This window comes from Arthrobacter sp. EM1 (assembly GCF_029964055.1).
Taxonomy (GTDB): domain Bacteria; phylum Actinomycetota; class Actinomycetes; order Actinomycetales; family Micrococcaceae; genus Arthrobacter.
This window is the reverse complement of the sequence record NZ_CP124836.1, coordinates 57672-171049: the sequence shown is the minus strand read 5'-3', so window position 1 is coordinate 171049 and position 113378 is coordinate 57672. Positions and strand designations below refer to the sequence as shown.

105 protein-coding genes, 1 tRNA gene and 1 other RNA gene (1 of these 107 only partly in view) are annotated in these 113378 nt (G+C 66.6%); 64 read left to right on the top strand and 43 right to left on the bottom strand.

Annotated features, from left to right (window positions below):
- Nucleotides 1-614, top strand: the 3' portion of a protein-coding gene (locus QI450_RS00830) for a VTT domain-containing protein (RefSeq protein WP_226774500.1). Its footprint begins 13 nt before the window's first position; only the last 614 of its 627 coding nucleotides appear in the window; its start codon lies off the left edge, out of view; it ends in the stop codon at nt 612-614.
- 15 nt (nt 615-629) lie between these two features.
- Here QI450_RS00830 and QI450_RS00825 read toward each other — a convergent pair whose 3' ends face one another.
- The 3 genes from QI450_RS00825 to QI450_RS00815 form a co-directional block, all read right to left on the bottom strand.
- The gene (locus tag QI450_RS00825) at nt 630-935 is read right to left on the bottom strand and encodes a hypothetical protein (RefSeq protein WP_226774499.1); all 306 of its coding nucleotides are present in this window, start codon (nt 933-935) and stop codon (nt 630-632) included.
- Nucleotides 936-975: 40 nt separating this feature from the next.
- Nucleotides 976-3792, bottom strand: a complete 2817-nt coding sequence (gene ppc / locus QI450_RS00820) for a phosphoenolpyruvate carboxylase (protein ID WP_226774498.1) — start codon at nt 3790-3792, stop codon at nt 976-978.
- Nucleotides 3793-4014: 222 nt separating this feature from the next.
- Nucleotides 4015-4695 carry an NAD(P)-binding domain-containing protein gene (locus tag QI450_RS00815; RefSeq protein WP_226774497.1) on the bottom strand — a complete coding sequence of 227 codons (681 nt, stop codon included), beginning with the start codon at nt 4693-4695 and terminating at the stop codon, nt 4015-4017.
- Between the two features lie 853 nt (nt 4696-5548).
- Here QI450_RS00815 and QI450_RS00810 point away from each other — a divergent pair.
- From QI450_RS00810 to QI450_RS00800, 3 genes are all read left to right on the top strand, one after another.
- Nucleotides 5549-6175: a TetR/AcrR family transcriptional regulator gene (locus tag QI450_RS00810; RefSeq protein WP_226774496.1), complete on the top strand. Its 627-nt coding sequence runs from the start codon at nt 5549-5551 to the stop codon at nt 6173-6175.
- A gap of 189 nt (nt 6176-6364) precedes the next feature.
- Nucleotides 6365-7573 (top strand): endonuclease, encoded by a 1209-nt coding sequence (locus QI450_RS00805; RefSeq protein WP_282468073.1) that lies wholly within the window; start codon nt 6365-6367, stop codon nt 7571-7573.
- A 90-nt stretch (nt 7574-7663) separates the two neighbouring features.
- The gene (locus QI450_RS00800; protein WP_226773213.1) at nt 7664-8506 is read left to right on the top strand and encodes a DUF1684 domain-containing protein; all 843 of its coding nucleotides are present in this window, start codon (nt 7664-7666) and stop codon (nt 8504-8506) included.
- A gap of 9 nt (nt 8507-8515) precedes the next feature.
- Here the strand turns inward: QI450_RS00800 and QI450_RS00795 are convergent, their stop codons facing one another.
- Complete coding sequence (locus QI450_RS00795; protein ID WP_226773212.1) at nt 8516-9742, bottom strand: acyl-CoA dehydrogenase family protein; 1227 nt, start codon at nt 9740-9742, stop codon at nt 8516-8518.
- On the bottom strand, nt 9739-10572 hold the full coding sequence (locus QI450_RS00790) for an SDR family NAD(P)-dependent oxidoreductase (protein WP_226773211.1): 834 nt from the start codon (nt 10570-10572) through the stop codon (nt 9739-9741). The genes QI450_RS00795 and QI450_RS00790 overlap by 4 nt, the downstream gene beginning before the upstream one ends.
- Before the next feature lie 172 nt (nt 10573-10744).
- Here QI450_RS00790 and QI450_RS00785 point away from each other — a divergent pair, with 172 nt between their 5' ends.
- The 5 genes from QI450_RS00785 (at nt 10745) to QI450_RS00765 (ending at nt 17914) form a co-directional block, all read left to right on the top strand.
- Entirely contained in the window at nt 10745-11986 is a 1242-nt protein-coding gene (locus QI450_RS00785) for a glycoside hydrolase family 76 protein (RefSeq protein WP_226773210.1), read from the top strand.
- Nucleotides 11987-12151: 165 nt separating this feature from the next.
- On the top strand, nt 12152-13204 hold the full coding sequence (locus QI450_RS00780; protein WP_226773209.1) for an iron ABC transporter substrate-binding protein: 1053 nt from the start codon (nt 12152-12154) through the stop codon (nt 13202-13204).
- 4 nt (nt 13205-13208) lie between these two features.
- Complete coding sequence (locus QI450_RS00775) at nt 13209-14801, top strand: iron ABC transporter permease (RefSeq protein ID WP_226773208.1); 1593 nt, start codon at nt 13209-13211, stop codon at nt 14799-14801.
- Nucleotides 14798-15976, top strand: a complete 1179-nt coding sequence (locus QI450_RS00770) for an ABC transporter ATP-binding protein (protein ID WP_226773207.1) — start codon at nt 14798-14800, stop codon at nt 15974-15976. The genes QI450_RS00775 and QI450_RS00770 overlap by 4 nt, the downstream gene beginning before the upstream one ends.
- Nucleotides 15977-16006: 30 nt before the next feature.
- Nucleotides 16007-17914, top strand: a complete 1908-nt coding sequence (locus QI450_RS00765) for a glycogen debranching N-terminal domain-containing protein (protein ID WP_226773206.1) — start codon at nt 16007-16009, stop codon at nt 17912-17914.
- On the opposite strand, the gene QI450_RS00760 is transcribed toward QI450_RS00765, so the two are convergent.
- Nucleotides 17911-18651 (bottom strand): phosphatase PAP2 family protein, encoded by a 741-nt coding sequence (locus QI450_RS00760; RefSeq protein ID WP_226773205.1) that lies wholly within the window; start codon nt 18649-18651, stop codon nt 17911-17913. The genes QI450_RS00765 and QI450_RS00760 overlap by 4 nt on opposite strands.
- Before the next feature lie 55 nt (nt 18652-18706).
- Nucleotides 18707-19306 (bottom strand): YdeI/OmpD-associated family protein, encoded by a 600-nt coding sequence (locus QI450_RS00755; protein WP_226773204.1) that lies wholly within the window; start codon nt 19304-19306, stop codon nt 18707-18709.
- 94 nt (nt 19307-19400) lie between these two features.
- Here QI450_RS00755 and QI450_RS00750 point away from each other — a divergent pair, with 94 nt between their 5' ends.
- From QI450_RS00750 to QI450_RS00725, 6 genes are all read left to right on the top strand, one after another.
- Nucleotides 19401-20162 carry a VOC family protein gene (locus QI450_RS00750; protein ID WP_226773203.1) on the top strand — a complete coding sequence of 254 codons (762 nt, stop codon included), beginning with the start codon at nt 19401-19403 and terminating at the stop codon, nt 20160-20162.
- 43 nt (nt 20163-20205) lie between these two features.
- Nucleotides 20206-20745 (top strand): NUDIX hydrolase family protein, encoded by a 540-nt coding sequence (locus QI450_RS00745; protein WP_226773202.1) that lies wholly within the window; start codon nt 20206-20208, stop codon nt 20743-20745.
- 76 nt (nt 20746-20821) lie between these two features.
- Nucleotides 20822-21859 (top strand): DUF6707 family protein, encoded by a 1038-nt coding sequence (locus tag QI450_RS00740; protein ID WP_226773201.1) that lies wholly within the window; start codon nt 20822-20824, stop codon nt 21857-21859.
- 49 nt (nt 21860-21908) lie between these two features.
- Nucleotides 21909-22634, top strand: a complete 726-nt coding sequence (locus QI450_RS00735; protein WP_226773200.1) for an SRPBCC domain-containing protein — start codon at nt 21909-21911, stop codon at nt 22632-22634.
- Between the two features lie 33 nt (nt 22635-22667).
- Nucleotides 22668-23966 (top strand): tRNA guanosine(34) transglycosylase Tgt, encoded by a 1299-nt coding sequence (gene tgt / locus QI450_RS00730; protein WP_226773199.1) that lies wholly within the window; start codon nt 22668-22670, stop codon nt 23964-23966.
- A gap of 150 nt (nt 23967-24116) precedes the next feature.
- The gene (locus QI450_RS00725) at nt 24117-25061 is read left to right on the top strand and encodes a type IV toxin-antitoxin system AbiEi family antitoxin domain-containing protein (RefSeq protein ID WP_226773198.1); all 945 of its coding nucleotides are present in this window, start codon (nt 24117-24119) and stop codon (nt 25059-25061) included.
- 105 nt (nt 25062-25166) lie between these two features.
- On the opposite strand, the gene QI450_RS00720 is transcribed toward QI450_RS00725, so the two are convergent.
- Nucleotides 25167-25862, bottom strand: coding sequence for a queuosine precursor transporter (locus QI450_RS00720; RefSeq protein ID WP_226773197.1), 696 nt, complete (start codon nt 25860-25862; stop codon nt 25167-25169).
- Nucleotides 25863-26116: 254 nt separating this feature from the next.
- On the opposite strand from QI450_RS00720, the gene QI450_RS00715 reads away from it, so the two are divergent.
- Both QI450_RS00715 and QI450_RS00710 read left to right on the top strand, forming a co-directional pair.
- Complete coding sequence (locus QI450_RS00715) at nt 26117-26773, top strand: TetR family transcriptional regulator (RefSeq protein WP_226773196.1); 657 nt, start codon at nt 26117-26119, stop codon at nt 26771-26773.
- 33 nt (nt 26774-26806) lie between these two features.
- Entirely contained in the window at nt 26807-27727 is a 921-nt protein-coding gene (locus QI450_RS00710; protein ID WP_226773195.1) for a TIGR01777 family oxidoreductase, read from the top strand.
- Nucleotides 27728-27887: 160 nt separating this feature from the next.
- Here the strand turns inward: QI450_RS00710 and QI450_RS00705 are convergent, their stop codons facing one another.
- Nucleotides 27888-29279: an MFS transporter gene (locus QI450_RS00705; RefSeq protein WP_226773194.1), complete on the bottom strand. Its 1392-nt coding sequence runs from the start codon at nt 29277-29279 to the stop codon at nt 27888-27890.
- A gap of 142 nt (nt 29280-29421) precedes the next feature.
- On the opposite strand from QI450_RS00705, the gene QI450_RS00700 reads away from it, so the two are divergent.
- Nucleotides 29422-30285: a hydroxymethylpyrimidine/phosphomethylpyrimidine kinase gene (locus tag QI450_RS00700; protein WP_226773193.1), complete on the top strand. Its 864-nt coding sequence runs from the start codon at nt 29422-29424 to the stop codon at nt 30283-30285.
- A gap of 130 nt (nt 30286-30415) precedes the next feature.
- On the opposite strand, the gene QI450_RS00695 is transcribed toward QI450_RS00700, so the two are convergent.
- Together QI450_RS00695 and QI450_RS00690 are read right to left on the bottom strand one after the other, a co-directional pair.
- Nucleotides 30416-32164 carry a pyruvate dehydrogenase gene (locus tag QI450_RS00695; RefSeq protein WP_226775030.1) on the bottom strand — a complete coding sequence of 583 codons (1749 nt, stop codon included), beginning with the start codon at nt 32162-32164 and terminating at the stop codon, nt 30416-30418.
- Nucleotides 32165-32269: 105 nt separating this feature from the next.
- A complete protein-coding gene (locus QI450_RS00690) occupies nt 32270-33754 on the bottom strand; it encodes a helix-turn-helix transcriptional regulator (RefSeq protein WP_226775029.1) in 1485 nt (494 codons plus the stop codon).
- A gap of 168 nt (nt 33755-33922) precedes the next feature.
- Here QI450_RS00690 and aceA point away from each other — a divergent pair, with 168 nt between their 5' ends.
- Complete coding sequence (gene aceA / locus QI450_RS00685; RefSeq protein ID WP_226775028.1) at nt 33923-35239, top strand: isocitrate lyase; 1317 nt, start codon at nt 33923-33925, stop codon at nt 35237-35239.
- A gap of 205 nt (nt 35240-35444) precedes the next feature.
- Nucleotides 35445-37106, top strand: coding sequence for a malate synthase A (gene aceB, locus QI450_RS00680; protein ID WP_226775027.1), 1662 nt, complete (start codon nt 35445-35447; stop codon nt 37104-37106).
- A gap of 211 nt (nt 37107-37317) precedes the next feature.
- Here aceB and QI450_RS00675 read toward each other — a convergent pair whose 3' ends face one another.
- Together QI450_RS00675 and QI450_RS00670 are read right to left on the bottom strand one after the other, a co-directional pair.
- Nucleotides 37318-38511 carry an MFS transporter gene (locus tag QI450_RS00675; RefSeq protein WP_226775026.1) on the bottom strand — a complete coding sequence of 398 codons (1194 nt, stop codon included), beginning with the start codon at nt 38509-38511 and terminating at the stop codon, nt 37318-37320.
- A gap of 106 nt (nt 38512-38617) precedes the next feature.
- On the bottom strand, nt 38618-39829 hold the full coding sequence (locus tag QI450_RS00670) for an ROK family transcriptional regulator (protein WP_226775025.1): 1212 nt from the start codon (nt 39827-39829) through the stop codon (nt 38618-38620).
- Nucleotides 39830-40040: 211 nt separating this feature from the next.
- Here QI450_RS00670 and QI450_RS00665 point away from each other — a divergent pair, with 211 nt between their 5' ends.
- The 11 genes from QI450_RS00665 to QI450_RS00615 all read left to right on the top strand — a co-directional run bounded on the left by QI450_RS00665 (nt 40041) and on the right by QI450_RS00615 (nt 50537).
- The gene (locus tag QI450_RS00665) at nt 40041-40781 is read left to right on the top strand and encodes a sugar phosphate isomerase/epimerase (RefSeq protein ID WP_226775024.1); all 741 of its coding nucleotides are present in this window, start codon (nt 40041-40043) and stop codon (nt 40779-40781) included.
- Complete coding sequence (locus QI450_RS00660) at nt 40778-41920, top strand: Gfo/Idh/MocA family oxidoreductase (RefSeq protein WP_226775023.1); 1143 nt, start codon at nt 40778-40780, stop codon at nt 41918-41920. Before QI450_RS00665 ends, QI450_RS00660 begins: the two co-directional genes overlap by 4 nt.
- Nucleotides 41921-41977: 57 nt before the next feature.
- Complete coding sequence (locus QI450_RS00655) at nt 41978-43300, top strand: sugar ABC transporter substrate-binding protein (RefSeq protein WP_226775022.1); 1323 nt, start codon at nt 41978-41980, stop codon at nt 43298-43300.
- A gap of 55 nt (nt 43301-43355) precedes the next feature.
- On the top strand, nt 43356-44387 hold the full coding sequence (locus QI450_RS00650) for a sugar ABC transporter permease (protein ID WP_226775021.1): 1032 nt from the start codon (nt 43356-43358) through the stop codon (nt 44385-44387).
- On the top strand, nt 44380-45219 hold the full coding sequence (locus tag QI450_RS00645; RefSeq protein WP_226775020.1) for a carbohydrate ABC transporter permease: 840 nt from the start codon (nt 44380-44382) through the stop codon (nt 45217-45219). Before QI450_RS00650 ends, QI450_RS00645 begins: the two co-directional genes overlap by 8 nt.
- Before the next feature lie 196 nt (nt 45220-45415).
- Nucleotides 45416-46573, top strand: a complete 1158-nt coding sequence (locus QI450_RS00640) for a Gfo/Idh/MocA family oxidoreductase (RefSeq protein ID WP_226775031.1) — start codon at nt 45416-45418, stop codon at nt 46571-46573.
- 1 nt (nt 46574) lies between these two features.
- Nucleotides 46575-47570: a sugar phosphate isomerase/epimerase family protein gene (locus tag QI450_RS00635; protein ID WP_226775019.1), complete on the top strand. Its 996-nt coding sequence runs from the start codon at nt 46575-46577 to the stop codon at nt 47568-47570.
- 14 nt (nt 47571-47584) lie between these two features.
- Nucleotides 47585-48454, top strand: coding sequence for a biopolymer transporter Tol (locus QI450_RS00630; protein WP_226775018.1), 870 nt, complete (start codon nt 47585-47587; stop codon nt 48452-48454).
- 76 nt (nt 48455-48530) lie between these two features.
- Nucleotides 48531-49067 (top strand): GNAT family N-acetyltransferase, encoded by a 537-nt coding sequence (locus QI450_RS00625; RefSeq protein ID WP_226775017.1) that lies wholly within the window; start codon nt 48531-48533, stop codon nt 49065-49067.
- Between the two features lie 55 nt (nt 49068-49122).
- On the top strand, nt 49123-49839 hold the full coding sequence (locus QI450_RS00620; RefSeq protein WP_226775016.1) for a DsbA family oxidoreductase: 717 nt from the start codon (nt 49123-49125) through the stop codon (nt 49837-49839).
- Nucleotides 49840-49898: 59 nt separating this feature from the next.
- On the top strand, nt 49899-50537 hold the full coding sequence (locus tag QI450_RS00615; RefSeq protein ID WP_226775015.1) for a TetR/AcrR family transcriptional regulator: 639 nt from the start codon (nt 49899-49901) through the stop codon (nt 50535-50537).
- Here QI450_RS00615 and QI450_RS00610 read toward each other — a convergent pair.
- Complete coding sequence (locus QI450_RS00610) at nt 50534-51211, bottom strand: LytR C-terminal domain-containing protein (protein WP_226775014.1); 678 nt, start codon at nt 51209-51211, stop codon at nt 50534-50536. The two genes, QI450_RS00615 and QI450_RS00610, sit on opposite strands and share 4 nt — an antisense overlap.
- Complete coding sequence (locus QI450_RS00605; protein WP_226775013.1) at nt 51204-51503, bottom strand: type II toxin-antitoxin system VapB family antitoxin; 300 nt, start codon at nt 51501-51503, stop codon at nt 51204-51206. The genes QI450_RS00610 and QI450_RS00605 overlap by 8 nt, the downstream gene beginning before the upstream one ends.
- Nucleotides 51504-51680: 177 nt before the next feature.
- Here QI450_RS00605 and QI450_RS00600 point away from each other — a divergent pair, with 177 nt between their 5' ends.
- Nucleotides 51681-52595, top strand: a complete 915-nt coding sequence (locus tag QI450_RS00600; RefSeq protein WP_226775012.1) for a hypothetical protein — start codon at nt 51681-51683, stop codon at nt 52593-52595.
- Between the two features lie 124 nt (nt 52596-52719).
- A complete protein-coding gene (locus QI450_RS00595; RefSeq protein ID WP_282359574.1) occupies nt 52720-54297 on the top strand; it encodes a stealth family protein in 1578 nt (525 codons plus the stop codon).
- A gap of 88 nt (nt 54298-54385) precedes the next feature.
- Here QI450_RS00595 and QI450_RS00590 read toward each other — a convergent pair whose 3' ends face one another.
- The 4 genes from QI450_RS00590 to QI450_RS00575 form a co-directional block, all read right to left on the bottom strand.
- A complete protein-coding gene (locus tag QI450_RS00590; RefSeq protein ID WP_282468072.1) occupies nt 54386-55327 on the bottom strand; it encodes a phosphodiesterase in 942 nt (313 codons plus the stop codon).
- 196 nt (nt 55328-55523) lie between these two features.
- On the bottom strand, nt 55524-56735 hold the full coding sequence (fdhA, locus tag QI450_RS00585) for a formaldehyde dehydrogenase, glutathione-independent (protein WP_226775009.1): 1212 nt from the start codon (nt 56733-56735) through the stop codon (nt 55524-55526).
- A gap of 221 nt (nt 56736-56956) precedes the next feature.
- Nucleotides 56957-57442 carry a glutathione peroxidase gene (locus QI450_RS00580; protein WP_226775008.1) on the bottom strand — a complete coding sequence of 162 codons (486 nt, stop codon included), beginning with the start codon at nt 57440-57442 and terminating at the stop codon, nt 56957-56959.
- Nucleotides 57443-57550: 108 nt separating this feature from the next.
- On the bottom strand, nt 57551-58987 hold the full coding sequence (locus QI450_RS00575; protein ID WP_282468071.1) for a M23 family metallopeptidase: 1437 nt from the start codon (nt 58985-58987) through the stop codon (nt 57551-57553).
- A 264-nt stretch (nt 58988-59251) separates the two neighbouring features.
- Between QI450_RS00575 and QI450_RS00570 the strand changes: the two genes are divergently transcribed.
- Complete coding sequence (locus QI450_RS00570) at nt 59252-60163, top strand: oxygenase MpaB family protein (RefSeq protein ID WP_226774285.1); 912 nt, start codon at nt 59252-59254, stop codon at nt 60161-60163.
- Nucleotides 60164-60228: 65 nt separating this feature from the next.
- Here the strand turns inward: QI450_RS00570 and QI450_RS00565 are convergent.
- Nucleotides 60229-60313 (bottom strand) — tRNA-Ser (locus tag QI450_RS00565).
- A gap of 224 nt (nt 60314-60537) precedes the next feature.
- Here QI450_RS00565 and ffs point away from each other — a divergent pair.
- From ffs to recR, 3 genes are all read left to right on the top strand, one after another.
- An RNA gene (ffs, locus tag QI450_RS00560) (signal recognition particle sRNA small type) lies at nt 60538-60634 on the top strand.
- Nucleotides 60635-60661: 27 nt separating this feature from the next.
- Nucleotides 60662-63634 carry a DNA polymerase III subunit gamma and tau gene (locus QI450_RS00555; RefSeq protein WP_282359568.1) on the top strand — a complete coding sequence of 991 codons (2973 nt, stop codon included), beginning with the start codon at nt 60662-60664 and terminating at the stop codon, nt 63632-63634.
- A gap of 55 nt (nt 63635-63689) precedes the next feature.
- Nucleotides 63690-64289 carry a recombination mediator RecR gene (gene recR / locus QI450_RS00550; protein WP_226773925.1) on the top strand — a complete coding sequence of 200 codons (600 nt, stop codon included), beginning with the start codon at nt 63690-63692 and terminating at the stop codon, nt 64287-64289.
- Between the two features lie 70 nt (nt 64290-64359).
- Here recR and QI450_RS00545 read toward each other — a convergent pair whose 3' ends face one another.
- Nucleotides 64360-65469, bottom strand: a complete 1110-nt coding sequence (locus tag QI450_RS00545; protein WP_226773924.1) for a hypothetical protein — start codon at nt 65467-65469, stop codon at nt 64360-64362.
- A 243-nt stretch (nt 65470-65712) separates the two neighbouring features.
- Here QI450_RS00545 and QI450_RS00540 point away from each other — a divergent pair, with 243 nt between their 5' ends.
- Complete coding sequence (locus QI450_RS00540; protein ID WP_226773923.1) at nt 65713-67071, top strand: aspartate kinase; 1359 nt, start codon at nt 65713-65715, stop codon at nt 67069-67071.
- 148 nt (nt 67072-67219) lie between these two features.
- On the opposite strand, the gene QI450_RS00535 is transcribed toward QI450_RS00540, so the two are convergent.
- Nucleotides 67220-67414, bottom strand: coding sequence for a hypothetical protein (locus QI450_RS00535; RefSeq protein ID WP_226773930.1), 195 nt, complete (start codon nt 67412-67414; stop codon nt 67220-67222).
- 194 nt (nt 67415-67608) lie between these two features.
- On the bottom strand, nt 67609-67842 hold the full coding sequence (locus QI450_RS00530) for a hypothetical protein (RefSeq protein WP_226773929.1): 234 nt from the start codon (nt 67840-67842) through the stop codon (nt 67609-67611).
- 76 nt (nt 67843-67918) lie between these two features.
- Between QI450_RS00530 and QI450_RS00525 the strand changes: the two genes are divergently transcribed.
- Genes QI450_RS00525 through QI450_RS00510 form a run of 4 tightly spaced genes read left to right on the top strand, consistent with a single transcriptional unit; the run spans nt 67919 to nt 70288 of the window.
- Nucleotides 67919-68392, top strand: a complete 474-nt coding sequence (locus QI450_RS00525; protein ID WP_226773922.1) for a MarR family transcriptional regulator — start codon at nt 67919-67921, stop codon at nt 68390-68392.
- A 27-nt stretch (nt 68393-68419) separates the two neighbouring features.
- Entirely contained in the window at nt 68420-68977 is a 558-nt protein-coding gene (locus tag QI450_RS00520) for an SSI family serine proteinase inhibitor (RefSeq protein ID WP_226773921.1), read from the top strand.
- Nucleotides 68970-69923 carry a 3-methyladenine DNA glycosylase gene (locus QI450_RS00515; RefSeq protein WP_226773928.1) on the top strand — a complete coding sequence of 318 codons (954 nt, stop codon included), beginning with the start codon at nt 68970-68972 and terminating at the stop codon, nt 69921-69923. Before QI450_RS00520 ends, QI450_RS00515 begins: the two co-directional genes overlap by 8 nt.
- Complete coding sequence (locus QI450_RS00510) at nt 69923-70288, top strand: serine protease inhibitor (protein ID WP_226773920.1); 366 nt, start codon at nt 69923-69925, stop codon at nt 70286-70288. The genes QI450_RS00515 and QI450_RS00510 overlap by 1 nt, the downstream gene beginning before the upstream one ends.
- A 117-nt stretch (nt 70289-70405) precedes the next feature.
- Here QI450_RS00510 and QI450_RS00505 read toward each other — a convergent pair whose 3' ends face one another.
- Together QI450_RS00505 and QI450_RS00500 are read right to left on the bottom strand one after the other, a co-directional pair.
- The gene (locus QI450_RS00505; protein WP_226773927.1) at nt 70406-73603 is read right to left on the bottom strand and encodes a S8 family serine peptidase; all 3198 of its coding nucleotides are present in this window, start codon (nt 73601-73603) and stop codon (nt 70406-70408) included.
- 355 nt (nt 73604-73958) lie between these two features.
- Nucleotides 73959-74144, bottom strand: coding sequence for a hypothetical protein (locus tag QI450_RS00500; RefSeq protein WP_226773919.1), 186 nt, complete (start codon nt 74142-74144; stop codon nt 73959-73961).
- Between the two features lie 268 nt (nt 74145-74412).
- Between QI450_RS00500 and purS the strand changes: the two genes are divergently transcribed.
- The 3 genes from purS to purL are packed head-to-tail and all read left to right on the top strand — an operon-like array spanning nt 74413 to nt 77748.
- Entirely contained in the window at nt 74413-74664 is a 252-nt protein-coding gene (gene purS, locus QI450_RS00495; RefSeq protein WP_011690410.1) for a phosphoribosylformylglycinamidine synthase subunit PurS, read from the top strand.
- 1 nt (nt 74665) lies between these two features.
- Nucleotides 74666-75424, top strand: a complete 759-nt coding sequence (purQ, locus tag QI450_RS00490; RefSeq protein ID WP_226773918.1) for a phosphoribosylformylglycinamidine synthase subunit PurQ — start codon at nt 74666-74668, stop codon at nt 75422-75424.
- On the top strand, nt 75421-77748 hold the full coding sequence (gene purL, locus QI450_RS00485; protein WP_226773917.1) for a phosphoribosylformylglycinamidine synthase subunit PurL: 2328 nt from the start codon (nt 75421-75423) through the stop codon (nt 77746-77748). The genes purQ and purL overlap by 4 nt, the downstream gene beginning before the upstream one ends.
- 213 nt (nt 77749-77961) lie before the next feature.
- Here purL and QI450_RS00480 read toward each other — a convergent pair whose 3' ends face one another.
- The 5 genes from QI450_RS00480 to QI450_RS00460 all read right to left on the bottom strand — a co-directional run bounded on the left by QI450_RS00480 (nt 77962) and on the right by QI450_RS00460 (nt 80763).
- On the bottom strand, nt 77962-78255 hold the full coding sequence (locus QI450_RS00480; protein ID WP_226773926.1) for a DUF503 domain-containing protein: 294 nt from the start codon (nt 78253-78255) through the stop codon (nt 77962-77964).
- Between the two features lie 132 nt (nt 78256-78387).
- The gene (locus tag QI450_RS00475) at nt 78388-78933 is read right to left on the bottom strand and encodes a DUF1990 domain-containing protein (protein WP_226773916.1); all 546 of its coding nucleotides are present in this window, start codon (nt 78931-78933) and stop codon (nt 78388-78390) included.
- Complete coding sequence (locus QI450_RS00470; RefSeq protein WP_226773915.1) at nt 78930-79337, bottom strand: MmcQ/YjbR family DNA-binding protein; 408 nt, start codon at nt 79335-79337, stop codon at nt 78930-78932. The genes QI450_RS00475 and QI450_RS00470 overlap by 4 nt, the downstream gene beginning before the upstream one ends.
- 53 nt (nt 79338-79390) lie before the next feature.
- On the bottom strand, nt 79391-80101 hold the full coding sequence (locus QI450_RS00465) for a polysaccharide deacetylase family protein (protein ID WP_226773914.1): 711 nt from the start codon (nt 80099-80101) through the stop codon (nt 79391-79393).
- A gap of 236 nt (nt 80102-80337) precedes the next feature.
- Nucleotides 80338-80763: a CoA-binding protein gene (locus QI450_RS00460; protein WP_226773913.1), complete on the bottom strand. Its 426-nt coding sequence runs from the start codon at nt 80761-80763 to the stop codon at nt 80338-80340.
- A 337-nt stretch (nt 80764-81100) separates the two neighbouring features.
- On the opposite strand from QI450_RS00460, the gene QI450_RS00455 reads away from it, so the two are divergent.
- From QI450_RS00455 to QI450_RS00425, 7 genes are all read left to right on the top strand, one after another.
- Nucleotides 81101-81958, top strand: a complete 858-nt coding sequence (locus QI450_RS00455; protein WP_226773912.1) for an ABC transporter ATP-binding protein — start codon at nt 81101-81103, stop codon at nt 81956-81958.
- 131 nt (nt 81959-82089) lie between these two features.
- Nucleotides 82090-83127, top strand: a complete 1038-nt coding sequence (locus tag QI450_RS00450) for an aliphatic sulfonate ABC transporter substrate-binding protein (RefSeq protein ID WP_226773911.1) — start codon at nt 82090-82092, stop codon at nt 83125-83127.
- Nucleotides 83127-84038 carry an ABC transporter permease gene (locus QI450_RS00445; RefSeq protein WP_226773910.1) on the top strand — a complete coding sequence of 304 codons (912 nt, stop codon included), beginning with the start codon at nt 83127-83129 and terminating at the stop codon, nt 84036-84038. The genes QI450_RS00450 and QI450_RS00445 overlap by 1 nt, the downstream gene beginning before the upstream one ends.
- A complete protein-coding gene (acs, locus tag QI450_RS00440) occupies nt 84014-86011 on the top strand; it encodes an acetate--CoA ligase (protein ID WP_226773909.1) in 1998 nt (665 codons plus the stop codon). The genes QI450_RS00445 and acs overlap by 25 nt, the downstream gene beginning before the upstream one ends.
- Nucleotides 86004-87233: a dimethylsulfone monooxygenase SfnG gene (gene sfnG, locus QI450_RS00435; RefSeq protein WP_226773908.1), complete on the top strand. Its 1230-nt coding sequence runs from the start codon at nt 86004-86006 to the stop codon at nt 87231-87233. Before acs ends, sfnG begins: the two co-directional genes overlap by 8 nt.
- Nucleotides 87233-88558: an O-acetylhomoserine aminocarboxypropyltransferase/cysteine synthase family protein gene (locus QI450_RS00430; RefSeq protein WP_226773907.1), complete on the top strand. Its 1326-nt coding sequence runs from the start codon at nt 87233-87235 to the stop codon at nt 88556-88558. Before sfnG ends, QI450_RS00430 begins: the two co-directional genes overlap by 1 nt.
- Nucleotides 88555-89052: a CoA-binding protein gene (locus QI450_RS00425; protein ID WP_226773906.1), complete on the top strand. Its 498-nt coding sequence runs from the start codon at nt 88555-88557 to the stop codon at nt 89050-89052. Before QI450_RS00430 ends, QI450_RS00425 begins: the two co-directional genes overlap by 4 nt.
- 110 nt (nt 89053-89162) lie before the next feature.
- On the opposite strand, the gene QI450_RS00420 is transcribed toward QI450_RS00425, so the two are convergent.
- The 4 genes from QI450_RS00420 to QI450_RS00405 all read right to left on the bottom strand — a co-directional run bounded on the left by QI450_RS00420 (nt 89163) and on the right by QI450_RS00405 (nt 92637).
- Nucleotides 89163-89951 carry a hypothetical protein gene (locus QI450_RS00420; protein WP_226773905.1) on the bottom strand — a complete coding sequence of 263 codons (789 nt, stop codon included), beginning with the start codon at nt 89949-89951 and terminating at the stop codon, nt 89163-89165.
- A complete protein-coding gene (locus QI450_RS00415) occupies nt 89948-90496 on the bottom strand; it encodes an RNA polymerase sigma factor (protein WP_226773904.1) in 549 nt (182 codons plus the stop codon). The genes QI450_RS00420 and QI450_RS00415 overlap by 4 nt, the downstream gene beginning before the upstream one ends.
- Before the next feature lie 88 nt (nt 90497-90584).
- Complete coding sequence (locus tag QI450_RS00410; protein WP_282359563.1) at nt 90585-91085, bottom strand: hypothetical protein; 501 nt, start codon at nt 91083-91085, stop codon at nt 90585-90587.
- Between the two features lie 262 nt (nt 91086-91347).
- Nucleotides 91348-92637 carry an adenylosuccinate synthase gene (locus QI450_RS00405; protein ID WP_226773566.1) on the bottom strand — a complete coding sequence of 430 codons (1290 nt, stop codon included), beginning with the start codon at nt 92635-92637 and terminating at the stop codon, nt 91348-91350.
- A gap of 396 nt (nt 92638-93033) precedes the next feature.
- Between QI450_RS00405 and QI450_RS00400 the strand changes: the two genes are divergently transcribed.
- On the top strand, nt 93034-94242 hold the full coding sequence (locus QI450_RS00400; protein WP_226773567.1) for a cobalamin-independent methionine synthase II family protein: 1209 nt from the start codon (nt 93034-93036) through the stop codon (nt 94240-94242).
- A gap of 173 nt (nt 94243-94415) precedes the next feature.
- Nucleotides 94416-95048: a uracil-DNA glycosylase gene (locus QI450_RS00395; protein ID WP_226773568.1), complete on the top strand. Its 633-nt coding sequence runs from the start codon at nt 94416-94418 to the stop codon at nt 95046-95048.
- A gap of 86 nt (nt 95049-95134) precedes the next feature.
- Here QI450_RS00395 and QI450_RS00390 read toward each other — a convergent pair whose 3' ends face one another.
- From QI450_RS00390 to QI450_RS00380, 3 genes are all read right to left on the bottom strand, one after another.
- Nucleotides 95135-95563, bottom strand: a complete 429-nt coding sequence (locus QI450_RS00390; protein ID WP_226773569.1) for a DUF3151 domain-containing protein — start codon at nt 95561-95563, stop codon at nt 95135-95137.
- Between the two features lie 2 nt (nt 95564-95565).
- Nucleotides 95566-96585, bottom strand: a complete 1020-nt coding sequence (gene fbaA / locus QI450_RS00385; RefSeq protein WP_226773570.1) for a class II fructose-bisphosphate aldolase — start codon at nt 96583-96585, stop codon at nt 95566-95568.
- A 237-nt stretch (nt 96586-96822) separates the two neighbouring features.
- The gene (locus tag QI450_RS00380; protein ID WP_226773579.1) at nt 96823-97401 is read right to left on the bottom strand and encodes a TrmH family RNA methyltransferase; all 579 of its coding nucleotides are present in this window, start codon (nt 97399-97401) and stop codon (nt 96823-96825) included.
- 166 nt (nt 97402-97567) lie between these two features.
- On the opposite strand from QI450_RS00380, the gene QI450_RS00375 reads away from it, so the two are divergent.
- Nucleotides 97568-98422: an HAD-IIA family hydrolase gene (locus QI450_RS00375; protein WP_226773571.1), complete on the top strand. Its 855-nt coding sequence runs from the start codon at nt 97568-97570 to the stop codon at nt 98420-98422.
- Nucleotides 98423-98428: 6 nt separating this feature from the next.
- Here QI450_RS00375 and QI450_RS00370 read toward each other — a convergent pair whose 3' ends face one another.
- The 4 genes from QI450_RS00370 to pyrE all read right to left on the bottom strand — a co-directional run bounded on the left by QI450_RS00370 (nt 98429) and on the right by pyrE (nt 101664).
- Entirely contained in the window at nt 98429-99412 is a 984-nt protein-coding gene (locus QI450_RS00370; protein ID WP_226773580.1) for a thioesterase domain-containing protein, read from the bottom strand.
- A gap of 126 nt (nt 99413-99538) precedes the next feature.
- Nucleotides 99539-100117: a hypothetical protein gene (locus tag QI450_RS00365; protein ID WP_226773572.1), complete on the bottom strand. Its 579-nt coding sequence runs from the start codon at nt 100115-100117 to the stop codon at nt 99539-99541.
- A gap of 95 nt (nt 100118-100212) precedes the next feature.
- Nucleotides 100213-100986 (bottom strand): GAF and ANTAR domain-containing protein, encoded by a 774-nt coding sequence (locus QI450_RS00360; RefSeq protein ID WP_226773573.1) that lies wholly within the window; start codon nt 100984-100986, stop codon nt 100213-100215.
- A gap of 93 nt (nt 100987-101079) precedes the next feature.
- Nucleotides 101080-101664 carry an orotate phosphoribosyltransferase gene (gene pyrE / locus QI450_RS00355; protein WP_226773574.1) on the bottom strand — a complete coding sequence of 195 codons (585 nt, stop codon included), beginning with the start codon at nt 101662-101664 and terminating at the stop codon, nt 101080-101082.
- A 136-nt stretch (nt 101665-101800) separates the two neighbouring features.
- On the opposite strand from pyrE, the gene acsA reads away from it, so the two are divergent.
- The 5 genes from acsA to QI450_RS00330 are packed head-to-tail and all read left to right on the top strand — an operon-like array spanning nt 101801 to nt 107318.
- Nucleotides 101801-103663: an acetate--CoA ligase gene (gene acsA / locus QI450_RS00350; RefSeq protein ID WP_226773575.1), complete on the top strand. Its 1863-nt coding sequence runs from the start codon at nt 101801-101803 to the stop codon at nt 103661-103663.
- Nucleotides 103660-104694, top strand: coding sequence for a pyruvate dehydrogenase (acetyl-transferring) E1 component subunit alpha (pdhA, locus tag QI450_RS00345; RefSeq protein WP_226773576.1), 1035 nt, complete (start codon nt 103660-103662; stop codon nt 104692-104694). The genes acsA and pdhA overlap by 4 nt, the downstream gene beginning before the upstream one ends.
- A complete protein-coding gene (locus tag QI450_RS00340) occupies nt 104691-105671 on the top strand; it encodes an alpha-ketoacid dehydrogenase subunit beta (RefSeq protein ID WP_226773577.1) in 981 nt (326 codons plus the stop codon). Before pdhA ends, QI450_RS00340 begins: the two co-directional genes overlap by 4 nt.
- Nucleotides 105664-107034, top strand: a complete 1371-nt coding sequence (locus QI450_RS00335) for a dihydrolipoamide acetyltransferase family protein (protein WP_226773578.1) — start codon at nt 105664-105666, stop codon at nt 107032-107034. Before QI450_RS00340 ends, QI450_RS00335 begins: the two co-directional genes overlap by 8 nt.
- 41 nt (nt 107035-107075) lie before the next feature.
- Entirely contained in the window at nt 107076-107318 is a 243-nt protein-coding gene (locus tag QI450_RS00330; protein ID WP_226773383.1) for a phosphopantetheine-binding protein, read from the top strand.
- A 49-nt stretch (nt 107319-107367) separates the two neighbouring features.
- On the opposite strand, the gene QI450_RS00325 is transcribed toward QI450_RS00330, so the two are convergent.
- On the bottom strand, nt 107368-108597 hold the full coding sequence (locus QI450_RS00325) for an FAD-dependent oxidoreductase (protein WP_226773384.1): 1230 nt from the start codon (nt 108595-108597) through the stop codon (nt 107368-107370).
- A 139-nt stretch (nt 108598-108736) separates the two neighbouring features.
- Between QI450_RS00325 and nadE the strand changes: the two genes are divergently transcribed.
- Nucleotides 108737-109558 carry an ammonia-dependent NAD(+) synthetase gene (gene nadE / locus QI450_RS00320; RefSeq protein WP_226773385.1) on the top strand — a complete coding sequence of 274 codons (822 nt, stop codon included), beginning with the start codon at nt 108737-108739 and terminating at the stop codon, nt 109556-109558.
- Between the two features lie 33 nt (nt 109559-109591).
- Here the strand turns inward: nadE and QI450_RS00315 are convergent, their stop codons facing one another.
- On the bottom strand, nt 109592-110368 hold the full coding sequence (locus QI450_RS00315; protein WP_226773386.1) for an IclR family transcriptional regulator: 777 nt from the start codon (nt 110366-110368) through the stop codon (nt 109592-109594).
- Nucleotides 110369-110569: 201 nt separating this feature from the next.
- Here QI450_RS00315 and QI450_RS00310 point away from each other — a divergent pair, with 201 nt between their 5' ends.
- The 3 genes from QI450_RS00310 to QI450_RS00300 are packed head-to-tail and all read left to right on the top strand — an operon-like array spanning nt 110570 to nt 113210.
- Nucleotides 110570-111310: a CoA transferase subunit A gene (locus QI450_RS00310; protein WP_226773387.1), complete on the top strand. Its 741-nt coding sequence runs from the start codon at nt 110570-110572 to the stop codon at nt 111308-111310.
- Nucleotides 111311-111342: 32 nt separating this feature from the next.
- Nucleotides 111343-112029, top strand: coding sequence for a CoA transferase subunit B (locus QI450_RS00305; protein WP_226773388.1), 687 nt, complete (start codon nt 111343-111345; stop codon nt 112027-112029).
- Nucleotides 112026-113210: an acetyl-CoA acetyltransferase gene (locus QI450_RS00300; protein ID WP_226773389.1), complete on the top strand. Its 1185-nt coding sequence runs from the start codon at nt 112026-112028 to the stop codon at nt 113208-113210. The genes QI450_RS00305 and QI450_RS00300 overlap by 4 nt, the downstream gene beginning before the upstream one ends.
- Nucleotides 113211-113378 lie beyond the last annotated feature (168 nt).

Below are 113378 nucleotides of genomic sequence, written 5' to 3'. Positions count from 1 at the left end.
ACGCTGACAACTGGGGGGACGCGATCTATTTCTGGATCATCCCCCTGGTTATGGGCGATGCGATTTTCCCCCCGGTCCCCTCCGAAATGCTGCTCATCACCGGCGGCGCGCTCTCCGCAGTCGGCCGCGCCAACGCCGTCGTGCTGATCCTCCTGGCGGCGGCGGCGTCCTGGCTCGGCGACATCCTGGTATTCCAGCTCTTCAAGCGGCGCCTGAGCCACGTCCTGGACCGCTGGCAGTGGGGCCGCAGCTTTCACCGGGCCGTGCACAGAGCGACAGGCAAAGCCGGCCGGTCCACGACCTACGGCGCGATTATCGGAATCCGGTTCATTCCCGGCGGACGGCTCGCGACGACGGCCGCAGCCGGCATCGCCAACGTCTCCACCCGCGGGTTCAGCCTCTGCGCAGCTTTGGGCGGCATCCTCTCGGCCGTCTGGTCCGTCGGTCTCGGCTATGCCACCGGCGCGGCCACCGGACTGCCGTTCTGGGCGAGTTCGCTCATCGGCGTCGCCCTCGGGATCCTGATCGGCGCCGTCGTCGGCGTTATTGTCACGCTCCGGCGCGGCAACAACTCCCCTGTGGTGGACAGCCCCGGGGAGGAACTGGACTTCTGAGCGGCCGCCCGGGGCCTAGACGGGCGCCCAGCGGCCGCGGTTGCGGCGAAGGACCAACAGGTTGCCGGTCACCGCAACGCGCTCGACGGCGTCGCGCATCATCGCGGCCGACTCCAGCGCCTGGCTGTTCTCGCCGCCGTAGGAAGTGGGCTCAACGAGGAAACGCAGATTCAACTGCGGGACCCCTCCGGCCAGGTCCAGCTCGTTCGCTTCGACGTGGTGCCGGCTCTGCAGTGCCTCCACGGCCGCAGCCATCACGGCCTCCGGTGGTTTGCCCGGTTTGAGTCCGGTGATCTTCAATCTGGTCTGGAACGACGGCATACCACCACCCTATCGGGACGCGCTGCCGGCTCCGCCGGGCCTAGCCGGTGTTGCGCAGGCCGGCCGCCACGCCGTTGACCGTGATGAGCATGGCTCGCTGGAGCCGCTCGTCGATCTCGCCGTTGGGCATGCCCTCCCCTGCCGCTTCGGAACGCACCCTGCGCAGCAGTTCCACCTGCAGATAACTGATCGGGTCGAGGTACTGGTCGCGGATCTCCAGCGAGCGCTTTAGGGTGGGCTGCGCGTCGAGCAGCAGGTCCTCGCCGGTCAGGTTCTGGATCTCGGTGACAGTCAGTTCATATTCGGCCAGGATGGCACGGAAGAGGTGGTGCAGTTCCGCAGGCACCAGGGTGGAGACGTAGTAGCCGGCAATGTCCATGTCCGTTTTGGCCAGCGTCATCTCGACGTTGGAGAGGACCGAGCGGAAGAAGTGCCAGCCGTCAATCATCTCCACCAGCTGGTCCGAGTGGCCGGCCTCCCGTGCTGCCTTGAGCCCGGAGCCGACCCCAAACCAGCCCGGAACGATCTGCCGCGACTGCGTCCAGCCGAACACCCAGGGGATGGCCCGCAGGCCTTCCAGTCCCGAACCGGAATCAGGTCGTTTGGACGGCCGCGAGCCGATGTTCAGCGAACCGAGCTGCTCCACCGGGGTCGACGCCATAAAGTACGCCGGCAGATCCGGATCATCGATTAGGGTCCGGTACCGGGCGAACGCGGCGTCCGAAATCGTCTCCATAACGTGCCCGTAGCGTTCCCGCTGGTCCTCCGAGGTACGCGGCGTGCGGTGCAGCGCTGAACCCTGCATCACTGCAGCGAGCGAGAGCTCCAGGTTCTCGCGGGCGAGTTCGGGCAGCGAGTACTTGTCCGAAATGACCTCGCCCTGCTCGGTGAACTTGATTTCACCTTCGAGCACCCCGTTGGGCTGGGCCATGATGGCATCGTAGGTTGGCCCGCCGCCGCGGCCCACAGAGCCGCCGCGGCCATGGAACAAGCGCACCCGCACACCATGCTTAGCGGCGACATCGCGCAGTTTGCGCTGGGTCTTGTGGATTTCCCACTGGCTGGTCATCACGCCGGATTCCTTGTTGGAGTCCGAATAGCCGAGCATAATTTCCTGCACGTCACCGCGCAGGCGGACCAGCTCGCGGTAGGAGGAGTCGGAGAGCAACCGGTCCACGATTTCAGCCGAGGAGCGCAGTTCCTCCACTGTTTCGAGCAGCGGCGCAAAGCCGATCCTGGCATAGGGGGCCGCGCCGAAGAGGTTGACCAGGCCGGCTTCGCGGGCCAGCACGGCCGCGGCCAGGACATCGTCAGCGCCTCGGGTCATGGAAATGATGTAGGTCTCGATCACGTCGGGGCCGTAGGTGCGCAAGGCCCGCCGGATCTCACGGAAGACGTCGTACGTTCCATCCGCAACGCCGTCGAGCTTGATCGGGTGGCCGGAAAGCGGGCGGCGGGAGGCAAGCTCGGACCCCAGCACCTCGAAGCGCTCGGCCCGGCTGAGTTCCGCATACCGGATGCCGGGGCCGCCGAGCCGGTCCATCAGCTGGCCGACGGCGTCGTGGTGGTGGTCTGCGTGTTCCCGGATGTCCAAGGTAGCCAGGTGCAGCCCAAAAGAGGCAATGGCCCGGCGCACCCTGGCCAGGGAGCCGTCCGCTGCCAGCGCCGCGTGATGGTTCCGCAGGGATCGCTCCAGCAGGGCCAGCTCGGCGAGCAGCTCCGCGGTGGCGGTGTAGTCGCGGCCGGGCTCATGCACTGCCCCGGCCGCCACACGCCGGGCGGTGTTGAGCAGTTTGGCTTTGATGCAGGTGAGTTTTAACCGGTACGGCTCCTGGGCATTAAGTTCCAGGACCCGGCGGTCCAGTCCCGGCAGCTTCTTCAGGTCCGCATCGATCGAGTCCAGCAACTCCTGGTCCGCACCCGCGAGGGCCGTTGAGTTGGAAAGGATCGAAATCAAGCCGTCTATAAGGCCGATGCTGATCCGGACGGCATGCTGGTTCTGGATCTGCAGGATTTCGCGGGTGACTGCTGCTGTCACATTGGGGTTGCCGTCCCGGTCGCCGCCGATCCAGGAGCCGAAGCGGATGGGGGCCATCTCCGCGGGCAGGGTGACACCGTGCTCGCCGAGCAGTTCCGAGAGGTCCGAGAGCATCTCGGGCAGGGCGTCCCCCAGGATGCCGGTGAGGTAGTAGATCGCGTTCCGGGCCTCGTCCACCGGGGTCGGCCGGACCTGGCGCAGTTCGTCCGTTTGCCACATCTGGTCAATCACTTCGGCGAGCTGACGGTCCTGGCGGCGGCGCCCGGACGTACCTTCCGTGGTGCTCTCGGCCAGAATGTCGGAGAGCCTGCGAACCTTGTCCAGCACGGACCGGCGGGACGCCTCTGTGGGGTGGGCCGTGAAGATGGGCCGCACATCGAGTTCGTTCACGACGTCCTGCAGGACCGCCGGCCCGGCCTGGCTGGCGATGTCGCTGACGGCCTTGGCCAGCCAGCCGTCCTTTTCCTTCCGGGTGCGCAGCCCGCGGACCCGGTGGACCTGTTCGGCGGCGTTGGCGAGGTGGAAGTAGAACGCGAACGCCCGCACCAGGTCGGTTGCCTGCTCCAGCGGCAGGGAGCCCAGCAGTTCGCGTACCTGCGCGACGACGTCGTAGGAGCTCCACGGTCCGGTGGCATCCGCGCCGCCGCGGGCGGCTTCCTTGGACTCCTTGGTTAGCAGGCGGACCTGTTCCACGAGCACCAGGAGCTCAGGGCCGTGCTGGCGGACCAGGGATTCGCCGAGGAGGGTGGAAACCCGGCGGACATCCGCGCGCAGTTCGGACGCGAGATCGGTGCCGGAATTAGTTGCAGTGTCAGCCATGGATACAGTCTTTCGAGAGGACGTGGCTCGTACACTGCGCTGGATACTGTGAGCCCGGTTACTTTCTTCCTACTGGATGCTACCCGGCGCCGCGACCGGCGGGGAATCCGTCTCGGATAGTGTCCGGGGCTCCACCCAGCCACCCTTCCCAACTGACTCGCAGCTGGGGTCGTTTTGGGCGCTCAAAACGACCGCTGCTGCGAGCCAGTTGGGTGGCGGGTTCTAGCGTGCGATCTTGAAGTTGAAGTCCGCATTGCCGAAGGCCCCCCAGAGCCGCAGCCAGATCGGCAGGATCATTTCGGCGCCGCGGGCGGTGGTGATGTCGCCCAGGTCGATGATGTCCCGGTGGCCGAATCCCCTGAGCAGCACTGCCACGGTCTCCTTGGCCGCCGCGTCGTTTCCGGAAACGAAGACCGTGTGGTCGCCGCCGGCCACACTCGCCGGGTCCACCATTACACTCGCGGTCATCGTGTTCAGTGTCTTGACCACCCGGGCGTCCGGGAAGGAACGCTGGATCTGCTCGCCGAGGCTGTCGGTGTTGACCGGGTTCAGCGACGGCGGCATGCCCTGCGAGAAATCCAGGGGGTTGGCGATGTCCATGATGACCTTGCCGTCGAGGTTCCGGGCGCCCGCTGCCGTCAGGGCCGCCAGCGAGCCTGCGCCGTTCGTGGCATTGACGACCACCTCGGCTTCGGCCGCGGCGACGGCGAACGCGGCGACGCCGATTCCGGAGTTCGCGGCATGCCACTGGGCGAACGGTGCATTGCCCATGGCGTCCGGCTGCGTCCGGGCCAGCGTTTCCTCCCTGTCGCGGGTTCCGACGACGACGTGGTGCCCGTGGCTGGCGAGCGCCGCGGCGATCGTCCGTCCGACCGTTCCGGTTCCCAGTACCGCAATTTTCATGGCATCCTCATTCTGAAGCGGTGAAGTAGACAGATCTGTCTACCGACGGGAAGGACGCTACCAGACAGACCTGTCTACGGCAAGGCGGCGCGTTGACTGATAAATAACCTCCGCGTAGCCGCATACGTTGACTCAGGAGAAAAGCTCCGGGAAGGTTGGCCGGCGGAGATCCTTGAGGGATGGGATTGACGATGGGTGGGCGCACTGCTGTCACGAATCACCTGGCCGCGTCCTACCGGGCGGGTGACCGTACGAGGAAGGGCCGGATCCTCGATGAGCTGGGGTCGAGCTGGTCGAGCTGGTCGAGCCGACGGGCTGGCCCCGGGATCACGCTTGGGCGGTGCCGCGAGGGCCGGCGGGCAAACTGCTGGCGCCGATGCTGCCGGACCTCGCTCCGATACTGCGGGCCGAGAAGGCCCTGGATATCACCGACGGGCAGGCGGCGTTGCTTGCCGGCATGAACTCGGCGACTATCGACCGGCGGCTGGCGGGCCAGCGGGCGAGGCTCCCGCCGCGTGGCCGGCCCCATACCAAGCCCGGATCGCTGCTGAAGTCCCAGATCCCGGTCCGGACCTGGGCCCCGCCGCACTCTCCCGGCAAATCCTGGCCATTTCGGGACGGCTGGAAACCCTTGCTACCGCCAAACAACCGGCGCCGATCAAACCCGCCGTGAACGAACGATGGAACCGCCTCGACAGCCGAAGGTTTTCATCTAAGGCAACGACTGCACCTTCCCGGAGGTATTGACGTGCGGCAACAGGGGCGGGCCGCCTTTCGCAAGTAACGGAACGACGGTACGATCCGGAATCCAGCAATCACCCGTAGACAGACTTGTCTGTGTAGCATAGAAGCCATGATTCCGACCGGCACCAGGACACCACAGGCCCTCCGGGCGCCCGCCGGCCAGGCGCGGGAAAGGATCCTTGCCACGGCCTTCCGGCTCTTCTACGCCCACGGGCTCCGCGCCGCCGGCATCGACACGATCATCGCCGAATCCGGCGTCGCCAAGGCCACGTTCTACAAGTACTTTCCGGCCAAGGACGACCTGATCCTGGCGTACCTGGAGAAGGTGGACGGGGTCTGGGCCGGGCAGCTGAAGGCCGCGGCGGAAGCCGCCGGGCCGGACCCCGCGGGCCAGCTCGTGGGGTTGTTCGACGCCCTGGCCAGCGCCTGCCGCCGCGACGGCTACCGTGGCTGCGCCTTTATCAACGCCGCGGCCGAGTCCGCCACCGGAACCAGGGTCCACGAACGGACAGTGGCCCACAAGGAGCACATCAGGGCCTGGATCCGTGACCTCGCCGTCCAGGCCGGCGCCCCGGATCCGAACCAGCTCGCCCGCAGCCTGACCCTGGTGCTCGACGGCGGCCTCGCCAGCGGCGTGCTCGACGCTGATCCGGCGGCGGCCACCGCCGCCCGCGACACCGCATCCCAACTTGTCGCCGCCAGCCTGGGCCACACCGCCGTAACCGCCGCCGGCTGACGTCCCGCCGGACGCCAGCCGGACAACAGCGGTGAACAGCCGTCGAACTCTAATCAAATCCTGCCGGTCACGAGCCGGAATCCCTGCCCGCCCGGCGAACAATGACGTATCTTGATATTGCCTTGACAAAACCTGTCAACTCTCTGTGCGCGACTGTTCCGGCGATCGCCCCGCTTCGAGGAGCACTTCATGACCCCAGTCCCCGTCCCGGCCACCCAGACGGGTGCGATCACGGGCCCGAAAGCCGCCGGGCCCGCGCGCAGCCCGCTGCTCGCCGTCGCCCTTGTCCTCAGCCTGCTCTTCGCCGGACTGGTGGGGCAGTCCGCGGCTGCACCCGGCTCGCAGGCGGCCGCGCCGCTCACGGTGGCCCAGGCCATCGCAACCCAGGACGGCTCGGCCGCGGCGGTGACCGGTTACATCGTGGGCCAGCCGACGTCGGCAACCACAGTGCTCCGCACCGGCTTCACTTCGGACACGGCCCTGGCGATCGCCGACTCGGCGGCCGAGACGAGCACGGCGAAGATGCTCTACGTCCAGGTCACCACGCAGTACCGCACCGCGTTCGGGCTGCAGAGCACCCCGTCCCTGCTGGGCAAAAAGGTCAACGTCACCGGACTGCTGACGGCCTACTTCTCGCACGCCGGGATCAAGAGCCCCACCAGCATGGCGCTGTCGGCAACCCCAACCCCAACCCCCACGCCAACCCCAACCCCCGGTGACTATTACGCCCCGGCCGCCGGAAAGACCGGACCGGCGCTGGAAAGCAGCCTGCACCAGATCATCTCCGTGCAGCAGAAGCTCAGCTATGACCAGGTCTGGGATGCGCTGAAGGACACGGACCAGGATCCGTCCAACAGCAACAACGTCATCCTGCTGTACACCGGACGCTCACAGTCCAAGGCCACCAACGGCGGGGGCGTGAATGACTGGAACCGGGAACACGTCTGGGCCAAGTCGCACGGGGACTTCGGCACGGCCACCGGCCCGGGGACCGATGTGCACCACCTGCGGCCCACCGACGTCACTGTCAACTCCGCCCGCGGAAACAAGGACTTCGACCTGGGCGGCACACAGTCCGCCGAGGCCCCGGGCAACTACACCGATGCCGATTCCTGGGAGCCCCGCAACGCGGTCAAAGGGGATGTGGCACGAATGGTCATGTACATGGCGGTCCGGTACGAGGGCGGTGACGGCTTCGCCGACCTGGAGATGAACAACTCCGTCAACAACGGCACGGCACCTTATATGGGCAAGATGAGCGTGCTGCTGGAGTGGAACCGGATCGATCCGCCGGATGCCTTCGAACAACGCCGCAACCAGCGGATCTTCGAGCAGTGGCAGGGCAACCGGAACCCGTTTGTGGACCACCCGGAGTACGCCGAGGCGATCTGGAACTGACAGTATTTCGCGCCCCACCCGGCTAGCGGCCGGGTGGGGCGCGGCTTAGGGTGGTAGCCAAGGCAGCCGTTCACCGCTTGGAAGGATACCGTGAGCACCACCCACCGCGACCTCGACGCCCAGCTCGCCCGCTGGCAGCGTTTCCGCAACAGCCGCAACACGGCCCTCGCGGGCGATTACGGCTGGCTGACGCTCACGTCCTTCCAATGGCTGGAGGACCGGCCGGCCGCGCTCGACCTCGCCCCCGGGCTGTGGTCCACGGACGGTACGACGGCGTCCCTCACCGCCACCGCCGCCGAGGGGCTGACGCTGGTGGACACCGGCGAACCCGTTGCTGGCACCATCAAGGCCTCGCTGCTCAATGAGGCATCGCTGCTCTGGGTCCGGTACGGCGGAGCTGACGGCCGGCAGGTGGTGGTTGAGCTGGCCATGCGCGCCGATAAGTACGCCGTCCGCACCCGGGATTCGACGTCGCCGGTGTTCACCGGGTTCGACGGCGTACCCACCTTCGACTACCGCCCCGAGCTGGTGGTTGAAGCCAGCTTCCACCCCTATCCGGCACCCGTGGACGTCCCGATCGGCACCGCCAACCCGTTGGTCGACGGGGTCCACCGCTCGGTTGGCGAACTGGTGTTCCGGCTCCCCGGCACGGACCACGAGTTCCATCTGCAGGCCGAAGAGGAAAAGCTCGGCGCCCTGACGGTCACGTTCCACGACGAGACGAACGGTGAGAGCACTGACGAGTGGCGGAAGGTCTCCACGGCCCGGCCGCGCGTCGACGCCCTGGGGAACCGCACCGTCAGCCTGGATTTCAACCGGGCCATCAACTACCCCAGCGCCTTCACCCCCTACGGCACCTGCCCCATGCCGGTGAGGAACAACAGCCTGGACTACCGGATCGAGGCCGGGGAAAAGGAGCCCGCGTTGTTCTAGGCACCCGCCCTAGACGATCGCGGAAACCCCGGTCACGGCCCGCCCGACGATCAGGGTGTTGATCTCGTACGAGCCCTCATAGGTGTAAATCGCCTCGGCGTCGGCGAAGATCTTGGCCATCCGGTAGTCGGTGACAATGCCGTTGCCGCCCAGCAGGGACCGGCCCATCCCCACGGTTTCCCGCATCCGGGCGCTCACATAGGACTTCGCAAGCGCCACCTGCGGCATGTCCGCGGCTCCCGCATCCTGCAGCTGTGCGATCCGGACCATCATGCCCATGCTCGCCACTGCATTGCCGAGCATCGTCACCAGCTGCTGCTGGACCAGCTGGAATTTCGCCAGCGGGCGGCCGAACTGCCGGCGTTCGACGGCGTACTGCCGGGCGACGTCGAACGCGGCCAATTGCTGGCCAACACCCTGCCAGGCGACCATGATCCGCGACCCGCGCAGCAGTTCATTGGTGTCCTCGAAGCTGTTGATCCCTGCGAAACGGTCCGACTCTGCCACCTGGACGTCGGTGAAGACGATGTCCGCGTTCTGCACCGTGCGCAGCGCGATCTTGTTCTCGATCCTGCTCCGGCTCACGCCCGGCAGGGTCGCGTCCACAATAAAGCCGCGGATGCCGCCGCCGTCCTCGTCGCGGGCCCAGACCAGCATGTAGTCGCAGAACGTCCCGTTGCCGATCCATCGCTTGGCGCCGTTGAGCACCCAGGTGTCGCCGCCGCCGGGCGCCCCGCCGCGGACCCGCCGGGCAACGGATTCCATGCCACCGGCCACATCGGAGCCGTGTTCAGGCTCGGTCAGGGCGAACGCCCCGGTGGTCCGGAGGTTCGCGGCGTCATCGAGCAGCCGCGCCTTCTGCTCCGCGGAGCCGAAGCCGTAAAGGGCTTCGACAAAAAGATCGTGATGGACCAGGAAAAACGTCGCCAGCGAGGTATCCACCCGGGTCATCTCGGCGATCACCAGCCCGGCAAACAGGTTGCTGTAGCCGCGCTGGGCCGGTGCGCTGAGCTCCAGGGCCGCCAGCTTGGGCAGGATGTGGGCGGGGAACTCGGCCCTATTCCACCAGTCGGCCGCGTAGGGTGCCACTTCCCGGGCCAGGAAGTCCCGCAGTTCGGCGAGCTTAGCCTGTTCCGCGGCGTTGAGCATCGCCTCGAAGCCGAAGAAGTCCGCGGTTGGAAGGCCCTCGGTTGACGCAGCGGACGCCGGCGACTCGGCCAACCCGGCCGGCCTCATTTCGGCCCCATCCGGATGGCGCCGTCAAGCCGGATGGTCTCGCCGTTGAGCATGGCGTTCTCCACGATGTGTGCGGCGAGGTTCGCGTACTCTGCGGGCCGGCCCAGCCGGGATGGATGCGGTACCTGGGCCCCGAGGGAGTCCTGGGCTTCCTGCGGCAGTCCGGCCATCATGGGTGTCTCGAAAATGCCTGGCGCAATTGTCATCACACGGATCAGGGACCGGGCAAGTTCCCGGGCGATCGGCAATGTCATCGCGTGCACGGCCCCCTTGGAGGCGGCGTAGGCAGGCTGGCCGATCTGGCCATCAAACGCGGCGACGGACGCGGTGTTGATGATCACCCCGCGCTCGGGCCCGCCCAGTCCGGTCACGGCCGGCTCGGTGGCAGCCATCGCGGCCGCCGCGAGGCGGATCACGTTGAAGGTGCCCACGAGGTTGATCTGGATGACACGGCTGAACGTCTCCAGTGCCAGCACGCCCGTCCGGCCCAGGACCTTTCCCGGGGTGGCGATTCCGGCACAGTTGACCACAATCCGGAGCGGCCCCAGCTCCACGGCAGCGTCAACGGCGCCCTGTACTTGCTCTTCGCTGGTGACGTCGGCTGGCACAAAAACCGCCCGGTTGCCCTGCCGCGTCGGGCTGCCGGCCTCGGCGGTGTTCGCCTGGACGTTGTCCGCCGCGTTCAGTTCATCGGCGAAGGCGCTGCCGGCGGAGCCGGGCAGGTCCACCAGGACGACCGAGGCTCCGGCGTCGAACAAACGCCGTGCCGTGGCAGCCCCGAGCCCGGAGGCCCCGCCGGTAATCAGCGCGACTGTACCTTTGATGTCCATGCATCCTCCTTGATGTGGAACCGGAACCTGCCACGACACTGTGGGCAGCGTCACGAACCGACAGAGAACAATAGTTAATGAATGTTAACTGGAATGCCGGCAGAAAGCACCTTCGCCCCGCAATGGCGCAACGGTCCCGCGCCGGACGCGGGGCCGCCACTACGCTGAAGCCATGACGCCCGCAGACATGCCCCCGGCCCACAACTGGTCTTTCCGGGCCGACGAAGCAGCCCGGTCGGTAACCAGAATGTTCGGGCAGCGGCTCTTTTTCCTGCCGGGAACCCATCTCGCCGCGATTGTGCGACCCTCCGGCAGGCTCGGAAACCTTGCCCGGCCCTGGCACTACTGGTGGCAGGCGCACTATGTGGACTGCCTCGTGGACGCCGGGCGCCGGGAACTGGGCCGTGAACACCGTCCCGGAAAACCGTTCGACGGCAGCACCCGGCCCAGCGCCGGCCGCCTCGCATCCTGGCTGGTCACCGGAATCCGGCTCCGAAACTTCCTCACCGTGGTCAACAACTATTACGACGACATGGCGTGGCTGGCCCTGTCCACGTTGCGGCTGGAGCAGCTCGCCGAGGACAGCCGCCACGATGCCGGCCGCCGCCGTAACGCCAAGGTCCTGAAGAGCCTCACCCTGCAGTTCGACTCGGCATCCACCGATGACCTCGGCGGCGGCACGTTCTGGAGCACAAAACGGGATTTCAAGAACACCCCGGCCACCGCGCCGGTGGCGCTCCACTACGCCCGGACCGGCCAGCCGGCCAAGGCGCAGGCCCTGCTGGACTGGCTGAACGCCCGCCTTTTCGACGCCGAACAGGGCCTGTACCGCGACGGGCTCCGGATCACGCCGGCCGGCGGCGTGGTGCTGGAGGGCGCCATCTACAGCTACAACCAGGGCCCGGTGCTGGGCGCCCTGCTGGAGCTCGGCGGCGAGGCCAACCTGGCACGCGCCGCCGAGCTGGTGGCGTCGGTGGCACGCGGACTCACCGTCCCGGCAGCCCTGGCGGGGCGTACTGCCGACGTCCTGCGCTGCGAGGGCACCGGCGACGGCGGCCTGTTCACCGGCATCCTGGCACGCTACCTGGCCCTAGCCGCCGCCGACCAGCGGCTTCCGGCCCAGGCCCGGGCGACGGCCACAACGCTCGTGAACAACACCGCCGAGGCGTTCTGGGAAGGCCGCCGCCCGTTGTCCGCGGCGGAGCCACTGGCCGGCAAGGGCAGCCGCGTCCTGTTCTCCGACCGCCCCGAGCGGCCGGCGCTGCGCAGCTACCCGCCGGGCGCCGCCGTCGAACTTTCCACCCAGCTGCAGGCGTGGATGGTGCTGGAAGCCGCGGCGGCTATCGCCGCTCGGTCCGGGCACCCGGCAGGGAACGAGTCAGCCACCCCCACGGAACCGGCCGCCGAAAATTAAGTCATGCAATAGTTTCGTAATTCACGTGATCCTCGTCACTTAAGGCGTTCTCGGCTTGGTTGCTTAGGGTTGGCTAACCTACAGTTTTTCCTAGTGAGCATGCCCTAACTTCCCCCGCTCACGGGGGCTAGGGCTCCAGAGACCTTCCCTCCAGAAAGCAGCCCCATGAAGATCCGCAACAACGCGCTGGCAGGTATCGCACTTGCCGCCACCGCAGCGCTCGGCCTGGCCGCCTGTGGCTCCGGCACCTCCACGCCCTCCGGCAGCGACGCCGCTGACGGCAAGATTTCCGGTGCGATCACGGTGTACAACGCCCAGCACGAGTCCCTTTCCCAGGAATGGGTGGACGCCTTCACCGCCGAGACCGGCGTTAAGGTCACCGTCCGCCAGGGTTCGGATACCGAAATGTCCAACCAGATCATCCAGGAGGGCCAGGCTTCCCCCGCCGACGTGTTCCTCACCGAAAACTCCCCGGCCATGGCCCAGGTGGAAAACGCCGGCCTGTTCGCCGACATCGACAAGGCCACCGTCGCCCAGGTTCCCGCCGAATACCGGCCCTCCACAAACAAGTGGACGGGCATCGCAGCCCGTTCCACTGTCCTGGTCTACGACAAGTCCAAGCTGAGCGAAGACCAGCTGCCCAAGTCGATGCTGGACCTGGCCAAGCCGGAGTGGAAGGGCAAATGGGCGGCGTCGCCCTCCGGCGCCGACTTCCAGGCGATTGTCTCGGCCCTGCTCGAACTCAAGGGCGAAGCGGCCACCGAGGAATGGCTCAAAGGCATGAAGGAGAACTCCAAGGCCTACAAGGGCAACAGCACGGCCATGAAGGCGGTCAATGCCGGCGAAGTGGATGCCGCCCTGATCTACCACTACTACTACTACGGCGACCAGGCCAAGACCGGCGAGAACTCCAAGAACGTCACGCCGTACTACTTCAAGAACCAGGACCCGGGCGCCTTTGTCTCCGTCTCCGGCGGCGGCGTCCTGCAGTCCTCAAAGAACGCCGCGGCGGCCCAGGCCTTCGTCAAGTTCATCACCGGCAAGAAGGGCCAGGAAATCCTGCAAAAGGGCACCTCCTTCGAATACGCCATCGCCTCCGCCACCCCGGCCAACGAGAAACTCGTCCCGCTGCCGGAGCTGCAGGCACCCACTGTGGATCCCGCCAAGCTCAACTCCGCCAAGGTCAGCGAGCTGATGACCAAGGCAGGGCTGCTCTAACTTCGTGGCAACCAAGCTGGCGGCGCCCGAAACATCCGGGAGCACACCGACGGCGGGCCGGGGCAAACGCCCCCGCCCGCCTTTCGGCGTTTCTGTTATTGCGGTCCTGGCCGTCCTGATTGCCCTATTCGCGCTGATTCCGCTGGGCTACGTCATTGTTATGACGGTGGCCACCGGCTGGGACACAGCCGTGGAGCTGATCTTCCGGGCACGCGTCGGTACGCTGCTGCTCAACACCGTGCTCCTGATGCTGATCACCGTGCCGCTGTGCCTCATCCTCGGCGTGGGCGGAGCCTGGCTGGTGGAACGCACGCACCTTAAGGGCCACAGATGGTGGGCCGTGCTGCTCGCTGCCCCGCTGGCCATCCCGGCGTTTGTCAACAGCTATGCCTGGGTCTCCGCGGTGCCGTCGCTTGAGGGTCTGTGGTCCGGCGTGCTGATCGCGACCCTGTCGTATTTTCCGCTCGTTTACATTCCGGCCGCCGCGACCCTCAGCCGGCTGGACCCTGCCATCGAACAATCGGCCGCGTCCCTGGGCCTGGGCGCCTGGCGGGCCTTCTTCCGTGTGGTCCTGCCGCAGCTGCGCATCGCGATGACCGGGGGCGCGCTTCTGGTATCCCTGCACCTGCTGGCCGAATACGGGGCGTTCGCGATGATCCGTTTCGACACCTTCACCACAGCGATCATGGTGCAGTACCAGTCGACCTTCAACGGCACCGCAGGGAACATGCTGGCCAGCGTCCTGGTGTTCCTGTGCCTGATCCTGCTGCTGGTTGAAGTGCGCAGCCGAGGCAGCGCCCGGTACGCCAGGATCGGTTCCGGGGCCCAGGCGCGCGCCCTGCGGCTTCCGCTTCGTGCTTACCAGCTGCCCGCCCAGCTGTTCCTGGTTGCGCTCACCGCCCTGGCCTTCGGACTTCCGCTGACGTTCGTGCTGCGCTGGATCGTCGCCGGCGGGCCGGGCATCTGGGCCGCAGACGAATTCCTTCCGGCCCTGCTGCTGACCCTGATGTACGGCCTCGCCGGCGCCCTGGCCACCACAGTTGTCGCGTTCCCGATGGCCTACCTGGCAGTGCGGCACCCCGGCTGGTTCAGCAAGGCCCTGGAGCTGTCCAACTACATCACCAGTTCCATGCCCGGGATCGTGGTGGGCCTGGCCTTCGTGACCGTCAGCATCAAGGCTGCGCCCAGCCTCTACCAAACCTCATCGCTGCTGATCGCGGCCTACGTGTTGTTGTTCCTGCCGCGCTCCCTGGTGAACATCCGTTCCGGCCTGGCGCAGGCGCCCAAGGAACTCGACGAGGCCGCCCAGGCGCTCGGCAAACCGCCGTTGCTGGCGTTCCTGCGCGTGACACTCCGGCTCACGGCCCCGGCCGCCGCCGGTGGCGCCGCGCTGGTGTTCCTGGCAATCGTCAATGAACTGACGGCGACGCTGCTGCTCTCCCCCAACGGCACCCGGACCCTGGCAACGGAGTTCTGGAGCAAGAGCAGCGAAATCGACTACGCCGGGGCGGCGCCATACGCGTTGCTGATGATTCTTTTGTCCGCGCCGATGACCTACCTCCTCTTCCAGCAGTCCAAGAAAGCAGCGGGACAGTGACCCAGTACAGCCCTTCCCGGCTCCCGGCACCGCGGATCGCCGCGTCCGTGGCCACCAGCACCAACAACCACCTGCAGATCGACGCCGTCACAAAGGATTTCGGGACCCAGGCGGTCCTCAAGGGCGTCAACCTCTCGGTGGCCAGGGGCGGCACAACGGCGATCGTGGGCCCGTCCGGTTCCGGCAAGACCACGCTGCTGCGGCTGATTGCCGGTTTTGAACACCCGGACACCGGCAGCATTTCACTCAACGGCACCAAGGTGGCCGGCGGCGGCGGCGTCTGGGTCCCGGCACATAAGCGCCACGTCGGCTACGTGGCGCAGGACGGAGCCCTGTTCCCGCACCTGAGCGTCGGGCAGAACATCTCCTTCGGCCTCGATACCACCAAACTTCCCGGCGGCCGCCGGGCACTGAAGGACCGGGTGGCCGAACTCCTGGAGATGGTCTCGCTGGACCCGGCCATGGCCAAACGGCGCCCGCACCAGCTCTCCGGCGGCCAGCAGCAGCGTGTGGCCCTGGCCCGTGCGCTCGCCCGCGAACCGGAACTGATGCTCCTGGACGAGCCGTTCTCGGCCCTGGACGCAGGGCTGCGGGTAGCCACCCGCAGGGCGGTGGGCAAAGTACTCCAGGACGCCGGGGTCACCACCATCCTGGTCACCCACGACCAGGGCGAGGCACTTTCCTTTGCGGACCAGGTGGCGGTGATGCGCGGCGGACGGCTGGCACAGATCGGCAACCCGTTTATCGTTTATACCCGCCCCGCGGACCGGGCCACCGCCGAGTTCCTGGGCGACGCCGTGATCCTCGATGCCTGGATGGAAGGCTCCCTCGCCACCTGCTCACTGGGCGGCATCCCGGTCCGCCGGCCCCCGGCCCAGGGCCGGGTCCAGCTGATGCTGCGCCCTGAGCAGATCCGGATCGCCGAAGACGGCCCCATCCGCGGTGTTGTGGTGGACACCGATTACTTCGGGCCGGAAACCACTGTCCGGCTTAAGCTCGCCGCCCCTCCCGTCCTCAGTGAAGGGGCCATGGCAGACCACCGCTACCCCGGCGGCGGCGAGATCATCACCATCCGGCACTGGAACGCCTCCATCGCCCGGCCGGGCACCGAGCTGTGTCTGCGCGTTGTGGGCGAAGCCGTGGCTTTCCCGATGGAGGACCTGCCGCAGGCATAGCCGTCGGGGATCCAGGCATAGGGTGGGCGCATGACAGTTCAGCCAGCACTCCACCGCCAGCACTGCTCCGTTGCCGCCCCCACCCAGTTGTGGCTCGATGCCGAGGGCCGGCTCTCGGGCCGCGGCGGTGGCGCGGAAGCTTCCGGCGCCGCAGGCGAGGGCTGGTTTACCGGCCTGCTGCACGGCGACACGCGGATGCTGTGCCGTGCGGAGGTGCGTGTGAACGGCCTTGAGCCGGAGCCCGCCACGATCGAGGCGGCGGCCGGCGGTGTGCTGCGGGTGCGTGGGCTGGTCCGCGGCATCCCGGGGTCCTCCGAGGACCCCGCCGTGGAGCTTCTGCAGACCTGGACGGTGACGCCCGGCGCCGTCCGGCATTCCCTCCGTCTGGCCACCTCCCTCGAGTCGCTTGACGTGGAGATCGAAATCCAGCTCGCCGCGGACTTCACCGACATGGCCGCCATCCGCCTGAGCCGCTTCAGGGAGCCCTCCGGCCCGTTCTCCGCTGATGACTCCACGCTGCGCTGGCGCGACGGCGGGCGGACCCTGACCGTCGCCGCCCCCGGCAGCGTCGCCGCGGGCGAACGGCTCCTCTGGCGCGGCACGGCCGGCCGGGGATCGCCGTTCGAGGTGGAGTGGCAGGCCATGCTGGCTGACAGCGAAGACACCGTGGTGGCGGCCAGGACGCCCGCCCCGCACCGGGTACGCGCCGAACCGGCCGGCGCCCTCGGCAAGCTGCTGGACAACGCCATCGATGAACTCGCCGGGCTCCGCCTGGCCACCCGCAAGTTGCCCGACGCACCGTTCGCCGCCGCCGGGGCACCCTGGTATTTCACCTTGTTCGGACGCGACTCGCTGTGGGCCGCGCGGCTGCTTCTGCCGCTGGACGCCGGACTCGCCGCCGGAACGCTGCGCACACTGGCCGCGTTCCAAGGCACCCGGCACGATCCGGCCGCCGCGGAGGAGCCCGGCAAAATCCTGCACGAGCTCCGGTCCAAGGAATTGCTGCTGGAGAGCCAGGGCCTCCGCCTGCCCCCGGTGTACTACGGCACTGTGGACGCCACCCCGCTCTGGCTGTGCCTGTTGGCCGAACTTGGCCGGGCCGGGCTGGATGACGCCGCCGTCCGCTCGCTCCTGCCCAACGCGGCCCGCGCAGTGCAATGGCTACTGGCAGCCGGCGGTGCGCCCGGAAGCGTCAACAGCGGGTTCCTGAGCTATCAGGACGAGACCGGCCACGGTCTCAGCAACCAGGGCTGGAAGGACTCGGCGGACGCCATGCAGTTCCGCGACGGCCGCCTGGCCGAGGGCCCGATCGCGCTCTCCGAGGTGCAGGGCTACGCCTATCAAGCCGCGGTGGACACCGCCGCCCTCTTCGACGCCTATGGCGAACCCGGCGGCCAGGAGCTGCGGGACTTCGCCAAAGCCCTGCAACAGAACTTCCGCGCGCGCTTCTGGGTCCAGGACGACGGCGGGACCTTCCCTGCCATGGCCCTCGACGGGAACGGTGATCCGCTGGATGTTCCGGGCTCCAATATGGGGCATCTGCTCGGCACCGGGCTCCTGGACGCCTCCGAAGCCAGGCTCGTGGCCGACCGGCTGCTGAGTCCGGAGTTGTTCTCCGGCTTCGGCGTGCACACGATTTCGCGGCGCGCGGCCGGCTTCTGGCCGTTCAGCTACCACTGCGGTTCGGTCTGGAGCCACGACACCGCGATCGCGGTCCGGGGCCTGCTCGCCGAGGGAATGCCGGCCGAGGCCAGGATCCTCGCCGAAGGCCTGCTGGCCGCGTCCGGCTCCTTCGGTGACCGGCTGCCGGAACTGTTCGCCGGCATCACTGCCGACGAGGCCGGCCAAGCGGTGCCCTATCCGGCGTCGTGCCACCCGCAGGCCTGGTCCTCGGCCGCTGCAGTTGTGGTCGCGCAGGCCATGGGCGTGCACTTCTAGGACGTTCCGCCCGCCCCGGACGGCGCTGCGGGTGTCCCGGGGAGCGCCCGCCGGGCCTCACGGAGTCCGTCCACCAGGATCACGACCCCGACGACGGCGACAGCCAGGCCCAGGGATGCGATGACATCGGTCAGCCAGTGGTAGCCCAGGTAGATCCGGCTGAATGCCACCACCAGGGTGCCGGCGGCCGCGGCGGCAAAGCCGAGCACCGCCGTCGACGTCTTCCGGCTGCGGGACGCCAGCAGGTAGGCCAGCACCAGGAAAAAGACGCCCGCACCCAAGGTATGGCCAGAGGGGAAGGAAAACGCGTCGTCCGGTCCCAGCAGGAAGTCGCCGGCCGGCGGCCGGGCCCGGTTGACCTGGTGCTTGATGAATGTCGACAGCCCGAATGTCGCTGCCATGGCACCGATCAGCAGGGCCGGACGCCAGAGTTCGCGTTTCCGCACATACCACGCCACCGCCAGGACCACGCCGATCACAGTCATCCACAGCGGCGACGTCACTGTGGTCACGGCCGCCAGCGCGGAAGTAGCGAGGGAAGTACGCGACGCCACCAGGCCGTCATGGACGGTCCCGTCCAGGGCCGCGGGCCCCCCGTTCGCCCGGACCGCCGCCAGCGTCAGCCAAAATATGGTTTCTCCGGCCACCAACAAGGCTGCCGCGCCAAAAAACACCGCGCGCTGGGATCGCACCAGCCGCACATCAGGGGTGCGCGGTTCGCGCTGGGCAACGGGCATTGGGCTATTGTTCCAGTCGAAGCTCCCGGCAGGCCGGATGCCCGCTGGGAAATCCCTAGGGGACAGCTGGCCGTTTGGTCTGCGGATACGGGGTTTCATGCCGGGCGAGCATTTCGACGAAAGCCGCGATCTTACGCTCCCGGGTGGCTGCCTGCTTGACCGCGTTGGTCCGGTAGATCAGGGCGTACCTGTTCACGGAGGTCAGGACGTCGAACATTGCCTGTGCCCGCGGCTCGGCGGCAATGGCTGCGGCAAGGTCCGGGGGCACTTGCGCCGAAGCCGCCCCGTCGTAGGCAGCCTCCCAGCGTCCGTCAGCCTTGGCGCTTTCGACGGCGGCACGCCCGGCAGGAGCCATCCTGCCCGCCGCTTCAAGGCGGCCGATCCGCTCCACGTTCCGGGCCGACCACACACTTCTCGGCCGCCGGCGGGTCATCCGCTGAAAGGAACTCTCCCCGTCGCGGCGCCGGGCCTGTCCGTCAATCCAGCCGAAACAGAGGGCTTCCTGCAGTGCGGCCTCATAGTCGAGTTCCGTAACCGTCCCGCCTTTTTTATGCAGCACCAGCCACACGCCGGGGCTTCCCGCGTGGTGTTCCTCCAGCCAGGCGCGCCACTGGGCAGCATCCCGGACCAGCAGTTCCTCAAGTTCAGCAACCATGGCACCATTGTGCCCCGCGACTCTGACAACAGGGGTTGCTTTGGTGGGACGATATCCCTGTCAGCTGGAATCCATCACACCCAGAGGAGCAACGATGCTGCGCGTCCGCCCGATCCATTTCACCTCCCGTCTTGATGAATGGGAGCGGTTGCTCACCGCCCTGGGCATGGTCAAGACCGTCGACGAGCCCACCTGGCGGGAGTTCGACGCCGGCTCCGGCCGCCTCGCCCTACACTTCGTCGAGCAGGGCGCGGCTGAGGACGGCACTACATCCTTCGGCGTCGAAGTAGGCGATCTGAAGGAATTCGCCCGGCGGACCAAGGAGGCCGGCACCACCGCGGAACTCATCGACGCGGACCACGGCCCTTCCTGCCGCGTCACCGCCGCGGACGGATTCACTTTCCTCGCCGACCCGGCCACGCGCGCCGCCGACGGCAGCTGGGTGGAACCAGCGGACGCGGACCCGGGGATCGCCGTCGTCGAAGTCTGGTTCTCCGAAGACGCCGTCACGGCGGCTCAAACGCTGCGTGACATCGGCGCCCGGCCCCGCCCGGCCCCGGGCGACCCGGACGCCGTGGAATCCGAAGCATTCACGGCAAAGAACGGCGGGGTCCTTATGGTCGGTGCAGGCACCGGCGCCGGGCGTGCCGGCCTGGGCTTCGAATACGACGGTGACTTTGACGGCCTCCGCCAGCGCCTCATCGCGGCGGGACACGAGGCCGCGGTCATCGAGGAAGCCGCCGTCCCCACCCTGCATGCAGCCAACCCCGATGCGGACGGTGGGGCCGCCCACCCGCCGCTTTGGATTTCAGCGGCACCGGCCGGCGAACCACCGGAATCGGTGCCCGCCAGCTGAGCTGCGTCACGGTGTTCGGGCGGGGATGGGGTAGAACTTAACCATGAACGTTCGCACTCCTGACCCGAACCCCGGCTGGCTCTCCGACGATGATTTGTTCGAGGCGCGCGGACGGTTGCCCATGGTCTACGTCGAGGCCGTTCCGGTCCGGCTGGACCCGTTGGGGTTCGTCAACGAGGTCGGTACCCTCCTGCAGGCCGAGGAGGACGGCACGATGGTGCGCTCCCTGGTGTCGGGCCGGGTGCTCTACCGCGAGACCATCCGCGCGGCCCTGCTGCGCCACATGGAGAAGGACCTCGGCCCGCTGGCCTTCCCACAGCTACCCATTAGTCCGGTGCCGTTCACTGTGGCGGAGTACTTCCCGTCCCCGTCCCACACCGGATTCACCGACGACCGCCAGCATGCGGTGGCGCTGGCCTACATCATCCCCGTCACCGGTGAATGCTCCCCCCGGCAGGACGCGCTGGAACTGACCTGGATGACCCCGCAGGAAGTCATGAGCTCGGACGTCCAGCTGGAATTCAGCGGCGGCCGCGGGGCCCTGATCCGCCAGGCCCTGGCTTTCGCCGGCGTCGGGAACTGACCGGAGCCCGCGTCCCAGACTTCCCCGCGCCTTTGTAGACTGTTGGGCGGACCGCAAGAGAATTTAAGGACTCCAGATGACTTACCCACCGGCCGCCCCGAACTACATTGAACAGCAGGCTGGCTCGTTGCAGAGCGGCGATCATCTGCTGTTGCCCGACGGCACCCGCTCTGCCGAAATCCAGCGTGTGGACGTCGAAAACGACGACTTCGGGACGCCTGCCATGGTCCTGGCGACCCTCACCGGAGGCGGCGGTCTCCGGATTGCGGCAGCCTCCACGGTCCTGATTCTGGAGTCCGCGTCCGAAGCGGAAGAATCTGCCTCCGAGGATTCCGGCTCGCTCCTGCAGCTCGTCGAACCGTCGCTGGCTGACAGCGGCATGGAGTCCGGTGCAGGCGGCACAAGCGATCCCGGGGAGGCAGCCAGCGGAGCCGTCCCCGGCGTCGTGGTCCCTCCGCTGCCGCCCGTTCCACCGCTGGTGAGTGGCCCCAGCGACGAGGACCTCGCGCTGATCCCTGCCCTGCAGGGAACGCCCGAGTCGGTCGTGGCAGCTGTGGCAGAGGCGCACCCAAGCTCGGTGAGCGTGCTGCTGCTGAGCGAACGGCTCGCCAAGGGCATCAACACGAAGTCGGGGAGTTGCCTCAAAGACCTCAGCGACCTGGCCCAGGAACTGTTCATTGTCCTCAAGGACGCCGACAACGCGCTCGCCGTTGCGGATCTGCTTAATGTGCTGCCGTTCGACGGAAACCGCGGCCGCTGGGCCTCGGTGGAGGCTTCCCTGGCCCTGTCCAGCTACATTTGCCGCCAGCTCGGCGAGACCGAACGCGCAGCCGTCTACGAGAAGTTCCTCCGCGCCCCCGATTCCATGGAGGCGGACCCGTTTAAGGCCCGGATCAACGCCAAGGTCCGCCAGCGCTCGCTGAATGAACCGAACCTTTACGACAAAGAGATCTTCCGCGCCATGGACAACTCGAATCCGGATGCGGAGCGCGAGTGGCGGCAACTGCGGCTCGAGGCGCTGCTGTTCCTGCGCGCGCACGGCGGCTCGGAAACCATTGGCGTCCCGGAGCTGGAACGCCGGATCGGCAACGAACTCGAATCCGTCCGTTCCTGAGGTGTTTTGCCCCCTACCCCCTGGTGGCCGGGCGTTGTAGATTCAGCCCATGACGAACAATCTGAGCGTTGTCATTAACTCCGACGCGCAGCAGGTTTGGACAATGCTGCGCGAACCCGCCCTGGTTGCCCAGTGGCACGGCTGGGAAGCCGATGACCAGGCGGCCGAGATCGATGAGATCTATTTCAGTCCCAAAGTCGTTGAAGGCGCCGACCACACCTCGCTCGTGGTCGACGGCGGGGATGTGTTCACCCTGAGACCGGTCCCGACCGGCACGGAGCTAAGTGTCACCCGGGCCGCAGTGGACCATCACTCCGAGTGGGCCGCCTGGGACGAGGACATCACCCAAGGCTGGCTGACCTTTATCCAACAGCTCCGGTTCGCCCTTGAACGGCACCCGCACGGCAGGCGACGGACCTTCTTCTTCTCGGTTCCCGGCAACGAGGGGTCCGCCATCGAAAGGCTCGGCCTGTCCGATGTTCCCCCGCCCGGCGAGCCGTATTCGCTCGCCCTGGCCACGGGTGAGGAGGTTGCCGGCAAGGTCTGGTTCCGGAGCAACCACCAGGTGGGGCTCACAGTCCACCACTATGCAGAACACGGCGAGGGCCTGGTCGTCGTGGCGGACCAGCCGGTCATCCCCGATGTCCGGCCCAACGGCGGGTCTTTGGTCATCGTCTCCACGTACGACCTCGGGGCGCACCAACTCGGATCCGTGCGCACGTACTGGGACACCTGGCGGGCTGAGAACTACCCCACATCCGATCCGCTGCACTAAGGGTTGGCGCCTGTTAGCTGGCACACTTGAACGGTGCCAGCCAATCCTGAATCACCAGTGTCATCGCCCCTGCCAGCGCGGCAGTCCGAGTTTTCCTTCCGGGTGGGAAAACGCCTGAGTGAAAGCTGTTCACCCTCGGCGTCCCAGATCGCTGCCAACGGCGGGGAGTTCCTCGGCCGGACCGGCACCATCAGCACACCGCATGGTGAGATCCAAACCCCGGCGTTTATCGCCGTCGGCACCAAGGCCACGGTCAAGGCGGTGCTGCCGGAATCCATCGCCGGGCTCGGAGCCCAGGCCGTCCTCGCCAATGCCTACCACCTGTACCTGCAGCCCGGGGCGGACATCCTGGACGAGGCCGGCGGGCTGGGCGCGTTTATGAACTGGCCCGGCCCCACCTTCACGGATTCCGGCGGGTTCCAGGTGATGAGCCTGGGCTCGGGCTTTAAGAAGGTCATCGATATGAAGTCGGTGGACCAGTCGGGGCCGGATGACGCTGTCGCCCCGGGCAAGGAGCGGCTGGCCCACGTGGACGAGGAAGGTGTGTGGTTCAAAAGCCACCTCAACGGCGACCGGCACCGCTTCAGCCCGGAAATTTCGATGAACGTCCAGCATCAGCTCGGCGCGGACATTATGTTCGCCTTCGATGAGCTGACCACCCTGCAGAATTCCCGCGGCTACCAGGAGGAATCCCTGGAGCGCACCCGCCGCTGGGCCGAGCGCTGCATCACCGAGCACTTTCGGCTGACATCGGAGCGGACCGGCAAGCCCTATCAGGCACTGTTCGGCGTCCTCCAGGGCGCCCAGTACGAGGACCTTCGACGCAAGGCCAGCCGCGACCTCGGCGCCATGAACTTCGACGGCTTCGGCATCGGCGGGGCGCTCGAGAAGGAAAACCTGGGCACGATCGTGCGCTGGTGCAACGAGGAACTGCCGGAGAACAAGCCGCGGCACCTACTGGGCATTTCCGAGCCCGACGACATCTTCACAGCGATCGAGAATGGCGCGGACACCTTCGACTGTGTCTCCCCCACCCGGGTGGCCCGGAACTCGGCTTTCTATCACCCCACCGGGCGCTACAACCTCTCCGGCGCCAAGTACAAGCGCGACTTCGGGCCGCTACAGGAAGGCTGCGACTGCTACGCCTGCCTGAACTATTCCCGCGCCTACATCCACCACCTGTTCAAGGCCAAGGAAATGGTTTCAGCCACCTTGATCTCAATCCACAACGAGCGCTTTGTGGTGAAGATGGTCGATGACGCCCGGCTTGCCATCGAGGCAGGCACCTTCTTCGACTTCAAGGCCGAGACCCTGGGCCGTTACTACTCCTAGCCGCTGGGCGGCCCTGTCGCCGAAGTCGCCGGAAGCGTGCCATGTCGCCGGAAGGCCGCGGCGAACTCGCAGGCTTCCGGCGACGTCGTGTTTCCACATAGCGACGGCGGGGCCTCCCGGGAACTCCCCGCGGCACCCGAAACTGGCGTCATGCCTCAACAGAAGCCGCTCACGCTTCCGCCGCGTGGAAACCTTTGGCGCACTGACCAGCTAATCGACCTGGGCTACGGCTCCCGGTCCATCAAGTCGTTGCTGGACTCGGGTTCGCTCGTTCGCCTGCGGTACGGCTGCTATGCCCGTGGCAGCGTGTGGAACGCTCTGCCGGCACCGGTCCGCAGCCGGCAGTTGATCTATGCACATGCACACGGAACACTCACCACATCAACCGGGGCCTTCGCCTATAGCCACACTTCCGCAGCTCGTCTGCACCGCCTCTATCTCTGGAACGTGGACGAGCTAATCCATGTCCTGCAGCGGGTGCGCCCGTCGGCCGAGCGCCACGGCAAGGATGTTCGGTGCCACACACGACCCTTCTCCGACACTGAGCTGACACAAGTGGGCGGTCTACGAACAACCTCGCTGGAGCGGACAGCCGCGGATTGCGCCATGCTGCTGAGCTATCGGCAGGCGCTCATCGTTATGGATCATGCGCTGCGTCTTGGTGCGGACCGGTCTCTGCTGCAGGAGATGGCTGATTCACTGGAGGGCCGCCGCGGCATCCGCACCTTCCGCCGAGTACTCGACACGGCGGACGTTCGCTCGGAATCCCCCGGCGAAACGCTGACCCGGGAGCTGTTCCTCCGGCTGGGCATCTCGATGCCCGAACCGCAGGTTGAAGTCACGAGCCGGATCGGACGGCATCGACTGGACTTCGCCTGGAAGAAGGAAAAGGTGGCCATGGAGTTCGACGGCAAGGTCAAATACTTTGACTTTCGGCCCACCGAGGAAGTGCTTTTCGAGGAACGGCGACGCGAGAAGGCCCTGACGGAGGAAGGATGGCTTTTTCTCCGTGTCGAGTGGAAAGACCTCTTCCGCGAACAGGAATTCAAGAACCGTGTGCTCCGGGCGTTGACGGGCCGGCACCACTCGTCCTGAGCCAAGAGCCCGCCGCCCCGAGTTCGCCGGATGCCCGCGAAATCGCCGGAACGTTGCGGCGACTTGGCACGTTTCCGGCGACTTCGGCGGAAGTGGAGTGAGCGCTTACGCCCCGTAGCTTGGCTCGCGCTTCTTCACCCAGCCGATGGCGAGTGAAGTCAGCGGCACAAACGCAAACTCCACGAGGGTCTTGTAGAGGAAACCCACCAGAACGTAGTTCACGAACATCGCGCCGTCGCTGATCCCGATCACGGAGGCTGCGATGCTGCAGAAGATCAGCGTGTCCACAAACTCGCCCACCCCGGAGGATCCCATCAGCCGAGCCCAGAGTGACTTTTCCCCGGTCCGGGCCTTCATCTTCACGAGGATCCAGGAGTTGATCGTTTGGCCCGCGAAGAAGGCCAGGAGCGAGGCGAATACGATCTGCGGGACCGGCCCCAGGGCGCTCTCCAGTGCGGACTGCTTGGCAAGGCCATACTCGTCCCCGAAGCCGGGGAGGGCGATGATGATCCAGTAGCACAGGGACGCGAACACCGATAGCGCGAAGCTGGTCACGATGGCCTTGCGTGCCACCTTGAAGCCGTAGACCTCGCTGATGACGTCGCCCAAAATGTACGCGAGCGGGAAGAGGAAGAACCCGCCGTCGGTGATGATGGGCCCGATTGCCACACCCTTGGATGCGCCGATGTTGGAAAGGATCAGCACCACTGCCATAACAGCCAGCATGATGCCGAAATACGGCGATCCAATGGTGGCAAACTTTGGCGGGGCGGCAGCAGGGAAGGTCTTGGCGGAAGTCATGGGTAATCCATTCGTAGTGGTTCGCTCGGCGGTCCGGAACGGTTCTGGGCCCGGGGTGGCCGGCTGTATTAGCACTGGAGGCTCCGGTGCAGCGCGCCGGGAACCGCTTCCATTCTCGCACCTTGGCCGGGCCGGCCGCCCGCCGCGGCCCAGCCCCGGCTATGGATACCTCCGCACAGCCACGCACTCACAAATTTGAACACGCTCAAAACCTGTGCCACACTTTTTGAACACGTTCAGAAATGAGGACGACCATGGCAGCCAAGAGCGATCAGACCCGGCAGCGGGTGGCGGACGTCGCATTGCGGATGTTTCGTGACATCGGCTTCGAAAAAGCCACCATGCGCGCCATTGCGGCCGAGGCCGGAGTGTCCGTCGGCAACGCCTATTACTACTTCGCGTCAAAGGATGACCTGGTCCACGAGCTCTATCTCCAGGTCCAAGGCCAGCACGCGGACAGGGCCGCGGAGGCCGTCGTCGGGTTTAACGACCTCAGCGCCAGGCTGAAGGCGACAATGCACGCGGGCCTGGACGTTATGGCGCCGTACCACCGCTTCGGCGCCGATTTCATCGCCACCGCCATCCGCCCGGCGTCGCCCGTCAACCCGTTCAACGCAGAATCCGGCAGCGCCCGGGAAGCGTCGCTGGCCATTTTCCGCGCCGCCGTAGACGGAGCACGCCCGGGGCCGCCCCGGAGGCTCCGGGCGGAACTGCCCGGGCTGCTCTGGCTGGGGTACATGGGGGTCACCCTCTTCTGGGTGTACGACACCTCGGAGGGGCAACGCCGGACCCGGAAACTTGTTGACGGCGCCGCCCCCCTGATCGCCCGCGGGCTCTCGCTCACGAGAATTCCAGGCGTCGGCAGGATCCTGGACGACGCCATGGACTTAGGCCGCACGGTCCGGGGCTAACACCGGGCATCAACTCACAATTATGGGAGAACTATGGGCAGAAGCATTGTGGTCGTGGCCGGCGCCTCTGGATTCATCGGGCGCTATTTCCGCCGCCGGTTCGGGCAGGACGGCTGGGACGTCCGGACCATCGGCCGGTCCCCCGCTGATACGGCTCGCTGGGGTGACGACAGCGCTATCACCGCCGCACTCGACGGCGCCGAACTCCTCGTGAACCTCGCGGGCCGTTCGGTGAGCTGCCGCTACACCGGGCGGAACAGGGCCCAAATCCTGAACTCCCGGGTGTCTACCACCGCGGCATTGGGCCGCGCCCTTGCACGTTGCAGCACTCCCCCCGTCGCCTGGCTGAACGCCAGCACGGCAACAATCTACCGGCACGCGGAGGACCGGCCCCAAACTGAGGACGACGGCGAGCTCGGCACCGGGTTCTCCGTCGACGTCGCCCGCGCCTGGGAAGCGGCCCTCAACCAGGCGCCGACGCCGCAGACCCGGAAGGTGGCGCTGCGGATTGCCATCGTGCTGGGGCCCGGCGGCGGGGTGATGCGGCCCTTTGCGACCCTCGCGCGGCTGGGCCTGGGCGGAGCCATGGGCCCAGGGACGCAGAAATTCAGCTGGATCCAGGTGGAGGACCTCTACCGTGCAGTGCGCTTCCTGAGCCGGCGCACCGACCTTGCCGGCCCGGTTAACATCGCGGCGCCGGACGTGGTGACCAACCGCGACCTGATGCGGGCGGTCCGCCGCACCCTCGGAGCGCCGTGGGGCATGCCCACTCCAGCATGGCTCCTCAAGCTCGGAGCCGTGCTGATCAGAACGGAGGCCGAACTGGTGCTCAAGAGCCGTTGGGTGGCACCCCGGAAACTGCTCGACGCCGGGTTCGTCTTCCTGGAGCCTGCGCTGGAACCGGCGCTGGAGCGGATCTGCGGACCCCGTCGGCCCTCTGGCGCCGCGGATTGAGTTAACGGCGACGGCGGGCCGCCGGCTACCGGAACCGAAATCCCGCAGCCGGCAACCCGCCGTCGTCCGCGCCGAGTCCGCGCCGAGTCCGCGCGGCGTCCGCGCGGCGTCCGCCGTCGTCCCCGCCGAGTCCGCGCTTAGTCCGCGCGGCATCCACACCCTACCGGCGCGTGGCGTCGATGAGGTCCTTGCCTTCGCCGTCGCGGTCCGCTGCGGACTCCCAGGCGTGGCCCTGCTCGTGATCCAGGTGCGTGGACTTCTTATTCTTGAGCGCGAAGATGTAGACCAGCAGCGAAATGGCGATGGCCACTGTGACGTAGGTGAAGAACAGGTCCACCTGGCCGACCTTCTGCAGGGCGGCCCCGATCAGCGGGACCGTGCCGCCGAAGAGCGAGTTCGCGATCGCGTAGCCCAGTCCGACGCCGAGGGCGCGGATGGACGCGGGGAACAGCTCGGCCTTTACCAGGGCGTTGATCGAGGTGTAGCCGCCGACAATAAGCAGGCCGCCCATCATCAGCAGGAACGCGGTGAACGGATCCTTGGTGCCGGCCAGGGTGGAAAGCAGCGGCCAGGTGAACACCACACCGGTGATGCCGAACCAGAGCAGCAGCGGCTTACGCCCGACCTTGTCCGAGATGATGCCGTAGACGGGCTGGAGCAGCATAAAGATGAACAGGGCCCAGAAGTTGATCACCGAGGTCTCGGTCTTGGCGATGCCGGAGGTGTCATTCATGAACTTCAGGATGAAGTTGGTGTACGTGTAGAACGCCACCGTGCCGCCGAGGGTAATGCCGATGCAGATCAGCAGCGGCTTCCAGTAGCTGGTGAACAACAGTCTCATGGTGCCCGGCTGCGCCTGCCCGGCGACGGCGGGGGCCTTGGCGGCCTCGAGCTGTTCGGCCGAGACGGTTTCCTCCATCGAACGGCGCAGCCACAGGACTACAAGCGCGGCGACGCCGCCAATCGCGAAGGGGATCCGCCAGCCCCACTCGCCCAGATCGGCCTTGGGGATAGAGTTCTGCAGGATGACCAGAACCAGCAGGGCCAGCATCTGGCCGCCGATCAGGGTGACGTACTGGAAGCTGGAGAAGAATCCGCGGCGCTTGGTGGTGGCAGCCTCGGACATGTAGGTGGCGCTGGTGCCGTACTCGCCGCCCACCGAGAAGCCTTGGATCACGCGGATGAGGACCAGCAGGATCAAGGCCCACAGGCCGATCTGCTGCTGCGTGGGCAGGATGGCGATGGCAAAGGACCCCGCGGACATCATGGTCACACTCAGGGTCAGCGCGGCCTTGCGTCCCTTGCGGTCCGCGTAGCGGCCGAAGAACCAGGCGCCGACCGGCCGCATCAGGAACGACGTCGAGAAGACGGCCATCGCTTCGAGGCCGGCCTGGAGGTCGTCGGTGGGATTGAAGAAGTGCGACTGGAAATATGCCGCGAACACTGTATAGACGTAGAGGTCGTACCACTCCACGAGGTTGCCGGCAGATCCTTTGAGAATATTGCTGACGGCTTTTCTGGTCTGCGCCGCTTCGGACAGCTGGGTGCTCATCGATGAACCTTCCTGGATCCGGCGCCGCAAGAAAGCAACACCGTCCGCCACCCTAGTCCCGGTGATCCGGGCCACTCGGGTTGTGTTCATATTGGTCATACGCACAATGCGTCCGGATTTCCCGGGGTGGCAGGATAGATCCATGACTCCTTACGCCGTGGACAAGCTGACCTCCGACGCGGGCCCCTACCCCGCCGTCGCCCTGACCATCGCCGGCTCCGAGGCGACCGGCGGCGCCGGCGCACAGGCGGACCTGAAGACCTTCCAAGAACTCGGCGTCTTTGGTATCGCCAACCTGACCTGCATCGTGTCCTTTGATCCGAAGGACAACTGGAACCACCGCTTTGTCGCTATCGACCAGCAGGTCATCGCCGACCAGCTGGAGGCAACGACGGCGGCGTACGGCGCCGCCTCCGGTGCGCCGTCCGCGCTGGATACGGTGAAGATCGGCATGCTTGGCAGCCCGGCGACGATTTCCACGGTGGCCTCGGCGCTGGCCGCGGGACAGTTCCGCCACGTGGTGCTGGACCCGGTGCTGATCTGCAAGGGCCAGGAGCCGGGCCATGCACTGGACACCGACCAGGCGCTCAAGGCGCAGATCCTGCCGCTGGCCACCTTCGTTACGCCGAACCACTTCGAGGCCGAGTCACTCTCCGGGCTGGAGATCACCGACGTCGAATCCCTCAAGGCCGCGGCTGTGCGCATCCATGAACTCAGCGGTGCGGCGGTGCTGGCGAAAGGCGGTGTGCGCCTGGCCGGCCCGGACGCCGTCGACGTCTACTACGACGGCGAAACGCTCGAGGTCCTCTCCGCCCCGAAGGTCGGCGAGGTGGCCGTCTCCGGCGCCGGCTGCTCGCTGGCTGCCGCGGTAACGGCCGAGCTGGCCAAGGGCGCGGCGCCGCTGGAGGCAGCCCGGACCGCGAAGGAATTTGTCACGGCGGGGATCCGGAACCGCGTTCCCTCCGGTGCACCGTTCGACGCCGTGTGGCAGGGCGGCCCGCGCTAGCCCCTCCCGCGCCCGCGCTAGCCCCTCCCGCGCCCGCGCTAGCCCCTCCCGCGCCCGAGTTCGCCGGAATCGCCCCGGTTCGCCGGAAGCTTCCGGCGAACCGGGGCGATTCCGGCGAACTCGAGAAGGGCTAGCGGCGCGGGATGTTGCGCAGGTTGCTCCGGGCCATGCTGACGGCCTCACCGGCGCCCCGGTTGAGCACCACTTTGGACATCGCCGTCGCGAACCCGAGGATCTGGGCACCTTTGATCTTCGGCGGCAGCGAGAGCGCTTTGGGGTCGGTGATGAGTTCCACCAGGGAGGGTCCCGGATGGGCAAAGGCTTCCCGGTAGGCGGCCTTAATCCGGGACGGATCCGTGACGCGGACGGCATGGAAGCCCAGGGCCCGGGCCACGGCCGCATAGTTGGCATCGGGCACATCGACGCCAAAGTCCGGCAGCCCGTCCACCAGCATCTCCAGCTTGACCATGCCCAGGGTGGAATTATTGAACACCACCACATTGACCGGGAGCCGGTGCGCGGCCACTGTGATCAGCTCCCCCAACAGCATCGACAGGCCGCCGTCGCCCGAGACCGAGACCACTTGGCGCCCGGGGTAGGCCAGTTGGGCGCCGATCGCCTGCGGCAGCGCGTTCGCCATGGAGCCGTGCAAATACGAGCCGATCAGCCGCCGGGTACCCAATGGGTTGATGTAGCGGGCGGTCCAGACGTTGCACATACCCGTGTCCGCGGTGAAAATCGCGTCCTTGGCGGCGAGCTGGTCCAGCAGCGACGCGGCATACTCGGGATGGATCGGCTCGGTTTTCTCCACTTTCCGGGTGTAGGCGCCGACGGCTTTGTTCATCAGCCGGTCGTGCTTCTTGAGCATCGCGTCGAGGAACCGGCGGCTCTTCTTTGCTGCCAGCAACGGCATCAGCGCGGTCAACGTGGGCAACACGTCGCCATGGACCGCGACGTCGACGTCGGTGCGCCGGCCCAGGTTTTGCCCGGCCCGGTCCACCTGGGCCGTCCGGGTCGCGGGCAGGAACTGGTCGTACGGGAAATCGGTCCCCAGCAGGATCAGCAGGTCCGCGTCCTCAATCCCCTCGGCCGCCGCGCCATAGCCCAACAGCCCCGTCATACCGATGTCGTAGGGATTGTCGTACTGCATAAAATCTTTGCCGCGCAGCGAATGGCCGATCGGCGCCTTGAGGAGTTCGGCGAGTCCAATGACCTGATCATGGGCGCCCTGGACGCCTGCACCGGCAAAGATGGCGACCTTGTCCGCGGCGTTGATGGCGTCGGCAAGTTCCTGCACGCTGGCGGGGTCCGGGACCAGCGTGGCCGGCAGGAAAGCTGCCGGCGCCGGGGTTTCTGCGGTCGCGTCCAGTCCCGCGATGTCGCCGGGCAGGGTCACGACGGCGACGCCCCGAAGCGCGACGGCATGCTGGATGGCGCTGTGCATCACCCTCGGGGCCTGGCCGGCGGTGCTGATCAGCTCGGAGTACACCGAGCACTCGTTAAAGAGCCGGTCCGGGTGCGTTTCCTGGAAGAAGCTGCTGCCGATTTGTTTGCTGGGAATGTGCGAGGCGATCGCCAGCACCGGCGCGCCGGAACGGTTGGCGTCATAGAGGCCGTTGATCAGGTGCAGGTTTCCCGGCCCGCAGGAGCCGGCGCAGACCGCCAGACGGCCGGTCAGCTGGGCTTCAGCCGAGGCCGCGAACGCGGCTGCTTCTTCGTGCCGGACATGGATCCAGTCGATCCCGCCCTTCGCGGCACCGCCGGTTTTGCGGACGGCGTCGACAATCGGATTGAGGCTGTCGCCGACAATTCCGTAGATACGCTGCACGCCGGCGGCTTGCAGTTGTTCGATGAGCTGGCTGGCAAGTTCCTTGGCCATGGCTGGGCACTCCCGCGGTCGGATCCGTTAGCTGACACGGCCAATATAGTCGCCCCGGCCGCGTGCCGCGCCAGGCGGGCCCCGGCCGGTCCTGGCAGTGCCCAGCTAGTTCCCCGCGTGCGCCTGCAGGAATGAGTAGACCTCGGTCTCGTCCACGCCGGGGAAGGCGCCCGGCGGCATCGCTGCAAGCAGGTGCGAGTGGGCCCGTGCGGAGGGCCAGGCATTGCCGGCCCACTCCGAGGTCAGCGCGGCCGGCGGACGCTTGCAGCAACTCTCATCCGGGCAGGTCGACGTGGACCGCTCGGTGGTTTCCCGGCCGCGGAACCACTTCACCTGCGCATACGGGACACCCACGGAGAGCGAGAACTCCCCGTTCGCGGAGCGCTCCGTGCGCGCCGTGCACCAGTAGGTCCCGGCCGGGGTGTCGGTGTACTGGTTGTAGGCACTGAACTTGTCCGGCACATCGAAAACCACCCGGGAGGTCCAGTTCTTGCAGGACGGCTGGCCCTCGATGGCGCCGGTGTGGTCCTGCGGGAACGTCACTCCGTCGTTCTCGTAAGCCTTGTAGATAATGCCGCTTTTGTGCGTCTTCTGGAAGTGCGTCCGCAGGTCCAGGTGCTCGGTGGCGAGGTTGGTAAAGCGGTGCGCCGCGGTCTCATACGACACGGCGAAGGCGTCCCGAATGTCCTCCACCGAGATCTCCTTGGCCTGCTTGGCCTTTTGCAGGAACTCCACGGTGGCCTGCTCCGGCAGCAGCAGCGCAGCAGCAAAGTAGTTGGTGGCCACCCGCTGCATCAGGAAGTCGCCGTAGTTCGTGGGGGTCTGGTGCCCCAGGACATAGTGGCCCAGTGCCTGCAGCAGCACCGAGCGCGGATCATGGTCGCTGCGCGCGTTCTGGGTGAGGTAGATCCGGCGGTTCTTGAGGTCGGTCACCGAACGAGTGGAGTGCGGGAGGTCGCCCACGTGGTGCAGGCTGAACCCGAGATGCCCGGCAATGTCTGCGATGACGTGGTGGGAGAGCGGGCCGCTGGTGTGGCCGACGGAGGCGAGGACCTTTTGCGCTTCCGCCTCGTACTCCGGGAAATAATTGTTCCGCTCGCGCATCATGGCGCGCAGCTTCCCGTTCGCGCGGCGGGCCTCCTCCGGCGTCGCCACCTGCTCGTTGAGCCGCCGTTCCAGCTCGTGTTGGAGCCCCACCATGGACTCCAGCACATCCATGGGCAGCCGGGAGCTGATCCGGATCGTCGGCAGCTTCAGCGACTCATAGATGGGGCTGCGCTGGTAGCGCTCCAGCTCAATCTCCAGGGCCGCGCGACGGTTGGGCGGTTCCGCACCGAGCAACTCGTCGATGCTGACACCAAGGGCCCCCGCCAGCTGCTGGAGCAGACCGAGCTTGGGTTCGCGCTTTCCGTTCTCGATCAGGCTCAGCTGGCTGGGGGCCGTTCCCACCGTGGCGCTCAGGTCATCAAGAGTGAGTCCGGCGGCCTTGCGGAGGTGCCGGACCCGGCGGCCCATGCTGATGACGTCGACTTCAGGGACGGCGGGGGCGGTCGCTGCGGATGCGGGACGGTTCCAACTGGCGGGGTGCATTTCTTAAGAATACGCGAAGAAGTTCATTTCTTTCCATGGTTTTGGTCTAGAAAGATGCGTGGAAGTGCAGAAAAGTGGATCTTACGGAAAAGTTACACCGCTCCGGATCAGCCAGGGGCTCTGCGAAGAAGCAGCGCACCCGGTCCCGGACCCACCAAGGAGACAAAGATGACTGCAGCATTTGAGCCCACCCAGCAGACGCCCGCTGAGCAAGCCGCGGCCCTGGAGCTCGAGTGGGCCGCCAACCCGCGCTGGGAAGGTGTCACCCGGGACTACAAGGCCTCCGACGTCGTCCGGCTGCGCGGCCGTGTCTCCGAGGAACACACACTGGCACGCCGCGGCTCGGAGAAGCTGTGGAAGCAGCTCACCGCCGAGCACAAGGAAGGCAAGTACACCAACGCCTTGGGTGCACTGACCGGCAACCAGGCAGTGCAGCAAGTCAAGGCCGGCCTGCGTGCCATCTACCTTTCCGGCTGGCAGGTTGCGGCCGACGCCAACAACTCCGGCCACACCTACCCGGACCAGTCCCTCTACCCGGCCAACTCGGTGCCCACTGTGGTCCGGCGTATTAACAATGCCCTGCTCCGCGCCGACCAGATCGAGTTCTCCGAAGGCATCCAGACCGTTGAGGACTGGATGGTCCCGATCATCGCCGACGCCGAGGCAGGCTTCGGCGGGCCGCTGAACGCCTACGAACTGATGAAGTCCATGATCCAGGCCGGCGCCTCGGGAGTGCACTGGGAAGACCAGCTCGCTTCGGAGAAGAAGTGCGGCCACCTCGGCGGCAAGGTCCTGATCCCCAGCCAGCAGCACGTCCGCACACTGAACGCCGCCCGCCTGGCAGCCGACGTCGCGGGCACCCCTTCCGTCATCATCGCCCGCACCGACGCCGAGGCAGCCACCCTGATCACTTCCGACGTCGACGACCGGGACAAGGAATTTGTCACCGGCGAGCGCACCGCGGAAGGCTTCTACAAGGTCCGCAACGGGATCGAACCCTGCATCGCCCGCGCCAAGGCCTACGCCCCGTATTCCGACCTCATCTGGATGGAAACGGGCACCCCGGACCTGGAGCTGGCACGTAAGTTCGCCGAATCCGTCAAGGCAGACTTCCCGGACCAGATGCTCTCCTACAACTGCTCGCCGTCGTTCAACTGGAAGAAGCACCTCGACGACGCCACGATCGCCAAGTTCCAGCGCGAACTCGGCGCCATGGGCTTCACCTTCCAGTTCATCACTCTGGCCGGCTTCCACGCCCTGAACTACTCGATGTTTGATCTCGCCCACGGCTACGCCCGGGAAGGCATGAGCGCCTACGTCGAGCTGCAGGAGAAGGAATTCGCCTCCGAATCCCGCGGCTACACCGCGACCAAACACCAGCGCGAAGTTGGCACCGGCTACTTCGACGACATCGCAACCGCGCTCAACCCGAACGCATCCACCTTGGCCCTGGTGGGATCCACCGAAGAAGGCCAGTTCCACTAGACACCCGACGGCGGTGCCTCCGTCCGGCCTTCGGTCCGGCATTGCTCTGCCTGCTATTCCCCATTGCCGCCGCTGCTTCGTTTCCACATCGCGGGGCGGCAATGGGGCCCCTTTTACGCAGGCTGCCGCAACACCGGCACCTTCGGCCTGGTACGCACGTCGCCAGCCGCCCTCGAACTTGCTTCTTCTCTAGGGAGAGATTGAAATGAACAGTTTCACTGACAACTTCACCATCAACGGAATCACGTTGACGGCCCAGCCCATCTGCCGGCAGAGCGAGGTCCTGACGCCGGACGCGCTGGCCTTTGTTGGCAAGCTGCACAAGGCCACTGCGGAACGTCGGCTGGAGCTGCTGCAGGCCCGCCGTGACCGCCGCCAGCAGATCGGCAAGGGCCAGGACCCGCGGTTCCTGAGCGAGACCGAGTCCGTGCGCAACGATCCGACCTGGCGCGTCGCCCCGCCCGCCCCCGGCCTGACGGACCGTCGAGTCGAGATCACCGGCCCGGTGGACAAAAAGATGACCATCAACGCGCTGAACTCCGGTGCGAAGGTGTGGCTCGCGGACATGGAGGACTCCTCCACCCCGTCGTGGCGCAACGTCATCCAGGGCCAGCTCAACCTCATCGACGCCTTGGAGCGCCGGATCGACTTCACCTCAACCGAGGGCAAGGAATACAAACTCCACCCCGCCGCGGACCTGCCGACGATCGTGGTCCGTCCCCGCGGCTGGCACCTGCCGGAAAAGCACATGCTCATTGACGGCACCCCGATCGCCGGCGGCATCGTGGACTTCGGCCTGTACTTTTACCACAACGCCCGCCGCCTGATCTCGCAGGGCAAGGGTCCGTACTTCTACCTGCCGAAGATCGAGAACCACCTCGAAGCCCGCCTGTGGAACGACATCTTTATCCTCGCCCAGGACCTGCTCGGCATCCCGCAGGGCACCATCCGCGCCACCGTGCTGATCGAAACCATCACCGCCGCGTTCGAAATGGAGGAAATCCTCTACGAGCTCAAGGACCACGCCGCGGGTCTGAACGCCGGCCGCTGGGACTACATCTTCTCCCTGATCAAGAACTTCCGCACCCGCGGCCCGCGTTTTGTCCTGCCGGACCGCAGCCAGGTGACCATGACGCAGCCGTTTATGCGTGCCTATACCGAACAGCTGGTCCGGGCCTGCCACAAACGCGGTGCCATGGCGATCGGCGGCATGGCGGCGGCTGTCCCCAACCGCAAGGACGCCGAGGCCAACGCGATCGCCATCGAGAAGGTCCGTGCCGACAAGACCCGCGAGGCCGGCGACGGCTTCGACGGCTCCTGGGTGGCGCACCCGGACCTGGTTCCGGTCTGCCGTGAAGTGTTCGACGGCGTCCTGGGCGAACGCCCGAACCAGCTGGACCGGCTCCGCGAGGACGTCACCCCGGACGACCGCGCACTGCTCGACATCGCCGCCACCACCGGCACCATCACCGAGCAGGGCATCCGGAACAACATCGAAGTTGGCATCCGCTACATCGAGTCCTGGCTTCGCGGCAACGGCGCCGTCGCCATCCACAACCTGATGGAGGACGCCGCCACCGCGGAGATTTCCCGCTCGCAGCTGTGGCAGTGGATCTTCTCCCGTGCCATCACGGACCAGGGCGAGGTCATCTCCCGCGAATGGGTGGAGGACATGCTGGATGAGGAGTTCACCAAGCTGGAACGCTTCGAGGGCGACCGCTTTGCCGACGCCCGGGACATCTTCGAGGAAGTCACGCTCACCCCGTCGTTCCCGGCATTCCTGACCCTGCCGGCCTACGACCGGTTCCTGCATGAAGCGCGCGACGGTGAGCTCCCGGTCGAGGACCCCGCACTCGCCCCCGCCTGAGGTCCGGACCGGACCCCCGGAAGGTAAAGATTTCCGTCTGCTGGGCTGCCACGCCCTTCGCAACAGGCACCCCCGAGATCCGGGGCGGCGGCCCAGCGACGGAAGACCCCCGCAGCAACTCGACGACGGCGTCGGGAAGTAACAGCCAGGGCCCATGTTCCCCAGGGAATATGGGCCCTGGCTGTCCCTCCGCGGAAGCGGTGCGCCCGGTTCAGTGTGCTTTCGGGACGTGACGGAGCGAAAAAGCGGTGCCCAGGATGAACATCGCCACGGAGCCGAGCACCATCAGCAGTGGCCCGGTCCAGGACCCCGAGACGCCGTTTACATAGCCCAGGAGGGTCGGCGCCAGCGCGCCAAAGGAATAGCCGACCCCCTGCACCACGGCGGACATCCGGCCGGCCGAGGCCTGATCCCGGGCCAGCCGGATGATGGCAATAAAAACCAGGGTGATGCCGCCGCCCTGGGCGATGCCCCCGAACGAGGACCACAACCACCACAGCCCGGGCGAGAGCAGCAGGCCCGCCGGGACGGTCAGCCACAACAATCCCAAAGTGAGTCCGACCGCCGTCGTACTGGCGAAACGGGCCGCCAGCGGAACCCCCAGACCGCCGACGATGGCGAGAATCTGGAACAGTGAGGACCCGGCGCCGGCCCCATCGGCCGTCATGCCCAGCTCGTCGGCGAGGATACTGGGCAGCCACGCGGTCACACCATAGTAAGAGAACGCCTGCCCGGCGAATCCCACGGTCAGTCCGACCGTAATCCAGCGCGACGCGCGCTTGATCCCGGCGCGTCCCGCGTCCGGCATTGGGACGGGTTCAGGGCGGAATGCCCGGTTGCCGAAAGCGAACAGCCAGGCCAGCACGGCCGCGACGGCGAAGAGCCCGCAGGCGCCAAGGGCCAGCCGCCACCCAAGCATCCCGGCCAGCGGCGCCATCACCATGGCGGTGACAAAGGAGCCAATGTTAAGGGCCGCGGTGTAGATGCCCATCGCGGTGGCCTGCCGGGCCGGTGCAAAGTCCCGCCGGATGATCAGCGGCACGGCGATGTTGCCGATCGTGATGGCGATCCCGAGGATCGCGGTGCCCAGCATAACCGTGGCGCCGCTGCCGGCGGAACGGACAATGATGCCCAGCAGCACCCCCAGGAGGGTGAGACTGATGGCGGCTTCGGCGCCGAGTTTGCGCCCGGTCAGCGAGGCGAGCGGGGAGGCGAGGGCGAAGCACAGCACCGGGATGCCCGTCAGGAGGCCCAGTTCCACCGGAGAGAAGCCGAGTTCCTGCTGCATCAGGCCGACCACCGGCGCCACGGCCACGAACGGGCCGCGCATGTTCAGGGCGATGAGCCCGATTGCGGCCAGCAGGATCCAGCTGCGCGGCACCTTGGCGAGGACGTTGGCGCTCATGGCTGCCGCAGCCCGGCCGGCGGGCGGAAATATGCTTTCATCAATCCCATTGCTATCACGGGCCACGGCCGGGCAGGCGTTTATGACAGGTCCCCGAACCCGAGTGTTAGCCTGCCGCCTGCAGGGTCGCCTCGATCGCTGCCGGCGAGAGGACGTACTGCGTGACCATCTGGCTGGCGCCCAGGATGGCGGCCTGGTCCCCGGCCATGGACAGGCCGATCCGCAGGTGGGTGGTGGCCAGCGGCAGCGAACGCCGGTAGACCACCTCCCGGACCCCCGCCATCAGGTGTTCGCCGGCCTGGCCCAGGCTTCCGCCGATCACGATGACCGAAGGATTAAGCAGGTTCACCACGGTGGCCAGGACGTCGCCGAGGTCCCGGCCGGCTTGGCGCAGCGCCTGGATCGCCTGCAGGTTTCCGCCGGCCACAAGCCGCAGCACGTCGCCGCCGTTTTCCGCCTGCAGGCCTTGGAGCGCCAGGCCGTGCGCGATGGCGGGGCCGGAGGCGAGCGCCTCAAGGCAACCGTAGTTGCCGCAGCGGCAGAGCACCTCGTCGCCGCGGGGCACCCGGACGTGGCCGAGGTCTCCGGCCGTGCCGTCGGCGCCGCGCTGGAGTTGGCCGCTGCTGATGATGCCGGCGCCAATGCCGGTGGCCACCTTGATAAAGAGGAAGTTCTCGTGTTCCGGCCAGTAGCCGGTCCGCTCCCCTAACGCCATGATGTTAACGTCGTTATCCACCAGCACGGGGACCGGCAGCGAGCGCCGGACGTGCCGGACGACGTCGAACCCGTCCCAGCCGGGCATAATGGGCGGCTTCACCGGCATTCCGGTGCCGTGCTCCACGGGGCCGGGCAGTCCGATGCCGACGCCTGCGAGGTCGTCCCTGCCGCGGCCGGCCTGGCCCAGCAGCTTGGTCCCTTCGGCGACGAGACGGTCCAGCACAACATCCGGGCCGTCGGCGACATCCTGGGTCAGCCGACGCTCCGCCAGTACGGTGCCACCCAGGTCCGTAACGGCGATGATCATATGCGTGGCTCCGACGTCGACCGCCAGCACAACGCGGGCGGCCGGGTTGAAGGCAAAGCGCGACGGCGGCCTGCCGCCACTGGAGCTGGCCTCGCCGGCGGGCCCCACCAGTCCGGAATGCATCAGCGCGTCGATGCGGGATGCGACAGTGGAGCGGGCCAGGCCGGTGGTGAGCGCCAGTTCGGCGCGGGTGCGGGCCTTGCCGTCGCGCAACAACTGAAACAGGTCACCGGCTCGGGAAAGGCTGCCGGCGGCCTCGGGCGCGGCGGGTTCGGCGCCGGTGGTCGTACTCATGAGTAAGTGATAGCACGAAGTTCTTATGCATGTCACCTTGAAGAAAGACTGGCACTAAGTTTGCAACTTTTGCTTGACGGTCAGCATAAGTCGTTCTAGCTTGGGGTGTGAGGCGGCTCACTTGCCTGACTGAACCGGACGCCCCACGAAGGTGCGTCGGGCGGTCCAGTAAAAACAGCTGCAGCTCACACCCCAACGACGAGGAGAGACAGTGTCATACTCGATCCAGCTCTACACGGTCCGCAAGGCCCTTGAAGAGGATCTCGCTGGAACCATCCAGCGCCTGGCCGACATCGGCTTCACCATGGTTGAGCCCTATCGTTTCGTCGCCAAAGCCGCTGAACTGAAGCAGGCCATGGCCGAGAACAACCTCACCGCACCTTCCGGCCACGCGCCCCTGCTCAGCGATGATCAGGACGCCATCTTCGCGGCGGCACGGCAGCTGGGCATCGGCACCGTCATCGATCCGCACGTTCCGATCGAGCGCTGGAACACGATCGAGGACATCAAGGAGACCGCATCCCAGCTCAACGCCGCCGCCGCCAAAGGTGCCGGCTATGGCGTCCGCGTCGGCTACCACAACCACTGGTGGGAAGTTGAGTCGGTGATCGACGGCAGGACCGCCCTGGAGCACCTCGCCGACCATCTGGACCCGGAGGTCGTCCTCGAGCTCGACACGTACTGGGCTGCCGTCGGCGGCCAGGATCCGGCCGGCCTCCTCGCCCGTCTGGGCAACAGGGTGAAGTTCATCCACATCAAGGACGGACCCGTCACCGCCGACCCCGCCAGCCAACTCGCCGTGGGTGACGGCAAGATGCCGGTCTGGGACGTACTCGCGGCGGCAGGATCCCTCGAAGCCGGTGTGATCGAACTGGACGATTTCCAGGGCGACATGTTCGACGCGGTCCGGGACAGCTACAACTACCTCAGCGCCGGGAAGGTCTCCGCATGAGCCACTCAGCAGCAGCGTCCGGCCCGCTTGGATCGGGACCTGTCGGCGTCGGCATTATCGGCGCCGGGGTCATCAGCAAGCAATACCTGGATAACCTCACGAGCTTCCCGGACGTCAGGGTCGTCGCGATCGGGGACCTCTTCGAGGAGGCTGCCGCCGCCCGCGCAGCCGAGTACGGGATTGAAAACCACGGCGGAGTCGACGCCGTACTGGGCAACCCCGACGTCGAGATCGTCATCAACCTGACCATCCCGGCAGCCCACGTCGAGGTGGCCACCCAGGCCGTCAACGCCGGCAAACACGTCTGGAGCGAGAAGCCCTTCTCGCTGGACCGCGAAAGCGGCCGCGGACTGCTCAAGGCGGCCGACGCCGCCGGTCTTCGGCTCGGCTGCGCCCCGGACACCTTCCTCGGCGCGGGGCTGCAGACCGCGCGCCGGATGATCGATCGCGGCGACATCGGCACACCACTGACGGCCCTGACCCTAATGCAGTCGCCCGGCCCGGAGTCCTGGCACCCGAACCCCGCATTCCTCTTCCAGGACGGCGCCGGTCCCCTGTTCGACATTGGCCCGTACTACCTCACCACCCTGGTCCAGACCTTCGGCAGTGTCCGACGGGTGGCGGCGTTCGGCTCCACGTCCCGCGAAACCCGGGTCATCGGTTCCGGACCGAAGGCCGGCGAGGAATTCGCCGTCACCGTCCCCACGCACGTCAGCTCCATCCTGGAGTTCGAAGGCGGCGAGTCCGGCCAGAGCATTTTCAGCTTCGATTCACCGTTCAAGCGCGCGGGCTTTGTGGAAATCACCGGCTCCGACGCCACCATCGCCCTGCCGGACCCGAACAACTTCGACGGCGACATCCGGATCTGCGCGCTTGGCTCCGACGACTGGACCACCGTCCCGTCCATCGGCTCCACCGCCGGCCGCGGCGCAGGGGTGCTGGAAATGGCCCGCGCCATCCGCGCGGGCCGGCCGCACCGGGCCCAGGGTGAGCTGGCATTCCACATCCTCGACACCATGGCCGCCATCTCCGACTCGATCGACACCCGCGCCTTCGTGGAGGTCGAAAGCTCCGCCGCCAAGGTCCCTGCCCTACCCGAGGACTGGGATCCGACCGCGGCGACACTCGCTGCCCGGTAGTCCCAGCCCGACCCTATACACCAGCCCCAGCTCGACGACGAGAAACCCGGAGCAACCATGAAGAACCCCATTAAAGTCCTGTCGGCCCTGGCCGCCACGGCATCGCTGGCATTCGGCATGACCGCCTGCGGCGGCAGCAGCCAGGCAACCAACAGTGACACCATCACCTACTGGGCCTCCAACCAGGGCAACAGCCTCGAGGACACCGCGGCCAAGCTCAAGCCCAGCCTGGACCGTTTCACCGAGAAGACCGGAGTGAAGGTCAAGCTCGAGGTCATCGGCTGGAGCGACTTGTACAACCGCATCCTGACCGCCGTCACCAGCGGCGACGGCCCCGACGTCCTGAACATCGGCAACACCTGGGCAGTCACCCTGCAGGAAACCGGCGCGTTTGAGCCGGTGGAGGGTGCCTTGCTCGAAGCTGTCGGCGGCAAGGACCGTTTCCTGCAGACCAGCTGGTCCACCGGCGGCGCTGATGGCAAGGCCCCGACCTCGGTCCCGCTGTACGGGCTCGCGTACAACATGTACTACAACCCGAAAATGTTTAAGGAGGCCGGCATCGAGGCGCCGCCGGTCACATGGGATGAGTTCGTCGCAGACGCCAAGAAGCTGACCAAGGACACCAACGGCGACGGAAAGCCGGACCAGTGGGGCTTTACGGCTGCCGGAGCCTCGGTCTCCGCCAACTCCCACCAGGCCTTCGTGCGCGGGCTGCAGAACGGCGGCGCCCTCTTCGACAAGGACGGCAAACCGACGTTTGACAGTGCCGCCCAGGTCGAGGGTGTGAAGCAGTGGGTTGACCTGATGGCAACTGACAAGGTGATGTCGCCCTCGGACGCCGAAATCTCGGATGGCTCGCAGAAAGTGGACAACCTGATCAACGGCAAGGCAGCAATGGTTTTCGACCAGAGCCCGGTTAAGAACTTTGAGGCCCGCGGCTTCACGGACTGGGCCGTTGCCCCCATCCCCATGATGAAGGCAGGTGCCAGCGGACCCGAAGGCACCCAGAGCCACGTCGCCGGCATCAACCTGAGCGTGTTCAAAAATTCCAAGAACAAAGAAAACGCAATCAAGCTGGCCGGCTGGCTCACCAGCGACGCCGAGCAGGTCGCGCTGAACAAGGCCTACCGTTCCCTGCCGGTGGTTTCCAGCGTCTCCTCGGATGCCGCATTCCAAACCGACGAGGTCAAGCTCAAGAACGACGCACTGGCCAACCATGCCCTGCCCATGCCGCTGATCCCGAAGGAAGGCCAGATGGAAACGCTGACAGGCACCGCGATCAAGAACCTTTTTGCCAAGGCTGCCACCGGGACCGTCACGGAAGCAGACGTCCAGTCCGCCCTCAAGGATGCCAACAACCAGATGGTTGCGGCCCAGTAACAATGCCTGACAGGTGCGGGGGCCACGCCCCCGCACCTTCGGCCAAGGAGCTTCCATGACCCACTCAGCATTGGACCGCGGCGATCCCGCACCCGGCGGCGGCGACGCCCCGCAGCCAGGGCTCGCCTCCGGCCCTGTTCCTGATCCTCCGGCGGCACGGACCGCATTGCCGGTCCGCAAGAAGAAAAAGTCCTTCCTCCCCTACGGCCTTGTCCTGCCAGCGGCCCTGCTCGAGCTGCTCATCCATATCGGCCCGATGCTTCTGGGGGTGTGGATTGCCTTTATCTCGCTCACCCAGCTCAACCTCACCAACTGGCTCAACGCCCCGTTCGTCGGCCTGCAGAACTTCGTCAACGGACTGAACCCCGAAAGCACCATCGGCCAGGCGTTCTTTAGCACCGTCGGCCGGACCCTGCTCTACACCGTGACGGTGGTTGGCTTCTCCTGGGTCCTGGGCATGGCCGGCGCGGTGTTCCTGTCCTCCAATTTCAAGGGCCGCGCCATCCTGCGGACCTTCTTCCTGGTTCCCTACGCCCTGCCTGCCTATGTGGGCACAATCGCCTGGGCCTTTATGTTCAATCAGCGCGACGGCGCCGTGAACCAGATCCTCGTTGACACCCTGCACCTTTTTGGGGACGAGCGTCCGTTCTGGCTCCTGGGCCAAAACTCCTTTGGTGCCATGATCGTGGTGAACGTCTGGCAGCTGTGGCCGTTCGCGTTCCTGATGCTGATGGCCGCCCTGCAGACCGTCCCCGCCGACGTCTATGAAGCCGCTTCGATTGACGGGGCCTCGCTCTGGCAGCAATTCCGCAGCATTACCCTGCCGATGGTCCGCCCTGCGAACGGCGTGCTGCTGCTGGTGATGTCGCTCTGGACCTTCAACCAGTTCAACATCCCGTTTGTGCTCTTCGGCGCGGCCTCCCCGAAGGAAGCTACCCTGGTTTCGCCGCTGATCTACCAGAACTCTTTCGGCAGCTGGAACTTCGGCCTGGGCGGCGCCATGAGCGTACTGCTCCTGATCGCTTTGTTCATTGCGTCCTTCTTCTACATCCGCATGGTGCTGCCCAAGGGGGCCGACAATGATTGAGACCCGCAACTTCCGCATTCTGCGCAATATCGTCCTGACCATCTTGTCCCTCTGGGTGGCCGTGCCGCTCTACGTCGTTGTGTCCACTTCGCTCAAGCCCCTCAAGGACGTCTCCGGGCTGTTCCAGTGGATCCCGGACGAGCTCACGGCTTCGCCCTACTTCGATATCTGGACCACGGTGCCGCTGGCCAAGTATTTCCAGAACAGCCTGATCATCACGGTGGCCGCCACGGTCTGCTCGGTGACCGTCGCCGTACTGGCCGCGTACGCCGTCGCGCGGCTGCAGTTCCGCGGCCGGCGCGCCTTCAGCCTGACGGTGCTGTCCACCCAGATGTTCCCCGGCATCCTGTTCCTGCTGCCGCTGTACCTGATCTTCACGCAGATCAGGAACGTCACCGGGTTGCAGCTCCAGGGCTCATACCTGGGCCTGATCATCACGTACATGACCTTCACCCTGCCGTTCGCCATCTGGATGCTGACCGGGTATTTCGCCGCCATCCCCAAGGAACTCGAAGAGGCCTCGATGATCGACGGCACCGGCCGGATGGGCGCCCTGTTCCGGGTCATCCTGCCCGTGGCCAAGCCGGGCATCATCGCCGTGGCGGTGTACTCGTTTATATCCGCCTGGGGGGAAGTCCTGTTCGCCTCGGTCCTGACCAACGAGGCGACCAAAACGCTGTCCCTGGGGCTCAAGTCCTATGCCAGCGAATCCGACGTGTTCTGGAACCAGTTGATGGCCGCGTCCGTGGTGGTCAGCCTGCCCGTACTCATCGGCTTCATCCTGGTCCAGAAGCACCTCGTCGCCGGGCTGTCGGCAGGGGCAGTGAAGTAGGCGCGGCAAACGCAGTGAATTCCACCCGGCCCACCCCTTGACCCGGCATGCGCCGTTGCGGCCCGGCCACCCCAGTTCCAAGGAGCATCAGATGACGACGGCGCCCACGCCACCGCCGGCGCAGCCCGGCACCCGCACCTTCACCCCGTCCGGCCGGGCAACCGGTTCCCCTGCCGGTTCCCCGCTCGGCGTGGCCATGATTGGCTACGCGTTTATGGGCAAGGCCCACTCGAACGCCTGGCGCAACGTGGCCAGCTACTTCGACGTCCCGGCCTTCGAACAACGCGTCCTGGTCGGACGGGACGCGGCCGGGGTAGCCGAAGCGGCCGCCAGGTACGGCTGGGCGGAGTCCTCCACCGACTGGCGCTCGGTGATCGGACGCGACGACATCCAGATCGTGGACATCTGCGCCCCGGGCTTTATGCACGCGGAGATCGCCGTCGCCGCGCTGGCCGCCGGCAAGCATGTGCTGGTGGAGAAGCCACTCGCCAACACCCTGGCCGAAGCCGAGTCGATGACCGCTGCGGCGAAGTCGGCCCGGCGCCAGGGTATCCAGTCCATGATCGGCTTCAACTACCGGCGCGTCCCGGCCCTGGCCCTGGCCCGGGAACTGATCAGCGAGGGCCGGCTGGGCGCCATCCGGCACGTCCGGGCGGCATATCTGCAGGACTGGCTCGTTGACCCGGCGTCGCCCATAACGTGGCGGCTGAACAAGGACACCGCGGGCTCCGGTGCGCTGGGGGACATCGCCTCGCACGCCATCGACCAGGTGCTGTTCCTGCTTGGCGACCAGGTCACCGAGGTCTCCGGCCGGCTGCACACCTTCACCTCGCACCGCCCCGGCCGGAACGGACTCGAAGAAGTAACTGTCGATGACGCCGCCTGGGCCACGCTTTCGCTCGCCTCCGGAGCCGTCGCCTCGGTGGAAGTCTCCCGGGTCGCCACCGGGCGGAAAAACTCGCTCAAACTGGAGATCTACGGGGACAAGGGTTCCCTGCTCTTCGACCTTGAGTCGCTGAACGAACTGGGTTTCCTGGACGCAACGGTGCCGGTCCGGGAACAAGGCTTCCGGCGCATCCTGGTCAACGAACCGGTTCACCCCTATGCCGCCGCCTGGTGGCCGCAGGGGCACGTGATTGGCTGGGAACACACTTTCACCCACGAAATCCGGGATTTCCTCGTCGCGATCGGCGCCGGCTCCGAGCCCTCGCCGTCCTTCGAGGACGGCTTGACCGTCCAGCGTATTCTGGCCGCAGTGGAGGAAAGTGCGGCGGCCAAAAGCTCCATCATCCAACTCGCCGGCGACCCGACCGCCGGCATCCCTGCATCGAACCCCGCCCCCGAAGGAGCCTGACATGGCCCGCCCGTACACCCTGTTCACCGGCCAGTGGGCCGACCTGCCCTTCGAGGAAGTTGCGCGCCTGGCGTCCGGCTGGGGCTACGACGGCCTGGAAATCGCCGTCTCGGGGGACCACCTGGACGCCTGGCGCTGGGACGAACCCGGCTACGCCGAGTCCAAACTGGCCGTGCTTCAGAAGTACAACCTCAAGGTCTGGGCCATCTCCAACCACCTCAAGGGCCAGGCCGTCTGCGATGATCCGATCGACTTCCGGCACGAGGCCATCGTCGGGGCCAAGGTCTGGGGCGACGGCGACCCCGAAGGCGTCCGGCAGCGAGCCGCCGAGGAAATGAAACACACGGCACGCCTGGCCAGGGCCCTGGGCGTGGACACCGTAGTCGGGTTCACCGGCTCCTCGATCTGGCAGTACGTCGCGATGTTCCCGCCCGTACCGGAAAAGGTCATCGAGGCCGGCTACCAAGACTTCGCCGACCGCTGGAACCCCATCCTGGACGTCTTCGACGAATGCGGCGTCCGCTTCGCCCACGAGGTCCACCCGTCCGAGATCGCCTACGACTACTGGACCACAGTCCGGACCCTCGAGGCGATCGGCCACCGCGAGGCCTTTGGGCTGAACTGGGACCCCTCCCACTTTATGTGGCAGGGCATCGACCCGGTCTCCTTCATCTGGGACTTCCAGGACCGGATCTACCACGTGGACTGCAAGGACACCAAGCTGCGCCCCACCGGCCGGAACACCGTTATGGGCTCACACCTGCCCTGGGGCGACCCGCGCCGCGGCTGGGACTTCGTCTCCGCCGGCCGCGGCGACGTGCCGTGGGAATCGTCCTTCCGCGCCCTGACCGCGATCGGCTACACCGGCCCGATCAGCATTGAATGGGAGGACGCCGGCATGGACCGGCTGCACGGCGCCCCCGAAGCCCTCGCCGCGCTCAAGAGGTTCGACTTCCCGGCGTCGAATACCTCCTTCGACGCCGCGTTCAAGCAGTAAGTCAGGGGTCCTTGGTGCCCGGGGCGCTGGCAGCCGGCCACCGCTGCGAAGTCTGGATCGCGTCCCTGACCACGGGTGCCCGCGAGCTCATCCTCACCAGCGCCGTGTTGCTGGAAGCGCCGAACTGGGCAGCGGACAATTCTGCGCTTTTCCTCAACGGTGCCGGTGGCTTGTGGCGGCTGGACATGTCCAGCCGCTCGCTCGGGCAGGTCCCTCTCACCGGCATCCCCGATCTGAACAATGATCATGTTCTGGCCCCCGGCTGCAACCACATCTACCTCTCCGCCGATGACGGCCACATCTACCGGGCGGCGATCCAGGGCGGGGAAGCGGTCCGGGTAACGGAGCACGACGGGTCTTCGCACTTCCTGCACGGCGTGAGTCCGGACGGACGCGAACTCGCCTATGTGGGGGTTGCGGCGGGTGATTTCGCGAAACCGGGTCTGCTCATCACGATGCCGGCCGGGGGCGGACCCGGGACAACAATTGACACCGGGCCGGGGCATTGCGACGGGCCGGAATACGCACCGGAGGGCGAGTGGATCTACCTCAATACCGAGAGTTTCGGCGACTGGCCCGGGCACGCGCAAATCGCTCGTGTTCGCAGCGACGGATCAGGGCTGGAGCAATTGACGCGGAGCGGAACAGTCGATTGGTTCCCGCATATTTCCCCCGACGGGCTTCACGCCGCTTATCTTCGGTTCCCGGCAGGTACCGTCGGCCACCCGGCAGATCTGCCCGTCGAGGTCGTAACGGTCTCGACGGCGGACTGGAACACCGCGCTGCACACCTGGACCCTGCGCGGGGGCCAGGGGACGCTCAACGTCAACAGCTGGTCTCCAGATTCAACCCGCTTCGCCTACGTCGCGTACCCGCTCGGCTGACTCCCGCAGCGGACTCCGGGCGCAACAACGCTTCACAAAGCGCAGGCCGCCGCTTCCGCGGGCTACGGTTCTGGGCATGACGCACGTAATCAGACCGGCAACCGCCCACGACGCCGCCCGGCTGGCCGGTCTCGCGGCCGTCACCTTCCCGCTGGCGTGCCCGCCGGGTTCTTCCCCGGAAGACATCGCCGCCCACCTCGCTAGTACACTCAGCGAGGCCAACTTCCGCAGCTACATTGCCGATCCTGGGGTCACCGTCCTGGTGATCGACGCCGGCGGTGACCTCCGGGGCTACAGCCTCCTGGCCACCCGCCCCACCGGGGACCCGGCCGTCGCTGCGGTCCTGACAGAACGTCCGTGGACCGAGCTGAGCAAGTGCTACGTGCATCCGGACCACCACGGCCTCGGCGCCGCAGCCGAATTGATGCATGCGAGTATCGGGGCAGCCGCGGCGGCCGGCGCCCGCGGACTGTGGCTCGGGGTGAACAGCCAGAATGCCCGCGCCATCAGGTTCTACGAGAAGTCCGGCTTCCGCAGGGTCGGCACCAAATCATTTACGCTCGGAAACACAGTGGAACACGACTTCGTGATGGAACGCCGGCTCACCCCGTGACCAACCCGACAGTGCCCGGGGGAATGGAGCCGGCCCGGTGCGGGTTGCGGTGGATATGAAGATTGAAATCTGGTCCGACGTCGCTTGCCCCTGGTGCTACATCGGCAAGCGCCGCTTTGAAACCGCACTCGCGGCCTTCCCGCACCGCGATTCGGTGCAGGTGCTCTGGCGCAGCTACCAGTTGGATCCTTCCCTGCCGGACCACTACGACGGCACGACCCTGGAGTACTTGAGCACCCGCAAGGGTATGGCCCCGGCCCAGGTCGCCGGAGTGTTCGCACATGTGGCGGAGCAGGCCAAGGGCGAGGGCCTCAACTACCGTTTCGACGACGTCGTTGTCGCGAACAGCTTCAGCGCCCACCGGCTGATCCACCTCGCCGCCGCGCACGGGTTCCAGGATGCTGCGAAGGAGCGGCTGCTCAGCGACCACTTCGAACACGGCAAAGATATCGGCAGCCAGGACTACCTGACCTCACTGGGTCTGGATCTGGGGATCGGTGCTGCCGAATTGGACGAGCTGTTCAGCACCGACAAATACGCCGATGAGGTGCGGCTGGACTTCGAAGAAGGGCGGGCGCTGGGTATCACCGGTGTACCGTTCTTTGTGATCGACCGCAAGTTCGGGCTCTCCGGCGCCCAGCCCGCCGAGACGTTCGGCAACGCCCTCGAACAGGCCTGGCAGGAGAGCCGCCCCCTGACGATGGTCCCGGCCGGCGCCGGCGGCGCCGCTGAAACTGCGGCGGCCTGCGGACCGGATGGTTGCGCCGTCTAACGGCTGCCGCGGCTGGCGACATAGCGCATTTTGCTGACAGATCGCGCTAAAGTGTCCGTATGCCCAGGATTTCGGCGGCGAACAACGCCGCCCAACGCGCCGAAACCCAGCGGCGTATCCTGACCGGTTTCGGCGAGCTCCTCTTTACGCATGGCCTGCCGGGGCTGACGATGACCGACGTCGCACGGCATGCCCGGATTGGCCGGACGGCGGTCTACAACTACTACGCGGACATCGAAGAACTGCTGATTGCGTACGCGCTGGATCAGACGGGGCGTTTTCTGGTTGACCTGAGGCAGTCCCTGGATTCCTTGGAGAACCCGGTGGACCGTCTGGCCCGCTACGTCCGCGCCCAGGTTGAGGACCTCAGCCGGCGCCACCTGCCACCCGGACCCGCAATGGCCACAGTGCTCTCGCCGGCATCGTTCGCAAAACTCGCCGGCCACGTAGGGGAGCTCAGCCAGCTGTTGCAGGGCATCCTGCGGGCCGGCATGGCCCAGGGTTACCTGCCGGACGCAGACGTCATCCAGCTGGCGCAGCTTATCCACGGCACCCTCTCATCCAGTGCCGCCCGTGGCGACGGTGCGTCCGGGGACGCCGAGGCAGAAACCCGGCTGGCCCGGACGGTGCGTTTTATCCAACTGGGCGCCGGTGCACGGTTTGACGGCGAAGGCCGGCCCGTCCGCCGAATCGTCTAACCGCCGGGAGCGGGCGTGACCGCAGGCGTAATGGAACCCGGCTCATCCACTACCCGGCGGCCCTCCCGCGGACAGCTAAGCTTGCCGGGGGTTTGATCGACCAGTTCCGGCTTCGCGAGTTCCTTAAAGTCCCCGGTGAGGACAACGTCCACGCTGGGGTCCGTCCTCCCGTCCTGGAAATAGTCCGAGCCCGGCAGGTTGCGCTGCACGCTGAACGCCGCGGACTGGCCGGCGGCACCGGAGACAACCAACGCCACCCCGCGGTAGCCCGACGTCGAATTGTCGACGGCGCCGACCAGGAACTTCCGGGCCGCGAACTCGTCGGCCACGGTGCGGGCCAGACCGGGGCGGGATGTTGAGTTATAGACATTGAGGTTGATCTTCTCCGGCGGCGTGTAGTCAAAGCTCGCCGCCGGGCAGGCGGACGCGGCCGTCTGGCTGGGCTGCGCCGTCGGAATCTTAATCTGCCCGTTCATAATCGCGACCGCCACCACAATCGCGGCCGTAACCAGTCCCACCAGCAGCACCAGCACAACGCCGTGGCGGATGCGTCGCCGCATTCTGACCGGATTCTCGTGCAGTTCATCATTCGCCACAAAGGTGGCTCGCAAATCCGCGCCGGTGATGACCTGGTGCCCATGCAGGACCCTGACGTCCTTCGGCTTCCTAGCCATTTATCACCAGAACGCGTGCGTGGATCGCAGTGCGCTGGTGCAGGGCAGTCCGAAGGGCACGGTGCAGTCCGTCCTCGAGGTAGAGGACGCCGCGGTATTCCACCACATGCGGAAACAGATCGCCGAAGAACGTGGAGTCCTCCGCCAGCAGCGCCTCGAGGTCCAACGTGCGCTTGGTGGTCACCAGCTCATCCAGCCGGACCGGCCGCGGTGGCAGCGACGCCCAATCTTTAGGCGTGTGGTAACCATGGTCGGGGTACGGGCGGCCCTCGCCCACGGCTTTGAATATCACCCGGCAAGCCTATGGAACTTGGCTGGCCAAGGGAATCCACCACTCCCCTAGCGGGAGGTTGTGGCCAAACGGTAACCATCTGTCACACCGTCGAGTCGAAGCTGTCACAGTGCCCATCTTCCGGCAGCACGGCTTTCAACGGATCCATTGGTGCCTGGCTGCTGGAAGAATGGGGTCATGACAACTGCCGAGATCAACGCCTCCCTCACGCCGTCGACTCCCCCGCTGGCACTCCTGCTCGACGTCGACGGTCCGGTAGCGAGCCCCGTCACCCGCACGGTGCAGCCGGAGATCATCGCGGACCTGCTCGCGCTGGCCGGGGCCGGGATCCCGGTGGTCTTTAATACCGGCCGTTCGGCCGACTTCATCCGTGAACAGGTGATGGAGCCGATGATTGCCGCGGGAATGCCGGCCGGCACCCTGATCCATGCGGTATGTGAAAAGGGCGCTGTCTGGTTCAGCTACACCGCTGCGGGGCCCGGCCCGGTGCATGTCGACCATGAACTGGCCGTTCCCCGGGCTTTCAGCGATGACGTCCGCCGGCTCGTGGCGGAGGACTACACCAGCCACATGTTCTTCGACGAAACCAAGCTGGCCATGGTCTCCGTCGAACAGCACATCGCCGTCGAGAGCTCCGACTACCAGGCCGAGCAGCAGCTCTTCGACGCCGACGCCATCGAACTGATGTCCCGGCATGGTCTGGGAGTCGTGCGGCTGGACCATCACGTACCGGACTCCGATGACCGGGTCGACTATCGGGTGGATCCGACCATCATCTCCACCGACATTGAGTCGGTCCGGCTCGGCAAGGACCTCGGCGCGAGCCGGGCCGTGGAACTGCTGGCAGCGCAGGGCGTTACCCCGCAGGCCTGGCGCACGGTGGGCGATTCCCGCACCGACTACGCCATGGCCGACTGGCTGCACCACAACGACCATCCGGTGAAGCATGTCGATGTCCGGCCGGCCGACGGTGTCCCGGTAAAACCTTACGAGGTCCTCACCGCGGCGGATCTGGGTTTGGGTGCGGAAGTCATCCACGACGACGCCGGCGCGGCCTTCCTGCGCAGCTGGCGCCTAGCCCTGGCGGGCTGAGCCGGCCGGCCACTTCCGCAGCATCCCTGCCGCGGAAATTCCGGCCGATTTTGGGGCGGGCGTTATCATGCAAGTAGGCACCCACTCACGCAAAGAATCACGGAGAACCGAAATTACAGACGCAATGGTCCAGGACGAGATCTATTACGGCAGCCAGGCATCCGTGGACGCCCACGACGAGGTCACCTCCGCGGCTGCGGTCGCGAGATTCCGTACCCGCCAGCACGTCGTGCGCCGGCGGGGCCGCTACGGCCTGATCAACGAAAACCGCACGCCGTACCAGGCCATGGTCGAGGACCTGATGCTCATCAGGTCGGTGCTTGACGACGCCGGGCTCGACTACCTCCTGGTCCGGGGCAATAACGACCGGCCGGTCATCGCTGTGGACTGGAAGGACCGCAAGAAACTCCGCAGCGCCCTCGTCACTGCCTGCCGCGACGAGCCTTTCTACTCGATGACCGTTGACGCCAAAAAGAAGTCCTCCGTCCTGGTTGCCGACGGCGAACTCTCCCCCAACCGGCAGGCCCGGATCTTCCGGTTGTACCGTCCGCGGGTCGAGCCTGAGGGCGGCTTCGAGTTCGGCGCCTCGGCCGGCGTGCAGCTGGAACTGTGGAGTTTCGAGGGGGACCAGCTGATCCTGCCGATCGAGAACTCGTTGACCCGCCGGACACTGCTGGCCCAGGACGCCGTCCGCGGCACGGTGGAGCGCTACGGCCACACTTGGCCCACGATCGAGAACATGTTCGCTGACCACGCAAGTGACATCAGCTTCGACGTCGACATCGTGTTCTCCTGGGTGGACGGCAGTTCCCCGGAGTACATTGCAGCGCGGCGCGCACGGATGGCCGGCGTTGTGGTGGGCGAAGGCGACGACCACGAAGCCCGTTTCCGCCAGATCGACGAACTCAAGTACGCGCTGCGCTCGGTGTACATGTTTGCGCCCTGGGTCCGCCGGATCTTCATCGCCACGGACTCGACCGCGCCGGCCTGGCTTGCGGACCACCCGGGAGTGACGATTGTCCGCAGCGAAGAGTTCTTTGCGGACCCGTCCGTGCTGCCCACCCACAACTCACAGGCCGTGGAGTGCCAGCTTCACAACATCGACGGCTTGTCCGAGCACTTCCTGTACTCCAACGACGACATGTTCTTCGGCCGTGCCGTCGGACCGGACATGTTTTTTACCCCAGGCGGCATCACGAAGTTTATTGAAGCCGAAACCCGGATCGGGCTTGGGGACAACGACGCCGAGCGCAGCGGCTTCGAAAACGCTGCCCGGGTCAACCGAAAATTGCTCTGGGACCGCTTCGGCCGGATCACCACACGGCACCTGGAACACACGGCCGCACCGCTGCGACGCAGTGTCGTGGCCACGATGGAACAGGAATTTCCGGCCGAATTCGCAAAAACTGCGGCCAGTACCTTCCGCGCGGCCGACAACATCTCGGTGACCAACTCGTTCTACCACTACTACGCCCTGCTCACCGGCCGGGCCGTTACCCAGACGGCGGCAAAGGTGCGCTACGTGGACACCACCGCCAGGGCCGGCCTGAACTACCTGCCAAAACTGCTCGCCAAGCGGAACATGGACTTCTTTTGCCTCAATGACGGAAGCTTCCCCGAGGTTGCCGCTGAGGAACGGGCCGAGCTCGTGACTGACTTCCTGGAGAAGTATTACCCGATCAAGGCCCCCTGGGAAAAGTAGCCGGGCGCGGGCCGCGGGGCGAAACCAACATCGCCCTCCGGCCGCGGTCACCGGACCGGGGTCCCGGCGGGCGACGGCGGGTCCTGCGCTAGCTGCGGGAAGTCAGGCGGCGGTTGCTGGGGGTCCTGGCCGGATCCTCAAGCTTCGCCTTGGCCGGGATGCGGATCCCGGCCGCCGTGATCCGCCGCTGGACCTCCGCGGCCGGAACAATCTCGCCGACCGCGGGTGTGTCGCCGAGCAGGACCACGGAGTGCACAATTGTGTGCTCATAGACGTGCACGAGATTAAACGCCTGGCCGCCGTCGCGCCCGCGAGTTCCGCCGACCGGAACGTTGAGGTCCTGCGTGTAACACGTGGCTGACGCTACCGAGACCGGGATCCCGGCGAAAGTCGCCGTCGTCGAATAGTGTAGGTGGCCACCCAAAATTGCGCGAACGTCGGAGTTCCGCAGGACCCCGGCCAGGGCCGCCTGGTCCCGCAGCTCGACGAGGACCGCGAGATCCAGGACCGAAGGCACCGGCGGGTGGTGCAGGGCCAGGATGGTTCCATCCGGGGCGGGCGTGGCGAGTTCGGCCGCGAGCCACTCCAGTTGCCCGGGGCTCAGCTCGCCGTGGTGGTAGCCCGGAACCGAGGTGTCGAGGGTGATGATCCGCAGCCCGTTGATGAAATACGTATGGTCCACGGGGGAATCGTCGGCCGGGACGTCCAGCAGGCCGGTACGGAAGTTGGCGCGGTCGTCGTGGTTTCCCATTGCCCAAATGACCTTTGCCCCGAGGGCCTTGCAGGCGGGCTCAACAATGGCCCGCAGTTTGGCGTAGGCCGCCGCTTCGCCCCGGTCGGCCAGGTCGCCGGTGAAAATCACGGCTTCCGGGCGGGCTCCGGAGGCCTGCACTTCGTCAAAAAGTTGTTGGAGCAGGGATTCGCTGTTGACCACACCATGGAGTGGATCCGGACCTCCCAGCAGGTGGGGGTCACTCAGATGGAGTAGAAAATGACGTGGCCGGGGGTGTTCGGCCTCGATGAGCTCCATTGCTACCTTCCTGGTTGGGTGGAGGCTGTAGCCCCCAACGTCCCTCTCAGTAAGGTCTATCCAACCAGACAATCGGCGAACAATGCGCAAACTCCAGTAGGCATGTTTGAAAAAAAGACAACAACGAGTATTCCGGCGAACGCATACTTGCCCCGCTATGCGCTCGCCGGAACGTACTTACTCAGGCACCTGGCTGCTAGCTCAGGTAGCCGTTCGGGTTCAGCACGTACTTCGTGGCGGCGCCGGCGTCGAACTCCGCGTAGCCCTTCGGCGCTTCCTCCAGCGTGATCGCCTTGGCGTTGACGTTCTTAGCGATGTGGACCCTGTCATGCAGGATCGCCATCATCAGCTGGCGGTTGTACTTCATCACCGGGCACTGGCCGGTGGTGAAGCTCAGCGATTTGGCCCAGCCGGTCCCGAGGCTGAGCGAGAGCGCCCCCTTTTTGGCCGCTTCGTCCACACCGCCTGGATCCCCCGTGACGTAGAGCCCCGGAATGCCCAGGGCGCCGCCGGCTGCAGTGATTTCCATCAGCGAGTTCAGCACCGTTGCCGGCGCTTCCTTGGCGTCGTGGCCGTGTCCCCTGGCTTCGAAGCCGACGGCGTCGACGCCGCAGTCGACCTCCGGGACGCCCAGCAGCTGTTCGATCTGCTCCGCCGGGCCGCCTTCGCTCAAATCCACGGTTTCGCAGCCAAAGCTGCGCGCCTGCGCCAGGCGGTCAGCGTTCATGTCACCGACAATAACGACGGCGGCGCCCAAGAGCTGGGCGCTGGTTGCCGCAGCCAGCCCAACAGGGCCCGCCCCGGCGACGTAGACCGTGGAACCGACTCCAACGCCGGCGGTAACAGCGCCGTGGAAGCCGGTCGGGAAGATGTCCGAGAGCATGGTCAGGTCCATCATCTTCTCGAGCGCCTGGTCCCGGTCCGGGAACTTCAGCAAGTTCCAGTCCGCGTACGGTACCAGGACGTAGTTGGCCTGGCCGCCGACCCAGCCGCCCATGTCGACGTAGCCGTAGGCGCTGCCCGGACGGTCCGGGTTGACGTTAAGGCAAATACCGGTCTTGCGTTCCTTGCAGTTGCGGCACCGTCCGCAGGCGATGTTGAAGGGAACCGAGCAGATGTCCCCCACCTTGATGAACTCGACGTCGGGCCCTACTTCGACCACTTCGCCGGTGATTTCGTGCCCCAGCACCAGGTCTGAGGGAGCGGTGGTGCGGCCGCGGACCATGTGCTGGTCCGAACCGCAAATGTTCGTGGCAACGGTTTTGAGGATTACGCCATGGCGCACGGAGCGGCCCACGTTGGCGGGGTTGACCCCCGGACCGTCTTTGAGTTCGAAGCTGGGGTAGTCGATGTCGATAAGCTCGACCTTTCCCGGCCCCTTGTAGGCAACGGCTTTGTTCCCTGTCATCACATTCCTCCTGGTTTCACGGACCCGCTCTGAGAGTCCGGTAGTGATTCACGAAGCGTACTGACATACCGTCCCCAGGCACGCGCAGCAGAGCGCCAGCGCGCACGAGCGCGTTGGCGCCGTGGGCATGCCCGGTGTATCTGGAAGGTCCGGCCAGTCTAAGTCGGTAAGCCTGCTTAGGGATAGGGGTCCTTGTCCCCTTGCAGTCCGGGACCCAGCTCTCAGCTAAGGGCCGAGCGAACGGCTTCCAGTACTTCGGGCGAATCCGGACCGACGGTAGGAGCAAACCGGGAAACCACTGCGCCCTCACGGTTCACAAGGAATTTCTCGAAGTTCCACTTCACCAGCCCCGGCAGGAAGCCGTTTTTGAATTTCGTCAGTTCCGCGTAGAGAGGGTGCTGGTTTTTGCCGCGGACGTCGGCTTTGGTGCTGAGTGGAAAGGTCACACCGAAGTTCCGTTCGCAGAATTCCGCGATCTCGGAGTCCGCGGCGGGTTCCTGGCCGGCAAACTGGTTGCAGGGCACCCCGAGTACCTGAAAGCCCTGATCCCGGAACTTATTGTGAAGCGCCTCAAGCCCGGCGTACTGCGGGGTGAAACCGCACTGCGACGCCACGTTGACCACCAGCACCACCTCCCCCTTGAACCGGCCAAAGTCGGTGCTGGTGCCGTCGATAAGGGTGAGCGGAATGCTGTGGAGATCGGTCATAGCGGGGTTCCTCGCGAAGTTGGTAGGGAGTTCGTGCCCGGAGCAGTGATCCGGATTGGTCACGACTGTCATTCGATACCAACGTACGCGGGTATGGGTCGGGGCCTGCTACGGCCCCGGAGGCAGCGACGGGACGGGTACCCGCGGCGCAGTCAGCGGCGTGGGCTCGGTCGTCGGGGTAGGGGTAGGGGTGGAGGCGGGGGTCACTGTGGGTGTGGGCGTCGGCGTCGCGGTGGCCGGCGTCGTTGGCGGCACGGTGGGCGGTGTGGGCGCGGGCGGGGTCGTTGGCGGGGTCGTTGGCGGCGTCATGGTGGGCGGTGTGGGCGCGGGCGTCACGGTCGGTGGGGTCGTCGGCGTCGCGGTTGGTGTGGGCGCGGGCGGGGTCGTTGGCGGCGTCATGGTGGGCGGTGTGGTGGGCGGTGCGGGCGCGGGCGGGGTCGTCACGGGCGGGGTCGTCGGCGTCGTGGTGGGCGGTGTGGGCGCGGGCGGGGTCGTCACGGGCGGGGTCGTTGGCGGCGTCATGGTGGGCGGTGTGGTGGGCGGTGCGGGCGCGGGCGGGGTCGTCACGGGCGGGGTCGTCGGCGTCGTGGTGGGCGGTGTGGGCGCGGGCGGCGTCGCGATGGACGTCGTCGGCGTCGCGATGGACGTCGTCGGCGTCGCGATGGACGTCGTCGGCGTCGCGATGAGGTTTGGCAGTTGCGGCATCACCGTTGCGGGTGCTGCTTGGGCGCCGGACTCGCCGCTCCGGTCGCGGGAACCCGGGATCGCCCAGCCAAGTGAAGTATTCGACGGCAGTCCGGCATTGGGCGCGTAGCTGGTCATCACCAGGGCGCCAAGCTGGTCCGTCTGCACCGTCGGTAGGAGGATCCATTCATGGGGGTTTTTGTGGGAGCCGTTGAGGATGGTCTCAAAATGCAGATGGCAGCCGGTGGAGGACCCGGTGGTTCCCACCCTCGCAATGACCTGGCCAACCCGAACCGAGTCGCCCTTTTTGACGGCGATCCCCTCAAGGTGGTTGTAGGTGGTCACGAGGCCGTTGCCGTGATCGATTTCCACACGGTTTCCGCCACCCCAGGGGTGCCAGCCGACTGCCCGCACCACTCCGGCGTCGGCGGAATAGACCCGGGTACCGCATGGCGCCGAGTAGTCCTGGCCCCAGTGGAATTCGCCGGGCGCTCCCGAGATGGGGCTGATTCGCTGCCCAAAGGGAGAGGACTCGTGGAGGGATTCGAGGGGAGCCATCAGGAAGCCTCCTGCGGGCCGTTTCAATCCGGCAGATGCAACGTTGAGCTGCACGGCTACGCCGTCCCTGGGCGTCGTCAGGACGCTTGACCGGTTGTAGGCCAGAAGCGCCAGTGCGTCGGCGGTGAATGATGTGGCGGCCAAGGCGCCAACAGCCGAAACGGCGGGGATGCCTCCACCGTCCGCCGCCAGGGTGCCCGGACCTACGACGCCGGAGGCCAGCACTCGGGCCGGCAATCCGGCAGTTCCGCTGCCCGCGAGCCCCTGGACTCCGAAACTCAGCACCGCAAGGGAGAGGCACAAACCCCCGGACAGAAGGCGCCCAGCAAAGATTCGGGTTCTAGTGGCCTGCCCACCCGATGAGTTTCCCCAGTGTTTTCCCACGATGTGGCTCCCGCATCCTGTTCGCCGATCGCAAATACCTCGGACCGACGTTCTTATGGGACCACATTCGTCGTGGCCTGTGAACCGCAAAAACCCGCGGCTTTCAAACTCGAGTGGGCAGCACAGTAGTTCCGCGCCCAGCGGCGAGTATCTGGCACCGCGGCTGTGGGTGAGAATGGGAGTATGCGCAATGTCCTCAGGGAATGGCAGGCCGAACTAAAGCAAACGTTTTCCGGGTCCCGGGACGAGGTCCCGGAATGGGTGCCCCGTCTTGCGGAAGGCAACGACCCCGGCTACCACCTGCCAGGCTCGGCAGTCTGGGCCGTGCATGGGGACATGACACCGATTGTGGCGGGCATTCGGGCGCTGCTTATGCAGGCGCTCCATCCCGGCGCGTTGGCTGGCGTCCACGACCACTCCCGTTTCCGCGAGGATCCACTGGGCCGGCTTGCGGGGACGATCCGCTGGATCTTTACGGTTACCTACGGGTCAACCACCGCGGCCCGCGCTGCCTCCGACTGGGTGCTGCGGCTCCACGGATCGGTGCGCGGGGAATACGTGGACGGTCACGGCGTCGCGCGCAGCTACGCGGCTGATGATCCGGAATTGCTTCGCTGGGTGCATATCGCCTTCACCGACGCTTTCCTCTCGACGCACAAGATCTGGGGCCGGCCGATTCCTGGCGGTCCCGACGCCTACGTGCGTGAGTGGGCACAGGCCGGTGAACTGATGGGGGTGCAGTCGCCGCCGCTCAGCGAGGCGGCTATGCGCCGGCAATTGGACCACTGGTATGAAGCCGGCGAGCTCCGCTCCGACGGAAGGGTTGCCGAGACCGTGGCGTTCATCCGCAACCCGCCGCTCCACCCCGTGCTCAGACCGGGCTACCGGGTGCTGTTCGCAGCGGCCGTGGTCAGCCTCGAGCCCAAGTACCGGGACTTGCTGGGCCTGCGCACCGCCCGGCTGGGGCCCTTCCCGCTGCCGGTGCGGCTGGCGACGAAGGTTACGCTCAGCATCGTCCATCTCGCTTTGGGCCGGGTGGGCCCGAGTGAACAGGCTGCCCGGAATCGACTCCGCAGGCTGGGCTACCGGGCCTGAGGGCGCCGGGCCGTCATCTTCGCGGCAAGCAAAAAGGCCCCGGTCCAAGGGACCGGGGCCAAGCGCGGAGAATGGGGGATTTGAACCCCCGAGGGCGTTAACCCAACACGCGTTCCAGGCGTGCGCCATAGGCCGCTAGGCGAATTCTCCAGTAGCTTCTGAATCAAAAGCAGATACTAGAATACCTGAACTTCCCGGCATCGCCCAATTGGCCCCACCCCCGGCCCCACCGGACATGCCCCACGCTCACCGCGACCAATGGACATATGCCTATTGTGCCCTGCCTCTGCACTGGAAAATGAGCATGTCCGGCGGGATTTTCCCGGCTCGCAGCCCACGATTCGGGGCACACTCAAACGTCGGGTAAACTTGCTGACGGCCCCTCATGTGGCGTCATCCTGTTGAACTCCCCCAGGACCGGAAGGTAGCAAGGGTAAATGGGCTCTGGCGGGTGCATGAGGGGTCTTTTATGTCTGTGCCGATTGGTAGGGTTTAGCTGTGACTGTTACTACCGCCCTTTACCGTAGATACCGCCCTGATTCGTTCGCGGACGTTATCGGGCAGGAACACGTAACCGAGCCGCTGATGACCGCTCTGCGCAAGAATCGCGTGAACCACGCCTACCTCTTTTCGGGCCCCCGCGGCTGCGGAAAAACGACTTCCGCCCGCATCCTGGCCCGTTGCCTGAACTGCGCCGAGGGCCCCACGGATACCCCTTGCGGCAAGTGCCCGAGCTGCGTCGAACTGGCCCGGGGCGGCTCCGGGTCCCTCGACGTCATCGAGATCGACGCCGCCAGCCACGGCGGTGTCGACGACGCCCGCGACCTGCGCGAACGGGCAACCTACGCTCCCGTCCGCGACCGCTACAAGATCTTTATCATCGACGAAGCCCACATGGTCACCTCAGCCGGCTTCAACGCCCTGCTCAAGATCGTCGAAGAGCCGCCGGAACACATCAAATTCATTTTTGCCACCACGGAGCCGGACAAGGTCATCGGCACCATCCGTTCCCGTACACACCACTACCCGTTCCGCCTCGTGCCGCCCGAGCCGCTGATGGCGTACCTGGAGCTGCTCTGCAGGCAGGAAGATGTCCCCGTGGCGCCGGGCGTGCTTTCGCTCGTTATCCGCGCCGGCGGAGGTTCCGTGCGGGACTCGCTCTCCGTCCTGGACCAGCTTATGGCCGGCGCCGGACCGGACGGCCTGGACTACGAGCTCGCCGTTGCCCTGCTGGGCTACACCCATGCGACGCTGCTCGACGACGTTGTGGAGGCCGTCGCGGCCTCCGACGCCGCCACCGTGTTCCGCGCAGTGGACCGGGTCATCCAAACCGGACATGACCCGCGCCGGTTCGTGGAGGACCTGCTCGAACGCTTCCGCGACCTCATCATCGTCCAAGCCTTGCCGGAGAGCGCCCAGTCAATTCTCCGCGGCGTTCCCGCCGACCAAATCGCGCGTCTGCAGAACCAGGCACACAACCTGGGCGCGGCAGAGCTGTCCCGGGCAGCGGACGTCTCCAACACCGCTCTGACCGAGATGACCGGTGCGACGTCGCCGCGGCTGCACCTGGAATTACTCTGCGCCCGGATCCTGCTGCCGTCTTCGGAGCAGACAGAGCGCGGCATTGCCGCCCGAATCGACCGGGTGGAACGCCGCCTGAATTATGCCGGAAACGACGTCGGGGCCCCCCTTGCCGCCCCAGCGGTCACGGCCGCCCAGGCCCCGGACGCTACCGCAGCGGCGGCTGCCCCCGCGGCGGCGGCTCCGGCGCCTGCCGTTCCGGTGCCTGCAGCCGCCACTCCGCCGGCCGCCGCCGTTCAAGCGGCCCGGCTGCCCGACGCTGAACCGGCCAGGGAAACTCTCACTCCGCCGCGTGTCAGCACCCGGGACTGGCCCGTCACTGAGCCGGCGGCGGTCAACCCGGCGGCCTCCGGACCGGCGCCGGCGCGCGAGGCAGCTCCGCCGGTGCCGGCGGTCGCTGCCCCGTCCGCTGTGGCCCAAATCCGGCCCGCCCCCTCCGCCGCGTCAACAGCTCCCGCTGCTGCTAATGGCACCGGATCCGGGGCCGATGTCGAAGTCCTCCGCCGCGCATGGCCCGAGATCCTGCAGACCCTCAGCAAGATCAAGCGGAGCACCTGGGCCCTCGTCGAACCAAATGCCCAAGTGGGGCACTTCGAAGACCATGTACTGACGCTCGCCTTTAATACCGCGGGCCTGGCGGGCGCGTTCGGGCGGGCAGATCACTCGGAGAATCTGCGGCAGGCGATCCACAAGACGATTGGCATCGAATGCCAGATCACTGCCGTGGCCAGTGGAAGCAACAGCGCAGCGAGCTCTGAGCCAAACCCAAAAGCACCCGCTAGCCGGGACGTCCCGGCCACGCCCACCGACGCTGGCTGGAGCCTGCCCACGGCCGCGGCGGAGCAAAGTGCTGCGCACCAGGACGCCCCGGCCACCGCGCTGCCACCAGGGCCTGCGCCGGCCGAAGATGCTCCAGCGGCGGCCCCGGCACCCGCTGCCTCTGCCTCTGCCTCTGCCTCTGCGCCTACGCCGTCGCACGCTCCGACAGAAACCACGCCGGAGGAACCCCGGACCGCCGTTCCGGCAGCTTCGGCAGCGAACGAACACCCGGGACCGGTCCAGGACCCGGCCGGCTCCTACGCCTATCCCGACGACGATTGGGGACCGCCGCGGGACGAAGACGCTCCGCCGCTGGACGAGGAACCGCCGATGGACTGGGACCCTTCGGCCCCAGCTGCCAGCGCCGCCCCGCAACCGGCAGCCTCAGCTGTACGCAACAGGCCCGCCGCACCCGCCCGCGCCGGGGCTGCCGCCAAAACAACCCCGACCGCCGTTCCGCCGGTCGAAGCGCCAGCCCCTGCCGACGACCCCTGGGGCCGTGCCCTCGAGGAAGCCCCCGGCGTCTGGACCGTCGGCACCGACTCCAACGTCGGAGGCTACCGGCGCGAGGAAACCGTCGCTGCCACCCCAACGCCCGAGCCCGATCCACCGCAGTATGAACCAGCAGCGGCACAGGTCCCGCAGTACGCCGCGGCAGTGTCGGCTTCCGCGTCCTACCAGCCCGTTGCCTCTTCGAACGGGTGGGGAGATTCCGCGGAGCTGGTGCCGGCCGTCGCTGCCTCCGAGCCAGCGTCAACCAGCGGCGAGCCCGTTGCCCTGCACGCCACGCCGGTGATGGCGCCCGCGGACCTGGCAACCCCACCATCCGCTGGCAGGCAAAGCCTGTACCAGCGCCTCTCCAACAGCCCTGAGGCCGAAGCGGGCCGCGCCAAGGCCCCGGCCCGCGCCGCAGCCGCGGTCAACACCTATGTCCAGGACGTACCCAGCGCCGACGACGAGACTATCGAAGAATCAGGCGTCTTCGGACGGGCCGCCGTGGAACGCATCCTGGGCGGAAAACTCGTGGAAGAACGGTCCTTGGACGGCAGCGCACTGCCGCCGCGGTTCTAGCCGCCCCGCCGCAGGCCACCGACCCCCCCCACACACAAAGACGAACGAGGACAAAGTGTACGAAGGTGCAGTTCAAGAGCTGATCGACGAGCTCGGACGGCTTCCCGGCGTCGGGCCCAAGTCCGCCCAGCGGCTGGCTTTCCACATCCTTGAAGCCGACCCGCAGGACATGAAGCGGCTGGCCGATGCCATCATCACTGTCAAAGAGCGGGTGAAATTCTGCACCGTCTGCGGGAACGTCACGGAGCAGGAACTCTGCAACATCTGCCGGGACCCGCGCCGGGACCCCTCGATCATCTGCGTCGTTGAAGAATCCAAAGACGTCCTTGCCGTCGAACGCACCCGATCTTTCCGCGGCCGTTACCACGTGCTTGGAGGGGCCATCAACCCCATCGCCGGTGTTGGCCCCGAGCAGCTCCGGATCCGTGAGCTGCTCACCCGGCTCAACGACGGGGCCATCCAGGAAGTCATCATTGCCACCGACCCCAATCTGGAGGGCGAGGCAACGGCTACCTACCTGGCCCGTATGCTCAAGTCGATCGGGATCGCCGTCACCAGGCTGGCGTCGGGACTGCCCGTGGGCGGCGACCTCGAATACGCCGATGAGGTCACGCTGGGCCGTGCGTTCGAGGGCCGCCGCAACGCTCTGAGCTAGTCCACCCGGGATGATGAACGCCGCCTCGGCCCCACCTTGGCACACTAGCGCCTAACCGGCCCGGGGGCGTTTACCTCGGAGCAACCTCACGCCGTCGGACTGCCGCAGCCCCTCCGTTCAGGAAAATCCCGGCCAGCACACCCTGGCCGGCCAACCCGCTGAGAGCCAACGGGATCTGCAGTCCGGATTCTTCCAACGGCTCCGCTTCAAGACACGGGACATGCCGGCCTTCGGCGGCGGCCTGGAGTTCAACCGGCAGCCAGCGGAGGGAGTCCGGCGGAGACGATGGGTCCCCAAGCAGCAGGGTAAATATAATCACCGGGTTCGAAACCGCCAGCCAGAAGATCCGCTCGGTGTGGAAGACCTCGGCAATCCCGGCAAACTCGGGCGAACATTCAAAATGCACCACCCGGCCCAAGTCATCGCGCTCGACATTGATGGCCACCAGCACCGGCTCGTCAGCGCGAACCGCCGGCAGTAGAGCGACCACTGCCACCACGTTTCCCAGCACCAGAAAGGCCGCAACAACGCAGGCGGCGGTTCGCGCGGCACCGGGACGGAGCCAGGCAGCGGCGCCGGCACCAATCCCACCGAACGCCGCAGAAGCCACCACCATAACGATTGCCGCAACAACCGCTGCTTCAACCGGCCCGCCGGATCCAAAGGCCGGCACCAGCAGGAAAACGAAGGCAGCCAAAGCAAACGCGACACCCCGCGACGCAGCCTCGAACCAGCGTGGCAGCGGGCCAGCGCCGCCGCCCCGTTCGGACACCGGCTCCGAAGGCGAGGGGCAATGGACCCGGCTGCGCCAACCGAGACCCCACAGCACCCCCGCTAACGCCGCGACCATTGTCAACGCCGCCGCGGTCAGAATGTACGCCAAACGGTACGAATCGCCGTGGAGTTCTTCGCCGGCACCCAGGACCGCGACCAGCAACATGGCCAAACCCCACGAAGCCAGCGATACCGCTGCCGACGCGAGCCAGAACCTCAGCGTGCGCACGGCCAGCAGGCGTTCGTGAACGGCTGCCCGGACTACGCGGGTCATGCGGCCGGCGGCCTGGAATGGCCCGCCGTCCCGGTCGTCGCCGCTCTGCCCGTCGCCGACCCCGGGCGCGGCATCCGGAGTGGCCCCGGCGCCGATCAGCTCATAGCCAAACTCTTCCCCATCCTGGTCCACCGTTTGAGCCTCCGACCTAGTGGACATGTCCAGCACCCGCGTCCCTGAACGGACATACCCGCCATATGCCCAATCCTGATCCGCGAGGGAGAGCATGTCCAGAGGAAATGAGGGGGCCCGTCTGCCATTCGGTCACAATGAAGCAACCGACGGGACACGGCGATAAACTGGGCTGAGAAGTTACGCCGTCGCGCCGTTTGGTTGCCTGGCCCAGAACCCCGATGATCCAGTGAGGGTGCGCGCATGAGTTTGCCCACTACCGAAGTCCACTCCGGACCGCAGCCGCTAACGCTGCCCGTCACGGCCGCCCCCACCAGGCACCTGGTGGTCAAGAAATTCGGCGGTTCCTCAGTAGCGGATGCTGCGGGGATAAAGCGGGTGGCCAAGCGGATCGTCGACGCCCAGAACGCCGGTGACGAAGTCGTTGTGGTCGTCTCGGCCATGGGCGACACCACCGATGAACTACTGGACTTGGCCGCACAGGTCACCGATGCGGCGCCGGCCCGGGAAATGGACATGCTGCTCTCAGCCGGTGAACGCATCTCGATGGCCCTGCTCGCCATGGCCATCAACAAGTTCGGCGCTTCGGCACAGTCCTTCACCGGCTCCCAGGCCGGCATGATCACCGACGGCATCCACGGCAAAGCCCGGATCATCGACGTCGACCCGCACCGCATCCGCACCGCCCTGGACAAGGGACACATTGCGATCGTCGCAGGCTTCCAGGGCATGAGCCGCACCACCAACGAGGTCACAACGCTGGGCCGCGGCGGTTCGGACACCACAGCGGTGGCGCTGGCCGCCGCCCTCGATGCCGACGTGTGCGAGATCTTCACCGACGTCGACGGGATCTACACCGCAGATCCCAGAGTTGTACCGTCCGCGCGCAAGATCGACCGGATCTCCAGCGAGGAGATGCTCGAACTGGCGGCGTCCGGCGCCAAGATCCTGCACTTGCGCTGCGTCGAGTATGCGCGCCGTTTCGGTATGCCGCTGCATGTAAGATCCTCCTTTAGCCAGAACGAAGGCACCTGGGTCCTACCCGGCGCCGACGACAAGATCCCAACCCAAGAAGGAGTTGCCTTGGAGCAGCCAATCATCTCCGGTGTTGCCCACGACCGTTCCGAAGCCAAGGTCACGGTCGTCGGGGTTCCTGATATTCCCGGCAAGGCCGCGGCGATCTTCCAGGTCATCGCCGATGCGCACTCGAACATTGACATGATTGTCCAGAACGTATCCACGCACGGCACCGGCCGGACCGATATTTCCTTCACCCTGCCGATCGTCGAGGGCGCCGACGCCCTGGCCGCCCTGCACGCCGCGCAGGACCGGATCGGCTTCGAAAGCATCGAATACAACGAAAAGATCGGAAAGCTGTCGCTGATCGGCGCCGGCATGCGGTCCCATCCCGGTGTCTCTGCGCGGTTCTTCGCGGCGCTTTCGGAGGCCAGCATCAACATCAACATGATCTCCACCTCGGAGATCAGGATTTCCGTCGTCACGCACGCTGATCTGCTCGACGACGCCGTTCGCGCCATTCACAAGGCTTTTGACCTGGACAGCGAGGACGAGGCAACGGTCTACGGCGGTACCGGCCGCTGACCGGAACGGCGGGACTCGGCGGGGATTCACGCCGGACGCGGCTAGCCAGCCGTCATTAAGACAAGACACCATTATTGAAGGCAGGGACCGGCGCCGGCCGCTCCCTGCCCGTTACGCCCGGGACCTTTGCGCCCCCTCCGGCGAATGCTCAGGCTTCCTGGTTCCGGAGATCTTCCTTTCGGACAGCGTAGTGATGTCCCTGCGCATCGGTCTCCACTTCGAAACCGGCGAGGTCCACTTCGGAAGCCCGCTCAAAGTCGTCGTGCTTGTGCACGACCGGCGAGGAGGTATCCCCCCTCGAAGCAGTACCGAAAAAGAAACCTATCCAGGACGACGGGTGCAGGTGCTTTCCGAGGGCAGCTTTCCGCAGTGCGAGTGCCACAATTCCCACCCCCTCTCCAGCGTCCGGGCCATGCTGAACGGCCACGGCTGCGTGCGGGGCCAGTGCCCTCATTTTACGCCCGACGGCGGCAAAAGGCGCCGGGCGGCCCGAGACCAGGGCCGGACGCGGTCCCGGAGCCCCGGCCTTGCTGCGGCTCAGCGCAGTGACTTGTCATCGGGGTTGCGCGGCACAACATAGGTGCTTCCGTCCGGCCTCCGGAGGGTCTCCCACTGCTGGGTTTCGGCTTCGCGCGCGGCCAGCAGCTGCCGGTTCTGTTCCGTCATCTCATGGCCGAGGGCGCTGCGGTTGGCGGGGCCGAAGATCATCCGGAGCTTGCCGGTGGCACGCATAAAACGCTGCGAGCCGTTTTCGGCTTTTTCGTTGGCCATCACAATCCACTCCTAGAACGGGACGATGACTCCAGTGTACGCTAATGATTAGTACACGAACTATCTAGGAGGCCAGATGACGGAATCGACCGGGGAAGCCCGGGACGACCTCCTGCTCGAGCACCAGCTCTGCTTCGCTCTTACGGTGGCCTCCCGGAGCGTCGTCGGCGCCTACAAGCCGGTGTTGGACCAGCTCGGCCTGACCCACCCGCAATACCTTGTGATGCTTTGCCTCTGGGAATCCAGCCCCCGCTCCGTACGAGACATCAGCGCTGCCATCGCCCAGGAACCGGCAACGATTTCGCCCCTGCTCCGCCGCCTGGAGTCGGCCGGATTCATCACCCGCCAGCGCGTGCCCGGCAACGAACGGACCCTTGCCGTGGGCCTGACGCCGCGGGGTGCGGCGTTGCGGCAGCAAGCGACAGCCGTGCCCGGCACCATGATGGATCGGCTGGGCATGACCCGTGAACAGGTCAGCCATCTGCACAGCGCCATGATGGGCCTGATTGCTGCCACAAAGACCCCCGTCGAGCTGCCGCCGCGGCGGTAGACTGGGCAAAACACAGGAGGACTGCTGATGCGCAAGCAACTGAGCCAGGCGGCGTTCGTTCTGATGGCAGTGGCCGGACTCGCCGCCTGCTCGCCAGGAACAACACCGACGCCGTCGACCACCGCCACCGCCCCGACGGACGGGACCAGCACTGCCCCGACAGGCACACCCTCGCCCGATGCCGAAACAAAAACGCCGGCACCTGCGCCGTCCGCCGCCTCCGCGACCCCGGGGCCGGGACTGGGCAACGCCGAACTCGCCATCAGCGTCAAACCGTCCGCGTCCGGCACACCCGCAAACTTCACACTGGTCTGCGTGGACGGAGTTCCCTCCGCCGAGAGCCAGCACCCCAACGCTGCCGCAGCCTGCACCGCCCTGAAGAACGACGCAGCGCTCCTGAGCCCGCAGCCCCGGCCAAAAGACCAGGCCTGCACCCAGCAGTACGGCGGCCCGCAGGAGGCCACGGTCACGGGCGTCGTGGACGGACGTCCGGTCGAAACAACGTTCAGTCTGCGCGACGGCTGCGAGATCTCCGCCTGGAACGCCGCCAAGGACGTCCTGGGCTCCACCGGCGGAGCTGTCTAAACTGCAGGGACTTTCCACAGATCACTGGCTGCCCCGCCAAGCTGCCCACCACGCGCGTGTCCGCCGCTACGCGGACCCTTACCTCGCCCGGCGTTCGGCGGGCAAGAAGCACCCGGTAGAGGACTTTCTCTTCACCTACTACACCCAGAAACCCGGGCAGTTGCTGCGCTGGCACCCCGGCGCCGGCGTCGTACTGTCAGGGCCCGCCGCGGCCGAGCGGACCGGCTGGAAGTACTACCGCGCGGCCGACGACGGCGAACTCGCCGCCGCGGGGCTGCCGCCGGGCACCGCGGCTGCCACTGTCGACGTCGAAGCCTTCGTCCGGGACCGTCGGGAGGCCCTGGTATTCGCCGGGATTATCCTGGCCGGGACTGCGGCGCGCCCGGCCCAATTCGGCTGCTTTGGGCTGCACGAATGGGCCATGGTCTACCGGCAGGATAAGTTCGAGCTTCGGCACGAATACCTCCAGCTGCGGCTAGGCTCCGAACGGACCGACGAAGTGGTGGAGCAAAACCGGATCCGCTGCTCCCACTTCGACGCCTTCCGTTTCTACACACCGGACGCGGTTCCGCTCAACAGCCTGGCGCCAAGCCGGGAAAACCAGCGGTCCATGGAACAGCCCGGTTGCCTGCACGCCAACATGGACCTCTATAAGTGGGCCTACAAGCTTGCCCCGCTGCTGCCGAGTGAGCTGGTGATGGACTGTTTCGAGCTCTCCTGGCGGATCCGGGCCATGGACATGCAGGCATCCCCCTATGACCTGGACGAGTGGGGCTATCCCGCCATCCTGATCGAAACACCCGAGGGCAAAGCCGCCTATATCGAATACCAGCGGGCTTTTTCGACCGAAGCGCAAGACCTGCGGGAGCGGTTGCTGCGGGAGCTTGCTCCCCTGCTGCGGTCGATACGGTCCGGCCCTGACATCGAACGTACAAAAGGACAGTAATGACCCACAATCACCACGAGATCGATCTCACCGTTCGACTGACCGAGGCACCGGGCGCCCCGGAACACGTTTTTCAGCTGTCGGCAAGCGACGGCGTCCTCGCGGCGGGATGTACCCTGCCGGATGCCACCGCCGCCCTCGCTGCCGTCACACAGCATGGGGAGGACATGTTCTTCCCCCGGCCCGGTCCGCCGAAATTGTGCACCCAGCAGTACGGCGGTCCGCAGCTGGCCGTGGTCACCGGGTGGTTCCTGGGCCGGGAAGTCACCAGCCAGTTCAGCCGCACGGACGGTTGCGAGATCGCCCGCTGGCGGGCCATGGCGCCGCTGCTGGGCGGAGTGGCGGGTTCCACCGGCGCGATCTAGGCTGGCCGCCTGCGTCCGGCAGGACGCAGGAACGGCAACGGCCGGCAGTGCAGGAACGGCAACGGCCGGCGGTGCAAACCGCCGGCCGTTGCCGTTTTGTCAGGACTGGAACTGCGCCTAGACGGCGTTGTTGGGAGCGCTAAGTTCCTCGTTCTGGAACTTAGCCTGCTCCTTCTTCACCTTTTTGCCCTTGTCCTTTTTGTCCTTTTTGTCCTTGCCGTCGTGGCTTCCGTCGCCGCTGTCACCGGGACCGTCATTGCTGTCCTGGTCCTCAGAGGTCGGCGGCACCACCACGGCGCCTGCCGGAGTCACGAGCACACTGACAAACGTCGGCTCGCTGGTGCCGGCGAACGTCACCCGGCCGATGTAGGAACCGACTGCCAGGTTCTTCCATTTCAGCGTCACGACTCCGGACTTGCCGTTGGCAAGACGCAACGGGTTGGGCGTCAACGTCGCGTTGCCGACATTGGAGCCGAGCACAGCTGCATCGACGCTCGCCTTCGTGGCCTGGCCGTTGGGGCTGGCGTAGAGGTTCACGAAAATCCGGTAGGTTCCCGGGGTCGGGTTGGGGATTGAGAGCGACTCGCTCGCAGACGAGGTTGCGACCTGGATCAGCTGGTTGGCGGGATTCACCACATACATATCGAAGTCGGCATTCGGGTCCGCGGAGTAGACCGAGAGCTTGGCCAGCGGGCTGCCGGCCGGCACCTGGACGGCTTTGGCGAAGTTCGAGGCGTTCGTAACCCCAAGGGCCACCGGACCGGGGACCAGTTCAACGGCAGAGGAGTCCGCCTTGGATAGACCGTCCAGGGTCATGTTGATGGCATTGTTGGTGCCCGAGACAACCTTGAGGTCACCGGAGCCGGTGCCGCCCTCGGAGGTGAAGGCAACATCCTTGGAGGTGACGACCGACTGCGGACGGACCGCGATCGGGGAAGCCACGTTCTTGTTGGCGCCCTGCCAGGTCAGCGAGCCCATGGCGAACTTGCCCAGTGCTGCGCTCTGATTCTCGAAGGAGACCTTGAAGTTCTTCTTCTCCCCTGCCGTTCCGAACGTCAGGATGGACGGGGTTACCGTGACCTTGACACCGGGGACGTCGGCCTTGACCCGGTAGGTGCCGGGGGTCAGCGCGGTCAGGGTCCGGGTTACTTCGATCTTGCCGGTCAGGTTGCCCAGCGAGAACGACGGGACGTTCATGTCGCGGGCCTTTGTGCTGCCCAGCCCCGGGATGCCGAGGTCCACTCCGGTGCCCTGGATGAACTTCAGGTAGTCGTCTTCGTTGGCGTCGTACACCAATCCAGGGTCCAGCATGCGGGCCGGATCAACCTGGCCTGCGCCGGTGGCGAGGACATCGGTGTTCTTGCTGCCGTCGGCATTCTTGATGTCACCGGCGGTGGTCATCATCGCGGACTTGACCGTGGCCGGGGACCACTTCGGGTTCTTGCCGAGGACCAGTGCGCCGAAGCCGGCGACGTGCGGAGCCGCCATGGAGGTACCGGACAAAAAGCCAAAGTTGTCCCCGCCGGTGCCTATCGGCGAAACGCCCGCCAGGACTGCAACGCCGGGGGCAGTCACATCAGGCTTCAGCAGGTCGGATTCGGTTGCCAGCAGCGGGCCGCGGGACGAGAAACCGGCGATCTGCGGCTGGGCCTCAGGCGCCAGGCCGGTGGTGTCCTTGTTGACCAGGGAAACCGTTATGGCCGGGTTGGCCGTGACCTTGGCCTTGATGGTCTCGGTGGCCGGCGGGTTGACGTGGACGGTCGGGACGGCGTGCTTGTCCGTGTCCAGCGAGGAGTTGCTCAGGTTGACGAGGATCATGCCGACACCGCCGCCGCGCTGGACTTCCTTGCTCTTGGCGACGCGATCGAAGACGCCGCGGTCACAGACCACTACCTTGCCGGCGACTTTCGCCGGGTCCAGTGTGTCCGGACCGCAAAGTGCTGCGTTGGGGTTTCCGGCCGTGGCGGCCGCGTTGGCAGCCAGCACGACGCCGGCACCCTTGACTTCGCGGTTCATGATGCTGGCGCCGCGGAACTTGCTTCCGTCGGAGAACTCGACGGTGCCCTGCAGTTCCTGCGAGAAGCTGCTGGCAGCGACAGTCGTGACCCACGGTTCACCGTGGTTCACTGTGCTCGCCGTCGGGCCGGAGTTGCCGGCCGATGCTGCCACGAAGATTCCGGCGGAGGCGGCCGACAGGAACGCCATGGAGACCGGATCGGTGGTGGTGGAGGTGGCGCCGGAAATCGAATAGTTCAGGACATCCACACCGTCGTAGATGGCCTGGTCGACTGCGGCGATCGATGAGGAGCTGTAGCAGCCGCCGCTGTTCGGGTCGGTATCCTCCCAGCAGACCTTGTAAACAGAGAGCTTGGCCGCGGGGGCGATGCCGCTGGTCAGACCGAAGCTGCGACCGTCAACGAAAGTCTCGACGTTCGCGTTCCCGGCAGCGGTACTGGCCGTATGCGTGCCGTGGCTGGCGACATCGACCGGGGAGATCTTCTCCAGCGGGGAGCGTTCTTCCGCCGGAACGTACGTCAGGAAGTCATCGGCGAAGTAATGCGCCGCGAGGACTTTGGAGTTGCAGGCGGAGCCGTCAAAGTCTGCGCCGGTACCCTCGCCTTTCTGGCACTCGCCGATGAAGGTATCGCCGTCGGACTTGAGCATTGCAATCTTGCCGTCGTCGGTGCGGTACGGCACGCCAACGACGGGATCGCCAACGAGCGGCATAACCTGGTCGCCGGCGAAAAAGGCGCTGGAGGGGGTGTAGCCGGTGTCGATGACACCCACGACAACACCCTTGCCGGCGGCCGCCTGGCCGCCGAACTTCGTGCTCCAGGTGCCGTTGGGGCCGCTGAGCTTCAGGAAGTCAGTGCTCGAGTAGTCCGGGGCATTTTCGGTATCCGGAGCAACCACCAGCACGCCGGGGTCCTTGGCCAGCTTGATGGCCTGGTCCCCCGTGAGGTTTGCGCTGAAACCGTTGACGGCCGCGGTGAACTGCCGCTTGATCCGGACGTTCTGCTGCCCGGCGACCTCGGCCTGCTTCGCTTCGAGGTGGGCCTCGTAACGCTGGACGTCGGTCTTCCCGGTGTCGAGCTTCTTGCCGGAGTCCGGCTTGGTTGCCGCCAGCCCGGGCGTCCCGCCATCGTAGGTGGCCGCCGGTTTCTCATTGAGGACGACAATGTAGCGTCCGTCCTGGTAGCTGTTCGGATCCAGATTCTTCTGCGCAACTCCGGCGACGGGCGAGCCCATCGCGGGAGCCGCCGTGGCGGGCGCGATTGCGGCTGTTGACAAGAGAACCGGCAAGCCCAGGGTCAGTGCCGCGGCCCTCCGGAGTCCCCCGCTTCGAAGGAAGCTCTTTCCTGGTGATTTCACGTGTAGTTGAACCTTTCATAAGGAACGATACCGGCGGCGTTGCCGGGTCAGGGGACTGCGGCGGCACTACCGGGTCAGGGGACTGGCAGGACTGAAAGAGCTAGGAACCTCACGGCCCTGACGGATACCAGCCGATTCATACAGTACAGACTGAGAGCCGGTTATGACATAGAACACAAACAGGAAATCGAAATTTGTCACACAATTCGACAAGATCCTTGGGCCGGGCCGCCCGGGTGGGCCCCGGAGGCCGAATTGCGGCCCCCGGAAGAAAGGAGCCGGGCGTCTCGCCGGCACGCTACTCCCGCGGCGTCCTCACCAGTTCGCTGATCCCGGCGCGGGTCTTCTCGTCAAGCGGGCCGGCCACATTGCTTTCCCTGGCCTTCCGGTCCCCCATGACCTTCTGCAGGACCATCCTCCCGAGGCCCGCAAAAACGGCAGCAGCAACAACGGGCAACAGCACGGACTTCGTTTTCTCAGCCATAGGCACATGCTACTGACGGGGCACCGGGGTGACCAGAGCACTGCGGCGTCCCGGGCCGGAGGCGAAGGGCGCACCAGCGCCTGCGCCCGCCGCGCTGCCGGTGTTCACACTGCCCGCGCGAATGCGGCCGGACGCACCGCGGCCGGTAGAATAGGGATGCAAGCTCGCGGAGCGCCCTTTTACGCTGTCCTCACCACACAGCAGACCGGCGTGAGACGGCACCACTCCGCTGCGCCCTTACCCAACGCTCACGCACAGGAGTTGCCGGATGCCCCGGATCGTTGTCGACGTTATGCCCAAGCCCGAGATTCTCGACCCCCAGGGGAAGGCCATCGTGGGTGCACTCCCCCGTCTGGGCTTCACCGCGTTTAGCTCTGTCCGCCAGGGCAAGCGCTTTGAACTCACGGTCGATGGCGAGGTGACCGAAGAGATCCTGGCCCAGGCCCGGAACGCCGCGGAGACCCTGCTGTCCAACCCGGTGATCGAAGACGTCGTCAACGTCGAGGTCGTCGAGGCCTGAGATGACTGAACTTCCCCTGATCGGCGAAGCCATTGCCGTCGCCGCAGAGCCCCGGCTCGCCGGCGCGAAAATCGGCGTCGTGACCTTCCCCGGCACCCTTGACGACCGCGATGCCATCCGGGCGGTCCGGCTCGCAGGCGCCACCGCCGTCCCGCTCTGGCACGCCGACACCACCCTGGGGGACGTCGACGCCGTCGTCATTCCCGGTGGTTTCTCCTACGGCGACTACCTCCGCGCCGGCGCCATCTCCCGGTTCGCGCCGCTGATGACCAAAATCATCGACGCCGCGACCTCGGACGGCAGGCTGCCCGTGCTGGGCATCTGCAACGGCTTCCAGATCCTGACCGAATCGCACCTTTTGCCCGGCTCGATGATCAAAAACGACCACTTGAAATTCATGTGCCGCGACCAGGTCCTGCGGGTGGAAAACAACACAACCGCCTGGACCGGCGACTACGCCGCCGGCCAGGAAATTACCGTGCCGCTGAAGAACCAGGACGGCCAGTACATCGCGGACGCCAAGACCCTTGACGCGCTGGAAGCCGAGGGCCGTGTGGTGTTCCGCTACGTCGGCTTCAACCCGAACGGCTCCCGCCGCGACATCGCCGGCATCGCCAACGCCGCGGGAAACATTGTGGGCCTTATGCCGCACCCGGAACACGCCGTGGAAGCAGGATTCGGCCCCGAGAACGGCTCCGGCACCGAGGGCCTTGGCTTCTTCACCTCTGTCCTGAACAAGATCGTGGGAGACAACAAATGACGGACACGTCGCGCCCCAACGCCACCGAGACCAAGAAGTTCAACATCGACACGGTCGAGAACGCGGCCAAGACACCGGACGTCGAGCTGCCGTGGGCCGAGCTGGGCCTGAAGCAGAACGAGTTCGAGGAAGTCGTTAAGGTCCTGGGCCGCCGCCCGACAGGCGCCGAGCTCGCCATGTATTCCGTGATGTGGAGCGAGCACTGCTCCTACAAGTCCTCCAAGAACCACCTGCGCCAGTTCGGCGAAAAGGTGACCGAGGAGATGAAAAAGGACATGCTTGTGGGCATCGGCGAAAATGCCGGCGTCACGAATCTCGGTGACGGCTGGGCGGTGACGTTCAAGATCGAGTCGCACAACTCGCCGTCGTTCGTCGAGCCCTACCAGGGTGCCGCGACCGGCATCGGCGGGATCGTCCGCGACATCATCTCGATGGGTGCCCGGCCCGTGGCCGTAATGGATCCGCTGCGGTTCGGCGCCATCGACCACCCCGATACCGCCCGCGTGATGCACGGCGCCGTCGCCGGCATCGGCGGCTACGGCAACTCCCTGGGACTGCCGAACATCGGCGGCGAAATGGTCTTCGACTCCGTGTACCAGGGCAACCCGCTGGTCAACGCCCTCGCCGTCGGCGTGATGCGGCACGAGGACATCCGCCTCGCCAACGCCTCCGGCAAGGGCAACAAGGTGGTGCTCTTCGGAGCCCGCACCGGCGGTGACGGCATCGGCGGCGCCTCCGTGCTGGCCTCTGAGTCCTTCGACGACACCAAACCCTCCAAGCGTCCGGCCGTCCAGGTCGGGGACCCCTTCGCCGAGAAGGTCCTGATCGAATGCTGCCTCGAACTGTTCAAGGGCTCCCTGGTTGAGGGCATCCAGGACCTCGGCGCCGCCGGCATCTCCTGCGCTACCTCCGAGCTCGCCTCCAACGGCGACGGCGGCATGGAAGTCGAGCTCACCTCCGTCCTGCTGCGCGACCCCACCCTGACGCCGGGCGAGATCCTGATGTCCGAGTCGCAGGAACGCATGATGGCCGTCGTCACCCCGGAAAACGTCGCAGCATTTGAAGCCGTGATGGACAAGTGGGCTGTCGAGTATTCCTGGCTGGGCGAGGTGACCGATACCGGACGCCTCATCATCACGTGGGAAGGTGACGTGATTGTTGACGTCGACCCGCGCACAGTGGCCCACGACGGGCCGGTCTACGACCGGCCGTTTGCCCGCCCCGCCTGGCAGGACGCCGTGCAGGCCGACTCCTTCACCGGGTCCGTGCAGGACGCCGGCCGCCCGTCCGCCCCCGCGGACCTGGCCACCGCCATCACCGAACTCGTTTCCTCGCCGAACATGTGCAGCAAGTCCTGGATTACCAGCCAGTACGACCGCTATGTCGGCGGCAATACCTCGATGTCGTTCCCGGACGACGCCGGCGTGGTCCGGGTGGACGAGGAAACCGGGTTGGGCGTGGCTCTGGCCACCGACGCCAACGGCCGCTACACCTACCTTGATCCCTACCACGGCGCACAGTTGGCGCTGGCCGAGGCGTACCGCAACGTCGCCACCTCCGGCGCCGTGCCGATGGCCGTCAGCGACTGCCTGAACTTCGGCTCGCCCGAGGATCCCGACGTTATGTGGCAGCTTGCCGAAGCCATCCGCGGCCTGTCCGACGCGTGTATGGTCCTGGGCATCCCGGTCACCGGCGGCAACGTTTCGCTCTACAACCAGACCGGCACAGTGCCCATCCACCCCTCCCCCGTGGTGGCCGTGCTGGGCAAGTTCGACGACGTCGACCGGCGCACGCCGTCGGGCTGGCAAGAAGACGGCCAGGCCATCTATTTCCTCGGCACAACCGCTGCGGAGCTGGACGGTTCGGAGTGGTCCAACATGCGCGGACACCTGGGTGGTTTGCCTCCCAAGGTTGACTTGGCCGCCGAGCGTGCGCTGGGCGAGATCCTGATTAACGCTTCCCGCGACGGCATGGTGGATTCCGCGCACGACCTCTCCGAGGGCGGCCTTGCCGCGGCCCTCGTGGAGTCCTCGCTGCGCTACGGCGTGGGTGCCCGGATTGCGCTGCAGGATATCCTGGACCGCGATGGCGTGGACCTGTTCACCGCGCTGTTCTCCGAGACCCAGGGCCGCGCCATCGTGGCGGTGCCCCGCTCCGAGGAAATCAGGTTCAAGGACATGTGCACCGCCCGCGGCTTCGCGCACCTCCGGATCGGCGTCGTGGACGCCGAGGGCGGCACGCTTGAGATCAACGGCGTCGACACCCTGGACCTCGCCTCGCTCCGCGAAGCCCACGAGGCTACCTTGCCGAAGTACTTCGGCTAGTCCGCACCGCAACCCTGACCCCACGGCGCGGGCCTAACCGACCGCGCCGTGGGGCCACTTGCCGCTTGGAGAACCCCCTCGGGATGGGCGCCAAGTCACCCCGCGTGGCTTGGACAGCGCTGACCGCGGCGGTCCACGGCGGAGGCTCGTCCTGCCCGGGACCGCGGGCCTTGGCGGCACCCGCACCGCCGCTGCTGCATCGATCAGTTGAGGTCAGTCATCGCTGCGCAACTCCCGTTGGCGGACGCTGAGCAGCTCCATGTCGGGCCGGGCGGCGACAAAGCGTTCGACGGCGGCAAGAACTTCCATAAGATGGGCCCGGTCCGCTGCGACGAGACCGGCGCCGATTATGGTCCGCCGGTACTGGTCCTGGAGGCCAGCCTCGGTCACGGAGACCTCAAAACGCCGCTTCAGCTCGGCCAGCACGGGCCGCACCACGGACCGCTTTTCCTTCAGGCTGTGGACGTCGCCAAGGAGCAGGTCACATTCAATCCAGCCGATCCACATTGCACTGTCCCTCCTGAGGTTCCGGACGATGGCGAGCTCCACCATCGCCCGAGCGCAGCGGCGTCCCTCATGCGGCGTCCGGTCGAGGCCCTGCTGGGTCGAGGGTCAGTTGATTCAGCACTGTTGCTGCTCTCAGTCCACCCCTGCGGCAAGTTCCCGTGCACTCCGGATGTAGCGGGACGTGATGTGGCCCCGCACCCGCTTCGCCAGCACGTCGCCCGCCGCGTAGAACCAGTTGGACGGCACCCCAAACGCCGTGATCCGGATAGCTACCCGGCCCCCTGCATCGATGGAAATCTCGAACGCCTCCTCGCCCCGGACGGGATGCCCGGGGAGGGTCCCGTAGCCGAACCCGGCGGACTGCGGGCCCTTACCGGGTACCGGGCGGCGGACCCAGACCACCTCGCACGGTGCGTCGATCCGGAACGGCCCGACGCCGAACCCGCTGACCACGCGGGTGCCGGGGGCCACCACATCCGATTCCGCGCGGACACGCAGTCCTGCCCGTTTCTGCAGTTGCCAGTTCAGCGTCCCCTGGACCACGCGCCGGTAGCTGGCCAGGCCCTCGCCCACGTAGGCGTGCGTGACCAGGCATTCGTAGCCCGCAGGCGCCGGCCCATGCTCCGTGGAGCCGATGCCCGGATAGTTCAGCTCTCCGGCCGCGATCCGCGCGCTCATGCCCGGCCTCCTGCCAGCCGCGCCCAGCCCAGCTGTTCCTGCTGGCGGCGGTTCAGCGAAGCCACCACGAGGTCGTAGGAATCTTCAACCATGTCGCGCACCATCGCATCGGGAAGGGAACCATCCAGGCGCACACCATTCCAGTGCTTCTTGTTCAGGTGCCAGGCTCCGGTGATCTCGGGGTGCGCCGCACGCAGCTGCTCTGCCAGGGCCGGCTCGCATTTCAGGCTGACGGAGAAGTCAGTCGCCTGCAGGGCAGAGAGGGCGAATATTTTTGCTTCGTGGCGGACGCCGCCGGACACTGCGGCCCGCACCTTAAAGACAGCGGTCTCCGGGCCGAACGGAAAGTCTTCGAAAGCACCGGTCAAGCCAAGGCAGATTCCACGAAGTCCCGCTGCGTCCATGAACTCAGCCTACTTGCCTCCGCCGACTTTCTTGGGTCCCCGCCGGGAGTACCTCAAACGACGCCGAGAAAGTCCTCCAGCAGCACCACTTCAAGGCCGGCGGCCAGCTGGGCGGCCCGGAAAGCAGCCAGATCGGCGGCGAACTCGGGGCGGAAATGCATCAGCACAATATCCCCCGGACGCAGGGTATTGCCGTACTGGTAGTCCATCCGGCCGGCGTTGGCTTTAGCCTCCCAGGTGACGATCGCCTTAATCCCTGCCGCCGCGGCTGCCTGCCGCATGCTGATCGAGTAGGCGCCACCGGGCGGGCGGAACAGCGCGGGACGCCGTCCGAACACCCGCTGGGCATAATCCTGCATACCGGTGATTTCTGCGAGCTGCTGTTGGTACCCCATCTGAGTGACCATGTTGATGTTGTGGCTCAGTGTGTGGTTCTCCACCAGGCTCCCCTGGGCGGCGAAGGGTTCGAAGAAACCGGGGTTGTCCTGAACGAAGTTCCGGGTCAGGAACATCGACGCCGGATAATCGTACGCGGCCATCAGCCGGATCATTTCGGGAGATTTCGCCACCCCGTCGTCAATGGTGAGGAAAACCACCGGCTGCTTCGTCTCGATCTTGGTCAGCACCGGCGCCAGCCCGTTCTGAACCGGAGGCAGCGTGAAATCCCGGATAACCGGTGCGCGCGGACGTCGGGTGGGTCCGTCGTCGGGCAAGAGCGGGAGGCGCAGACGCCCGGGCCGGGCGGACACGGCAGGGGCGGACACGGCAGGGGCTGCGGGGCCGGGTGCTTGCGGCGGCGCAGTGGACGGGCCAGCCGGATCCGCGCAGGCCACCAAGGCCGTCGCCAGCGAGGCGCCCAGGAACCCAAGCGCCGTCCGGCGCCCAAGGGGCCGCCGGGGCTCTGTTACGTGGTGCTCACACAAGTCTGGTCCCAGCGCTAGGCGAAGTAGGTCCGGCGCAGAATAGCAGGTCGAAGTGACCGGCAGCCTGCGGCCGTTACTCAGTGACCGAACCGCGGCGCTTCCTGCGCCGGGCAGGCGTTCATCACCACGTCCAGCCCTGCGGCTTTGGCACGGGCGGCGGCGGCCTCGTCGATCACGCCCAGCTGCAGCCAGACGGCCCTCGCGCCGGCGGCGATCGCTTCGTCCACTACGGCTCCGACCCGCTGCGAATTCACGAAGCAGTCCACAACGTCAAGGGCTTGGCCGGACGCCGGGATGTCGGCCAGCCTGGCGTAGCCGGGCTCGCCGTGGACGGCATCCCCGGGCAGGTTTACCGGGACGATCTCCATCCCGAGACTGTCACGGATAAACAGGGACGTCTGGTATGCCGCCCGCCATTGATTCGTCGACAGTCCGACGATGGCCCAGCGCCCCTTCTCGCGCAGGAGCCGTTCGATGACTGCGGGGTCGTTCACATGGGTCATCTACCCAGCCTAGGCCCGCGCGCGGCCATCCCGCGCGGGGTCACGGCACCCCGGCACGGCGTTTCGAATAATCTACGGAAACACCTGCCCGCGCCGTCAGGTTTCCGAATATTACGTTGTCGATTTGGGCAAAACCGGCAATTCCGTTTTAGTAGAAGGTGACCATCCCGAGCGGCCGAGAGACCTGGATCGATGAAGCCGCAGCAACCCTGGTCGCCGGAGCTCTTCCCTTGGCTCCGGCGATAACGAGGTAAGAGCCGCGGGAACGGCCGGACTGACCATCCGGCCGAGCGGCTCTTTCCGTAGGGTGCTACTGCCAGGACCGATGGAGTGCCCCATGACTACTGCCCTGTCCGCCCCCGCGCCGGCGTCGTCCTACGACGCCGCCCGAGCCGCCCCCCGCACCCCGGCGCTGCCGGTTGCCTTCCGATCGCTGCGCCGCACCTTCGGGGCCGGGGCCGCGGCGCACACCGTCCTGCGCGACGTCGACTTCGAAATCCGGGCCGGCGAAGTCCTCGCGATCCTTGGCACCTCCGGATGCGGAAAGTCCACGCTGCTCCGGGCCGCCGCAGGGCTCGACTCCCCCACCGCCGGCAGTGTTGAGATCGACGGCACACCGGTCCAGGGCATCGACTCCCGCTGCGCTTTCGCCTTTCAGGAACCGCGCCTCCTGCCGTGGCACACCCTGCAAGCCAACATCGCGATCGGCCTGCCCGCAGGCATCAGCGCCAGGGACGGAAAGGCTAAGGTGGCCCGGCTGCTTGACCTCGTGGGCCTCACGGAGTTCGCCAAGCACCGGCCCCGCGAAATATCCGGCGGCATGGCCCAGCGCGCCTCCCTGGCCCGCGCCCTTGCCCGCAACCCCGGTGTCCTGCTGCTGGATGAACCGTTCGGCGCACTCGACGCGCTCACCCGGATCAAGATGCAGGACCTGCTGCTGGAGATCCACCGAGTCGAGCCCACCACTGTGCTGCTTGTGACCCATGACGTCGACGAGGCCCTCCAGCTTGCCGACCGCATCATCGTCCTGGGCAAAGAAAGCGGGCCCGGTACCGGATCCGCCGCGGCCGGGACCGGCGCGACGATCGTTCGCACCGCTGTGGTGCCCGGCGCGCGGCCCCGCGGCCGCGGTTCCGTGGAACTGGCCAGCCTGCGGACCTCGCTCTTTCAGTCCCTCGGCGTCGGCGGCCATTAGCAGCCCGCCGGCGCCTCGAACGCCAGCCGGAATGCCGCTGCCCGGCCCGCGCCACCTCCTGTTACACCGCGAGTTTTCGCTCCGGTCCACGTTGCTTCACTTCCGCATTTTTCACTTCCCAGAGGATCGCCATGTCATTCGCCCGCACAACCACCCGCCGTTCAGTAGTGGCGGCCCTTGCCGCCTCCGCCGCCCTTGCTCTTACTGGCTGCGTTGCGGGCGAAGGATCCTCCGTGGCCCCCGCCGCCGCATTCTCGGGCGGCACGCTGAATATCGACTTCGCCACCTACAACCCGCTGAGCCTGGTCATCAAAAAGAAGGGCTGGCTCGAGGCCGCACTCAAGGACCAGGGTGTCACAGTGAACTGGGTCCAGTCCGCGGGCTCCAATAAGGCGAACGAGGCGCTGCGGTCCGGCGCGATCGACGTCGGTTCCACGGCCGGATCTGCCGCGCTGCTGGCCCGTGCCAACGGTTCCCCGATCAAGACGATCGACATCTACTCGCAGCCCGAATGGTCCGCGCTCGTCACGGGGCCCTCCTCCGGGATCGCCACGGTGGCCGACCTCAGGGGCAAGTCCGTGGCCGCGACCAAGGGTACCGACCCGTACTTCTTCCTCCTGCAGTCCCTCGCCGAAGCCGGACTTTCGGCCAAGGACGTCACCGTGCAGAACCTACAGCACGCGGACGGACGCACGGCACTGGAGAACGGGGCCGTGGATGCCTGGGCCGGCCTCGATCCGATTATGGCCGGCGCCGAGAAGAACGGTGCAAAGCTGTTCTACCGAAACGTGTCCTTCAACAGCTACGGCTTCCTGAACGCGAACGAGTCGTTCCTGGCCGCTAAGCCGAAGCAGGCGCAGGCCGTCGTCAATGCCTACGAGAAGGCCCGTGCCTGGGCCGCCGCGAATCCGGACGAGACCGCGCAGATCCTCGCCGACGTCGCGGGCCTCGACGTCGGCATCGCCAAAACCGTGATCCTGGAGCGCAGCAACCTCGCCGTCGACCCCGCGCCGGGTGAGGCCCAGCGCAAGGTCCTGGCCAAGATCGGCCCCACTTTCGTTGAGACCGGGGATGTCACCGGCCAGGACAAAATCGACACGGCATTGTCGACTCTTCTTGATGACTCGCTGGTGAAGAAGGCGGATGCATCCGCGATCAGGGATTCCTGATGACAAACCACCGGAATCCGCCTGGCACCGGCACGAGCGTTGCCGACGGGGGCACTGCAGCCGTCCCCGCACGTCCGGCAGACGCTGCCCGGCCGGCCTCCCCTGGTTCGCGCGCTGGCGGCTCCCCGGCGAACGGATGGTTCCCCGCCGGGATCCTGGCCAGCCGTTGGACGCGTCTGTTCCTTGGATTGGTCCTTCCCGCGGCGGTTCTGGCCGCCTGGCAGGTCTCCACGGCTGCCGGGGTCTTCAGCGTTGTCCAGCTCCCGCCGCCGGAGATGGTGCTGGAGGCAGGCCTTGACCTGCTCCAGCGCGGGCAACTCGGCCAGCACATCGCGATCTCCACCCAGCGCGTGCTGATCGGCTTTGCTGCCGGCGCGGCCCTTGGCCTGGTGTTCGGGTCACTGGTAGGACTGTCCAAAGTCGCCGACTCCCTACTGGCTCCGACCATCGGGGCCCTCCGCGCCGTCCCCTCCCTCGCGTGGGTACCGCTGCTTATCCTCTGGATGAAAATCGGCGAGGATTCCAAGATCACCCTGATCCTGATCGGCGCCTTTTTCCCCGTCTTTACGACCGTCTCCCTGGCGCTGCGGCACGTGGACCGCAACCTGGTGGAAGCCGCGCGCGCCTTCGGCCTCAACGGGGTAAAGCTGCTGACCACCGTCCAGCTTCCGGCAGTGGTTCCCGCAGTGTTCTCCGGACTCCGGCTCGCGCTGGCCCAGGCCTGGCTGTTCCTGGTGGCCGCCGAACTCATCGCGTCCTCGATGGGGCTTGGCTTCCTGCTCACGGATTCGCAGAACAACGGCCGCACGGACCGGCTCCTACTCGCAATCGTGCTGCTGGCCGTGATCGGCAAGATCACGGACGCCCTGCTGGGCCTGGCCGAGAAATGGGCGGTGAACCGGTGGGCATAAGCACCGAAACGGCACCGGCGGGTTTCCCGGTCACCGAACAAGAGCGCCTCTCCTTCTGGGAGGCAGCTGCCCTCCGGCTCGACTGGGAGGAGGTGCCGGGGCAGGCCAGGCCCTGGCACACCACCCACCGCTGGATCCCGGCAGACGGGGCTGCCGGCACCGGTCCGGGAATCACCTGGTTTGAGGGCGGCAGGCTCAACGTCGCGTCCAACTGCGTCGACCGCCATGTAGCGGCGGGACGCGGGGACAAGGTGGCGTTGCACTTCGAGGGCGAACGCGGGGACCGGCGCACCATCAGCTACGCCGAACTGCAGCGGGAGGTCTGCCGGGCTGCCAACGCCCTGCTTGCGCTGGGAATCGGCAAGGGCGACCGCGTGGTCATCTATCTCCCGGTCATCCCCGAAACCATCATCATCACCTTGGCCGTGGCACGCATCGGCGCCGTCCACTCGCTGGTTTTTGGCGGTTTCTCCGCCGAAGCGCTCAGATTCCGGGTAGCGGACACCGGTGCGAAGCTGCTGGTCACCACCGACGGCCAGTTCCGCCGCGGCGAGGCAGTACCGGTCAAGGGCAATGCGGACGCCGCCGTGGCCGGCAACAATGCTATCGAGCATGTCCTGGTAGTCAACCGAACCACCCCGCCGGAGCTTCTGGCGACCGTCCCGATGACCGAGGGCCGCGATGTGTGGTGGCATAACGCCGTCGGGCGGGCCTCCGAGGTCCACGAAGCCGAAGTCTTCGACGCCGAAACGCCGTTGTTTATTATGTACACCTCCGGGACCACGGGAAAGCCCAAGGGCCTGGTGCACACCTCCGGCGGCTACCTGACACAGGCGTCCTGGAGCTTCGAGCATCTCTTTAGCAATCCGGACCCCGCACTCCGTGACCGGGACGTTCACTGGTGCACGGCAGACCTGGCATGGGTCACCGCCCACACCTATGAGCTTTACGGTCCGCTCTCCAACGGAGTCACCCAGGTAATTTTCGAGGGCACCCCCAACACTCCGCATCCGGGCCGGCACTTGGAAATCATTGAGCGCTACGGCGTGACGCAGTACTACACCGCTCCCACCCTGGTCCGTTCGCTGATGGGCTGGTTCCCCGACGGCGTCCCGGCCAGCTACGACCTGTCCTCCATCCGCCTGCTCGGCACCGTCGGTGAGGCCGTCAACCCCGAAGCATGGCGTTGGTTCCGGCAGAACATCGGTGCCGGAACCGCCCCGGTCGTTGACACCTGGTGGCAGTCCGAAACCGGCGCCACCATTCTCTCCCCGGCCCCGACCGACGCCGGCTTTAAGCCCGGCTGTGCCGCCCGGCCCCTGCCCGGCGTCAGCACCCGGATCGTGGACGACGCCGGCGACACTGTCCCGCCCGGCGTCCAGGGCTTTATTGTGGTGGACGCTCCGGGCCCCGCCATCGCCCGGACCGTCTGGGGGAACCCGCAGCGCTACTACGATTCGTACTGGCGCCAGTACGCCGCGCAGGGGTGGTTCCTCGCGGGGGACGGTGCCAAATACGACGACGACGGCGACATCTGGATCCTCGGACGGGTGGACGACACCCTCAACGTCTCAGGACACCTGCTCTCCACGATCGAGATCGAATCAGCCCTCGTCGCACACCCGGACGTCGTGGAGGCCGGGGTCTGCCCCGTCGCGGATCCGAAGACCGGCCACGCCATCGTCGCGTTCGTCGTTCTGCGCGAAGCAGCGGCTGCCGGGTACATCGCGTCCGAATTGAAGGCGCACGTCGCGAAGGCGATCGGGCCTATCGCCAAGCCCCGCGATGTCGTCGTCGTCCCGGATGTGCCGAAGACCCGCAGCGGCAAGATCATGCGACGGCTACTGACCCAGCTGTTCGAGGGCAGCGCGCTCGGCGACACCACGTCGCTCCAGAACGAACCATCCATCGTGGACATCCAGGATGTCCTGCGAACCCGAAATACCCCAGAAGTAAGGAACACCCATGACTGACATCAGCAATGTGGCCCGTCTCTCCGAACCGCTCAAGTTCGCCTACTGGGTTCCGAATGTCTCCGGCGGCCTCGTCGTTTCCACTATCGAACAGCGCACCGGCTGGGACTTCGAGTACAACAAGAAGCTGGCCCGGATCGCGGAGAATTCCGGCTTCGAATACGCCCTGACCCAGACGCGCTATGCCGCCTCCTACGGCGCGGACAAACAGCACGAGGCCACCTCCTTCAGCCTGGCGCTGCTGGCGGCCACCGAGCGGCTCAAGGTCATCTCCGCCGTCCACCCGGGCATGTGGCACCCCGGCGTTCTCGCCAAATTCATCATCACCGCGGACCATATCTCCGACGGCCGGGCCGCCGTGAACATCGTTTCAGGCTGGCTTAAGGCGGAGTTCGAGAACTTCGGCCTGGACTGGCTCGAACACGACGAACGCTACGTCCGCACCGAGGAGTTCATCCGCGTCCTCCGCGGGCTCTGGACCGAGCAGGAGTACAGCCAGTCCGGAAAGTATTACAACATCACCGGCTTCACCCTGAATCCGGCCCCGGTGGACGTGCCCGGCCGGGCACACCCGGAGATCTTCTTCGGCGGAAACTCCACTGCTGCGCAGGCCACGGCAGGCCGGGTCGCCGACTGGTACTTCTCCAACGGCAAGGACCTGGAAGGCTTCAAGGAGAACATCGCCGGCGTCGTGGCTTCCGCGGCAGAAGGCGGACGCGGGACCGCGCCCAAGACCGGCGCCACCGAGCCCGCGCTCGCCGCCCCGCGCTTTGGCCTGAACGGATTCGTGATCGCCCGTGATTCCGAACGGGAAGCCCGCGACACCCTCCGCGAGATCGTCGAGAAGGCGCACAAACCCGCCGTCGAAGGTTTCCGCGACGCTGTCCAGGAGGCCGGCGCGTCCACAAAGGACGGCAAAGGCATGTGGGCCGACTCAAGCTTCGAGGACCTGGTCCAATACAACGACGGCTTCAAAACCCAGCTGATCGGCACACCGGAGCAGATCGCGGAGCGGATCGTGGAGTACAAAAAGATCGGCGTGAACCTGTTCCTCACCGGCTACCTGCACTTCCAGGAGGAAGTCGCCGCCTTCGGCCAGGACATCCTGCCGATCGTCCGTAAACTCGAGGCAGACCTCGCCCGCAGGAACGGCAGCGAACTGGATCTCTCCGGCACACCGGCGGTCTCGGCCACCCCCACCCCCGGGCTGGTGAACGCGTAATGTCTGACCGCAAATTTGGTTTCCGCACCCGCGCCCTGCATGCCGGGGGCACCCCCGATGCCGAGCACGGCGCCCGCGCCGTGCCGATCTACCAGACGACGTCCTTCGTCTTCAAAGACACCCAGGACGCCGCCAGCCTCTTCGCACTGCAGAAGTACGGCAACATCTACTCCCGGATCGGCAACCCAACCGTCGCCGCGTTCGAAGAGCGCATCGCCTCCCTCGAGGGCGGTATCGGCGCTGTGGCCACGTCATCGGGTATGGCCGCGGAATTCATCACCTTCGCCGCGCTCACCCAGGCCGGGGACCACATTGTCGCCGCCGCCCAGCTCTACGGCGGCACGGTGACCCAGCTTGACGTCACCATGCGCCGCTTCGGGGTCGACACCACTTTCGTCCCGGGGACCAACCCGGCCGACTACGCCGCGGCCATCCGGGAGAACACCAAGGCGATCTTCGTCGAGGTGGTCGCCAACCCGTCCTCGGAGATCCAGGACCTTGAAGGGCTGGCAAAGGTCGCGCACGACGCCGGAATCCCGCTCGTCGTCGACGCCACCTTGAGCACGCCGTACCTCGTGCGGCCAATCGAACACGGGGCTGACATCGTGATCCATTCCGCCACGAAGTTCCTTGGCGGGCACGGCACCACCCTCGGCGGTGTCGTTGTGGAAAGCGGCCGCTTCAATTGGGGCAACGGCAAGTTCCCCATGATGACCGAGCCCGTCGCGTCCTACGGCAACGTCTCCTGGTGGGGGAACTTCGGCGAATACGGGTTCCTCACCAAACTGCGCTGCGAGCACCTCCGCGACATCGGCCCGGCGCTGTCTCCGATGTCGGCCTTCCAGCTGCTGCAGGGGGTGGAAACGCTCCCCCAGCGCCTCGACGAGCATCTGAAGAACGCCCAGGCCGTGGCGGAATGGCTCGAGGCGGACGAACGGGTGGCCTACGTGAACTTCTCCGGCCTGCCCTCGCACCCGCACTTCGAACGGGCCAGGAAATACTTGCCGCTGGGGCCCGGCTCGGTGTTTTCCTTCGGCGTCAAGGGCGGCCGGGCCGCGGGGCAGAAGTTCATCGAGTCCCTGCAGCTGGCCTCGCACCTGGCCAACGTAGGAGACTCCCGGACCCTGGTCATCCACCCGGGCTCCACCACCCACCAGCAGCTCAGCCCGGAACAGCTCGAATCCGCCGGAGTCCCGGAGGACCTGGTCCGGATCTCGATCGGCCTCGAGGACCTTGAGGACATCCTGTGGGACCTCGACCAGGCCTTGGATGCGGCCTCGGAAGAGTCCGCCTCCGAAGCGCGCACGATCGGAGCGCTGCTGTGAGCCGGGAAGAGAAACGTACCTGGACCGGGCCGTCCGCACCGGAACGGTTCAACCTGCTGCGCAGCGCCAGGTCCATCGCGATTGTGGGTGCCTCGGACAAGCCGTCCCGGGCAAGCTATTTTGTGGCCACCTACCTGCAGTCCTCCACCCCGTACAGGCTGTACTTCGTGAACCCGGTGGTGAAGGAGATCCTGGGCCAGCCGACGTATAGCTCACTCGCAGACCTGCCGGAGAGCCCGGACATCGTGGACGTCTTCCGCAAGCACGATGACCTGCCGGGAGTCCTGGAGGAGTCCATCGCGGCCGGAGCCGGAACGCTCTGGCTGCAGCTTGGGTCCTGGCACGAGGAAGTCGCGAAGGAAGCCGAAGCCGCCGGGCTCGACGTCGTGATGGACCGCTGCGTGAAGATTGAGCATGCCCGGTTCCACGGCGGTCTGCATCTGGCCGGCTTCGACACTGGGGTCATTTCCGCCAAGCGGCAGGTCCTGGCCTAGCGCTTCCGGCGCGTTCGAATGCCGAACTCGCCGGTAACGTGCGAGCTCGCTGTTGTCCTACGGCGAGCCCGCACGCTACCGGCGAACTGGGCGGATCGGGAGCGCGTGGCCTAGGGCTGGCCCGGGAGCGAAGGGAGCACCCGGGGAATGGCCCGCCCCGGCAGCTGAGCCTTGGGGAGGGTCCGGCTCTCGCCCGCGCCGGGAAGTCCCGGCACGGCCGGCGTGACGGCCGGTATGACAGGGCGATGGGGCGGCAGCGGGAGGAGTCCGCCCCGGCCTTCAGCCGCCGGAGTGCCCGCGCCGCCGGGCTTCGCAGGTTCCGCGGCGGGGGTTTCCGGTGCCTCAGGAGCGTCCACTGACGGCGGCAGCGCAGGGTTGCCGGCTGGGTTGGCGGGCACAACCGGGGCCGGAATATCCGCCGGCGACGGGGCGGCGGGCTCCGGAGCAACGTCGGGAGTCGGGCCGGAGGGCTGGAAAATGCCGCCTACAGTGTGGCTGACATTTTTGCGGAAGTCCTCGCTTGAGGCGGCGACCGCGCCGGCACCGAGCGTCATTGCACCCACGACGGCGCCGCCCAGGATCGCCAGCCCGCGCTTGCGGCCGCGGCGTTCGCCGAGGCTGACCACCCCGCACGGCAGGACCCCGGCAATGGCGCCTGGCACCGGCGTCACAGCGGGTACGGCCGCCGTCGGGTGTGCAGCAGGACCTGCAGCGGCGGAACTGCTGCCGCCGGCGGTGAGCATTGCCGCGAGGTCGGCCCGGGGAGCAGGGGCCCGGTCCGGGACCATGGCCTGGAGCTGCGCCAGGGTGCTGCCGAGTTCGGCGGCACCTTCGAGACCGGAATCACGGAGCATCGCCTGAATGCCGCCATCCTGCAGGGGTTCGCGTGTGCCGGTCATAATGCTGCGTGGTCCTTTTCGGTGACGAGTTCGCGCAGGGCGCTGAGCCCGCGTCGCTGAAGCTGTTTGATGGCACCCGGGCTCTTGCCCATGATGCCGGCCACCTGGTCGATGGAAAGGTCCGCGACGATCCGCAGGACCAGGACTTCCCGTTGCTCGCCGTTGAGCCGGGAGAGTGTGTAGGACAGGCCGCCGAGGGAACCGAGGGCCTCGTCCTCGGCGGACGCGGAATACCGCGCGTCGTTCAACGGGTTATATTCAGCCAGACACGGTGTCCGTTCGGAGCGCCGGTGGTGGTCTACAAGCCTGGCGTGGGCGACCGAAAAAATGAAGGTTCGCAGGCCTTTGTGGCCACCGGTGACATTCGCCAGTTTCGGCAGAACGTCCACAAATACGTCCTGGGTCAGGGCCTCCGCGTCATCGACGCCCTTGGCCCGGAAGTAACCGAGCACTGCGGGGGAAATCAAGGTGTAGACGGCGCTGAATCCGGACGGGTCGCCAGCCAAGGCTGCTGACAGATCGTCATCGCTCAGCTGGTCTGCCAAGTGGCTTTCCTTCCGTTACTGCTGGCGGTGCGGCCCCCGATAGTGTAGCGGCCGCACCCCGTTACCTCCGAAGGGAGGCGTGCAGTGCTTACTTGTCGAGCTTGGGCAGCTCGGCCGACGGCAGTGCCGGAACAGCGGGGACAGCGGGGACGTTCCGGGCGCCGGGAACTGCCGGGGTGGCCACTGTCACGCCGGCGTGGGCCTTGGCCTCGGCAGCGCCCCTGGCGTTGGCTGCACCCTGGACGGAGACGCCGTCCGTCGCAGCGGCAACGGAACCCTCGGCGGCACTGTCGGTATCCTCAACGTCGGAGCCGTCCTTCGCGGCGCCGGCCTTCGCGGCGCCGTCACTGTCCGGGGTGGCGGGCACTGCCGGGGTGGCGGGCACTGCCGGGGTGGCGGGAACAGCGGGCAGATCCGGAGTTGCCGGAACGGACGGAACTGCCGGGGTGGCGGGCGTAGCGTGGTTCACTTCAGCCTGCTGGGTGCTCGAAACCTGGGCCGCGTTGGCCAGGCCGATTCCGGAAAAGCCTCCGACCGCGAGAACAGCGGCGCCGACAGCAATCTTGGTGCTCGTGCTAACACTCTTCATAAAAACGTGCATCCTTTGGTTGATTGAAGGCTGGCCGGCGCCGCCCGATGGGGGCAGGCGCCGGCAGCACTTGCAGTGGAAGGCCCCGGATACCTGATGGGGGTCCAGGTTCCGGCGGCGCTTACAAAGGAGTAATCGCTGAGGCGCCCCAAAAGGTTACGCGCGGATTGGAAGTTCTTTTTCAGGTCCGGGACGGTTAACGACGACGGCGGCGGGCCACCTTATCCAGGTGACCCGCCGCCGTCGTGCGTCAGTTGTTGCGTCAGTCGTTGATCAAGTCATTGATAACAATGGTCTGGTCCCGGTCCGGGCCGACGCCGATCGCGGAGAAACGGGTGCCGGAGAGCTTCTCGAGCGCCAGCACGTAGTTCTTGGCGTTCTCGGGCAGGTCCGCCAGGGTGCGGGCCCCGGTGATGTCCTCGGTCCAGCCTTCGAAGTACTCGAAGATGGGCTTGGCGTGGTGGAACTCGGTCTGGGTCATCGGCATTTCATCGTGCCGGACCCCATCCACGTCGTACGCCACACAGACCGGGATCTGCTCGATGCCCGTGAGGACGTCCAGCTTGGTGACGAAGTAGTCCGTGAAGCCGTTGACGCGGGATGCGTGGCGGGCCAGCACGGCGTCATACCAGCCGCAACGGCGCGGGCGTCCGGTGTTGACGCCAAACTCGCCGCCGGTCTTCTGCAGGTACATGCCCATGTCGTCGAAGAGTTCGGTGGGGAACGGCCCGGCGCCCACTCGGGTGGTGTAGGCCTTGATAATGCCGATGGAGCGCGAGATGCGGGTCGGGCCGATGCCCGAACCCACGGAGGCGCCGCCCGCCGTCGGGTTCGAGGAGGTCACAAAGGGGTAGGTGCCGTGGTCGACGTCCAGGAAGGTGGCCTGGCCGCCTTCCATCAGGACGACTTTGCCCTCGTCCAATGCGGTGTTCAGGACGTAGGTGCTGTCGATGACCAGCGGGCGCAGGCGTTCGGCGAAGGACAGGAAGTACTCCACAATCTCCTCCACCTCGATGTCGCGGCGGTTGTAGACCTTGACCAGGAGTTCGTTCTTTTGGCGCAGCGAGCCTTCGACCTTTTGGCGCAGGATGGAGGCGTCGAAAACGTCCTGGACGCGGATGCCAAGCCGGGCGACTTTGTCCATGTAGGCCGGGCCGATGCCGCGGCCGGTGGTTCCGATGGCGCGGCTGCCGAGGAACCGCTCGGTGACCTTGTCCAGGACCTGGTGGTAAGGCGCGACGAGATGGGCATTGGCGGAGACGCGCAGCTTGGAAGTGTCGGCGCCGCGGGCTTCGAGGCCGTCGATCTCCTCAAACAGCGCCTCCAGGTTCACCACACAGCCGTTGCCGATGATCGGAACCGCGTTGGGGCTCAGGATGCCGGCCGGAAGGAGCTTTAGCTCGTACTTCTCACCGCCTACGACGACGGTGTGCCCGGCATTGTTGCCGCCGTTGGGCTTGACGACGTAGTCGACTCGGCCACCAAGCAGGTCAGTGGCCTTACCTTTGCCTTCGTCGCCCCACTGGGCTCCGACGATCACGATTGCTGGCATGGGATCCTCCCCCATTCGTTCGGGCCGAAATCCGGGTGATCCACGGGTGGTCGCGGATCTCAGCGCCGTTCATGAGAATGCCCCGAATCTACCGCTGTGCTCTTGTCATCAACGCCAGAGTCCGGGGCTCTTACCACCCAAGTTTAGCCGATCGCGGTAGCTGCGGCTCATTTGACCATCCAATGGACTTCCCGCCGATGGTGCACGCACCCCGCTGTCCAGCCTGCGGAACGCGGGCGGAAGGACTTGCGCAGGCCCGCCCGGTGGAATTAGGTGAGAGGTGACCATCCCGAGCGGCCGAGGGACCTGGACCATTGACGCCGCAGCAACCCCTCCGTTCGCAGCTTGTGGCGGTTCAGGGTGCTACCGCCAGGACCGATGGAAAGGAAGCGCCCCATGCACCAGAACACCGACCACATCCGGGCCACCCATGCAGGCTCCCTGCCCCGCACCCCTGAGCTCATCGCCGCGAATGAGGCCAAGGACGCAGACGGCATCAGCCCGGAATTCCTGGACCTGCTGGCAACCTCCGTGGTGGATGTGGTGCAGCGCCAGAAGGACCTCGGCATCGATATCCCCAACGACGGCGAATACGGACACACGATGTCCAGCTCTGTGGACTACGGTGCGTGGTGGAACTATTCCTTCAGCCGGCTGGGCGGCCTTGAACCGACCGACGTGGACCGCTGGGCCGACTCCGCGGTGCGCCGCTCAAGCCCCGGAAACATCGTGCTGACCTCGTTCCCGGACCGGCGCGACAGGCAGAAGTTCAATGAGGCCTACAACGATCCGTCCGCGGGGATCCTCGCGCACCGCAAGAGTGTCACGCAACCGAAAATTGCCGGACCGCTGAGCTATACCGGGCAGGCCCTCGTCGGCTCGGATACCGCCAACCTGAGGGCGGGGCTGGCCGCCGCCGGACTCACCGAGGGCTTCGTGGCTTCCCTCTCCCCCGGATCCTGTGCCCGCGTCGCCAACGAGTACTACAGCAGCGATGAGGAACTCCTCTATGCCTGCGCCGACGCCATGCGCGAGGAATACAAGGCCATCATCGACGCCGGGCTCACGGTCCAGCTCGACGACCCGTCGCTGGCCGAAAGCTGGGACCAGATTAACCCGGAACCAAGCCTGGCCGACTACCTCAAATTCATCCAGCTCCGGGTCGAAGCCACAAACTGGGCACTGCGCGGGCTGCCACAGGAGAAGATCCGGCTGCACGTCTGCTGGGGCTCGTGGCACGGGCCGCACACCACGGACGTCCCCTTCGCGGACATTATCGGCTCCGTCCTGCAGATTAAGGCAGGCGGTTACTCCTTCGAGGCAGCCAACGTCCGCCACGAGCATGAATGGCGGATCTGGGAAGACACCCGGCTTCCGGACGGAAAAATCATCATCCCCGGCGTCGTCTCCCACGCCACAAACGTCGTCGAGCACCCGGATCTGGTAGCTGACCGGATCGTACGTTTCGCCCAATTGGTGGGCCGCGAAAATGTGATTGCCTCCACAGACTGCGGTCTCGGCGGCCGCGTGCACCCGCAAATCGCTTACGCCAAGCTGGAAGCCCTGGGCGAGGGTGCGCGCCGCGCCAGCGCACGGCTCTGGTAGATCGGCGGCGGCAGGTCCGCCATTTCGCAGGGCTTGATAGACTAATAAGGATCGACTAGGAAATCGGTCCACACCACCTTTTCAAACCGCACCATATTGGGCGTGCCCCGGTGTTAGGCGTGCCCTCGTCCGGTCCGGCAGCTTTACCAATCCCGCAGGAGACTCAGCAATATATGACAGCCTTGGCCACTGAAAATTCCCGCGAACAGCTTCTGAGCCGCCGCTATGAAACTAGCGTCGCGGCCGTCAACGAGCTGTGCGACACGCTGCAGGCAACCAAAGCTGGCACGAACGTCCCCTACGTTGACCCGATTCACGACGTCGATGAGTGCCGCATCATCAGCCTCTTCTCCAACATCGGGACGGAGGACGAGTCTGGTTTTATCACCGCCGGTGATGATGAAGCCGCCACCCGCCTGCTCGGTGTCCAGTGGAAGCTGGGCCTGCGCCCCGAGTACGTGATGCCGTGGAACGTGCACCCCTGGTACGTCCCGGGCGAGCCGAACGGCAAGTTCACCCCGGATCAGATTTCCGCGGGCCTGAAGCCGTTGCTGAAATTCCTCGCTGTGGTGCCCCGCGCCTCGGTTATCGTGGCGCACGGCACCGAAGCCAACCGCCTCGCGAACCTGCTCCTCAAAACCGAGGTACCCATGATCTGGCGCCGCGGCCTCAAGACCTACAAGGTCCGCTCACTCAGCGGCCGCGCCTTCGCCGGCACCCCCGCCCGGCAGGAACAGTACCTCGACGAGATGGGCACGGTTTACGCCGACGCCATGGCCCGCACCGGTCTGGCCAAGACCAGCTAGCCCCCAGCCAACGCACGACGGCGGGCGCCCACCATGAGGTAGGCGGCCGCCGTCGTCATTTAAGCGCGGGTAGGTTTAGGCGCGAATTAGCGCTTCTCGGCTTCGATGGCCGCCTTGGCCCTGGGGTCCGAATCGTTAAGGAACTTCTCGATCCGCTCGGGCTCCTCGGCTTCCCCGATGGCCGCCGAGGCCCGGCCCAGCGAGTACAGGGCGCGCAGGAAGCCGCGGTTCGGTTCGTGCTCCCACGGGATGGCTCCGACGCCGCGCCAGCCGTTGCGGCGCAGCGAATCCAGGCCGCGGTGGTAGCCAACACGGGAGTAGGCGTACGAGTCGATGGTCCGGCCCTCGGCCCACGCTTCTTCGGCCAGCACGGCCCACAGCAGCGACGAGGTCGGGTGCTTTTCCACCAGGTCGAGAGCTTCCTGACCAGCATCCAGCCCCCTGTGGATGTCAGTCTCGGCCGGCAGGAGCGTCGGCTCCGGGCCCATCAGATTCCTGCGGAACTCCTCCGACATCCTTAGAACGTCCTGCCGGTTGAGCCGAGCTGCTGGGCAGCCTCGACGACGCGGGCCGCGAGGCCAGCCTCGGCGGACGCACCCCAGACGCGGGGGTCGTACAGCTTCTTGTTGCCGACCTCGCCGTCGACCTTCAGCACACCGTCATAGTTGCGCAGCATGTGGTCCACTACAGGCCGGGTGTATGCGTACTGGGTGTCGGTGTCGATGTTCATCTTGATCACACCGTAGGAGACGGCGTCGGCAATCTCCTTCTCGGAGGAACCGGAGCCGCCGTGGAAGACCAGGTCGAACGGGTTCGCTTTGCCGAGCTTGGCGCCGACCTGTTCCTGGATGTCCTTGAGGATTTCCGGGCGGAGCTTAACGCCGCCGGGCTTGTAGACGCCGTGCACGTTGCCGAAGGTCAGCGCCGTGATGTAGCGGCCGTTCTCCCCGGAGCCGAGTGCCTCGATCGTGGCCAGCGCGTCCTCGACGGTGGTGTAGAGCTTGTCATTGATGGCGTTCTCGACGCCGTCTTCCTCGCCGCCGACGGTGCCGATTTCGACCTCAAGGATCATCTTGGCGGCAGCGGTGCGCGCGAGCAGTTCGCGGGCAATCCGGAGGTTCTCCGGGAGGGTCTCGGCGGAGCCGTCCCACATGTGCGAGCTGAAGAGTGGATTTCGACCGGCCTTGACCTCGGCCTCGGAAGCGGCGAGCAGCGGCAGGACAAAGCCCTCCAGCTTGTCTTTGGGGCAGTGGTCCGTGTGCAGGGCGATATTAACGCCGTAGTTCTTTGCAACCTCGCGGGCAAACGCGGCGAATCCAAGCGAACCGGCGACCATGTCCTTGGTGGACGCGCCGGACCAGTAGGCTGCGCCGCCGGTGGAGACCTGGACGATCCCGTCGGACTCGGCCTCGGCGAAGCCGCGGAGGGCTGCGTTAAGGGTCTGGGAGGAGGTGACGTTGACGGCCGGGAACGCGAACCCGCCCGACTTGGCGCGGTCGATCATCTCGGAGTAGATCTCTGGGGATGCAATGGGCATGCTGACTCCTAAAGTGAATTTCGTCTGCGGGCTGGTTGACCCTGGAGTAAACCTCGTCGGCTACGAACCATCCTAGCCACTCCTGCGCCGCGGCAGTGTCTGCGGTCACTCGGGTCCGTCATAGTCGCGGCCGTTGCTGTTCCGCTTCGCCGGGTGTGCACTTCGCTGCGGTGTTTCGCGACAGACTGCCGCGAACTGCCAACCCGCGGGGTCCCGGGCGCCGCCCCTTCGTGCGGCTTACCCCGGGAGCTGGTTGAACACGTGCCTGCGGATCCAGGCGTGCATCGCAATGGCAGCGGCCGAGGCGGCATTGATTGAGCGGGTGGAGCCGAACTGCTCGATCGACAAGGTGTCCACCGCCGCCTGGTGGACCTCGGCGGACAGCCCCGGGCCCTCCTGGCCAAACACCAGTACGCAGTTTTTGGGCAGTTCGTAGGTCTCCAGCGGGACGGAGTCCGGGAAGATGTCGATGCCGATGATGGCCAGCCCCTCCCCCTGTGCCCACGCCACGAAGTCCGCCACTGTGGGGTGGTGGCGGATGTGCTGGTACCGGTCGGTGACCATAGCCCCGCGGCGGTTCCATCTGCGTCGTCCGATGATGTGCACTTCCTTGGCCAGGAACGCGTTGGCGCTCCGCACGACGGTGCCTATGTTCATGTCGTGCTGCCAGTTTTCGATCGCGATGTGGAAATTGTGCCGCTTGGCGTCCAGGTCCGACACGATCGACTCGTGCCTCCAGTAGCGGTACTTGTCCACCACGTTGCGGCGGTCCCCGTCTGTCAGGAGGTCCGGGTCCCAGTGATCGCCGTCCGGCAGTTCGCCTTCCCAAGGGCCGACGCCGACCTCCGCCTTGGCCTCTGCCCCGGCGGCCGCCTCCCCCGCCTCCGCCGTAACGGGAAGGGATTCGCTGGTTATCTCGGGTTCAGTCACCACTCAACATTAGACTGGGACTGGCATCGGCACATTATCGGCGGAGGACAGCATGGCGGATCAGCAGGCAGACCACAGGGATGACGCGGACGACGTGTACTCATCAAAATCGGTGTACCGCAGCGGCCAGGAGATTGAGTGCTGGCTGACGGACATGGACGGTGTCCTGGTCCACGAAAACCAGCCCATTCCCGGCGCCGCCGAACTCATCCAACGCTGGGTGGACACCTCCAAACGCTTCCTGGTCCTGACCAACAACTCCATCTTCACACCCCGCGACCTCGCAGCCCGGCTGAAGAGCTCGGGCCTGGAAATCCCCGAGGAGAATATCTGGACCTCGGCCCTGGCCACGGCCCAGTTCCTCAAGGATCAGGTGCGCGGCTCGGATTCCGGCAACCGCGCTTACACGATCGGCGAGGCGGGCCTCACTACCGCGCTGCACGAAGCAGGTTTTATCCTCACCGACCAGGACCCGGACTTCGTGGTGCTGGGCGAAACCCGCACCTACTCGTTTGAGGCCATCACCATGGCCATCCGGCTGATCTTGGGCGGCGCGAGGTTCATCGCCACCAACCCTGATGCCACCGGGCCCTCGAAGGATGGTCCGATGCCTGCCACCGGCGCCATCGCTGCGCTTATTACCAAGGCGACCGGGCGGGAGCCCTACATCGTCGGCAAGCCGAACCCGATGATGTTCCGCTCAGCAATGAACCAGATCGACGCGCATTCGGAAACCACCGCCATGATCGGTGACCGGATGGACACCGACATCATCGCCGGCATGGAAGCGGGTCTGCACACGGTGCTGGTGCTCAGCGGCATCACCCACAAGGACGACATCGCCGCGTACCCGTTCCGGCCCAACCAGATCCTGAACTCCGTTGCCGACCTGAAGAGCCAGATTTAGGCAGCCCTAGAAGGCGGTTTTTTTCCCTCCGCCGGACGGCAGCGGCAGGATTTCGTTCTGAAGTTCGTCGATGATGGGCCGGTAAACGAACGGGTTCCAGCCGGGGCTGGCGTGCGCCGGCCGGGCGCCGTCGGTCGTGAACGAGTCCGAGGCCATGTTTTCCTTAAAGATCAAGGACCAGGAGTCCCGTGCCGATTCGTAGTCCACGGTCTGGTCGCGTGGATTGCCGACAAAAGCCATCCGCGTTCCGCCGAGCTTTCCCGCGAACCTGGTGGGATCAAAGTGGTAGATGTAGGCCGACTCGGTCTGGATCAGCACGCTGGACGGGGCAATCGGAGAGAGCTGTTCCAGCGTCTGGTCCAGGATCTGTCCCCAGCTGCGCTCGTCCTTGTGCAGCATCCGCTCGCCGAGTTCGTAGCCGCCGCGCAGCACCGTGGGGAAGCGGAAGCCGCTCTCGTAGAGAAACACAACACCCTCAAACCAGCTCTGGTCCAGAACGTCGTGCCGGCTGCTGGGACTGGAATCCAACAGAATGAAGGCCACTTCAATGCCATGCAGTTCACGGAGCCGGGCGGCGACTTGGGTCGCCACCATACCGCCGAAGCTGTGGCCGTAGAAGTAGTAGGTGGTCAGCTGATGGGCCCGCGCGTACTCCACCACGGCGATGACAATCTCGTCGATGTCAATGCCGACGTTGGAGTATCCGACAGCGGCCAGCTGGCCCCGCTTGGTCAGCGTCCCGCGAAGCGCCGTCAGGATCCACTGGGCTTCTTCCCAGCTCGTTTTGTAGCCTGGAAAAAGGAACCAGCTGGTGTGCGGGAAGTACTTCTCCGCAGTCTCGTCCGGCACCGGGAGGATCTTGTGGACGCGGCGCTCGGCCTGCACACGCCGGGTAAACAGCATGTCGGCAGCCAGCACGGAAGCCGCGCTTGTCCCGGCCAGGAAACCCCGCCGGGAGAACCGTTTCAGTTCCGCGGCGTGGCGAAGCATCCGGGAGGCATCGCCCACATCCTCAACTTCCGGCTCACGCGGCACCCCTCTACCGTAGCCATCAAAGAACGCGGATCAGAAACCGCACCCGGTAACAGCTCAGCCACAGCCGGACGGAAGTGCGGCCTAGGCCGGCTCGGGTTCGCGGGCGGCGTCCGGGCGGCCGGGTTCGAGACAGATTTCGCGCCGGCTGATTTCGAGGCCGATTTCGTCATAGGTGGCAAGCAGTTGCGAACGGGCCATATTAGCCGGGTTGTCCAGCAACCCGAACACTGAGTCACTCGCAGCGAACAGTTCATCATTGGAGAAGCCGTTTAATGGCCTGGGGCCCGTTGCGTGAACGGCCGATGTGAGGTCCGCCGAAACATCGATGGACGTCAACGCGGCGACGGCGCTGTCCGGGTGGGGGTTCAGCTCGAGCGAGACTCCTGCCGAGCCTGGCAATGCGCCCGCCGCGTCGACCAGTGCGGCTGCACCGTCAATGACGTTAAGATCGTTTCGCAGGCCCGCCAAAGCTGCGGATTCCACAAACTGCGCCCGGCCGAGGCACACCCGGATGTGCGAGGTGATGCCCATCCGCCGGATGCGCTGAATCAGCTGCATCAGCTCAGGGCGAGAGTCCTGGGAGAGGCTTCCCCGGACATCGATCCGGAAGATATCCGCGGCAATATCCAGTGCGGCTTGAGCGTTCAGCGAGGTATCCATAGGTACTCCAAAAGAGGGTTGCTATGGCCGACGGCTCAACCTCACCCAGAATATAGGCCCCCCGAGGGGCGCACAAGTCACAGTGTGCTGCCAGTTCAGCCAGCCGCTCTCCCACCAGGCTCTTCAAAATGTGTCCGGGACGCGGCGCCGCCCACAGACGTCACCAGGGACGCTGCGATATCACGCAGCTTAACGTTGCCGTTGCTGGAAGCGTCCGTGAGGATCCTGACGGCTGCCTCCTGGCTGCACCGGTTCTGCGCCATCACAATCCCGATAGCCATGTCGATCACCGTGCGGGATTTGAGCGTGGCCCGAAGGTTCGTGGCACCGTCGGCGTGCATGGAAAAGCGGACCGCGAGCCGCAACGCCTGTGAAATTTGCCGGGTATAACCACGAGCCCTGGCGGCGACGTCGCCGTCGAATTTGCGCGGGACATCAGAGTAGAGGTTCAGCGCCGCCTGGGCTTCCCCCTGGAGATGGAACGGCACGGAGAGAACGGAACGCAGGCCATGTGCAGCGACGGCGCTGGCGTAGTCAGGGCCCCACCGGTCCTCATCCAGAAGGTCCGGCACATAGACTTCGCGCTCTTCCTTCGCCGCCGTCAGGCACGGGCCCTGCGAGAGGCTGTACTGGATTTCATCCACTTCACGGGCGGTATCGCTGCTCCAGCCAATCGTGGCGGCCTTCCGGTCGCGCAACAGTGTGATGCCGCACAGCGCGTCGTCGCCGGAACCGGCTACCTGGTGGGCGGAAAAGCGGGCGAGTTCATTGAGGAATTCCTCGAAATCCGCGCTTTCCAGGATGAGGTTCTGAATCTGGTCGAGGGTACTGAGGGGCTCAGTGCCGAGGATTTCTTCGGGGAGCAGCATGGCTGTGGCCTCCGGAGGCGCTTGATGGATATTCGACATAATAAGTCACCGCCACCCTCCGGACCATGCGTGCCGGCTAAAGGAACCAGCGCCCTAGCTCAGCCCGAGCTCGTCCTTGCCGAAGGCGAAGAGGTAGGGAACACCGGCCGCCGCTTCGATTCTTTCCTTCGCACCGGTGTCACGGTCCACGATCACCGCGACGGCGACCACGTTGCCGCCGGCCCTTCGGACGCCCTCGACAGCAGTCAGCGCGGAACCGCCGGTGGTGGACGTGTCCTCCAGGACGAGCACCTTGCGGCCCTCGACGGCGGGACCTTCCACCTGGCGGCCCATGCCGTAGGACTTCTGCGCCTTGCGGACCACAAAGGCATCCACCGGACGTCCGGCGTCGACGGCGGCGTGCATCACGGCGGTTCCCACAGGGTCGGCACCCATGGTGAGCCCGCCCGCGCACTCGAAGTCGATACCGGCGTCGGCCAGCATCGCGAGCATCACCTGGCCCACCAGTTTGGACGCCTCATGGTGCAGCGTGATCCGGCGCAGGTCAATATAGTAATCCGCTTCGGCGCCGCTGGAGAGGATGACCTTGCCGCGGACGACGGCCAGCTCCTTGATCAGTTCAAGAAGGCGGGCACGGGCGGCAGCGGTGTCAGCTGCGGGGGCACTGTTGGCAGTCATGGGACCCAGTTTAGTGGCTGGCCGGCGCCGGATTCCCAGCCGCCCCGTTGATGTCGGGCCGTCACCCGGTTGCTCCCGGCACGCGCCGGGTCTTTGTCCTCTAGGAACCCTTGCCCGGCAGGAGTGCGATGGAACCATGACGGCAGGCACGGAACCCTCGACCCGCTGGCCCACCATTGCCAAAGACGTCGGCGGCCTCCGGGTCCGGCCGAACCTGGTGGACTATAACGCTGCGTGTGCCGCGTTCTCCTGGGACGAAGCCCGCCATCAACTGTCCGGACTGCCAGGGGGCCGCGGCGTCAACATCGCCTACGAAGCAGTGGACCGGCACGCAGCCGGGGGACTCGCCGGGCACGAGGCGCTGCGGTTCGTCCGGGCCGACGGCAGCAGCCACTCACTCACGTTCGCCGAACTTGCAGAGCAGACCACCCGCTTTGCCGGGGTGCTGCGCGCCCTCGGCATCGGGCGCGGTGAGCGCGTCTTCTCGCTCACCGGCCGCGGCCCGGCGCTGTACATCGCGGTGCTGGGCACCCTGAAGAACGCCAGCGTCTTCTGCCCGCTGTTCTCCGCGTTCGGCCCCGAACCCGTCCGCCAGCGGCTGCAGCTGGGCTCCGGCCGGGCCCTGGTCACCACCCGGGCCCTGTACCGCAAGAAGATTGCCCAGCTCCGCGACTCACTGCCGGAACTCCGGCACGTCCTGCTGACCGACGCCGACGGCAGCCCGGAGCCGGGAACGCTGGACCTCGCCGCGCTGATGTCCGCAGCGCCGGCCGACGGCGGGATCTCCGCGACGCAGGCCGAGGACATGGCCCTGCTGCATTTCACGTCCGGCACCACCGGAACCCCGAAGGGCGCCATCCACGTACACGACGCCGTCACCGCCCACCATGCGACCGGCACCTCCGCGCTGGACTTGCACCCGGAGGATGTCTACTGGTGCACGGCCGACCCCGGCTGGGTCACCGGCACCTCGTATGGTGTGATCGCGCCGTTGACCCACGGGGTGACAACGATCGTGGACGAAGAGGAGATGGACGCGGACCGCTGGTACCGGATCCTTGCCGAACAGCGCGTCACGGTCTGGTACACCGCCCCCACGGCGCTGCGGATGCTGATGAAGGCCGGCGCGGACCGCACCAAGGGCCATGACCTGTCCGCGCTGCGCTTCGTCGCCAGCGTCGGGGAACCGCTCAATCCGGAGGTTGTCGTCTGGGGCCAGGAGGCGTTCGGCCAGCCCGTGCATGACAACTGGTGGCAGACCGAAACGGGCGGCATCATGATCTCCAACTTCGCTGCCACCGAGATCCGCCCCGGCTCGATGGGCCGGCCGCTGCCCGGCGTCGAGGCGGCCATCGTGGCCCGGGACGCCCAGGACAAGCCCATTGTCCGCAACGGCAAGGCGGTCCTCGTGACGGCGCCGGACGCCGTCGGCGAACTGGCCCTGCGGCCGGGCTGGCCCTCGATGTTCCGCGGCTACCTGCATGAGGAGGAACGCTACCGCCGGTGCTTCGTGGGCGGCTGGTACCTCACCGGCGACCTCGCCCGGCGCGACGCCGACGGATACTACTGGTTCGTCGGACGCGGCGACGACGTCATCAAGTCCTCGGGTCACCTGATCGGCCCGTTCGAAGTGGAGAGCTTGCTGATGGAACACGAGGCCGTGGCCGAAGCCGGGGTGATCGGGGTCCCCGATCCGGTGGCCGGCGAGGTGGTCAAGGCGTTCGTGGAACTGCGGCCCGGCTGGGAACCCTCCGAGGAACTGCAGCTGGCGATCATCGGCTTCGCCCGCAAGAGACTCGGCCCGGCGGTGGCGCCCCGGCTGTTGGACTTCACCACGGCCCTGCCGCGGACCCGCAGCGGCAAGATCCTCCGGCGGCTGCTCAAGGCCCGTGAACTCGGCCTGCCGGAGGGCGACACCTCGACCATCGAGGCCCCGGCCGGGGCGCCGGAGCCGGACGCTGCCGCACCCGGGCCCCAAGCACCGGAGGCCCGGACATGACCGGGTCCGCGGACGTGCCCGGCAGCCACCCGGATCCGGCCCACGGCCGGCACCTGCTGCTGCAGATGCTCCGGGTCCGCCGTCTTGAGGAGAAATGCGTCGAGCTCTACAGCGCCGCCAAGATCCGCGGCTTCCTGCACGTCTACATCGGCGAGGAAGCCGTCGCGACCGGTGTGCTGGAAACCCTGGCCCCGGAGGACGCCGTCGTCGCCACCTACCGGGAGCACGGCCACGCCCTCCTCCGCGGGGTCTCCGCCGGTGCGATCCTGGCGGAGATGTACGGCTTCGTGGAGGGCTGCTGCCGCGGCCGCGGCGGGTCCATGCACTTGTTCGACGCCGCCACCCGCTTCTTCGGCGGCAACGCAATCGTCGCCGGGGGCCTGCCGCTCGCCGTCGGGCTGGCTCTCGCGGACAAGATGGCCGGACGCTCCCGCGTGACCGTGTGCTTCTTCGGCGAGGGCGCCGTCGCGGAGGGCGAATTCCACGAAAGCCTCAATCTCGCCGCGCTGTGGCAACTGCCGGTGCTGTTCTGCTGCGAGAACAACCTCTATGCCATGGGGACGGCGCTGGGGCGTTCGGAATCGCAGCCGGACATCGCCCTCAAGGCCGCCGCCTATGAGATCGCCGCGTGGGCCGTGGACGGCATGGACGTCCTGGCCGTCGAGGAAACGGCCCGGCGCGCCGTGGACGCCGTCCGTTCCGGCGGCGGACCGCACTTCCTGGAGCTGCGCACCTACCGGTTCCGGGCGCACTCGATGTTCGACCCGGAACGGTACCGCGAGAAAGCCGAAGTCGCCCGCTGGCTCGAACGTGACCCCATCGTCCTGCTGCGCGCCGCGCTGGAGGACGCGGGCCAGCTCTCCGCGCAGGACTGGGAGCAGCTGGAGGCGGACGCCGACGCGGAGGTGGCCGCCGCCGTCGAGTTCGCCGAAGCCGGCAGCCCCGAACCGCTCGAGGACCTCACCCGGTTCGTCTACAGCGAGCGCGGCGCCGGCCCGGAAACCAGTATCGGCGGGCGGACCGGGCCATGAAATCAAGCTACCGCGAGGCTCTTCGGGCCGGCATCCGCGACGCGATGCTCCGGGACGAGCGGGTTTTCCTGATGGGCGAGGACGTGGGAGCCTACGGCGGCTCCTTCGCGGTCAGCCTGGGGCTGCTGGAGGAATTCGGGCCCGACCGGATCCGCGACACCCCGCTGTCGGAGTCGGGCTTTGTCGGGGCAGGGATCGGCGCGGCGCTCGGCGGGATGCGGCCGATCGTGGAGATCATGACCGTCAACTTCAGCCTCCTCGCGCTGGACCAGATCGTGAACAACGCCGCTTCCCTGCTGCACATGTCCGGTGGCCAGTTCAATGTCCCGGTCGTGATCCGGATGACCACCGGCGCCGGCCGCCAGCTCGGGGCGCAGCATTCCCACAGCCTTGAGGGCTGGTACGCCCACATCCCCGGGCTGCGCATCCTCGCCCCCGCCACGCTCGCCGACGCCCGTGGCATGTTGTGGACCGCTCTCCAGGACCCCGACCCGGTCCTGATCTTCGAGCACGGCTCGCTGTACAACGTCACCGGGGAGCTCGACGACGCCGCCGGCCCGGTTGACATCGACACCGCCGCGGTCCGGCGCCCCGGGAACGATGTTTCCCTCATCACCTACGGCGGAACCCTCCCGGCAGTGCTGGACGCCGCCGGGCAGCTCGCAAATGAAGGCATTGACGCCGAAGTGCTGGACCTGCGCACCCTGCGGCCGCTCGACGACGAAGCCATCCTCACCTCTGTGCGGCGGACCCACCGGGCCGTGGTGGTGGATGAGGGATGGCGCAGCGGAAGCATTTCCGCGGAGATCAGCGCCCGGATCACCGAGCAGGCGTTTTATGACCTGGATGCCCCGGTGGGCCGGGTCTGCAGCGCCGAAGTGCCGATCCCGTATTCCAAGCAGCTGGAACTGGCGGCACTGCCGTCCGTCGAGCGGATTGTCGCTGCAGCCCGGGAGGCGGTCGGCGCGCGTGGCTGACTTCCTAATGCCGTCACTCGGTGCTGACATGGAGCACGGCAAGATCGTCGAATGGCTGGTCAAGCCCGGTGACTACGTGCGCCGCGGGGACCTTGTGGCGGTGGTAGATACCGACAAGACCGTCATGGATGTGGAGTCCTTCCAGGAGGGAGTGGTCGCCGAGCTCCTCGTGGACCTCGGCGAAACAGTTCCGGTGGGCACCCCGCTGGCCAGGATCACGCAGACCCCGGCTGAGGTCGGGGCCCCCCGCCATGAGGCGCCGCCGCCCCGGGATGGGGCCGCCGCCGTTGCTCTCACTGCCAAGGAAGTTCCCCCGATCGCCCCTCCCGTGCGCCATCTGGCACACCGGCTGGGGGTGGACACCGCCAGGATCCACGGCACCGGCAAGGGCGGCGCCGTCACGAGGGCGGATGTGGAGCACGCCGGGGCGGCAAGGCCGTCCGCCGCCGGACGCGTGCGCTCCTCGCCCCGGGCCCGGAGGCTGGCCGCCGAACTCGGCGTGGAGCTTTCCGCCGTGAGCGGCACCGGACCGGAGGGTACCGTAAGCGTGGCGGACGTGCAGCGCGCCGCGGCCCGCCACCCGGCGGCAGGCACCGCGGCGGCAGGTGCCCCGGGGGCCGGTCTCCCGGAGCCGGCCCCGGAGGCACCGGCCGCGGGGCCACCCGTTTCCCTCGAAGAACCCTCGGAGGCCCGCGAGCGCGTGGCCAGCCTGCGCCGGGCCATCGGGTCACTGATGTCGCGCTCGAAGAAGACCATCCCGCACTACTACCTCAGCACCACACTGGACCTGCGGGCCGCCGTCGACTGGATGCAGTCTGTCAACGCCCAGCGGCCGGTTGCGTCCCGGCTGGTCCCCTCCGCGCTGCTGCTCAAGGCAGCGGCGCTCGCGGCCAAGGAGGTCCCGGAGGTGAACGGCTTCTACGACGACGGCGGGTTCCGGCCCAGCGCGTCCGTGCACCTGGGTGTCGCCGTGGCCCTGCGCCAGGGCGGCCTCGTGGCCCCTGCCATCCACGACGCGGACACCCTGCCGGTAGATGTGCTGATGGAGCAGCTCCGGGACCTCGTCAGCCGCGCCCGCGCCGGGCGGCTGCAGCGCGCCGAAATGGCCGACCCCACGATCACCGTGACGAACCTCGGGGATCTCGGGGTGGAGAGCGTCTTCGGCGTCATCTATCCCCCGCAGGTCGCGATGGTCGGCTTCGGCCGGGTGCTGGAACAGCCGTGGGCGCAGAACGGGATGCTCGGAGTCCGGCCCGCCGTCGTCGCCACCCTCTCCGCTGACCACCGGGTCAGCGACGGGCTGCGCGGCGGCCGCTACCTGGCGCGGATCGACGAGCTGCTGCAGAAGCCGGAAGACCTGTGAACCGGGTGGGTCCGGGTGGGTAATGTGAAACGGGAGGAACCATGAACGAACACGACGCCCGGGCGGCGGTACAGTCGGCGATCGGCAAGGTCGCACCGGACGTGGACCTCGCCGGCGTGAACGAAGACGCCCGGCTGCGGCAGGACCTCGAACTCGATTCGCTGGACTTCCTCCGGCTGGTCGAAACGATCGACACGGCCACCGGCGTCGACATCCCGGAGCGGGACTACCCGGAGGTGGCCACGGTCAAGGGACTGATTGGCTACCTCGCAGCCCACGGCTGATCCCGGCCCGGTCGCCGGGCCCCGGCTAGGGGTGCGGCTGGGGCCGGGCTTAGGCGCGCCGGGCGAACGCCGGCGCGTGTTCCGGGCGCGGCCCGAAGGCGATAAACCGGGGCAGCAGGTGTCTGATGGCCGGGCTATGGCGTGCCACGGACAGCAGGGCCGCCGGCGCCCCGGACCGTTTCCCGATCATGATCGGCTCGAACAGGAGCTTGTGCATCACCCGTTGGCCGGTTTGCACTACGACGGTGGGCAGCCGCCGCCGTCGTTGGACTTTCGCCAGTTCCGTGCGTGGCACCTTGCCCCGAAGCAGTGCCGGGGCAAGGATCGCTGCGGCTGCGGCGGCGTCCTGGATGGCGAGGTTTATCCCCACGCCGCCGGCCGGCGACATGGCGTGCGCGGCGTCGCCGATGCAGAGGAGTCCGTCGACGTGCCACTGGCGCAGCCGGTTAAGACGCACGTCCAGCCAGTGCAGTTCCGCCAGCGAGGCGATGGCCCCCACCCGGTCCGCGAGGTCTGGGCGCAGGGCGGCAACCCGGTGCCGGATTCCCTCGACTCCCTCGGCCCGGATCCTGGCATCCGCGCCCTTGGGCGCCAAGTACCCCAGCTGATAGTAGTCGCTGCGGTTTAGAGTCACCAAGGCCTCGCCCCGGCCGAATGCGGGAACGATTCCCGCCACGGCACCCGATTCGGAGGAATAGCGGGGCAACCGGAACCACCAGGTATCAAAGGGCACGGGGTATTCTTTCGGCGCGAGCCCGGCCGCGCGGCGCAGCGTGGAATGCCGCCCGTCGGTGGCAACCACCAGATCCGCCCGGAGCTCTCCCCCGGCACCGTCGGCGTTTGTGTACTTCACACCGGCGACCCGGCCCCCGTTCCGCACCAGCGCCGTGGCTGTATGGCTCATCCGCAGCTCAAAGGACGGTTCCTGGGCGGCGGCGCCGGCCAGGAAGTCCAAGAAGTCCCACTGCGGCATCATGGCAATGTAGTTGTAGGGCGCAGGCATCGAATCGAAGTTCCCCACCGTCACCGGCGGACCTCCGGGCACCGGGAAAGCGATGCTGCTGAGCCGGCTTTGGGGCAACCGGCGGAACTCGTCGCCCAGGCCCAGCTCGTCGATCAGCCGGATTGTGGACGCATGGACGGTGTCGCCGCGGAAGTCCCGGAAGAAGTCGGCATGCTTCTCCAGTACCGTAACGCGCACTCCGGCACGGGACAGCAGCAACCCAAGCATCATGCCTGCCGGACCCCCGCCGACCACCACGCACCCGGTCGTCTCCATGGCCATACGCTACTCCTGCCGGGGGTGCCGCGGCAGGGGCCAACGCGGCGGGAATTTGCTCCCTGCAAAGCCTCATCCGCGGGGTCGGGCGGGGCGACACAGTTGAGTCCGGTTGACACCTCTGGCTAGGCTTTGGTTCATGCGTGACATCCAGGCGAAAATCATCGAAGAAATGGGCGTGCAGCCCCGGATCGATCCGGCCGGGGAGGTGCGCAAACGCGTCACGTTCCTCAAGGACTACCTGAAGGCGACCCACACCAAGGGATTCGTCCTGGGCATTTCCGGCGGACTGGATTCGTCCCTCGCCGGCCGGCTGGCCCAGCTCGCCGTCGAGGAGTTGGCGACCGAAGGTGTGGATGCGAACTTCGTTGCCGTCCGCTTGCCTTACGGAGTGCAGCGCGATGAAGACGACGCCCAGGCCGCCCTGGACTTCATCCAGGCCAAAACCGAGTGGACATTCAACATCTCGGCCGCCGTGGACGGCTTCGAGGACGAATTCGAGAAGACCGTGGGCAACGGGATCTCCGACTTTCACAAGGGCAACACGAAGGCGCGGACCCGCATGATCGCGCAATACGCCCTCGCCGGTGAGCACAACTACCTGGTGATCGGCACCGACCACGGCGCGGAGTCCGTGACCGGCTTCTTCACGAAGTACGGCGACGGCGGCGCCGACATCCTGCCGCTGTTCGGGCTGAACAAGCGCCAGAACAGGGCGCTCCTTGCCGAGCTCGGCGCCCCGGCGCGGATCTGGGAGAAGGTCCCCACGGCCGACCTCCTCGACGGTCAGCCCGGCCGCACCGACGAGGACGAGCTGGGCCTGAGCTACGACACGATCGACGACTACCTCGAAGGCCGCGACATCCCGGTGGCAGCAGCCGAGCTGATCGAGCAGAAATACCTCCGCACCCGGCACAAACGAACCGTCCCGGTCACCATCTTCGACACTTGGTGGAAATAGCCGCCCCAAGACCCGCTCCGCCCGGGCACCGGCCTATTTGGCGCCCTGCAGCAGGGTGGAGATCCGGTGCGCCTCGTCCATCAGGAGGCGGCCCAGCATCTCCTGCCGCTCGGCACGGAAGCGCTGCTCGATGCCGGTCAGCGACAGCGCCCAGGCGGGCCGTCCGCGCTGGTCGAAGACCGCTGCCCCCATCCCCCAGCTGCCTTCCAGCACGAGCCCGGGGTTGACCGAATAGCCAGCCTGCCGCGTCGCTTCCAAGTTCTCCCGGACCAGGGACCGGGTGTGGGCGGCCGCAAAGCTGCCGGCGTGCGCTGTCCAGCCGGCCAGCAGCTCTTCCTGCTCCGCCTCCGGCAGGAATGCCATGATGGCGGTCCCGGCGGAGGCGACCCCGATCGGGAAGCGGACGCCCTCGTGCAGCACAAAGGACCGCACCGGGAAGCTGCCCTCCTCCCGGAGCAGGCACACCGTCTCGGCGCCGCGCCGGATGGAGAAGAACGCGCTTTCGCCGGTCTCCTCTGCGAGCCGGCGCAGGCTGGGCCGGGCGATCTCCTCGAGTGGAAAGCGCGCCGACGCCACAGAGCCCATCAGCAGGATCTCCGGACCCAGCACCCAGTTGCCGCTGACCGGGTCCTGGTCCAGCAGGCCCTCGGAGGCCAGCGAGGAGAGCAGCCGGTGCACGGTGGGGCGGGTGAGCCCGGATTCCCTGACGAGTTCAACGAGCGGGGATCCTTCCGGTTTCCGCCCGACAATACGCAGCAGGGAGGCGGCGCGGCTGACGACTTGTGCGCCCTGGACCGGTAATGAAGTCATCTTCTTCCTCGGGTTTTGTGTTCAATCGTCTTAAAGTATCCATATTGTGGACAGTCATTAGCCTACCGTCCACACTGTAAAAATGGCACTATGGAGGGCAAAATCATCCATTGACAGCCCCCTTTTTGGCACCGTAGGCTCCAACAGCAGAGGAGCAGTCCACAAAGTGGATTGCGTCAACAGCTCAATGAGGAGATGCAGATGTCAAAGCTGAAATCCGGCGCGGCAGCCGCGCTGCAGGACGTGCTGCGGGACGGCATGACGCTCGCCGTCGGAGGCTTTGGCCTCAGCGGCATCCCGGCCGACCTGATCGAGGCGGTACGCAATTCCGGTGTCAAAGACCTCACAGTGGTCTCGAACAACATGGGCGTGGACGGCAAGGGCCTCGGCATCCTGATCGAAGCCGGCCAGGTCCGCAAGGTCATCGCCTCCTACGTGGGCGAGAACAAGCTCTTCGCCGAGCAGTACCTCGCCGGCAAGCTGGAGGTCGAGTTCACCCCGCAGGGAACCCTCGCCGAGCGCCTACGCGCCGGCGGCGCCGGCATCCCGGCCTTCTACACCAAGACCGGGGTCGGCACCCTCGTCGCCGAAGGCAAGCCGCTCGCCGAATTCGACGGCGAAACGTTCGTCCAGGAACGCGCCATCAAGGCCGACGTCGCCCTGGTCCACGCCCACACCGCCGACACCGACGGCAACCTGATCTACCGCTACACCGCCCAGAACTTCAACCCGGTGGTCGCGACGGCGGGTGTCGTGACCGTCGCGGAGGCCGAGGTAATCGTTGAACCCGGCGCGCTCGACCCCAACCACATCGTGACGCCCGGCGTTTTTGTCCAGCGCCTCGTCCGGGCCAACGCCCGGGTCAAGGACATCGAACAGCGCACGGTCCGTCCCCGGGCGGAAGCGGCCGACGCCACAGAAACCGCACCCGTTCCGGCCTGAGCGCCGCCCTTACTTTCTTCAGGAGAATCATCATGGCTTGGACCCGGAATGAAATGGCTGCCATCGCGGCCGAAGAACTCAACGACGGCGACTACGTCAACCTTGGCATCGGCATCCCCACGCTGGTCGCCAACAACCTGCGTGAGGGCGTCCGCGTTGTCCTGCAGAGCGAGAACGGCCTGCTTGGCATGGGACCGTTCCCCTTCGAGGGCGAGGAGGACGCGGACCTCATCAACGCCGGCAAGCAGACCGTCACGGTCCTCCCGGGCGGCAGCATCTTCGACTCCGCAGCATCTTTCGGCATGATCCGCGGCGGGCACGTCAAGGTCGCGATCCTCGGCGCCATGCAGGTTTCCGGCGGCGGCGACCTCGCCAACTGGACCATCCCCGGCAAAATGGTCAAGGGCATGGGCGGCGCCATGGACCTCGTTGCCGGCACCCCGCGCGTTGTGGTCCTCACCGAGCACAACGCCAAGGACGGCACCGCCAAGATTGTCAGGGAATGTACCCTGCCGCTGACCGGCCTGAGCTGCGTTGACCGCATCATCAGCGACCTCGCCGTGTTTGACCTTGAAAAGGTCGACGGCGGACGGAAGCTCACGCTCACCCGCCTCGCCCCGGGCGTGACTGTCGAGGAAATCCGCGAAAAGACGGAAGCCGATTTCGACGTCGCGCCCTCCGTCGACACAACCCCCACCCTTGAAGGAGCCACAGCATGAGCCTGCGCGAACAGTTCGGCAAGGATGTCCTGCTGACCGGCTGGGGACACAGCCGCTTCGGCAAGCTCACGGACGAGACCCTCGAGTCCCTGATCGTGCAGGTCGCCACGGAGGCGATCGCCAACGCCGGGATCGAGCCGGGCCAGATCGACGAGATCTACCTCGGACAGTTCAACTCCGGCATGATGCCGCTGGCCTTCCCGTCCTCGCTGGCGCTGCAGGTCTCGGAGCAGCTGGCCAACGTCCCGTCCACCCGGGTCGAGAACGCCTGTGCCTCCGGGTCGGCAGCGTTCCAGCAGGGCACCAAATCGCTGCTGGCCGGCACCGCGAAAACCGTCCTGGTGATCGGCGCCGAGAAGATGACCCACGCCGGGGCCGATGTCGTCGGGGCGGCGCTGCTCGGCGCGGACTACGACATGGCCGGTAAAGCCTCCAGCACCGGCTTCACCGGGCTGTTTGCCGAGGTCGCCAAGCATTACGGGAAGCGCTACGGACCGATCTCGGACGTGCTGGGCACCATCGCCGCGAAGAACCACCGCAATGGCGTCGACAACCCCTACGCCCAGCTCCGCAAGGACCTCGGCGAGGAGTTCTGCCGGACCGTTTCGGACAAGAACCCGATGGTCGCCGACCCGCTGCGCCGCACCGACTGCTCGCCTGTGTCCGACGGCGCCGCCGCCGTCGTGCTGAGCGTCGCCCCCACCGGCGGGGCCACTGCACCGGTCCGGCTCGCCGGGTTCGGCCAGGCCAACGATTTCTTCCCGGCCGAGCGCCGCGATCCCACCGCCTTCGCCGCGACGCGGGTCTCCTGGCAGCGCGCGCTGGGGATGGCCGGCGTGGGGCTGGAGGATCTGGACTTCGCTGAGGTGCATGACTGCTTCACCATCGCCGAGCTGCTGATGTACGAGGCCATGGGACTGACCGAACCGGGCCAGGGCTCGCGCGCTATTGAGGAAGGCTGGGTCTTCAAGGACGGCAAGCTGCCAGTCAACGTCTCCGGCGGACTCAAGGCCAAGGGCCACCCTGTGGGCGCCACCGGCGTCTCGCAGCACGTCATCGCCGCGATGCAGCTCACCGGCACCGCCGGCGGCATGCAGCTGCCCATCGCCCGCCGCGCCGCCGTGCAGAACATGGGCGGCGTCGGCATCGCCAACTACGTCAGCGTGCTTGAAGCGCTCTGACGCCAACGCGGGTCAGATACAGCCGATGCCGGGCGTCGGAATGGGCCGTATCTGACCCACGTTGGCAGAGCTGCCGGCGCTCGGGAGCCTGGGACCCGCACGGAGGAGTTGCCAAGGGTCACACCTGTCTTAGGCGCCGCCGTTCCCATAGAATCTCAGAGGGCCAAA

Bases quoted from the DNA above. Each gene is read 5' to 3' on its own strand.
- QI450_RS00825 (WP_226774499.1), bottom strand. From the start codon at position 935: ATGCCGTCGTTCCAGACCAGATTGAAGATCACCGGACTCAAACCGGGC.
- ppc (WP_226774498.1), bottom strand. From the start codon at position 3,792: ATGGCTGACACTGCAACTAATTCCGGCACCGATCTCGCGTCCGAACTG.
- QI450_RS00815 (WP_226774497.1), bottom strand. From the start codon at position 4,695: ATGAAAATTGCGGTACTGGGAACCGGAACGGTCGGACGGACGATCGCC.
- QI450_RS00810 (WP_226774496.1), top strand. From the start codon at position 5,549: ATGATTCCGACCGGCACCAGGACACCACAGGCCCTCCGGGCGCCCGCC.
- QI450_RS00805 (WP_282468073.1), top strand. From the start codon at position 6,365: ATGACCCCAGTCCCCGTCCCGGCCACCCAGACGGGTGCGATCACGGGC.
- QI450_RS00795 (WP_226773212.1), bottom strand. From the start codon at position 9,742: ATGAGGCCGGCCGGGTTGGCCGAGTCGCCGGCGTCCGCTGCGTCAACC.
- QI450_RS00790 (WP_226773211.1), bottom strand. From the start codon at position 10,572: ATGGACATCAAAGGTACAGTCGCGCTGATTACCGGCGGGGCCTCCGGG.
- QI450_RS00785 (WP_226773210.1), top strand. From the start codon at position 10,745: ATGACGCCCGCAGACATGCCCCCGGCCCACAACTGGTCTTTCCGGGCC.
- QI450_RS00780 (WP_226773209.1), top strand. From the start codon at position 12,152: ATGAAGATCCGCAACAACGCGCTGGCAGGTATCGCACTTGCCGCCACC.
- QI450_RS00765 (WP_226773206.1), top strand. From the start codon at position 16,007: ATGACAGTTCAGCCAGCACTCCACCGCCAGCACTGCTCCGTTGCCGCC.
- QI450_RS00760 (WP_226773205.1), bottom strand. From the start codon at position 18,651: ATGCCCGTTGCCCAGCGCGAACCGCGCACCCCTGATGTGCGGCTGGTG.
- QI450_RS00755 (WP_226773204.1), bottom strand. From the start codon at position 19,306: ATGGTTGCTGAACTTGAGGAACTGCTGGTCCGGGATGCTGCCCAGTGG.
- QI450_RS00750 (WP_226773203.1), top strand. From the start codon at position 19,401: ATGCTGCGCGTCCGCCCGATCCATTTCACCTCCCGTCTTGATGAATGG.
- QI450_RS00745 (WP_226773202.1), top strand. From the start codon at position 20,206: ATGAACGTTCGCACTCCTGACCCGAACCCCGGCTGGCTCTCCGACGAT.
- QI450_RS00740 (WP_226773201.1), top strand. From the start codon at position 20,822: ATGACTTACCCACCGGCCGCCCCGAACTACATTGAACAGCAGGCTGGC.
- QI450_RS00735 (WP_226773200.1), top strand. From the start codon at position 21,909: ATGACGAACAATCTGAGCGTTGTCATTAACTCCGACGCGCAGCAGGTT.
- QI450_RS00725 (WP_226773198.1), top strand. From the start codon at position 24,117: ATGCCTCAACAGAAGCCGCTCACGCTTCCGCCGCGTGGAAACCTTTGG.
- QI450_RS00720 (WP_226773197.1), bottom strand. From the start codon at position 25,862: ATGACTTCCGCCAAGACCTTCCCTGCTGCCGCCCCGCCAAAGTTTGCC.
- QI450_RS00715 (WP_226773196.1), top strand. From the start codon at position 26,117: ATGGCAGCCAAGAGCGATCAGACCCGGCAGCGGGTGGCGGACGTCGCA.
- QI450_RS00710 (WP_226773195.1), top strand. From the start codon at position 26,807: ATGGGCAGAAGCATTGTGGTCGTGGCCGGCGCCTCTGGATTCATCGGG.
- QI450_RS00705 (WP_226773194.1), bottom strand. From the start codon at position 29,279: ATGAGCACCCAGCTGTCCGAAGCGGCGCAGACCAGAAAAGCCGTCAGC.
- QI450_RS00700 (WP_226773193.1), top strand. From the start codon at position 29,422: ATGACTCCTTACGCCGTGGACAAGCTGACCTCCGACGCGGGCCCCTAC.
- QI450_RS00695 (WP_226775030.1), bottom strand. From the start codon at position 32,164: ATGGCCAAGGAACTTGCCAGCCAGCTCATCGAACAACTGCAAGCCGCC.
- QI450_RS00690 (WP_226775029.1), bottom strand. From the start codon at position 33,754: ATGCACCCCGCCAGTTGGAACCGTCCCGCATCCGCAGCGACCGCCCCC.
- aceA (WP_226775028.1), top strand. From the start codon at position 33,923: ATGACTGCAGCATTTGAGCCCACCCAGCAGACGCCCGCTGAGCAAGCC.
- aceB (WP_226775027.1), top strand. From the start codon at position 35,445: ATGAACAGTTTCACTGACAACTTCACCATCAACGGAATCACGTTGACG.
- QI450_RS00675 (WP_226775026.1), bottom strand. From the start codon at position 38,511: ATGAGCGCCAACGTCCTCGCCAAGGTGCCGCGCAGCTGGATCCTGCTG.
- QI450_RS00670 (WP_226775025.1), bottom strand. From the start codon at position 39,829: ATGAGTACGACCACCGGCGCCGAACCCGCCGCGCCCGAGGCCGCCGGC.
- QI450_RS00660 (WP_226775023.1), top strand. From the start codon at position 40,778: ATGAGCCACTCAGCAGCAGCGTCCGGCCCGCTTGGATCGGGACCTGTC.
- QI450_RS00655 (WP_226775022.1), top strand. From the start codon at position 41,978: ATGAAGAACCCCATTAAAGTCCTGTCGGCCCTGGCCGCCACGGCATCG.
- QI450_RS00650 (WP_226775021.1), top strand. From the start codon at position 43,356: ATGACCCACTCAGCATTGGACCGCGGCGATCCCGCACCCGGCGGCGGC.
- QI450_RS00645 (WP_226775020.1), top strand. From the start codon at position 44,380: ATGATTGAGACCCGCAACTTCCGCATTCTGCGCAATATCGTCCTGACC.
- QI450_RS00640 (WP_226775031.1), top strand. From the start codon at position 45,416: ATGATTGGCTACGCGTTTATGGGCAAGGCCCACTCGAACGCCTGGCGC.
- QI450_RS00635 (WP_226775019.1), top strand. From the start codon at position 46,575: ATGGCCCGCCCGTACACCCTGTTCACCGGCCAGTGGGCCGACCTGCCC.
- QI450_RS00625 (WP_226775017.1), top strand. From the start codon at position 48,531: ATGACGCACGTAATCAGACCGGCAACCGCCCACGACGCCGCCCGGCTG.
- QI450_RS00620 (WP_226775016.1), top strand. From the start codon at position 49,123: ATGAAGATTGAAATCTGGTCCGACGTCGCTTGCCCCTGGTGCTACATC.
- QI450_RS00615 (WP_226775015.1), top strand. From the start codon at position 49,899: ATGCCCAGGATTTCGGCGGCGAACAACGCCGCCCAACGCGCCGAAACC.
- QI450_RS00610 (WP_226775014.1), bottom strand. From the start codon at position 51,211: ATGGCTAGGAAGCCGAAGGACGTCAGGGTCCTGCATGGGCACCAGGTC.
- QI450_RS00600 (WP_226775012.1), top strand. From the start codon at position 51,681: ATGACAACTGCCGAGATCAACGCCTCCCTCACGCCGTCGACTCCCCCG.
- QI450_RS00595 (WP_282359574.1), top strand. From the start codon at position 52,720: ATGGTCCAGGACGAGATCTATTACGGCAGCCAGGCATCCGTGGACGCC.
- QI450_RS00590 (WP_282468072.1), bottom strand. From the start codon at position 55,327: ATGGAGCTCATCGAGGCCGAACACCCCCGGCCACGTCATTTTCTACTC.
- fdhA (WP_226775009.1), bottom strand. From the start codon at position 56,735: ATGACAGGGAACAAAGCCGTTGCCTACAAGGGGCCGGGAAAGGTCGAG.
- QI450_RS00580 (WP_226775008.1), bottom strand. From the start codon at position 57,442: ATGACCGATCTCCACAGCATTCCGCTCACCCTTATCGACGGCACCAGC.
- QI450_RS00570 (WP_226774285.1), top strand. From the start codon at position 59,252: ATGCGCAATGTCCTCAGGGAATGGCAGGCCGAACTAAAGCAAACGTTT.
- QI450_RS00540 (WP_226773923.1), top strand. From the start codon at position 65,713: ATGAGTTTGCCCACTACCGAAGTCCACTCCGGACCGCAGCCGCTAACG.
- QI450_RS00530 (WP_226773929.1), bottom strand. From the start codon at position 67,842: ATGGCCAACGAAAAAGCCGAAAACGGCTCGCAGCGTTTTATGCGTGCC.
- QI450_RS00525 (WP_226773922.1), top strand. From the start codon at position 67,919: ATGACGGAATCGACCGGGGAAGCCCGGGACGACCTCCTGCTCGAGCAC.
- QI450_RS00520 (WP_226773921.1), top strand. From the start codon at position 68,420: ATGCGCAAGCAACTGAGCCAGGCGGCGTTCGTTCTGATGGCAGTGGCC.
- QI450_RS00510 (WP_226773920.1), top strand. From the start codon at position 69,923: ATGACCCACAATCACCACGAGATCGATCTCACCGTTCGACTGACCGAG.
- QI450_RS00500 (WP_226773919.1), bottom strand. From the start codon at position 74,144: ATGGCTGAGAAAACGAAGTCCGTGCTGTTGCCCGTTGTTGCTGCTGCC.
- purS (WP_011690410.1), top strand. From the start codon at position 74,413: ATGCCCCGGATCGTTGTCGACGTTATGCCCAAGCCCGAGATTCTCGAC.
- purQ (WP_226773918.1), top strand. From the start codon at position 74,666: ATGACTGAACTTCCCCTGATCGGCGAAGCCATTGCCGTCGCCGCAGAG.
- purL (WP_226773917.1), top strand. From the start codon at position 75,421: ATGACGGACACGTCGCGCCCCAACGCCACCGAGACCAAGAAGTTCAAC.
- QI450_RS00480 (WP_226773926.1), bottom strand. From the start codon at position 78,255: ATGTGGATCGGCTGGATTGAATGTGACCTGCTCCTTGGCGACGTCCAC.
- QI450_RS00475 (WP_226773916.1), bottom strand. From the start codon at position 78,933: ATGAGCGCGCGGATCGCGGCCGGAGAGCTGAACTATCCGGGCATCGGC.
- QI450_RS00470 (WP_226773915.1), bottom strand. From the start codon at position 79,337: ATGGACGCAGCGGGACTTCGTGGAATCTGCCTTGGCTTGACCGGTGCT.
- QI450_RS00460 (WP_226773913.1), bottom strand. From the start codon at position 80,763: ATGACCCATGTGAACGACCCCGCAGTCATCGAACGGCTCCTGCGCGAG.
- QI450_RS00455 (WP_226773912.1), top strand. From the start codon at position 81,101: ATGACTACTGCCCTGTCCGCCCCCGCGCCGGCGTCGTCCTACGACGCC.
- QI450_RS00450 (WP_226773911.1), top strand. From the start codon at position 82,090: ATGTCATTCGCCCGCACAACCACCCGCCGTTCAGTAGTGGCGGCCCTT.
- QI450_RS00445 (WP_226773910.1), top strand. From the start codon at position 83,127: ATGACAAACCACCGGAATCCGCCTGGCACCGGCACGAGCGTTGCCGAC.
- acs (WP_226773909.1), top strand. From the start codon at position 84,014: ATGGGCGGTGAACCGGTGGGCATAAGCACCGAAACGGCACCGGCGGGT.
- sfnG (WP_226773908.1), top strand. From the start codon at position 86,004: ATGACTGACATCAGCAATGTGGCCCGTCTCTCCGAACCGCTCAAGTTC.
- QI450_RS00430 (WP_226773907.1), top strand. From the start codon at position 87,233: ATGTCTGACCGCAAATTTGGTTTCCGCACCCGCGCCCTGCATGCCGGG.
- QI450_RS00420 (WP_226773905.1), bottom strand. From the start codon at position 89,951: ATGACCGGCACACGCGAACCCCTGCAGGATGGCGGCATTCAGGCGATG.
- QI450_RS00410 (WP_282359563.1), bottom strand. From the start codon at position 91,085: ATGAAGAGTGTTAGCACGAGCACCAAGATTGCTGTCGGCGCCGCTGTT.
- QI450_RS00405 (WP_226773566.1), bottom strand. From the start codon at position 92,637: ATGCCAGCAATCGTGATCGTCGGAGCCCAGTGGGGCGACGAAGGCAAA.
- QI450_RS00400 (WP_226773567.1), top strand. From the start codon at position 93,034: ATGCACCAGAACACCGACCACATCCGGGCCACCCATGCAGGCTCCCTG.
- QI450_RS00395 (WP_226773568.1), top strand. From the start codon at position 94,416: ATGACAGCCTTGGCCACTGAAAATTCCCGCGAACAGCTTCTGAGCCGC.
- QI450_RS00390 (WP_226773569.1), bottom strand. From the start codon at position 95,563: ATGTCGGAGGAGTTCCGCAGGAATCTGATGGGCCCGGAGCCGACGCTC.
- fbaA (WP_226773570.1), bottom strand. From the start codon at position 96,585: ATGCCCATTGCATCCCCAGAGATCTACTCCGAGATGATCGACCGCGCC.
- QI450_RS00375 (WP_226773571.1), top strand. From the start codon at position 97,568: ATGGCGGATCAGCAGGCAGACCACAGGGATGACGCGGACGACGTGTAC.
- QI450_RS00370 (WP_226773580.1), bottom strand. From the start codon at position 99,412: ATGCTTCGCCACGCCGCGGAACTGAAACGGTTCTCCCGGCGGGGTTTC.
- QI450_RS00365 (WP_226773572.1), bottom strand. From the start codon at position 100,117: ATGGATACCTCGCTGAACGCTCAAGCCGCACTGGATATTGCCGCGGAT.
- QI450_RS00360 (WP_226773573.1), bottom strand. From the start codon at position 100,986: ATGCTGCTCCCCGAAGAAATCCTCGGCACTGAGCCCCTCAGTACCCTC.
- pyrE (WP_226773574.1), bottom strand. From the start codon at position 101,664: ATGACTGCCAACAGTGCCCCCGCAGCTGACACCGCTGCCGCCCGTGCC.
- acsA (WP_226773575.1), top strand. From the start codon at position 101,801: ATGACGGCAGGCACGGAACCCTCGACCCGCTGGCCCACCATTGCCAAA.
- pdhA (WP_226773576.1), top strand. From the start codon at position 103,660: ATGACCGGGTCCGCGGACGTGCCCGGCAGCCACCCGGATCCGGCCCAC.
- QI450_RS00340 (WP_226773577.1), top strand. From the start codon at position 104,691: ATGAAATCAAGCTACCGCGAGGCTCTTCGGGCCGGCATCCGCGACGCG.
- QI450_RS00330 (WP_226773383.1), top strand. From the start codon at position 107,076: ATGAACGAACACGACGCCCGGGCGGCGGTACAGTCGGCGATCGGCAAG.
- QI450_RS00325 (WP_226773384.1), bottom strand. From the start codon at position 108,597: ATGGAGACGACCGGGTGCGTGGTGGTCGGCGGGGGTCCGGCAGGCATG.
- nadE (WP_226773385.1), top strand. From the start codon at position 108,737: ATGCGTGACATCCAGGCGAAAATCATCGAAGAAATGGGCGTGCAGCCC.
- QI450_RS00315 (WP_226773386.1), bottom strand. From the start codon at position 110,368: ATGACTTCATTACCGGTCCAGGGCGCACAAGTCGTCAGCCGCGCCGCC.
- QI450_RS00310 (WP_226773387.1), top strand. From the start codon at position 110,570: ATGTCAAAGCTGAAATCCGGCGCGGCAGCCGCGCTGCAGGACGTGCTG.
- QI450_RS00305 (WP_226773388.1), top strand. From the start codon at position 111,343: ATGGCTTGGACCCGGAATGAAATGGCTGCCATCGCGGCCGAAGAACTC.
- QI450_RS00300 (WP_226773389.1), top strand. From the start codon at position 112,026: ATGAGCCTGCGCGAACAGTTCGGCAAGGATGTCCTGCTGACCGGCTGG.